At 56.6% G+C, this 113,501-nt stretch carries 102 protein-coding genes and 14 pseudogenes (2 of these 116 running past the window's edge); 56 read left to right on the forward strand and 60 right to left on the reverse strand.

Features of this window, described 5'->3' with window-relative positions; genetic code table 11:
• Positions 1-1,125, forward strand: partial view of a hypothetical protein gene (locus AC07OF_RS16195; RefSeq protein WP_495073165.1) — the 3' portion only. The gene continues 1,044 nt to the left of window position 1, outside the view; only the last 1,125 of its 2,169 coding nucleotides appear in the window; the start codon falls outside the window, past its left edge; the stop codon is at positions 1,123-1,125.
• Positions 1,126-1,468: 343 nt separating this feature from the next.
• A pseudogene (locus AC07OF_RS16200) lies at positions 1,469-1,641 on the forward strand (serine--tRNA ligase); the annotation flags it as partial.
• Positions 1,642-1,683: 42 nt separating this feature from the next.
• Here the strand turns inward: AC07OF_RS16200 and AC07OF_RS16205 are convergent.
• From AC07OF_RS16205 to AC07OF_RS16215, 3 genes are all read right to left on the reverse strand, one after another.
• Positions 1,684-2,415 carry a hypothetical protein gene (locus AC07OF_RS16205; RefSeq protein WP_495073166.1) on the reverse strand — a complete coding sequence of 244 codons (732 nt, stop codon included), beginning with the start codon at positions 2,413-2,415 and terminating at the stop codon, positions 1,684-1,686.
• A 322-nt stretch (positions 2,416-2,737) separates the two neighbouring features.
• Complete coding sequence (locus AC07OF_RS16210; RefSeq protein ID WP_495073167.1) at positions 2,738-3,769, reverse strand: DUF6602 domain-containing protein; 1,032 nt, start codon at positions 3,767-3,769, stop codon at positions 2,738-2,740.
• A 365-nt stretch (positions 3,770-4,134) separates the two neighbouring features.
• Positions 4,135-5,574, reverse strand: coding sequence for a hypothetical protein (locus AC07OF_RS16215; RefSeq protein WP_495073168.1), 1,440 nt, complete (start codon positions 5,572-5,574; stop codon positions 4,135-4,137).
• Here AC07OF_RS16215 and AC07OF_RS16220 point away from each other — a divergent pair.
• From AC07OF_RS16220 to AC07OF_RS16230, 3 genes are all read left to right on the forward strand, one after another.
• Entirely contained in the window at positions 5,574-5,876 is a 303-nt protein-coding gene (locus tag AC07OF_RS16220) for a hypothetical protein (protein WP_495073169.1), read from the forward strand. The two genes, AC07OF_RS16215 and AC07OF_RS16220, sit on opposite strands and share 1 nt — an antisense overlap.
• Before the next feature lie 253 nt (positions 5,877-6,129).
• On the forward strand, positions 6,130-7,614 hold the full coding sequence (locus AC07OF_RS16225) for an RNA-binding domain-containing protein (protein WP_495073170.1): 1,485 nt from the start codon (positions 6,130-6,132) through the stop codon (positions 7,612-7,614).
• Entirely contained in the window at positions 7,611-8,438 is an 828-nt protein-coding gene (locus tag AC07OF_RS16230; RefSeq protein ID WP_495073171.1) for a hypothetical protein, read from the forward strand. The genes AC07OF_RS16225 and AC07OF_RS16230 overlap by 4 nt, the downstream gene beginning before the upstream one ends.
• A gap of 157 nt (positions 8,439-8,595) precedes the next feature.
• Here the strand turns inward: AC07OF_RS16230 and AC07OF_RS16235 are convergent, their stop codons facing one another.
• The 9 genes and pseudogenes from AC07OF_RS16235 to AC07OF_RS16275 form a co-directional block, all read right to left on the reverse strand.
• On the reverse strand, positions 8,596-10,014 hold the full coding sequence (locus tag AC07OF_RS16235; RefSeq protein ID WP_495073172.1) for a hypothetical protein: 1,419 nt from the start codon (positions 10,012-10,014) through the stop codon (positions 8,596-8,598).
• Positions 10,015-10,634: 620 nt separating this feature from the next.
• Positions 10,635-10,835, reverse strand: coding sequence for a hypothetical protein (locus AC07OF_RS16240; RefSeq protein ID WP_495073173.1), 201 nt, complete (start codon positions 10,833-10,835; stop codon positions 10,635-10,637).
• 105 nt (positions 10,836-10,940) lie between these two features.
• Positions 10,941-11,222, reverse strand: a complete 282-nt coding sequence (locus tag AC07OF_RS16245; protein ID WP_495073174.1) for a helix-turn-helix domain-containing protein — start codon at positions 11,220-11,222, stop codon at positions 10,941-10,943.
• Between the two features lie 631 nt (positions 11,223-11,853).
• The gene (locus AC07OF_RS16250) at positions 11,854-12,249 is read right to left on the reverse strand and encodes a hypothetical protein (RefSeq protein ID WP_495073175.1); all 396 of its coding nucleotides are present in this window, start codon (positions 12,247-12,249) and stop codon (positions 11,854-11,856) included.
• Positions 12,250-12,257: 8 nt separating this feature from the next.
• Positions 12,258-14,366 carry a hypothetical protein gene (locus AC07OF_RS16255; RefSeq protein WP_495073176.1) on the reverse strand — a complete coding sequence of 703 codons (2,109 nt, stop codon included), beginning with the start codon at positions 14,364-14,366 and terminating at the stop codon, positions 12,258-12,260.
• Positions 14,353-15,873: a tyrosine-type recombinase/integrase gene (locus AC07OF_RS16260; protein WP_495073177.1), complete on the reverse strand. Its 1,521-nt coding sequence runs from the start codon at positions 15,871-15,873 to the stop codon at positions 14,353-14,355. The genes AC07OF_RS16255 and AC07OF_RS16260 overlap by 14 nt, the downstream gene beginning before the upstream one ends.
• An 11-nt stretch (positions 15,874-15,884) precedes the next feature.
• Entirely contained in the window at positions 15,885-17,138 is a 1,254-nt protein-coding gene (locus tag AC07OF_RS16265) for a tyrosine-type recombinase/integrase (RefSeq protein WP_495073178.1), read from the reverse strand.
• A 1,028-nt stretch (positions 17,139-18,166) separates the two neighbouring features.
• A pseudogene (locus AC07OF_RS16270) lies at positions 18,167-18,775 on the reverse strand (IS3 family transposase).
• Between the two features lie 197 nt (positions 18,776-18,972).
• Complete coding sequence (locus AC07OF_RS16275) at positions 18,973-19,872, reverse strand: MerR family transcriptional regulator (RefSeq protein WP_495073179.1); 900 nt, start codon at positions 19,870-19,872, stop codon at positions 18,973-18,975.
• 156 nt (positions 19,873-20,028) lie between these two features.
• Here AC07OF_RS16275 and AC07OF_RS16280 point away from each other — a divergent pair, with 156 nt between their 5' ends.
• From AC07OF_RS16280 to AC07OF_RS16310, 7 genes are all read left to right on the forward strand, one after another.
• Complete coding sequence (locus AC07OF_RS16280; protein ID WP_495073180.1) at positions 20,029-20,475, forward strand: PAS domain-containing protein; 447 nt, start codon at positions 20,029-20,031, stop codon at positions 20,473-20,475.
• A 108-nt stretch (positions 20,476-20,583) separates the two neighbouring features.
• Positions 20,584-21,006, forward strand: coding sequence for a nuclear transport factor 2 family protein (locus AC07OF_RS16285; protein WP_495073181.1), 423 nt, complete (start codon positions 20,584-20,586; stop codon positions 21,004-21,006).
• Entirely contained in the window at positions 21,003-21,755 is a 753-nt protein-coding gene (locus AC07OF_RS16290; RefSeq protein WP_495073182.1) for an SDR family NAD(P)-dependent oxidoreductase, read from the forward strand. Before AC07OF_RS16285 ends, AC07OF_RS16290 begins: the two co-directional genes overlap by 4 nt.
• A gap of 5 nt (positions 21,756-21,760) precedes the next feature.
• A complete protein-coding gene (locus tag AC07OF_RS16295; RefSeq protein WP_495073183.1) occupies positions 21,761-23,008 on the forward strand; it encodes an NAD(P)/FAD-dependent oxidoreductase in 1,248 nt (415 codons plus the stop codon).
• On the forward strand, positions 23,005-23,814 hold the full coding sequence (locus AC07OF_RS16300) for a DUF1365 domain-containing protein (RefSeq protein ID WP_495073184.1): 810 nt from the start codon (positions 23,005-23,007) through the stop codon (positions 23,812-23,814). Before AC07OF_RS16295 ends, AC07OF_RS16300 begins: the two co-directional genes overlap by 4 nt.
• A complete protein-coding gene (locus AC07OF_RS16305) occupies positions 23,789-25,048 on the forward strand; it encodes a class I SAM-dependent methyltransferase (RefSeq protein ID WP_495073185.1) in 1,260 nt (419 codons plus the stop codon). Before AC07OF_RS16300 ends, AC07OF_RS16305 begins: the two co-directional genes overlap by 26 nt.
• A 17-nt stretch (positions 25,049-25,065) precedes the next feature.
• Entirely contained in the window at positions 25,066-25,539 is a 474-nt protein-coding gene (locus AC07OF_RS16310) for a DUF2878 domain-containing protein (RefSeq protein WP_495073186.1), read from the forward strand.
• Here AC07OF_RS16310 and AC07OF_RS16315 read toward each other — a convergent pair.
• From AC07OF_RS16315 to AC07OF_RS16335, 5 genes are read right to left on the reverse strand one after another with little or no spacing between them, the layout of a single operon-like run.
• Complete coding sequence (locus AC07OF_RS16315) at positions 25,480-25,659, reverse strand: DUF2256 domain-containing protein (RefSeq protein ID WP_495073187.1); 180 nt, start codon at positions 25,657-25,659, stop codon at positions 25,480-25,482. The genes AC07OF_RS16310 and AC07OF_RS16315 overlap by 60 nt on opposite strands.
• On the reverse strand, positions 25,656-27,197 hold the full coding sequence (locus AC07OF_RS16320) for a cryptochrome/photolyase family protein (protein ID WP_495073188.1): 1,542 nt from the start codon (positions 27,195-27,197) through the stop codon (positions 25,656-25,658). Before AC07OF_RS16320 ends, AC07OF_RS16315 begins: the two co-directional genes overlap by 4 nt.
• The gene (locus tag AC07OF_RS16325; RefSeq protein ID WP_495073189.1) at positions 27,191-27,496 is read right to left on the reverse strand and encodes a DUF6482 family protein; all 306 of its coding nucleotides are present in this window, start codon (positions 27,494-27,496) and stop codon (positions 27,191-27,193) included. Before AC07OF_RS16325 ends, AC07OF_RS16320 begins: the two co-directional genes overlap by 7 nt.
• Positions 27,447-28,028: a DUF3833 domain-containing protein gene (locus AC07OF_RS16330; RefSeq protein WP_495073190.1), complete on the reverse strand. Its 582-nt coding sequence runs from the start codon at positions 28,026-28,028 to the stop codon at positions 27,447-27,449. Before AC07OF_RS16330 ends, AC07OF_RS16325 begins: the two co-directional genes overlap by 50 nt.
• A 3-nt stretch (positions 28,029-28,031) precedes the next feature.
• The gene (locus AC07OF_RS16335) at positions 28,032-28,580 is read right to left on the reverse strand and encodes a chalcone isomerase family protein (protein WP_495073191.1); all 549 of its coding nucleotides are present in this window, start codon (positions 28,578-28,580) and stop codon (positions 28,032-28,034) included.
• An 862-nt stretch (positions 28,581-29,442) separates the two neighbouring features.
• On the opposite strand from AC07OF_RS16335, the gene AC07OF_RS16340 reads away from it, so the two are divergent.
• A complete protein-coding gene (locus tag AC07OF_RS16340; RefSeq protein ID WP_495073192.1) occupies positions 29,443-30,897 on the forward strand; it encodes a TrkH family potassium uptake protein in 1,455 nt (484 codons plus the stop codon).
• Between the two features lie 130 nt (positions 30,898-31,027).
• On the opposite strand, the pseudogene AC07OF_RS16345 reads toward AC07OF_RS16340, so the two are convergent.
• The 7 genes and pseudogenes from AC07OF_RS16345 to AC07OF_RS16375 all read right to left on the reverse strand — a co-directional run.
• Positions 31,028-31,550: pseudogene (locus tag AC07OF_RS16345) on the reverse strand (tyrosine-type recombinase/integrase).
• 234 nt (positions 31,551-31,784) lie between these two features.
• Positions 31,785-32,297, reverse strand: a pseudogene (locus AC07OF_RS16350) (LysR substrate-binding domain-containing protein); the annotation flags it as partial.
• A 246-nt stretch (positions 32,298-32,543) separates the two neighbouring features.
• A pseudogene (locus tag AC07OF_RS16355) lies at positions 32,544-34,324 on the reverse strand (monovalent cation:proton antiporter-2 (CPA2) family protein).
• A 231-nt stretch (positions 34,325-34,555) separates the two neighbouring features.
• Positions 34,556-35,059: an Hsp20/alpha crystallin family protein gene (locus tag AC07OF_RS16360; protein WP_495073193.1), complete on the reverse strand. Its 504-nt coding sequence runs from the start codon at positions 35,057-35,059 to the stop codon at positions 34,556-34,558.
• Between the two features lie 27 nt (positions 35,060-35,086).
• Entirely contained in the window at positions 35,087-35,458 is a 372-nt protein-coding gene (locus tag AC07OF_RS16365) for an Hsp20/alpha crystallin family protein (protein ID WP_495073194.1), read from the reverse strand.
• Between the two features lie 27 nt (positions 35,459-35,485).
• Positions 35,486-35,941 (reverse strand): Hsp20/alpha crystallin family protein, encoded by a 456-nt coding sequence (locus tag AC07OF_RS16370; protein WP_495073195.1) that lies wholly within the window; start codon positions 35,939-35,941, stop codon positions 35,486-35,488.
• Positions 35,942-36,149: 208 nt separating this feature from the next.
• Positions 36,150-36,374 (reverse strand): annotated as a pseudogene (locus AC07OF_RS16375) (phosphate-starvation-inducible PsiE family protein); the annotation flags it as partial.
• Between the two features lie 136 nt (positions 36,375-36,510).
• Between AC07OF_RS16375 and AC07OF_RS16380 the strand changes: the two are divergent.
• Positions 36,511-36,990, forward strand: coding sequence for a hypothetical protein (locus tag AC07OF_RS16380; RefSeq protein WP_495073196.1), 480 nt, complete (start codon positions 36,511-36,513; stop codon positions 36,988-36,990).
• A 295-nt stretch (positions 36,991-37,285) separates the two neighbouring features.
• On the opposite strand, the gene AC07OF_RS16385 is transcribed toward AC07OF_RS16380, so the two are convergent.
• The 3 genes and pseudogenes from AC07OF_RS16385 to AC07OF_RS16395 all read right to left on the reverse strand — a co-directional run bounded on the left by AC07OF_RS16385 (position 37,286) and on the right by AC07OF_RS16395 (position 40,416).
• Positions 37,286-37,693 carry a diguanylate cyclase gene (locus AC07OF_RS16385; RefSeq protein WP_495073197.1) on the reverse strand — a complete coding sequence of 136 codons (408 nt, stop codon included), beginning with the start codon at positions 37,691-37,693 and terminating at the stop codon, positions 37,286-37,288.
• Between the two features lies 1 nt (position 37,694).
• Positions 37,695-38,698: pseudogene (locus tag AC07OF_RS16390) on the reverse strand (IS1182 family transposase); the annotation flags it as partial.
• A gap of 254 nt (positions 38,699-38,952) precedes the next feature.
• Positions 38,953-40,416, reverse strand: coding sequence for a sensor histidine kinase (locus AC07OF_RS16395; protein ID WP_495073198.1), 1,464 nt, complete (start codon positions 40,414-40,416; stop codon positions 38,953-38,955).
• A gap of 541 nt (positions 40,417-40,957) precedes the next feature.
• Here AC07OF_RS16395 and AC07OF_RS16400 point away from each other — a divergent pair.
• The 6 genes and pseudogenes from AC07OF_RS16400 to AC07OF_RS16425 all read left to right on the forward strand — a co-directional run.
• A pseudogene (locus tag AC07OF_RS16400) lies at positions 40,958-41,038 on the forward strand (hypothetical protein); the annotation flags it as partial.
• Complete coding sequence (locus tag AC07OF_RS16405; protein ID WP_495073257.1) at positions 41,019-41,318, forward strand: hypothetical protein; 300 nt, start codon at positions 41,019-41,021, stop codon at positions 41,316-41,318. The pseudogene AC07OF_RS16400 and the gene AC07OF_RS16405, both read left to right, overlap by 20 nt.
• Before the next feature lie 105 nt (positions 41,319-41,423).
• Entirely contained in the window at positions 41,424-41,867 is a 444-nt protein-coding gene (locus AC07OF_RS16410) for a hypothetical protein (protein ID WP_495073199.1), read from the forward strand.
• Positions 41,868-41,948: 81 nt separating this feature from the next.
• Positions 41,949-42,197 (forward strand): DUF2933 domain-containing protein, encoded by a 249-nt coding sequence (locus AC07OF_RS16415; protein ID WP_495073200.1) that lies wholly within the window; start codon positions 41,949-41,951, stop codon positions 42,195-42,197.
• A 3-nt stretch (positions 42,198-42,200) separates the two neighbouring features.
• Complete coding sequence (locus tag AC07OF_RS16420; protein WP_495073201.1) at positions 42,201-42,758, forward strand: heavy metal-binding domain-containing protein; 558 nt, start codon at positions 42,201-42,203, stop codon at positions 42,756-42,758.
• A gap of 107 nt (positions 42,759-42,865) precedes the next feature.
• A pseudogene (locus tag AC07OF_RS16425) lies at positions 42,866-43,121 on the forward strand (IS3 family transposase); the annotation flags it as partial.
• A 282-nt stretch (positions 43,122-43,403) separates the two neighbouring features.
• Here AC07OF_RS16425 and AC07OF_RS16430 read toward each other — a convergent pair.
• Positions 43,404-44,093 carry a phosphoribosyltransferase gene (locus tag AC07OF_RS16430; RefSeq protein ID WP_495073202.1) on the reverse strand — a complete coding sequence of 230 codons (690 nt, stop codon included), beginning with the start codon at positions 44,091-44,093 and terminating at the stop codon, positions 43,404-43,406.
• Positions 44,094-44,400: 307 nt separating this feature from the next.
• On the opposite strand from AC07OF_RS16430, the gene AC07OF_RS16435 reads away from it, so the two are divergent.
• The gene (locus AC07OF_RS16435) at positions 44,401-44,961 is read left to right on the forward strand and encodes a phosphoribosyltransferase family protein (protein ID WP_495073203.1); all 561 of its coding nucleotides are present in this window, start codon (positions 44,401-44,403) and stop codon (positions 44,959-44,961) included.
• Positions 44,962-44,971: 10 nt separating this feature from the next.
• Here AC07OF_RS16435 and AC07OF_RS16440 read toward each other — a convergent pair whose 3' ends face one another.
• Positions 44,972-45,871, reverse strand: coding sequence for a universal stress protein (locus AC07OF_RS16440; protein WP_495073204.1), 900 nt, complete (start codon positions 45,869-45,871; stop codon positions 44,972-44,974).
• A 155-nt stretch (positions 45,872-46,026) separates the two neighbouring features.
• On the opposite strand from AC07OF_RS16440, the gene AC07OF_RS16445 reads away from it, so the two are divergent.
• Together AC07OF_RS16445 and AC07OF_RS16450 are read left to right on the forward strand one after the other, a co-directional pair.
• Positions 46,027-46,923, forward strand: coding sequence for a universal stress protein (locus AC07OF_RS16445; RefSeq protein WP_495073205.1), 897 nt, complete (start codon positions 46,027-46,029; stop codon positions 46,921-46,923).
• 19 nt (positions 46,924-46,942) lie between these two features.
• Positions 46,943-47,893 (forward strand): ribose-phosphate diphosphokinase, encoded by a 951-nt coding sequence (locus tag AC07OF_RS16450; RefSeq protein ID WP_495073206.1) that lies wholly within the window; start codon positions 46,943-46,945, stop codon positions 47,891-47,893.
• Between the two features lie 97 nt (positions 47,894-47,990).
• Here AC07OF_RS16450 and AC07OF_RS16455 read toward each other — a convergent pair whose 3' ends face one another.
• The gene (locus tag AC07OF_RS16455) at positions 47,991-50,297 is read right to left on the reverse strand and encodes a heavy metal translocating P-type ATPase (RefSeq protein WP_495073207.1); all 2,307 of its coding nucleotides are present in this window, start codon (positions 50,295-50,297) and stop codon (positions 47,991-47,993) included.
• A 33-nt stretch (positions 50,298-50,330) separates the two neighbouring features.
• The gene (locus AC07OF_RS16460; protein ID WP_257011888.1) at positions 50,331-50,612 is read right to left on the reverse strand and encodes an Lpp/OprI family alanine-zipper lipoprotein; all 282 of its coding nucleotides are present in this window, start codon (positions 50,610-50,612) and stop codon (positions 50,331-50,333) included.
• A 193-nt stretch (positions 50,613-50,805) separates the two neighbouring features.
• Between AC07OF_RS16460 and AC07OF_RS16465 the strand changes: the two genes are divergently transcribed.
• Positions 50,806-51,453 carry a BON domain-containing protein gene (locus tag AC07OF_RS16465; protein WP_495073208.1) on the forward strand — a complete coding sequence of 216 codons (648 nt, stop codon included), beginning with the start codon at positions 50,806-50,808 and terminating at the stop codon, positions 51,451-51,453.
• A gap of 64 nt (positions 51,454-51,517) precedes the next feature.
• Positions 51,518-53,359, forward strand: a complete 1,842-nt coding sequence (ftsH, locus tag AC07OF_RS16470; protein WP_495073209.1) for an ATP-dependent zinc metalloprotease FtsH — start codon at positions 51,518-51,520, stop codon at positions 53,357-53,359.
• Positions 53,360-53,418: 59 nt separating this feature from the next.
• Here ftsH and AC07OF_RS16475 read toward each other — a convergent pair whose 3' ends face one another.
• A complete protein-coding gene (locus tag AC07OF_RS16475) occupies positions 53,419-55,794 on the reverse strand; it encodes a phosphoketolase family protein (RefSeq protein ID WP_495073210.1) in 2,376 nt (791 codons plus the stop codon).
• On the opposite strand from AC07OF_RS16475, the gene AC07OF_RS16480 reads away from it, so the two are divergent.
• Positions 55,793-55,957, forward strand: a complete 165-nt coding sequence (locus AC07OF_RS16480; RefSeq protein WP_495073211.1) for a hypothetical protein — start codon at positions 55,793-55,795, stop codon at positions 55,955-55,957. The two genes, AC07OF_RS16475 and AC07OF_RS16480, sit on opposite strands and share 2 nt — an antisense overlap.
• Positions 55,958-56,101: 144 nt before the next feature.
• On the opposite strand, the gene AC07OF_RS16485 is transcribed toward AC07OF_RS16480, so the two are convergent.
• Positions 56,102-56,662, reverse strand: a complete 561-nt coding sequence (locus AC07OF_RS16485; protein WP_495073212.1) for an Hsp20/alpha crystallin family protein — start codon at positions 56,660-56,662, stop codon at positions 56,102-56,104.
• A gap of 945 nt (positions 56,663-57,607) precedes the next feature.
• Positions 57,608-58,333 carry a fumarate/nitrate reduction transcriptional regulator Fnr gene (gene fnr, locus AC07OF_RS16490; RefSeq protein WP_038610829.1) on the reverse strand — a complete coding sequence of 242 codons (726 nt, stop codon included), beginning with the start codon at positions 58,331-58,333 and terminating at the stop codon, positions 57,608-57,610.
• A 195-nt stretch (positions 58,334-58,528) separates the two neighbouring features.
• Here fnr and AC07OF_RS16495 point away from each other — a divergent pair, with 195 nt between their 5' ends.
• A complete protein-coding gene (locus tag AC07OF_RS16495; RefSeq protein ID WP_495073213.1) occupies positions 58,529-59,095 on the forward strand; it encodes a GNAT family N-acetyltransferase in 567 nt (188 codons plus the stop codon).
• Here AC07OF_RS16495 and AC07OF_RS16500 read toward each other — a convergent pair.
• The 3 genes from AC07OF_RS16500 to AC07OF_RS16510 are packed head-to-tail and all read right to left on the reverse strand — an operon-like array spanning position 59,074 to position 62,046.
• Entirely contained in the window at positions 59,074-59,739 is a 666-nt protein-coding gene (locus AC07OF_RS16500) for a hypothetical protein (protein ID WP_495073214.1), read from the reverse strand. The genes AC07OF_RS16495 and AC07OF_RS16500 overlap by 22 nt on opposite strands.
• Positions 59,740-59,761: 22 nt before the next feature.
• On the reverse strand, positions 59,762-61,129 hold the full coding sequence (locus AC07OF_RS16505; protein WP_495073215.1) for an MBL fold metallo-hydrolase RNA specificity domain-containing protein: 1,368 nt from the start codon (positions 61,127-61,129) through the stop codon (positions 59,762-59,764).
• Positions 61,120-62,046, reverse strand: a complete 927-nt coding sequence (locus AC07OF_RS16510) for a universal stress protein (protein ID WP_495073258.1) — start codon at positions 62,044-62,046, stop codon at positions 61,120-61,122. The genes AC07OF_RS16505 and AC07OF_RS16510 overlap by 10 nt, the downstream gene beginning before the upstream one ends.
• A 187-nt stretch (positions 62,047-62,233) precedes the next feature.
• Between AC07OF_RS16510 and AC07OF_RS16515 the strand changes: the two genes are divergently transcribed.
• Positions 62,234-62,782: a GNAT family N-acetyltransferase gene (locus tag AC07OF_RS16515; RefSeq protein WP_495073216.1), complete on the forward strand. Its 549-nt coding sequence runs from the start codon at positions 62,234-62,236 to the stop codon at positions 62,780-62,782.
• A 29-nt stretch (positions 62,783-62,811) separates the two neighbouring features.
• On the opposite strand, the gene AC07OF_RS16520 is transcribed toward AC07OF_RS16515, so the two are convergent.
• Complete coding sequence (locus tag AC07OF_RS16520; RefSeq protein WP_495073217.1) at positions 62,812-63,738, reverse strand: universal stress protein; 927 nt, start codon at positions 63,736-63,738, stop codon at positions 62,812-62,814.
• Between the two features lie 210 nt (positions 63,739-63,948).
• On the opposite strand from AC07OF_RS16520, the gene AC07OF_RS16525 reads away from it, so the two are divergent.
• The 10 genes and pseudogenes from AC07OF_RS16525 to AC07OF_RS16570 all read left to right on the forward strand — a co-directional run bounded on the left by AC07OF_RS16525 (position 63,949) and on the right by AC07OF_RS16570 (position 69,526).
• Complete coding sequence (locus AC07OF_RS16525) at positions 63,949-65,022, forward strand: NAD(P)-dependent alcohol dehydrogenase (RefSeq protein ID WP_495073218.1); 1,074 nt, start codon at positions 63,949-63,951, stop codon at positions 65,020-65,022.
• 82 nt (positions 65,023-65,104) lie between these two features.
• The gene (locus AC07OF_RS16530) at positions 65,105-65,338 is read left to right on the forward strand and encodes a hypothetical protein (RefSeq protein WP_495073219.1); all 234 of its coding nucleotides are present in this window, start codon (positions 65,105-65,107) and stop codon (positions 65,336-65,338) included.
• Position 65,339: 1 nt separating this feature from the next.
• The gene (locus tag AC07OF_RS16535) at positions 65,340-66,161 is read left to right on the forward strand and encodes a helix-turn-helix domain-containing protein (RefSeq protein ID WP_495073220.1); all 822 of its coding nucleotides are present in this window, start codon (positions 65,340-65,342) and stop codon (positions 66,159-66,161) included.
• A gap of 30 nt (positions 66,162-66,191) precedes the next feature.
• Entirely contained in the window at positions 66,192-66,650 is a 459-nt protein-coding gene (locus AC07OF_RS16540; protein WP_495073221.1) for a hemerythrin domain-containing protein, read from the forward strand.
• A 276-nt stretch (positions 66,651-66,926) separates the two neighbouring features.
• Positions 66,927-67,429: pseudogene (locus tag AC07OF_RS16545) on the forward strand (hypothetical protein).
• A gap of 287 nt (positions 67,430-67,716) precedes the next feature.
• Positions 67,717-67,956, forward strand: a complete 240-nt coding sequence (locus AC07OF_RS16550; RefSeq protein WP_495073222.1) for a potassium-transporting ATPase subunit KdpA — start codon at positions 67,717-67,719, stop codon at positions 67,954-67,956.
• 71 nt (positions 67,957-68,027) lie between these two features.
• Positions 68,028-68,285: pseudogene (locus AC07OF_RS16555) on the forward strand (LysR family transcriptional regulator); the annotation flags it as partial.
• Positions 68,279-68,524, forward strand: a pseudogene (locus AC07OF_RS16560) (YqaA family protein); the annotation flags it as partial. The pseudogenes AC07OF_RS16555 and AC07OF_RS16560, both read left to right, overlap by 7 nt.
• Positions 68,524-69,264, forward strand: a complete 741-nt coding sequence (locus AC07OF_RS16565) for a TraX family protein (RefSeq protein ID WP_495073223.1) — start codon at positions 68,524-68,526, stop codon at positions 69,262-69,264. The pseudogene AC07OF_RS16560 and the gene AC07OF_RS16565, both read left to right, overlap by 1 nt.
• Before the next feature lie 130 nt (positions 69,265-69,394).
• Complete coding sequence (locus AC07OF_RS16570) at positions 69,395-69,526, forward strand: YHYH domain-containing protein (protein WP_495073224.1); 132 nt, start codon at positions 69,395-69,397, stop codon at positions 69,524-69,526.
• A 43-nt stretch (positions 69,527-69,569) separates the two neighbouring features.
• Here AC07OF_RS16570 and chrA read toward each other — a convergent pair whose 3' ends face one another.
• The 4 genes and pseudogenes from chrA to AC07OF_RS16590 all read right to left on the reverse strand — a co-directional run bounded on the left by chrA (position 69,570) and on the right by AC07OF_RS16590 (position 72,579).
• Positions 69,570-70,964: a chromate efflux transporter gene (gene chrA, locus AC07OF_RS16575; RefSeq protein WP_495073225.1), complete on the reverse strand. Its 1,395-nt coding sequence runs from the start codon at positions 70,962-70,964 to the stop codon at positions 69,570-69,572.
• A pseudogene (locus tag AC07OF_RS16580) lies at positions 70,957-71,271 on the reverse strand (chromate resistance protein ChrB domain-containing protein); the annotation flags it as partial. The pseudogene AC07OF_RS16580 and the gene chrA, both read right to left, overlap by 8 nt.
• Positions 71,270-71,947 (reverse strand): annotated as a pseudogene (locus tag AC07OF_RS16585) (IS30 family transposase); the annotation flags it as partial. The pseudogenes AC07OF_RS16580 and AC07OF_RS16585, both read right to left, overlap by 2 nt.
• A gap of 179 nt (positions 71,948-72,126) precedes the next feature.
• The gene (locus AC07OF_RS16590) at positions 72,127-72,579 is read right to left on the reverse strand and encodes a hypothetical protein (protein WP_495073226.1); all 453 of its coding nucleotides are present in this window, start codon (positions 72,577-72,579) and stop codon (positions 72,127-72,129) included.
• A 439-nt stretch (positions 72,580-73,018) separates the two neighbouring features.
• On the opposite strand from AC07OF_RS16590, the gene AC07OF_RS16595 reads away from it, so the two are divergent.
• Positions 73,019-73,495: an Xre family toxin-antitoxin system antitoxin gene (locus tag AC07OF_RS16595; RefSeq protein WP_495073227.1), complete on the forward strand. Its 477-nt coding sequence runs from the start codon at positions 73,019-73,021 to the stop codon at positions 73,493-73,495.
• A 210-nt stretch (positions 73,496-73,705) separates the two neighbouring features.
• Here AC07OF_RS16595 and AC07OF_RS16600 read toward each other — a convergent pair whose 3' ends face one another.
• The gene (locus AC07OF_RS16600; RefSeq protein WP_495073228.1) at positions 73,706-74,722 is read right to left on the reverse strand and encodes a DNA-binding protein; all 1,017 of its coding nucleotides are present in this window, start codon (positions 74,720-74,722) and stop codon (positions 73,706-73,708) included.
• Positions 74,723-74,809: 87 nt separating this feature from the next.
• On the opposite strand from AC07OF_RS16600, the gene AC07OF_RS16605 reads away from it, so the two are divergent.
• From AC07OF_RS16605 to AC07OF_RS16615, 3 genes are all read left to right on the forward strand, one after another.
• Entirely contained in the window at positions 74,810-75,922 is a 1,113-nt protein-coding gene (locus tag AC07OF_RS16605; RefSeq protein ID WP_495073229.1) for a site-specific integrase, read from the forward strand.
• Between the two features lie 442 nt (positions 75,923-76,364).
• Positions 76,365-76,907: an HNH endonuclease signature motif containing protein gene (locus AC07OF_RS16610; protein ID WP_495073230.1), complete on the forward strand. Its 543-nt coding sequence runs from the start codon at positions 76,365-76,367 to the stop codon at positions 76,905-76,907.
• Positions 76,908-77,037: 130 nt separating this feature from the next.
• The gene (locus AC07OF_RS16615) at positions 77,038-77,487 is read left to right on the forward strand and encodes a hypothetical protein (protein WP_495073231.1); all 450 of its coding nucleotides are present in this window, start codon (positions 77,038-77,040) and stop codon (positions 77,485-77,487) included.
• A 139-nt stretch (positions 77,488-77,626) separates the two neighbouring features.
• Here AC07OF_RS16615 and AC07OF_RS16620 read toward each other — a convergent pair whose 3' ends face one another.
• Complete coding sequence (locus AC07OF_RS16620) at positions 77,627-77,902, reverse strand: helix-turn-helix domain-containing protein (RefSeq protein ID WP_495073232.1); 276 nt, start codon at positions 77,900-77,902, stop codon at positions 77,627-77,629.
• A gap of 90 nt (positions 77,903-77,992) precedes the next feature.
• Here AC07OF_RS16620 and AC07OF_RS16625 point away from each other — a divergent pair, with 90 nt between their 5' ends.
• Complete coding sequence (locus tag AC07OF_RS16625) at positions 77,993-78,409, forward strand: hypothetical protein (RefSeq protein WP_495073233.1); 417 nt, start codon at positions 77,993-77,995, stop codon at positions 78,407-78,409.
• A gap of 8 nt (positions 78,410-78,417) precedes the next feature.
• On the opposite strand, the gene AC07OF_RS16630 is transcribed toward AC07OF_RS16625, so the two are convergent.
• From AC07OF_RS16630 to AC07OF_RS16645, 4 genes are read right to left on the reverse strand one after another with little or no spacing between them, the layout of a single operon-like run.
• On the reverse strand, positions 78,418-79,860 hold the full coding sequence (locus AC07OF_RS16630) for a hypothetical protein (protein ID WP_495073234.1): 1,443 nt from the start codon (positions 79,858-79,860) through the stop codon (positions 78,418-78,420).
• 5 nt (positions 79,861-79,865) lie between these two features.
• Complete coding sequence (locus AC07OF_RS16635) at positions 79,866-80,843, reverse strand: AAA family ATPase (protein ID WP_495073235.1); 978 nt, start codon at positions 80,841-80,843, stop codon at positions 79,866-79,868.
• Positions 80,840-82,798 carry a hypothetical protein gene (locus AC07OF_RS16640; protein WP_495073236.1) on the reverse strand — a complete coding sequence of 653 codons (1,959 nt, stop codon included), beginning with the start codon at positions 82,796-82,798 and terminating at the stop codon, positions 80,840-80,842. The genes AC07OF_RS16635 and AC07OF_RS16640 overlap by 4 nt, the downstream gene beginning before the upstream one ends.
• Positions 82,799-82,830: 32 nt before the next feature.
• On the reverse strand, positions 82,831-83,436 hold the full coding sequence (locus AC07OF_RS16645; RefSeq protein WP_495073237.1) for a hypothetical protein: 606 nt from the start codon (positions 83,434-83,436) through the stop codon (positions 82,831-82,833).
• Positions 83,437-83,815: 379 nt separating this feature from the next.
• Between AC07OF_RS16645 and AC07OF_RS16650 the strand changes: the two genes are divergently transcribed.
• Positions 83,816-84,889, forward strand: coding sequence for a tyrosine-type recombinase/integrase (locus AC07OF_RS16650; RefSeq protein WP_495073238.1), 1,074 nt, complete (start codon positions 83,816-83,818; stop codon positions 84,887-84,889).
• Between the two features lie 79 nt (positions 84,890-84,968).
• Complete coding sequence (locus AC07OF_RS16655) at positions 84,969-86,003, forward strand: DNA-binding protein (RefSeq protein ID WP_495073239.1); 1,035 nt, start codon at positions 84,969-84,971, stop codon at positions 86,001-86,003.
• A 331-nt stretch (positions 86,004-86,334) separates the two neighbouring features.
• On the opposite strand, the gene AC07OF_RS16660 is transcribed toward AC07OF_RS16655, so the two are convergent.
• Positions 86,335-86,622: a hypothetical protein gene (locus tag AC07OF_RS16660; RefSeq protein WP_476447117.1), complete on the reverse strand. Its 288-nt coding sequence runs from the start codon at positions 86,620-86,622 to the stop codon at positions 86,335-86,337.
• A 437-nt stretch (positions 86,623-87,059) separates the two neighbouring features.
• Between AC07OF_RS16660 and AC07OF_RS16665 the strand changes: the two genes are divergently transcribed.
• From AC07OF_RS16665 to AC07OF_RS16710, 10 genes are all read left to right on the forward strand, one after another.
• The gene (locus AC07OF_RS16665) at positions 87,060-88,205 is read left to right on the forward strand and encodes an AI-2E family transporter (protein ID WP_157192566.1); all 1,146 of its coding nucleotides are present in this window, start codon (positions 87,060-87,062) and stop codon (positions 88,203-88,205) included.
• 14 nt (positions 88,206-88,219) lie between these two features.
• Positions 88,220-89,728, forward strand: coding sequence for an efflux transporter outer membrane subunit (locus tag AC07OF_RS16670; RefSeq protein WP_495073240.1), 1,509 nt, complete (start codon positions 88,220-88,222; stop codon positions 89,726-89,728).
• Complete coding sequence (locus AC07OF_RS16675; RefSeq protein WP_157192568.1) at positions 89,725-90,843, forward strand: HlyD family secretion protein; 1,119 nt, start codon at positions 89,725-89,727, stop codon at positions 90,841-90,843. The genes AC07OF_RS16670 and AC07OF_RS16675 overlap by 4 nt, the downstream gene beginning before the upstream one ends.
• A complete protein-coding gene (locus AC07OF_RS16680; protein WP_495073241.1) occupies positions 90,833-91,885 on the forward strand; it encodes a DUF2955 domain-containing protein in 1,053 nt (350 codons plus the stop codon). Before AC07OF_RS16675 ends, AC07OF_RS16680 begins: the two co-directional genes overlap by 11 nt.
• The gene (locus AC07OF_RS16685) at positions 91,879-92,322 is read left to right on the forward strand and encodes a potassium channel family protein (RefSeq protein ID WP_157192570.1); all 444 of its coding nucleotides are present in this window, start codon (positions 91,879-91,881) and stop codon (positions 92,320-92,322) included. The genes AC07OF_RS16680 and AC07OF_RS16685 overlap by 7 nt, the downstream gene beginning before the upstream one ends.
• Positions 92,323-92,545: 223 nt before the next feature.
• On the forward strand, positions 92,546-93,589 hold the full coding sequence (locus AC07OF_RS16690; RefSeq protein ID WP_495073242.1) for an AraC family transcriptional regulator: 1,044 nt from the start codon (positions 92,546-92,548) through the stop codon (positions 93,587-93,589).
• Positions 93,590-93,798: 209 nt separating this feature from the next.
• Complete coding sequence (locus AC07OF_RS16695; protein ID WP_495073243.1) at positions 93,799-95,142, forward strand: MFS transporter; 1,344 nt, start codon at positions 93,799-93,801, stop codon at positions 95,140-95,142.
• Positions 95,143-95,182: 40 nt separating this feature from the next.
• Positions 95,183-95,902, forward strand: a complete 720-nt coding sequence (locus AC07OF_RS16700) for a nitroreductase (RefSeq protein ID WP_495073244.1) — start codon at positions 95,183-95,185, stop codon at positions 95,900-95,902.
• Positions 95,903-95,932: 30 nt separating this feature from the next.
• Positions 95,933-97,195, forward strand: coding sequence for an OprD family porin (locus tag AC07OF_RS16705; protein ID WP_495073245.1), 1,263 nt, complete (start codon positions 95,933-95,935; stop codon positions 97,193-97,195).
• Positions 97,196-97,346: 151 nt separating this feature from the next.
• Positions 97,347-97,868 (forward strand): winged helix-turn-helix transcriptional regulator, encoded by a 522-nt coding sequence (locus AC07OF_RS16710; RefSeq protein ID WP_495073246.1) that lies wholly within the window; start codon positions 97,347-97,349, stop codon positions 97,866-97,868.
• A 17-nt stretch (positions 97,869-97,885) separates the two neighbouring features.
• Here AC07OF_RS16710 and AC07OF_RS16715 read toward each other — a convergent pair whose 3' ends face one another.
• From AC07OF_RS16715 to peaA, 6 genes are all read right to left on the reverse strand, one after another.
• The gene (locus AC07OF_RS16715) at positions 97,886-98,503 is read right to left on the reverse strand and encodes a hypothetical protein (protein ID WP_495073259.1); all 618 of its coding nucleotides are present in this window, start codon (positions 98,501-98,503) and stop codon (positions 97,886-97,888) included.
• 488 nt (positions 98,504-98,991) lie between these two features.
• The gene (locus tag AC07OF_RS16720) at positions 98,992-100,665 is read right to left on the reverse strand and encodes an AMP-binding protein (RefSeq protein WP_495073247.1); all 1,674 of its coding nucleotides are present in this window, start codon (positions 100,663-100,665) and stop codon (positions 98,992-98,994) included.
• Between the two features lie 66 nt (positions 100,666-100,731).
• Positions 100,732-101,856 (reverse strand): quinohemoprotein amine dehydrogenase subunit beta, encoded by a 1,125-nt coding sequence (gene peaD, locus AC07OF_RS16725; RefSeq protein ID WP_157192582.1) that lies wholly within the window; start codon positions 101,854-101,856, stop codon positions 100,732-100,734.
• Between the two features lie 31 nt (positions 101,857-101,887).
• Positions 101,888-102,211 (reverse strand): quinohemoprotein amine dehydrogenase subunit gamma, encoded by a 324-nt coding sequence (gene qhpC, locus AC07OF_RS16730; RefSeq protein WP_038610709.1) that lies wholly within the window; start codon positions 102,209-102,211, stop codon positions 101,888-101,890.
• Between the two features lies 1 nt (position 102,212).
• Complete coding sequence (peaB, locus tag AC07OF_RS16735) at positions 102,213-103,643, reverse strand: quinohemoprotein amine dehydrogenase maturation protein (RefSeq protein ID WP_476447100.1); 1,431 nt, start codon at positions 103,641-103,643, stop codon at positions 102,213-102,215.
• A 73-nt stretch (positions 103,644-103,716) separates the two neighbouring features.
• Positions 103,717-105,285: a quinohemoprotein amine dehydrogenase subunit alpha gene (peaA, locus tag AC07OF_RS16740; RefSeq protein WP_157192584.1), complete on the reverse strand. Its 1,569-nt coding sequence runs from the start codon at positions 105,283-105,285 to the stop codon at positions 103,717-103,719.
• 325 nt (positions 105,286-105,610) lie between these two features.
• On the opposite strand from peaA, the gene AC07OF_RS16745 reads away from it, so the two are divergent.
• Positions 105,611-107,104: an aldehyde dehydrogenase family protein gene (locus AC07OF_RS16745; RefSeq protein WP_157192585.1), complete on the forward strand. Its 1,494-nt coding sequence runs from the start codon at positions 105,611-105,613 to the stop codon at positions 107,102-107,104.
• An 88-nt stretch (positions 107,105-107,192) separates the two neighbouring features.
• On the opposite strand, the gene qhpG is transcribed toward AC07OF_RS16745, so the two are convergent.
• The 5 genes from qhpG to AC07OF_RS16770 all read right to left on the reverse strand — a co-directional run.
• A complete protein-coding gene (gene qhpG, locus AC07OF_RS16750) occupies positions 107,193-108,485 on the reverse strand; it encodes a flavin-dependent monooxygenase QhpG (protein WP_157192586.1) in 1,293 nt (430 codons plus the stop codon).
• Positions 108,478-109,158 carry a subtilisin-like serine protease QhpE gene (qhpE, locus tag AC07OF_RS16755; protein WP_157192587.1) on the reverse strand — a complete coding sequence of 227 codons (681 nt, stop codon included), beginning with the start codon at positions 109,156-109,158 and terminating at the stop codon, positions 108,478-108,480. Before qhpE ends, qhpG begins: the two co-directional genes overlap by 8 nt.
• Positions 109,148-110,881 carry an ABC transporter ATP-binding protein gene (locus AC07OF_RS16760; RefSeq protein ID WP_495073248.1) on the reverse strand — a complete coding sequence of 578 codons (1,734 nt, stop codon included), beginning with the start codon at positions 110,879-110,881 and terminating at the stop codon, positions 109,148-109,150. The genes qhpE and AC07OF_RS16760 overlap by 11 nt, the downstream gene beginning before the upstream one ends.
• A 10-nt stretch (positions 110,882-110,891) precedes the next feature.
• Positions 110,892-112,799, reverse strand: a complete 1,908-nt coding sequence (locus AC07OF_RS16765) for a sigma-54-dependent Fis family transcriptional regulator (protein ID WP_495073249.1) — start codon at positions 112,797-112,799, stop codon at positions 110,892-110,894.
• Positions 112,800-112,887: 88 nt separating this feature from the next.
• Positions 112,888-113,501 carry the final stretch of an NAD(P)/FAD-dependent oxidoreductase gene (locus AC07OF_RS16770; protein ID WP_476447093.1) on the reverse strand. The gene runs 682 nt beyond the window's last position, so only the last 614 of its 1,296 coding nucleotides appear in the window; its start codon lies beyond the right edge, outside the window; the stop codon is at positions 112,888-112,890.

Consider the following 113,501-nt stretch of genomic DNA (forward strand, 5'->3'; position numbering starts at 1 on the left):
TCGCAAATCCTCTATAATCGGGACTTCTTAAATCCCAAATCGCAAGGAAGCCTTGTTCTCAATAGAGATACAGTTAGGAACATGGAGAGTGCATGCCTTAAAGAGTTTCGCGAATTCAGCGATGCTCAGGAAAACGCTAGAAACAAGGAGGGGAACTTAAGTCTTTTGGCCGAATTGGAAGACACAGTGGCTCTATATATGGATGTATTGATAAACGACAATGATGCTAGCTACGTCAGGCTGGCTGGCTTGCTTTCGCCGGAGGTTTGGAGCCTAAGGAGCAGTCCTTATGGGACGTGCCCCAAGATTCTATATGATTCAATTACCTTGATGGGGAAATTTTTTAACTTCCTCGATTTATATCACAAAACTTTTGAGCTTGAGCAGCAGAGAAAGCAAGCTAAGAGTCAAGCTCGCGAAAAATCATTTAGAAAGTCCAATATTCATGACGTTGCGCAAAAGAATGCGCGGGCGAAGCTTATACGACTTTATCGTGAAGAAAATGATCCTCTAGCAATGGTGCTCACAGCCCAGCAGGCCATGAATGTCATTGTGCACAAGGGATTTGATCCAGAGCGAGACGTATTGCATGCAATGAGCATTAACTACGGGGGGGCGTTGGTCGGAATGTATGCGAAGCATACATTTTCGCGAATGGTGCCTGGAGGGCAATTGTCAGTAAATACTGGGGCGCTCATATATTCAATTTATGACCTGAAAACAAAAGGCTCATTTTTTGATTTATCAGACTATCCATATTCTTCGATTGCCAATGATATGACGCTGGGGCATTTTGCGAGAAAGAAGCTGAAGTCAGAGAACTGGCTATTGGTCTTTGATGACAATACCAACAGTGGTGAGACGGTAGATAATGTACGGAGGCTAGCCTTGGATTCCGATCTTTTCGGACGTATTGATACGTTCACTTGTCGTGCCAATCCAAATATTGAAAAATATAAGGAATCTCTGACCCCTAAGCAACGGATCGATATTGTCGGTGTGGCGGGGCTGAGATTGAGGAAGGCCAAAGTCGCGGGTGCTAACGAACGCTACAAAGAGCTCATTGGTACGATAGTGGGCAATCGACTGTTCAAGATAGTTAATGCTCAAAAAGCTCCCCAGTAACTCAATGGGGAACTTTTTGAGCATTCTTTAATGTGCTTTTCAGCTATTTCCACGGCGACAAAATGTAGAATCTTGTCGATTGGCGCGTTGCCGTGGCTCGCGCGATAAGGGCTTTACATGATTTAACAAGTGGGCGATGTCAGATATTCATAAGTTGCTTGCAAGCCTATTTTTACTAATTTAATAGTGTCTAAATAGATGTGGTTGTTTATCGTTCTATGTTCATAGACTTCGGTTTCCGCGGCCGTCTTAGCCTCGCCGATCCGACCTGCTTCCACGGCGAATCTAGCTCGCGCCGCGACACGCTTACGACGATCCAATAATGCCAGTTAGCCACGGTCGGATGGTACAGGTGGTTGAGCCGTCCAGGTCGATGGAAGCCCTGGAAAGCTTGACCGCCAACGTTGAGCGTGTGCTGCAGCTGCTAGAGTCGCCATACCGCGTCCTATCTCTGTCCACCTCCAACATGCGCTTCAGCGCTATGAAACCTATGGACTGGAAGTATGGGTACCCGCACCCACGGCACATTTCGGTGGACACGCCGCTTTTTTGCTGATGCTAGCAGAGTATTAATGAAATGCTGCCGAGGAAAAACATCAGCAGAATACCTACGAGCTTGACTAAAAAGCTCAACCCTCGACGTCCTCCGTAAAGCGCTCGCATCCCTTCAGCATTGTTACGGTTCGTGAGGTGTAGCAACCCGCCTAAGGCGCAAACAATTGCTACGTGCAACAACGGTTCGGTCAAGTTACTGGCATCCGGTAGGTAGGTAGATTGCCCAGCGTTGGCCCACCATTTGATCGCTTGAAATAGGCCATACCCATAGATGGCAAGCCACATCCCCCATCCTGACGTGTTAACGACAAAGAAAAGGCACTTGGGCTTGCTTAGATTGGGAAACCTCTTGCTCAACAGTTGAATCGCAGCGCAGTGGTATCCCCAATGGAGAACGCTGATGCTGTATAGCAAGATTGCAGTGGAAGCAGTCACCAACACCCAGGTCATATTTTTGAGGCGGCTGACGATCTTCAATGCGTCGGCAACCGATACTTCAGGCCCAACGGAATTTCCATACGCCCACTCGAGACTGTAGCCGGCCAAGGCAGCCCACACTCCGGCAACGACCAAAGGCAATCCCCAGAGCCCCTTAAGCCGCAGATGGATCGGCCTTCTAGTAGGGGTGAAATCCAACGGTTTTACAAAGACTGGAGCGATCAGGAGCAGGGCGTACTTACTAACCTGATGGCCGCGAATTTTGGACCAAGCGAACCTCAAAACGGACGACGACATCATCACCTCAAGCGGGAACAGTGGCGGGGTTACATTCCTAAGATCACGGCATAGGGGCAGGGCTCGGGTGCCGGGGCACATTACTGGCTGCTACAAGCACAACTGGCAGCGACCAAATCAATTCAACGGAGGGCAGGGTGGCGGCAGCTGAAACTGCCGCTCGCGTTGCCCTAGTAGCCTACGTGCCGACTAAGAAAACTACGGTTCACAGGATAACGAGACCCATCCCTTCGGGACAGCCACCGCAGTGATCCAACTACAACAAATTGGGTTTCATCGAGCATGTAAACAATTTGTACAATCTCTAACATGCAAGGCCATGCTATTCAATAATTCTTCGCATGCTAGGATCTTTTTCAAGGTCGTGCATAAGCTGCTCGATATACGGGACTGGAGAAAATTCAAAGACTGCAGTAGACGATATTGCGTGAAGCAGCATTGAAACAAAGGCCACGATGTGAGAGTTGTCATTATTGATCGGTGTTTTGACAAATATTGTCGATTTTGTGTTGCGTAGTTTTGGATAGGGCGTTGCGATCTGATGCCCGTCTGAAAAACCACAATGTAGGATGAGTCCATCTTTAACGCTTAGTATTAGATTAAAGCCTAGATGCTCAATGTCAACGTCCCGAGTAAAAAGCATGTCTTGCAGTTGGTAGTTCGTTTTCTGGCCGAAGTTTTCTATTTCATCACAAACCAAGAAGGTTACTACGTTAAGCTCTTCAAAGTACTTTGGGTTATAAATCAACTCTTTGTGCTTGGTCAAGGCACCAGGAGTGCTGCTGGCACCTTCTTTTTTGAAATCAAAAAGCGCGTCCATTATGTGCTTGAAATCACCCCACTCATTAAACGCTTCTGGAGTCACCGTACTGAGGTGATGCAAAATTGCTGCAGACAAGCCTGCTGGCCGTATTGGGAAGGGGTTGTGGGGGACGCATTCTCTGATTTTTTTATTCGCCCTCATCACTTCTAATGCAGTTTCAAGCGTGGTTGCATTCAGGGTGGACTTGACCTCGCCAAGTGCGACTACAGTTTCGTAAGGATAAAATCGAGCGCCTGCGGACTCAAGCTCTGGGGTGTTTTCGAAATCGTATACAATAATATCGACCTGCTTAGTCTTCGTGGCTTCTGTGTTTACAACGAACCCTTCACCCATTGAAAGGTGCTTAGGTAGGAATTTTCTTATTAGATTGGATACTATTCTTTCTCGGTAGTTTCCAAATTCGCCACCGTGAATCAGTTTGTTCCTGGCGTCTTCATCTTTGAAAAGTATTCTGCACTCCTCAAATTCCTTGGCAAACTCGTTCGCGGCTTTGCTGATCAATTCTTTGATTGGGTTGATTGTATCGTCCATTTTGTCCTCTAGCTCATTGGAGCGGATAGTTGCCAGAATCCTGCCGAAGGCGCCGCAGATGCTTTTTTGCCATGCTGTCGATCACCTGGTTGGTATCTGCCGCATGATCAAGAATGTAAGCTTCAAGACTTAAGAAGGGTCATGGAATGCAGTGGGCTCACGAGTAGATCCATCGACGGGCTGGTCGCGGACTTCTTGACGATGCGCTGGGACGCAAGGTACCTCAGTCGCCGGTGGCGCCTCGAAGCGTTAGGCGTTCATGAGCGACTAGGCTGTCTGGGTTTTGTGCATTGCCTGTATATCGGAAGCGTGGACCGCAGAATGACGTTAGCGGAATCAGTCGCAACTCCGCTGACAGAGGCAATTTACGGGCTCACGATAACCTTGATGTCCGATCCCGAGACGCTCTTGATGTATGAGTAGCTCGTTCCTAAAACGGCAAGCTGCTCCTTCGATACCTTCTGCGCTGATATCGCGGGTTGCACAATCACAAATCTGAAGATCAGCTCGTGATCGTGGCACTTGTTGCGCAGTATCTCCAGCTGCTGAGGCGTTCCTTTCAGTATTCTATCGAAATCCTTGAGCAGCGATTGCTGGTAGCGATCCATCAATCGATTGAAGAACTTCTCGCCGGTGTACAACCATTTCACCGATCTGGACGCTTGACCGCACACCTCATATACGTCAGCTACGCGGGCCCCTGGCGTGGCCACTCCATCCGTTGTGGGGCAGAATTTGCAGTGGTAGAGGTCTATGTAGATGGCATCTTTGCTCTCACGGATTGCAACCAGGTCAGCGATTTCTCCCTTGCCGTCATCGTTGAAAACGATTGAGTAGTCGTCAGCGATTTTTGCGTAGGTGAAACCTTGTACCGAGTCCGAACGTCGCTCCGCACGCATGGACTCTTGGTGAATTTTTGTCGTTCCCCAATTCCAGGGCTCGAGCAAGCCGGCAGGTAATTTCACATCCACACTGTTGAGTGAGTAGTGGCGGTAGTTGCCCTGCACCATAGAACCGTCGACCTTCAGCAAGACAAGCGGCTCCCCATCTAGGTAGGAATCAAACGGCATCTCTTGAGAGAAAAGGATTTTCAGGCCTGGGCAGGACGTCTTGTATCCGTCCTTCAACAGTTTGATGGAGATGGTCGTGAGACGACGCTCCTCGCCGTCGTTACCTGCAACATAGACAGGGATGTCCAGTGTCACCGCGCCGCTGTACTCAGGCTTACCCAGTTCAACGTCCAGAAGGTTGAAGCTTTCCCCCTGAAAATAGAGCGAGATCTTTTGTTCATTCTCGATGGCGATTGACTCAGGCCAGTCGACGTAAAACAGGCCTTCAGGCCATCTGCCCTTAATTTTTTCAACACGCATGACATTGTTGAGTACGTCGGCCGGGTCGATGGTTTCGTCGTTGAGTTTGACTGACATGCGTTTACACCACTCGACCCAGTAATTGATCGAAGAGGAATTCATCTCCCAGATCTTGCCTTTGTGCGAGCAGCCTACGGTGGTTCGCTCTCCGCCCTCAAACCCGGTTGCGAAGATGTTGGATTTCTTGGCATTGCCTTTTTCAATGTCGCTGATCACCTGATTGATATCGCGTCCTACGTGCATCGTGAATCGCAGATCTTTCCGGGCGCGAGACAAACCGACGTTCTGTAGCTTCATGAGCTTGATATCGTAAAGCGTGCGGAAGGTAGGCTCACCATTGATGCGACGAGGCTCTTTGGCCAGAAGGCTCAGAAAGCGAGTCGCTTGGACAAAGCCTTCCGAGAATTCTTCAAGGCTAACGCAGGGGCTGCACAATGAAGTCTCTCGTAGATGTCGTTCACGGCAAGACGGATGCCAGCCAGCCTGCATCTGAATCACTGGCAGTTAGCACTCAGGCGGGAGTTAAAGTTGCGGCGGTAGCCATCCTGGGTGCGACGCTGGGAGTATCCAAGGCATCGACATTCGCTGAGGAGGCGGCAAACCTCGTGACTGACAAAGAATTCTTGGGTGAGCTCGAGAGCGAAATCGGGCTTCCGAAGTCCGGTGAGACAGAGGATGAATTCGTGGTCCGCGCCAAAGAAGCAATGTTCAAGATGCTGCAAGGTAAGCTTAAGTGACAAGAGGCCCGCAGAGTGGGGCCTTTTTGAAACACAGAAGGGATGGCCGAAGCTCGACGTATACGAAGATTCTTGGCGTATAGCTGCATAAAAAGCGGGCTAGGCCTCCGGAACAGGTGCATCGTCACGAGTTTGGCGGGCCCGGGATTCAACCAGTAGCCCCTGACTCACTCGACACGGATATACCTGAGCTCGGCTTCTGGTGCATCACGCTCGCTGCTCAAAGCTTCTTTGATAAATTATGGGATATGGAATGGCGACTGAAAGCGAAGTGAGCATCGGAGGAAAGTATCTAGGGGGTACTCCGAAACTCGTCGGAGACAATCAGATACTGTTGTTCAATGCGTCAGATCTGATCGCTATCGGTGGTATCGACGATCCCGAGTTTTTCCGGGCGTATCAAATCACTATCCGCGAGCTGCGCAGAAGGCTGGAAGCTCTGGGCTACTCGCTCAATCATGTACGGGAAGCAATCGTAACGGAGCTAAAAAAAGGCTATGGGGAGCTTAATGGTGATTGTGTAGCTCAATGTAAAAAATTTCTTGATTATGGATGTTCAATTACCATAGAGCAGCTTATTGAGTTAGTTAAAGACTGGAAAGACCAAAAACCAACTCCCTATGACTATATGGAACAATTTAACCTCGACGACTTTCCTACCGTTTTGTTGGACTTCATTCAGGGCAGCAGTTCTGAATTGCTCCTACCGTCTCAAAACATCTGGCTAAACGGCTTTTACTTTGAGCGTTTAGCTTGTGAAACGTGCACAGATGATGAGTTTTTCACTATCGACTTTACAAGGCTAATCGAAGCGGGCTATTACGCGCCAGAAGCGCAGCCTATTTCAGATGAGTACGACAGATATCTATCACAGTTCAATCCATTGTCGTTCAGACTCATGGAGAAGCTTAATGATGAGGAATCTGAGACTCTCGAATTCAAGTCAGTCACCTCTAGTAATCCCTGTAGCGCAATTGAAAAACAGCTGCCGAAATACCTCATCGGATTCCTTAATAATAAAGGCGGACGAATTCTATTTGGTGTGACCGACAGCGGTGTCGCAGAAGGAATACGATTGACCCGGGATGATCGAGATCTTCTACATAGAAAAGTTGCCTCAGCAATTTTGAAAATCACCCCGAACTTCCCTCAAAGCTCCGTAGAAATAAAACTCAGACCTTTAATTAGTCTCGGCATAGAAATGCAAGACAGGTTTGTTGTAGATGTCTACATACCTGGCGGAAAGTCAAATGAAATGTATTTCACACATAGTGGAGAGACCTGGATCCGTCATGGAACTTCAACTTCACAACTAAGCGGGCATCAATTGTTCGCCCATATCTGCGCTCGTTACAGCACTGCCGACGACCTGCTACGAGCGGTAGATCTAAAAGCTCGTATAGCTATGGATGAGATTCAACGTCTTAAAAAGCTAGGGGCAAATTCAGCCGAGGCACTCGCAAGCAAGCAAGGGGAGTTGTTAGAGTTACGTGAAAGCGTATCTACAGCCTGGCAACATTTAAAAGCGATCGGTCTCATTTGCCCAACATGTGAAGCACCGATTGTTGCACGACAATCGTTTTCCCGCACCATGTCGATAGGTGGTAGGGAGATCGATGCTGATTTTGAATATATTCAGTACGAGTGCGGGTACGCTACTAGAGATAACATGATTGAATCCGACTCTCCATGTCCGCAGGATTCCAATTCTCTATTATCGTCGCAGGACATCGCATGACCACTAGTACCGCTAAAAATGAGGTGATCGGACTCTGCATAGCCATAGAGGCGATTGGCGACATACTAAATCATGCTTTAATGGAAATTTGCGGAAAAGAAAAACACTTAAAGGATGTTACCGTATTATTCCACTCTAGGATTCATCAACAGTTATTCCTTATCAGGTTATTGGATTTCGCGAAGGAAACTGGTGACTTCGGTTTAACTGGAGTTAAAGGCTCCTGCTTGGATGTGATAGCATCTGCTTGCGAAACAAAAACGCTCGATACTAACAACTCAATTTGCGCATTAAAAGATGCTACTGAGAAATTACAACAATGGCTAAACACTCCGGCGGCACTCAAGCTATGGATTCCAACTTTAAATATTGAAGCTGAGTTGGAAGTCACGAGGCTCTACCTTCTATATATTTCCGGGAACGAAGCAAAGCACAATATTTCGCGATTGACGGGGCTAACTAAGAATATTCAGAAGATGCTGAGCGATCATGGGCACATAGTACCGCTTGAGCAAATTCCGCTCGCTTTGGATGACTTTGCCGAGCACTTGACTGAACATTTTTTCGTCTACTACTCGACGTGGCTTGCAGAGCTACTAAACAACCTCCGATGGGGACTCCAAGAATATCTTAATCCCATATTCAAGCACTGCTATAAAAGTTCCCCTGAGCTCGGAGAGTTGGCATACAGGTACGATTATCCAATAAGCATGGACTCAGAGATATCAAAATCATGGTTTTGGAGACTAATGAACAATATCCGTACCGGCCCCTATTTTGAAAAATTCAGTGCGTCAGAGTATTTGAAAATGGAAGAAATTTAAGCGCGCTGTGATTGATGGCCCTAGCGCTTTGTACCTAAACCGCCGGTTCCTGGTCAATTTCCCACAGCACCTGCGCCAAGGAACAAGCCATTCAAAAAATTAATTAATTAATTAATTAATCATTCAGGATTCTTAATGGTGCTGAGGTCCTTGCACTTCAAAGTTCATCAGCCAATTCGGAACTGCTCGTTTCAGTTCCATTTTTTAGAAATCTCTCAAGCGTGAACGGTAACTGGGTTTTCGGCTGAACGAAGGTGCGAGAGTGGAGGATCTGTGTCTCGTAGAACGCTTCGCATACTGTGTCCCGACTCTGCCTAAACCAGTGGGTCGCTTCTGGCAAAACTTCCCTCGATAGCGGGTGCTTGGCTAGTGGATTGTGAAATACCTCTAGCTCGGCAGACCACGGCTCATAGCCTTGTGGCCAGAGATCACGATATTCAGGACTGGTTACGTCCAAACAAAACGGTATACCTTTAAGGGCCCCAGGTGTTCGATCAAAAATCTCCCCAAATCGGGTGTTGGTGAACTCATCATGCTGAGTCATTGATACGAGTACCCTCCCGAATTTAGCCAAACTGCAACCATTGCTGAATATTATTGCTGATAAGCCAGCATTTTCCGGGAAGCGAAAGAGTCCAGCAGGAATTTTTTGTTCACCAAGCAAGTGTTCGATTTGCACCCCCACCGCTTGTTTTTTTCCATCAATTACTTCCGTTGATGCGTATTCTCCATAGAGATACGCAATGAGAGCCTGCCTGCTCCAAGTCATGGATCCTTGGGCATGAAAATCAGCAATGGCTAAGGCAAAGGGTTGGCCAGCAACGTGAGCAAGCTGATCGTATCTTCGCTGCAGTTTGCTGCGAATTGTGTTGGCAAATCTGACCGCGGCTTGCCCTATAACTCGATCCATCAAGTCAGACGGGGGTGGTTCAGGCCAGGTGGTCGCATGGTCGTATCGTTCAGCCGGATTCGTTGTAACTGCCTCAATCCAAGCACACTCGCCATTGCGACGCGAAATGCGAAAATCAGGTGATCGATGCTGTTGGCTAACGAACCGACCTTGTTCACGGAAACACGCCAGCAGATGGAGTTCCCAAAGGCGTGTGTGCAAATTCTCGGTTTGAAAATCTCTGACCCAGTTGGCGTCAGGCCGAGGCAATGAATAGTACAAGTGTCCGATCATCCATGCGGCTTTAAGCCGAGATTTTCTGGATAGATGCTGAAAAAGAGTGCATGTAGGTAGGCCGGCGGTGTCGAAAATATTAGGTCTTCTAGCGGTATTTCGGGGCATCGACTCACGAGGCGCCCCCTCTTGAAGGTGAGCGGCAATCCTGCTCTCTGCTTCGTCATAGCTATCAAATCCGGCTTCATCTAAAACCAAGGCCCAAACCAGATCCACTCGCTGCCGCATCGCCATGCAACCAAATGTATTCGCGGCTACATCATGAGTTAAGACCCCCCATGCGCGTCCATCCGCCGTTCTCCAAGCCCGATACGGCATGTGATCGACGAAACTCAAACCCCACGGCAAGGAAAGGGCATAGAGGTCAAACATGGCTTGCGGAATTAATTCCATAAATTCGGTCCCATCCCAGGATCAGCATGCATGGCGTAACAGAAAAGACCACTGTTAAGTAGGCGCGCGCACTCCTTGCTGTGTCCACATTGTATGGTGAAATTTTCCAACCCCCCACAACGACATGATCCCTTCATTGCCGACCGACCCGATGATGCCTAGCTGTAACTGGCCGGGTGTCGGGTCACTCGCATTATTACTATCACCGGGCACCCACCTATCTGATAGTTTGGTCTGCCTGGAATCGGAGCAGGTGGCCTGGATTGGTCATGGCGGCAGCCACTCCCGCCTCCAGTCCCTCTTGCTCGGGTCTCCGGCTCGAGTCAGCGGACTTTCGGTGTGCTGCTCTCGAGGTGATTTCCTCAAGGATATGGCGCTCGGATGGGAGCACTGGCACGACCCATGCTCCCGGCGCAGGCAGCCGACCCATTTGCTGGCATTCGTTCCGAGTGGTCAGGGTGCATCAAGGATGCTTGTGCTGATGGCGATGATGGTAGCTGTGGCGTTGTGCGGCAGTCTCAGACTGCCCTCACGGCCATCAGCTTGATCTTCAGTGCGGGCCGACATCGATGATTCACGTGGCAGCACGATTTGCAAAATGGGGAGAAATCGTATTTTCTCTACCGGGCAAACTTTGGAGGGGGAATGCGTTGACGGCTCGACCCAGCAGGTTTTTTCATCACCTCTTTCAAACGCTGAGCAGGTGCTTCTAGCTCAGACGGCGACGCAAGGCTAACAGCAAGCATTAACGCATCACGGCGTTTCCGTTTACCTTCCAAAATTTCAGAAAGGCTATTTTCCGGCTGAACTGGCTGCTTCATTGCTGCTGACCTCAATTTTCGGATCAAATTGGATGCTAGCACACGACTTACAACCCGCAGCCTTCCGTTGATCCTCTTTGTTCATGAACGCAATTCATCAGCTGCTCAGTTCATCTCGCTGGGTAGTTCCGTTCGAATTCGGGAAAACAGTTGGTCAAGGGAGATCGAGTTCTCTTGCAGCAGATAGCAACCTACGAGGAGGGTGAGCGGATGAATGTCCAGTACAGAAGCCAGCTCGTCTACCTTCTCGATTGTAGGGCTCTTCAGACCGCGCTCTAGGGTGCTCAGATAGGTACGACTGCTGACGTCGGAGAAATCCTCCTGCGAAAGCTTCCTATCCGATCTCAGCTGTTTCAGAGCAGCGCCAAAAGCCTGTTTCAGTTCCATATTGCCGATCTCGCAAAAGGAACGATGAAGCCTTCATGAGCTCTATAGGGCTACAATCTATAGTGTTCAATTTTGGAATGGCGCTATGTTCATCACTCATAGACAAGCAGAGATTCACCTCGGCGCGTACCTAGGTGATGACTCTACCCAGTACTGGCAGTACGTTGAGCAGACCACACACTGCCCCTGGTTCTACGTCAAAATAGGGCGGCGGCAAGGCAGTGAAGCGTTGACTAGTATGGTTCTGATTCCCAGTATTTCAGCCCTGGAGCAGCTACTTGATGAACAAGGAGCAGACATTTGGCTGTTAGATGTTCAATTGGTTTCCCCGGCTTATCTGAACGGAAGTGAAGGGTGGAAGATGGAGAGGCTATTAGAGGTTCGCGAAACGCTGGATGACATGAGTGCGGGGACGGCCTACGTGTATAGCCTGGAGGGAGGGCATGTCTACACTGAGGACGTTGGATCCTGCAGGTCCGATTTGCAAAGTTCTCGCATCATTTTTTCGGCCACACCGGCATCTCGGCGAACGTGAACCAAACACGTTCGAACGGTCAGCGCCACCTTCAATGCGCTCGCGGTTAGGCGATATTGTTCGCCCGCGGCGTCGACCAGCTGCGATGAAACCTTCCTATCTTTTACGTAAGGGAGCCAGGATGTTCTCGACATCCAGCCCTTTCAGCAGACAGTTATGCGCAATTTTCGACAGCGCTTCATAGAGCTGGTCTCGCTGCTTTATCAAGTCGGCATTCTCCGCTTGCAGTTTAACAATACGCTCTTCGAGGCTTCTTCGCCGGCGGGCACCGTCAGGATCTCTTCCGCTTTCCTTCAGTTGTGCAATTCGGGCAGCCTCGATTCGCAGACCTCGATCTCCAACTAAGGTCGCGCGGCTTGTCAGGCCTAATCGATGCTGAACTTCGGGGCGTGAAATTGGGGCGAGCTCCAGCCCTAAGCTAATCATTTGAGCGAGGAGGGCGTCAATCGCCTCATCCAAGGTGCTGCCCCTCAAGGTTTGTCGTTGCGCCATGGTCGCCTCTAATCATCTGAAACCGAGCTGTGTCGTTTTTCCGTGTCCGCTATCGTCATGGGATGACCATCTGGAAACACGCGTTGCACCCCTACACTGGTCTCGCGTGCGAGGACGGACTTCAAATTGTTGAGCTTGTCCTCCTGGTCCGCCAACCATAAATCGCTGCCTGCTTCACCAGTGCCGGCATCGCGCATGATGGTAATTGCCATCGTTAGATTCTCGGCTTGTTTTTCAAGGTTGACCCGCTCCGATGGAGTGCCCATCAGATGGAGATGCGAACAGCCATTCCAGCACTGAAGATGCTTAGGGCAGGGCGCTTGGGAGAAATCGTGAATGCAACCTCCGAAGGGTGTTACGTGTAGCGCCGTGGCATGTACGGTGAGGAATGCTTCTGCAGTTGTCGTGCCTTTATCAGACAGCAACGCATGGTAACTGTCGGTCAACGCGCCCTGAATGCGTTTATCTCTTATACCTGTATGCAGAAAATCGATGCGTTCGTGATGGCTATTGAACGCCAAGAACTCGTGATGCGCTGCAGTGTTTTCCTCAATGCTCGCGTGTTGGTAGTAGACATTCTGGTCGAGGCGTTTCCGCCCTAAGGCCAATGCTTGCTGGACATCACTCATGCCGGTCAGGTGGTAGATAGTGTTTCGCCAGTGTCGGGGTTGGTGGCTTGTAAGCCGTATCGGAGTCCCGTCGGACTCGGTTAATGAACGCCGCGAAAAAATGGAGGAATATGCTTTATCGGCGCCTAGCGCATTATTGATGTCCCGCAGGGTGACCCTACGTGGTAGCACACGAAACACATTCGCGTCACGTCCACCAAGACGAAATTGGCCATCGAAAGCGATAGCAAGCGCTTCGCTGGTTCTAAGGACAATTTTAAGAGTACCTCTAACACTTTCTGTTAGTGCTGCATGGCCATGAAGCTTGGGAACCAGAAAGCGCTCAATATCACCGGCCAAGTATCTCCGTCTGAGTCTCTTAGGTTGGTTGAAAGGCTCATCCACGGGGTAAACGCCGTTTTTTGCTAAATACACACTGAGGTTCCTAAGAGTATCCCTGTTCTCACTGAAACCGAGCCAATCTAAGACATCAATCTCTGACATTTCCAACTCTGGTGAGTAATCCCAGAGACGTCCTGGGTGAGCTTCTTGCCACCTAGCGATTTCTCGCTGCTCTTCCGTCAGCAACTTCAATCGTTCGACCGCACGCCTGGCTAAAGGAATATCACTTTCTGCGAGCCAATGAACACGGGATTGAAATTGCTTTTCCGCAAAGTATCTGATCCCGCATTCGACCAGAGGCTTGCCGTTGGCATCTACAACTACCTTTCCAGTGATCCCTTTAATCGGCCTTTCGACCCAACAATCATAGGGGATGATTGCTACTTCATTACCTCGTTGCCCGGTCGCGATCAATAAATCGATTACACGCAGCAAAATTTCTTCGCCGTCACTAAGTGGATTGTTCGAACATCGGGCGTAGGCTTCCATGGCCTCGCGAGAAGGAAGCTTGTCGTCAGATTTACGTTGTTTCACCGCACGATCAGGATCGTGCAATGAAATGTAATCATGGCGGCGATTTTCAGGTTTGGCATCATGCTCAAAGTGAATGGCAATCTCGGTTAATTGCAGATTATCAATCGTATCCGCCACTACTTGAAGATGAGAAATTGCGTCGTATAAGTTCTTGTAACCACTCTCGCGTAGAAATCCTACAACACGGTCAAAATCGCCACGCGTTAAATATGTGGGGTCAGATACGCCGCGCTCAAACAAGGGGTTGTATAGCCGTCGAATGGCAATATTGTACGCAGCCACCATCGAGAACCTCAGGTTACGGGTGCGTTGTAGATACACAACCAGGGCCTTGCTAAAGTCTTGGTAAGCGAAGGGAAGTGGCCCCTTAAGGGGAGCGGGATAGCCAGTCTTCTCGAGGGCTTGCCGGTGCGTCTCGAAGGTAAGAGCCTGTTGCTTTTCCCGTTGTGGCAACCAACTTCCGACGCTCCACACCGGTGACTCCCACGGTGTTGAAATCGGTAACGACTGAAAAATTGCTTGTTCCTGAGTAATAAAGCCCTCGAGGCTCTGCCTTGCCCTAGACAGCGTCATCTTCGGCATCCTCCGTGTGCTGTCGGCAGCGCTCGATGGTAGCGCTTACCGCCAGGATGGTTGTCTGATGCTGGGCGAGGGGCCGGTTGTGAATGAGGTCACCGGCTTGCTCTGCCATATCAATGAACCGCTGGGCTTCTCTTTGCAACGCGTCTTTCACCTGCTCATGGCGGCCGTCAGCAAAGGGATGAAACTTCTTGCAGGTGTAGCAGGCATATACTGGATTGTAGGGGCAGTGCGTGTGAACCGGCAGGGCACAGGCACCGATATCCCCAATGTACTGTGTATCAATGACACCGCGGATGGCTCTCTCGGGAACCGTATCGCGTCTTTGAACGATTTCCCCGGTTAATAAACTACGCATTATGCGCTGATAGGAAGGGCTCTTACCGAGTGCTTTCTCTTTGATCCTGGCAATGTTGGGAGTTGCCGTTACGTAAGCACGCGCCGCAACCGTGCTGTTGTGGCCGAGCAGTTCGGCAATAATGTCTGCCGGCGTTCCTTGGTCCGCCAGACCTTGGCCTAGGTGATGACGCAGTAACATGGTTACCTGGTTCGGTTTATCTATTCCTGCTTCACGGAGCTCCTGTTTAAGGTCTACAATGATTTCGGATACCGAGAGGCGCCTTCCTTTGAAATTTACAAATAATGGTTTGCAGTTGCTGCCAAAGCGGCGTTGAACTACAGAAATATGCTCTGAAATTTTTTCACCCAGTCGCTTGGTTATTTTGCGGGGGCGACGTTCAGGTCTGCGTTGACCAACTTTTTTCGCCATGGGTAGCCAAAGGGTGTAGTAACTTTCATGATCAACGCTTTTGATTAACTCAAAATCTGCAATGTCAAGAGAATGGAGCTGAATCGCTCGAGGTCCAAGCTCAAAACCCAGGTGAAGCATCAAGTTTAACTGGATGTCCTTCCAAAGACCTGTTGGAAGCTCTCGCTCAATACGCTTGAGCAAGCGAATTTCCTCATCAAGGTCAAAGCCAGACTGCGAAAGAAAAATTCGCGCATATGGATCCACCCGGGCCGACTTTGTATCCTTGATTTTCAGATAAGTATTTAAATCAAAACCTTCAATTCCCCTATCCACCGCCCAACGATAAAACCTACGAAATCCTACAAGATCGTGTCTTGATTTTTTAATGTCCTCTAGAACGGTGATTAGGAGGGTTTTATCCCAAGGAAGGCCATTTGCTAGTTTTGTCCTAGATAACGCCTGAAGAAAATTTGCAAATATCTGAGCAGTTCTTGGTGCATACTTTTCAAGCGCGTAAGCCATAAAACTTTTGCTAATTGCCATGAGTTCAGAGCTAAATCGCAGCGCAGTCCAATCAATTTTCATTGCAAGGCCGCCGTCATACCACGTCCAGACGCTTAATCGGGTATTGACGTAGCGAGGCTGGTCATCAGTGCGAGTTCGAATCGCAACCTGAGCCGGGCCCTCGAACACGTAGGCCGGAAAAGAGGAGGAGGGTGAACCGTGTTCTTGATCGGCTGACTTGGTCACGGCGAAGCTCCTTAACTTTCAAGTCGGCTCCAGGCTGCCGAGGCACGCTGGGCATTGTGGCGGTTGGCTGACTCGGCTAGATAACGACTTGCATAACGGCGTGGCATCGTCGAGGCCTCAGACCAGCCGCAGACTCGTCGGAGTTCGTCTGTGGCCCGTTCCAGGTCATGTCCACGCTGCTCTACAAGGTAAGCCAAAAAGCGGTCGGCAAATGTGTGGCGAAAGTCATGGGCGGAAAGTGTAGGCAACACCCCCGGATGAGCCAGTTCAATGGTCAGAAACAACCGATCAAAGACGTTAGACAGCGTGCGAATCGACAGCGGGCGGCCTCGATCCGAGATGAACAAATAGTGATACGGCAATTTCATCGGTTTGCCGTTCCGTGAAGGGCACCGTTCGCTCTGGATATAGCGCTCATAGACCTCATACAACTGGGCGGAGATACCTACCGTCCGCCCGTGAGTTTTCAGTGCAGGCTCTTCAGCGCGCGGATCGCCTGGGTCATGTTCACGATCGTTGATGCTGACAAAGGCATTTTGGGAGCCCCGATTAATGTCCGTGGTGTAGAGCTTTAGAAGCTCTCCGCGACGGATACCGGTTTCCAGCAGCACTTCAATCATTAGCCAATTGCGTAACTGCAGTCGTTCCGGAAACGGATTCTCCGCGGCGCCCGGGCGAATCAACGCGCGAATGATCTGGAGTTGCGTATCTGTCAGGCTGCGGTAACGAGTACGGTCTGGCCGAACATTGAGGATGTGGCTCTCAAAGCGCCGTTCAACGACGTCGGCAACATCTGCAAATACCACCTCGATGTTAGCCAGTGAGGTTGAGGTTTGACGAGCACGCGGGATGTAACGGGTGACACACCAGGACAGGTATAGCTTGAGCAATCGCAGGTATTGGTCGCGGGTACGCGGATCGAGCTGCGGAAACGGTGCCGTTGCAGCGGTGCCGATTCGGGCGACCAGGTTGTCGGCTTGACGGCCGCTTTGGAGCCAGAGGGCGTAACCATCCAACAAAGCCAGAATCGCTTCAAAGTGGCAGGCCAAGATGGCCTCATCGATATCCAGGTCTCGGCTTTTCGCATAGGTGTAGAAAGCTTGGAGCGCGCGCAAATGCGCCGCAGCCGTGTTGTACGCGCGGTATCGCAATTTGAGTTGAACGTAGATGAATGGGACAAGCATGGGCAACGGCGCAGCATCTCCGGTCTGTACGAGAAGCGGCACACGCTGACCGGAAGAGAAACGGCACTGAATCAGCTTCATCGGCAACCACCTCATTCAAGGATGCGCCATGAACAAGAAGGACATGGCCCGTTGGGAGAGTGGACGCTGGAATCCGGTTTGTCTAATCAGTGAGTTAGGAGGCTTATGAACATCTATAACATAGCCTGTCGTTTAACATAATATACATTATGCGTAGTACCTTATGGAGGCTCGGGGGCCCTGGGTGGACAGATTTGAAGCCAGGCTCAAGTCCTCGGAAGTAATTCTTAGGACGTTTTCGGAACTAATCCCTAGACTGCGCCGTTTTTCCTCCGAGTTCACAAATTACTTCCTGCAACCGCAGCGTCGGATAGCGCGTTGCTCGCGTACTGGCCGTTTTCCCTTCTGGTTTACGATTTACTTCCTGTCACTGCTGTGTCCGTCAATTGTCTAGCTCTAGCCAGCACGATGCTGACCCGCGCCCGCAACCGCACATGCGGCAGTTCAGTGCCCACGACGACGTTCCTAACATCAGTACGCGATTGATTTAGATGCTCGACAGGTCCGTTGGCCGGTTTCAGATCGTGGTGCTTTCACATGGGTGCGCTCAACAGCGAAATGCCGGTTTGGAGGCTTATTTCTGGGCGTTGTAAACCACTTTTTTTACGTGTAAACCACTGTGGTTAACAAGTAAAAAAGTGGTTTACACGGGGCGTTTTAGGGGGCGTGGCAGCCAGGGCAAATGAGCCTACAATTTGAGCGGTGTGGTAAGGCATGCTAACGTACCTCCGGAGATTAGCCCCCACGCCTCGTGGCAGATTCAATTGGTCAGTGCTGCGCGCCAGGGGGTTAGTTATGGGGTCCTTCTGTAAGACAACCGATTGCTCAAGGGGGCAGCTAACCTCCTCCAAACGTGATTCCTCCTGGTGAGGTTATAACTCCACTAAATGACTATTTAGTTGAGTTACTTTGGCTTCCATCCTAAAACACTCTTTCTACCTGTAAATGTCAACCCAACACAAGCATCATCAGGTCGGTGACCACCTTCCCTTACAATCTTTGACTAGATCTGAATCGCCCCGGATTCTCTAGACACCTTGCAAGCTCACTGCATGACGCTTTTCAAACTCTACCGGTGACAGCTGATTGTTGAAACCATGTCGGCGTTTTGAGTTGTAGAACATTTCGATGTAATCGAATACATCGCTACGAGCATCTTCCCGTGTGGTGTAAATTTTCCGCTTGATCCGTTCTCGTTTCAGAAGCTGGAAAAAGCTCTCGGCCACGGCGTTGTCATGACAGTTGCCTCGACGACTCATGCTGGCAACCAAATTGTTTGCCTTCAAAAAGCTGCGCCAATCGGAGCTGCTGTACTGGCTACCCTGATCGGAATGAATCATCACCTCTTGCTTCGGTTTACGCCTCCAAACCGCCATAAACTACGCAGCGGCCTTTTTTAAGATGTCTCGACCTTCAGTGACCCGCTTGAGTTCTGCTCGCAGACGACGCAGTTCAGCGTGCTGATCATCGTCCTGCTGCCGTTCTTCTTGAGGTTTGCTGTAGCTCTTTATCCAGGCATAGAGGCTATGCGTCGACACACCGAGACGGGCCGCTACATCAGCAACAGGCAGTTTCTTTTCGGTCACTTGATTGACCGCTTGGATTTTGAACTCTTCGGGGTAAAGCGGGTTGCTCATGGCACCTCCTAATTAGCCTTAGTTTAAGGCAAAGAGGTGTCTACGAAACCCGGGGCGATTCAGGTAGACCACTTCGTCGAGCCGTCTGTTCTCTCGCATACAAGCCTTACATGCATAGATGTTGATTTTCCGGCCTACGTGTTCGAGGGCCCGGCTCAGGTTTGTGATTCAAACGTCTAAGGCCCTTGACCGGACAGTCAAAGCTCCAAAGCCCCCCTGAGCAATGCATCAAGTTTCAGACTAGCTCCAACGTTTCGCTCATCCAGCAGCACGATCGGAATATCGTGCAGAACTGCAACCGAGTCAGTCAACCCGTCCCCAATTAATGCAAGTGGACAGGCAATGTTCATTTGTAAGGAGCATAGCTTCTTCGCCAGTGCTGTGTTCACTGGCTCCTGGACTGCGAGCACGAGTGCTGCAGGCTGGAGGGTCGCGCACAGCAATGGCAGTTCCTCAAGTGGCTGCCCACTGCCTAACACCTCGATGCGCCACCGCTCACTACTGAGAAGTAAGCCGTTGCTCAGCAAATCCAGCTCAGCCCTTTCTTCAATGCTGGCCAGCAACACACAAGGGGCGTCGAGCTGATTAAATTGCAGGCGCAGCAATAGGCGAGCACGCAGAAAAGTATCGAGGAACAGCCATTGGCTACGCTGACCGAAAGCGCTGCCAGACAGCAGGCTACGCCAGACCGGCATCAGCACATCGAGCAACACCGTAGTCTTTGGGTATAAGGTGAAAAGCTGACCATGAATGCCCTCGAGAGCCTGCCGATCGAATGCCTTTGTCGCTCGAAGTACAGCAGAGCGCCAATGCTCAATGTAATCGGCGTTGGGCACGGTCGGGAGGGAGACTTCGCCAGACCGGCGCGCGAGCAACTCACCCACTTTACTGATCGGCAACCCACTACCGGTCCAGCGCAGAATGTCTCGTATGCGCTGTACATCCTCGGCCGTGTACAGGCGGTGTCCGCCTTCGGTGCGCTGCGGGCGGATCAACCCATGACGACGTTCCCAGGCGCGCAACGTCACAGGATTTATGCCAGTCAGGCTGACTACATCGCGCATGGGTAGCAAATCGTTGGGGGTCGCTTCGGTCATCGCAAGTGATCATCAGGACGGTTGCATATTCTAAACCCATACCAACCTTCTTCGGCGAGCGTTCTTCCTTCATGATGTTGACAACCGCACCTTAACCTTCCCGTACAAAGGCCTGGGCTGCGCATATCGAAAACGCTACTAGAGTGAGTGGGCCACATGATCGACGCAAAACTCTTGCAATTGATGGTCGAGAGCTCCAACGATGGCATCGTCGTAGCCGAACAGGAAGGCAACGACAGCATCCTGATCTACGCCAACCCTGCCTTCGAGCGCCTTACCGGATACGCCACGGACGACATCCTCTATCAGGATTGCCGCTTCCTCCACGGCCAAGACCACAACCAACCTGGAATTTCGGCCATCCGCGAGGCTATTCGCGAAGGGCGCCATTGCTGCGAAGTGCTGCGCAACTATCGCAAGGATGGCAGCCTGTTCTGGAATGAGCTTTCTATCACGCCCGTACACAACGATGCCGATGAACTGACTTACTACATCGGCATCCAGCGTGATGTCACGGCACAGGTCTTCGCCGAAGAGCGGGTCCGCGAACTGGAGGCAGAGATAGCCGATTTGCGTCGACAACTCGCATCAGGCAACGGCTGACCTTGCAATAAATCTATACAAGGTCGTTGACTTGTATAGATTAAGACGTAATCTCCTGCTATACCTGTACAGTATTCTACTGTTGTACAGGATTTTTGGGAGCCTTGCATGTCCACCTATCTGGAGTATTTCGCCGAACGCTTTGTCAGGCTTGACGCACACCACCTAGATGAGCTCGAAAAACTGTACAGCGATAACGTAACATTCCGTGATCCGCTGCATCAGATCGAGGGCCTGCAAGGGCTTCGCGTCTACTTCACCGCGCTTTACGCCAACGCACAGGACATCCGCTATGTGTTCGCCGGCGCGGACGAAGTTCAGCCGGGCCAAGGCTACCTGCGCTGGACGCTAGAGTTTCGCCACCCCCGACTCGCCAATGGCAGGCTGACCAGTCTACAGGGCTGCAGTTTCCTGAAATGGCAAGAGCGTGTTCACTTCCACCAGGACTACTTTGACGCAGGTGCACTGCTTTACGAGCACGTACCATTCGTGGGCGGCGCTATCCGCTGGCTCAAGGGCCGGCTGGTATGAGCCGTTGCTGGCTGACGGGTGCAAGTAGTGGAATCGGCGCCGCGCTTGCCGTCCAATTGCTGGACCAAGGGCATCAGGTTGCCTTGGGTACACGTGATGCCAACCGCTTATCGCACTTGATGCAACGATATCCGGGGCAGGTATTGGCGGCCGTCGGTGATGTCGATTGTGCTGAGCAGGTCTCTAGGATCATCGCACAGATCGAGCACACCTGGGGGGCGCTCGACCTGGTCATCCTCAATGCCGGAACGTGCGAATACCTCGAATCAGGGCGCTTCGACCCAGCACTGGTCGAACGTGTGGTGCGCACCAACCTGTTTGGTGTAAGCCACTGTCTTGCAGCGGCCCTCCCCTTGTTGCGTCGCGGTGAGCGCCCGCACCTGGTCGTAATGGGCAGTGCGGTGACCTGGTTGCCGCTGCCTCGTGCCGGGGCTTATGGCGCCTCCAAGGCGGCCGTGCGCTACCTGGTGGAATCGCTTCGCATCGACCTGATCAATGAAGGTATTGCCGTAACGCTGGTCAGCCCTGGATTCGTCGATACGCCGTTGACCCGTCGCAACGACTTCCCCATGCCTCAGTTGTGGACCACCGAGCGTGCCGCCGCACATATCACTGCACGCCTGCCGCGACGCCCGCTGGAAATTAACTTCCCCACTGCATTTACGCTGGGCCTGCGCGTGATCGGCGCCCTGCCGGTGCGCTGGCGACTGAAGCTTTGCCAGCGCCTGGTGCGTGCCCCAAAGGACTAAAACTCATGCGTATCGCCATCATCGGCACCGGCATCGCTGGACTAACCTGCAGCTACCTGCTGTCCCGCCGGCACGAGGTGACGGTATTTGAGGCCGCCGATTGGATCGGCGGCCATACCCATACAGTCGATGTGCAATGGCAAGGCCAGCGGTACGCGGTGGATACCGGGTTCATCGTGTTCAACGACTGGACCTACCCAAACTTCATCCGCTTGCTCGACCATCTGAAGGTTGCCTCGCAGCCCACGCAGATGAGCTTTTCGGTGCATGACCCACGTAGAGGTTTCGAATACAACGGCCATGGCTTGGACACGTTGTTCGCGCAGCGTCGTAACCTGGTGTCCCCCGGATTCTGGGGCATGCTGAAGGATATCCTGCGTTTTAACCGCGAGGTTCTGGCCGATCTGGACAACCAGCGCATTGATAGTGAAACGACCCTCGGTATCTACCTTAAGACACAGGGCTATGGGCAACGCTTCATCGACCATTACATCGTGCCCATGGGCTCGGCAATCTGGTCTATGTCACTTGCCGACATGCTCGCTTTTCCCTTGCAGTTCTTTGTGCGCTTCTGCCGAAATCACGGCCTGTTATCGGTGAGCCACCGTCCGCAGTGGCGGGTGATCCAGGGCGGCTCACGCAGCTATGTGGCGCCGTTGTGCCGGCCCTTTGCCGAGCGCATCCGCTTGAACTGTCCGGTCAAGCGGGTCGAGCGTGACGAAGGCGGCGTAACCCTCTTCAGCGCGGCGGGCATGGAGCGTTTCGACAGCATTGTGTTTGCCTGCCATAGCGACCAGGCCCTGGCCCTACTGGGAAGACCCAGCGTGGCCGAACGCTCGGTGTTGAGCGCCATAACCTATGCCAGCAATGACGTAGTGCTTCACACCGACACCCGACTGCTGCCGCGCCGGCGCAAGGCCTGGGCCAGTTGGAACTACCGCCTGGGCGGCGAGGAACAGGCCCCCGCGGCTCTGACCTACAACATGAGCATCCTTCAAGCAATCGAAGCGCCGGTAACGTTCTGCGTGAGCCTCAATCAGACCGCGCTGGTGGATCCCGCGCAGATTCTGGCCCGCTTCAAATACGCCCACCCCCAATACAGCCTCGCAGCATTGATAGCCCAGGCCCGCCACGGCGAACTACAGGGCAGGCAAAACAGTTACTACTGCGGAGCCTACTGGGGCAATGGCTTTCACGAGGACGGGGTGCTCAGCGCACTTAAAGTGGCCGAGCACTTTGGAGAGCGCCTGTGAACAGCAGTTTGTGCCAGGGCTGGGTCAGCCACCGCCGGATGGCCCCGCACCACCATGCATTCCGCTACCGGATCGGCTTGTTCTACCTGGATCTGGATGAGCAGGCCTGGCTAACAGGTCTCTCTCCCTGGCTGGGCCGGTCGCGGTTTGCGCCCCTGAGCTGGCGCGAAACCGATTACCTGCCGGGGCTGACCCGTGATGGAGAATCATTGGCGCAGGCCGCGCGTCTATTAGTGGAGCAAGCCACCGGACAGCGCCCCGAAGGTGCCGTGCAATTGCTCGCCCAACCACGCTGCTGGGGGCTGTTGTTCAACCCTGTGAGCTTCTATTTTTGCCATGACGTTGACGGGCACCTGGCAGCAATCCTGCTGGAGGTGCGTAACACACCTTGGCGCGAACGCTTTCACTACGTGCTGCCGGTACAGGAGGGTCAGGGACGCTCATTCGCCATGGCCAAAGCGTTCCACGTCTCGCCGTTCATGCCGCAGGATATGGATTATCGCCTGCATTTCTTCCTCGATGAGCAACGCGTGCGCATCCATATGGAGAACTGGCGTGCGGGGCACAAAGTGTTCGAGGCCGATCTGGCATTGCAACGCCAGCCGCTCAATCGCGCCACCTTGCATCGGCACATTTTGGCTTTTCCGTGGATGAGCCTACGCACTGTTTCATCCATCTATTGGCAAGCCTTGCGCCTCTTGCTCAAGCGCACCCCCATTCACGACCACACTGCCGGCCAGGGCAACCTAGTGCTCGGTAAACCTTGCAAGGACCCCGATCATGTCCAATCCCACTCTGAGCGTTAGCAAGTCAACAGGCATCACCCCATTCCTGGGCGGCCTCACCCGAAACACCGTGCTCGCTCAGTTACGGCGGTTGAGCCAAGGACATCTACGCGTGCTCAGCAAGGGTCAGCAGTGGAGCTTCGGCGACCCGGCGAGTCAGTTGCAAGCCGAGGTGGAGATCCTCGAAGACGCGACCTGGAACCTGATCGCCGGTAATGGCTCGATTGGTGCTGGGGAAGCCTATATCCACGGCTATTGGCGCAGTCCTGACCTAGCGGCTGTGACCCGTCTGTTCGTTGCCAACCTCGATGTCCTCGACGCCATGGAGGCAGGCCTGGCTCGACTCGGGCGCCCGGTCCTGCGCTTGCTGCACCGGCTCAACCGGAACAGCCGACGAGGCGCTCGACGCAACATTCTCGCCCATTACGACATGGGCAACGCCCTGTTCGAGCGATTGCTCGACCCGACTATGATGTACTCCGCCGCACAGTTCGACAGTGCCGAACAGACCCTTGAAGCGGCCCAGCTGAACAAGCTGGAACGCATCTGCCAGAAGCTTGAGCTCAAACCCCACGAGCATCTTCTGGAGATTGGCAGCGGCTGGGGCAGCCTGGCCATCCATGCCGCTACCCGCCACGGCTGCCGCGTTACCACCACGACACTCTCCGACGCGCAGTACGCATATACGTGCCAACGCGTGAAGGCGCTGGGCCTGGAGCAACGTATTACGGTGTTGCGCGAGGATTACCGTGATTTGCGCGGACGTTTCGATAAACTTGTATCGATCGAGATGATCGAGGCCGTCGGACACCGCTATCTACCCACCTATTTTCGCCAGTGTGAGTCGTTGCTCAAAGACGATGGCCTGATGCTGTTACAGGCCATCACCATTCGCGACCAGCGCTATGCACTGGCCCGCCGCTCGGTGGACTTCATCCAACGTTACATCTTCCCCGGAGGCGCGCTACCTTCGCTGAGCGTGATGCTCGAAACCGCTAGCCGCCAGACCGCGCTGAACCTGGTACACCTCGAAGACTTCGGTCTGGACTACGCGCGTACCCTACGTCATTGGCATGACAACCTGCGTCAAGCGCGGACGGTGCTGACGGAACTGGGCTACGACGACACCTTCCAGCGCTTGTGGGAGTTCTACCTGTGCTACTGCCAAGGCGGCTTTGAAGAGCGCGCGATCGGCGTGGCGCAGTTACTTTGGGCTACGCCGCGGGCTCGCCGGGCGCCATTGCTGGGCACGTAAAATTGGGCCGCGGGTGGATGATCGGCAATGCCCTTTGGCTTCAGGTCGGCTGGTGGGCATGCGTCTTGGGTGCACACGTTCAATGGCTTCTGCTCATTGTGCCGATCGGACTAGCTTTACACCTGCGCCTTTGTCAGGAGCGTAGCGCCGAAGTGCGTGCGCTTTTGCGCGTGGCACTTGCAGGGTGCTTGCTGGACACTCTGTTGGGCTTTGTGGGGGTGTTCAGCTTTGACCAGCGGCCCTTGCCTGTGTGGCTGGCATTACTGTGGCTGGTGTTAGCCAGCGGCTTGCGCCATAGCCTGGCTTGGACAGGACGCCCCTACTGGCGGGCGGCTCTGGTGGGCATGTTCAGTGGCCCGCTGGCATATCTGGCCGGTGCCAGGCTCACAGGTGTTGATCTGCCGATGGGGTACGTCGGCACAGGCCTGCTGCTAGCGCCGATCTGGGCGCTGGTCTTGCCCCTCGCCGTGCGGGTCGCGTCGTGGCGCTGAGCGGCGACAGCGCTCAGAACAGTAGCGAACGTGCTCCCAGCAGCGTGCCCAACGCTTGCGCCAGGTGAACGGCAAGCCACACACGACGCAGAACTTGCTCGGCAACAATTGCTTGTTCATATCGACTCCCCCGCATCCAGGTGTGCCAACAGCCTCTGGCCACGTAGCCACACCGCATCGCGCCGGGTCGACGACATGCCATCCAAACTGCGATAGACCAGTGCCAGTCGAGGGTTTTTCGACAGTAACTGGCGATGACGGATGAGGAAATGCCAATAGAGTGCATTAAACGGACAAGCGTCCTCCTCCACGGCGTGTTCGACTTTGTAGCTGCAAGATTTGCAATGGTCGGACATGCGCTGAATATAACGGCCGCTGGCGCAATAGGGCTTCGAGCCAAGGTAACCACCATCTGCATGCATCACCATGCCCAGTGTATTGGGCAGCTCGACCCAGTCGAAGGCATCCATGTACACGGCCAGGTACCATTCGCATATCGCGGGCGGCGCGATGCCGGCCAGTAACGCGAAATTACCGGTGACCATCAGTCGCTGGATATGATGCGCGTAGCCCAACTCCAGGGTCTGATCAATCACCTGGGCCATGCAGCGCATGCGGGTCTGCCCCGTCCAATAAAATTCGGGCAGCGATCGGTCGTTGCCCAAGTAATTCAGCGCCGCGTATTCGGGCATGCGTAGCCAGTAGATACCCCGCACAAACTCGCGCCAACCGATCAACTGGCGGATAAAGCCTTCGGCGGCGTTAAGCGGTACCCTCCCCTCGCGCCAGGCTCGGTCGACATCGTCACACAGCCGGCGCACCTCCAGCAGGCCGATATTCAGTGCTGCACTGATGCGTGCATGAAAAAGATATGGTTCGCCCTCAGCCATCGCATCCTGATAGTCACCGAAGGCCGCAAGACTGAACTCAAGAAAGTGCTCCCAGAGCTGCTGTGCTTGGTCATGAGTGACCGGGTAGTCAAAGGTATCGACTGCACCATAATGGTCGGCAAAACGCTCACGTACTAATGTCACCACCGCCGCTGTGATCGCATCATGAGCAAATTGTGCGGGAATTGGCCCGCGCAGACCACGCGGCAGTGGCTTACGGTTGTCGCCATCAAAATTCCAGGCACCTCCGGCAGGGCTGCCTTCAGGTTCCAGCAGCAGGCCACAACGCTTGCGCATTCCCCGATAGAAGTGCTCCATTCGCAAGTGCTTGCGGCCAGCGGACCAACGCGCGAAGGCTTCGCGCGAGCATAAAAAGCGGGTGTCACGATGCCACACAAGCGGCAACCCGGCATCACGTAACGCCTGTTCTAGCCGCCACTCGCCACATTCGGTTACATGCACCTCGTCTGCATGCAGTAACGCCTGCCACCGCTGTAGCTCCCCGGCGATACTACCGCTGTTGCCCGGCGTATCCAGTTGCTGGTAGTGCACATTCCAGCCTTGCTCGCGCAGGGCCTGAGCGAAATGGCGCATAGCGCTGAGTATCAGCACAATCTTCTGCGGATGATGCGGCACATAGCGTGCTTCACCCTCGACCTCAGCCATCAGCAGAACGTCGCGTGCCGGGTCCAGGGCGCGCAGCACCGCCAGGTCAAAAGACAGCTGATCGCCCAGCACCAAACCCAGGCGCCTCCCCTGCGCTACCACTGGCTGGTTAGCGTAAACGGCACCCGCAGCGGGGCAACAGGACCTGTGTGCTGACCGCACATTTCGTCGTGCACCTCATGCTGCACCAGCATGCACGGCACGGGAGGCACATCGACTAGCAATTGCCGCAACTCGCTGGTCGAACGCAGGCGCAGGATGTCGCCGTTCGCGTCGCACAAAGAACAGGGCCCGGTGTCAGTCAACACGCACAACACGTAAAAGCCCCCCTCAAGTGACAGAATTTCAAGCTCATTGATATCGCCAGCGCTCGCCGACTCGATCAGCTGCTTCAGGTTCATCGTGTGCCTCCGGCAAGCGGCGGAAGAACAAGGTTATCTGCCCAACCTCCACACCGAGTTTGCTCATGCTAGAGCGGTTAATGAGAGTGTCTTCGTCGATCAGGTACATCCAGTCATCCAGGTCCACCTCCCAGTGCCGCCCATCAACAGGCAGGTCCAGGCGGTAGCGCCAGCGCAGCGCATTACCCGCCACTTCACCGGTGGCCTCGCCAATTACGTCACCCGCGGTACCGCGCCAGTGACTGGGGCCGTCCGGGGTTAAGGTCCAGGTTCTCTGCTGGCTCGTACCGTCGCTGTACAGAAAGTGCTCGTCGAGGATCAGTCGTTCACCCTCATGGCGGGTGTCGATACGCACTTCAAAGCGCTTGACGACCTCTCCCGAGCGCTTCTGGTACATGCCCCAGGCATGCACAGGCCGAGAGAAAAACGCTACAAGGTCCAGGCGCGGCTGCTCTGCGGCGTAATGCGCCACGTCGACATTTCCGCAACTGCTCAGCAACAGGCAGCCAATCAACAAAAGCACTTTGTACATGTTTCAGTCTCCTCGCTCGTTCGTGGCCAGCCCAAGCAGGCGCTGGCGCAATTGCGAATCGCGGGCCCGGGGATCGAGCCAGATAGCGAAGAATGCGCGGGAGAAAGCCGGGTCAATGATTTCAAAGCTCAGTTGGCCATCGACATAGAAGCGGCAACCTCGGCCCGGCAGGTAAACCCCGGTGATGCTCATACCAGGCCGTACATCCACAAACGCTTCGCGCATCGCTTGTGACCATCTCGTCAAGGTCTCTGCGTTTACTGGTGTTTCAGCCAGGCGGCGCATTTCATCCACACTGGCCTGTACCAGCGTTTCCCGAGACAACGCCCGGTGGTAGATCAGCTCGAGGGCGAACGGCTCGTGCCAACTCCACGTGGAACCGGCGTTCCACAGGCGGGCGGTATAAAGGTGCAGACCGAACCAGGTGAAATCGCCGCTGCCAGCCAATCGCGCCCCTGACAACGAAGACCTCCAGTCTGACGATGCGGGCTGCGTTATTGTCATTAGAGCGGCCAAGGCGAATAGGCTGAGTGCTGAAGTTCTGCTTGCCATGTGCGACACACCGGGAAAACAAAATACTGTACAAGTATATTTCAATGTACAGTTTATAGTATAACTATCGGAAGAAAGGCTCAATTTCGCCTGACCCGGGAGCCACACTGCGGCAACCTCATGCTGGGAGCGCCATATGACACTGATCGCCGATCTATGTGTGGCAGCAAACGCTGTTGTCTGCGGAGCCAGCTAAGGCATTGTTCTTGCACTTTGCTCACAGTTGCTAGCGCGATGACGTAGTACAGGTATTCGCCGTCTCGCGCCAAGCGACCCACAGTAACGAGCTAGAGGCGCTCTCCCATGAACATGGCCGACGCCTGATCCGCATCGACTGCGACGCACGCGACGAAAGGGCGCTAGAGCAACTGGCTCGGCAAATCGGCGCAACTTGCAAGCAACTACATCTGGTGATCAGCACAGTGGGTGTGTTCCACGACATGCCGGCACGCGTCGAAAAAAACTCGCACAGCTTGACCTGGCCAGTCTGCAGGCCAGCTTCGCCACAAATGGGTAATTGCATTGATTTGACCACCTGTTTGCATTCGACTTGACCAGCCATTTGCATCGGATGTGAGCAGCGCACGGGTACGTCTTGACCGGCAGGAATCGCCCCATAGCTGCCCTTGGCGCGAGGCAGCTAACGGCCAGAAGCGAACATTTGATGCGCCCGAGAATTAGAGGGCGCGTTGGATAACAATCTGTCTTTGGCGGGCCCTAGGCGGCCATGCAACTCCCGGGCTGAGGGTCTGACCCATGCGCCTGCGAAACGGGCACTTATGCCTGCTTTTTACGCAAAATTTACGGAAGCCCGAGGTTGAGCATAGGATACTGCACGGCTCTAATTTCGTAGGCTAACCGTATGTCTCTCGCAGCAATGCGGCTTGTCGGCTTCATCTTAGGAGTTTTCCTGATCACTCTGGCAGTAAGCATGGCTATTCCCATGTTTACATTGGTAGTGTATGAGCGAGTTGATGAACTCGGCGCCTTTCTGTGGTCGAGCCTAATTACGTTGATCTGTGGGCTGGCGCTTATTGGGCGCAGGCGTCCAGAGGTTTCACAGCTGCGCCCAAGGGATATGTATTTCTTGACAACGGCGAGCTGGGTTGTGGTTTGCGCCTTCGCAGCCCTCCCGATGGTGTTCATCCGCCACATCAGTTACACCGACGCATTTTTTGAAACGATGTCAGGCATCACAACGACAGGCTCGACTGTCCTCACTGGCTTGGATACCGCATCCCCCGGCTTGCTGATCTGGCGCTCCATGCTTCACTGGTTGGGAGGCATAGGCTTCATCGGCATGGCTGTAGCTATCCTTCCGTTGTTGCGAGTTGGTGGCATGCGTCTCTTCCAGACAGAGTCTTCAGACTGGTCGGAAAAAGTAACGCCGCGATCCCATGTGGCAGCCAAATACATCCTTGTACTCTACCTGGGGCTCACGGGTGCTGGAGCACTAGCACTCTGGCTCGTTGGAATGACACCGTTTGAAGCGATCAACCACGCAATGTCGTTGATTTCTACGGGTGGATTCTCAACGTCGGATGCCTCACTCGGGCATTGGACGCAACCTGCAATTCATTGGGTTGCGGTGCTGGTCATGATCTTGGGTAGCCTGCCCTTCACCTTATATGTCGCGACATTGCGCGGCAATCGGCGTGCGTTACTGATGGATCACCAAGTACGCGGGTTTCTCGGGTTCTTGACTGTCACTTCGCTGGCTGTGGGTACGTGGTTATGCTTTCACAGCGAATACGACTGGTGGGACGCCGTTCGGATCGTGGCGGTAAACGTGACTTCCGTCGTCACGACCACCGGAATTGCTGTCGGTGACTACACACTATGGGGCAGTTTTGCCGTTCTGTTGTTCTTCTATCTGACCTTTGTCGGTGGGTGCTCAGGCTCGACGGCAGGCGGTCTGAAAATCTTCCGCTTCCAAGTGGCTGCTGTCCTGCTTGTTAGTAATTTGAAGCAACTGATTCATCCACGCGCGGTCATTCAGAAAAAATACAATGGGCATCCCATTGACGAGGAGATCGTGCGCTCGCTTTTGACTTTCTCGTTTTTTTTCACCATTACCATTGCCCTGATTGCGCTAGGACTGGCTCTGATTGGGCTGGACTGGACGACTGCTCTGAGTGGTGCCGCCACTGCTGTGTGCAACGTTGGACCAGGCGTGGGCACAATCATCGGGCCTGCCGGTAACTTCTCATCATTACCTGATGCAGCAAAGTGGCTGCTGACCATTGGTATGCTCCTGGGGCGACTGGAAATCCTGACGGTGCTAGTGATGGTGACCCCGGTATTCTGGAGGTATTAGTTGTTCAGGCTGAATTGCCTTATAGATATTGGACTCATCAAATTTCCGCTTCTGGCCGTTAGCAGTTCTCTATCAACGGCAGCTATGGGGCGGATAACGACGGTCAAGCATCGAACGTCACTATGGATGGTCAGACTTCCGTTTGTTCCGCCATTTCCAGGGCATCATCGACCTCGGTTCCCAGGTATCTGACGGTGCTTTCAAGCTTCGTGTGCCCAAGCAGAAGCTGGACAGCTCTCAGGTTCTTCGTCCTGCGATAGATCAGCGATGCTTTGGTTCGACGTAGTGTGTGTACCGTACATGGTTGGGTCCAGGCCAATGGCTGTCACCCACGCTTTGACTATTCGAGCGTATTGCCTGGTGGAAAGATGGTCTGAAGCGTGCAATCGGGTCGGAAACAAGAAGTCCTCGATGCGGAGGTGCGCCTGATGCATCCACGCCTCCAAAACCGTTCGAGTTTGCTCAGTGATTTCAAATTGCACTGGGTGCTGAGTTTTCTGCTGCATCACGATGGCCCGTGACGAAACATGCTGCCCATGGGCGATGTCTCGAACTCGCAGCTTGGCACGTAGCTTGCTGTCGATGGCCAAGTTGAAGAGCGCCAAATCACGCGTTTTCTCCGCGAGCTGGAGTCTGACCCGAATGGCCCAGATATCTCTGACTCGGAGCGGGGCTTTCTACCCGACAAGCTTTCCCTTGTTCCAAGGCTGATGGGTGTATCTAGCAACAGAGTTCATAGCTCGTCCTCCACGTTGAGGGAGGACAAGGGTGAATCAGTCACAACACTTGGTGGTCGCTATTCGACCCAAAGCTGCCCTTCGCGAAGAGAGGCTTGCGGCCAGAGCGGCCGGTTTAAATCGCATCTGCGATCTAAGTCGAAAACCACATCATAATTGGCTGACTGACTGGAACAACCCACGAACGACTTCCCTCAACCACCGATTACCACTGTCCTGATGATATCGGGCATGCCAATGCTGTTTGACCGTGAACCCCTCCACTTCGAACGGGCAGTCGGCCAGTGTCTGCCCAATATGCTGCGGCAAGGTCGCCAGCAGATCCGTCTTCCCAATTTTCATCCCCAACCCCAGAAACGCCGGCAGATCCCGCATAATCCGCCGCTCGATCCCAGCCCACGCCAATCCCGCCTCCAGCAGCTTCTGCCCTGTCCAGGCAATGATCTGCACATGCCCCTCGGCGCGGTAGCGCGCCAGGTTCATGCCTTTGCCCAAACGCGGATGCTGCGGATTGCTCAAACAAACCCAGTCCTGCTCGAACAGCACCTGCTGATACATCCCCCCACCCAGCCCAGGCACGAGGCCGATGGCCAGGTCCGCCTCGCCCGATTCCAGCGCGCTTTCGGTGTTGTCATTGATCCGCGCCGCCACCAGCCGGAGCCCGGCGCAGCTCCCTGGACGAGCGGCGCCTGACAAGCAATCCGGCCTGCACGGCCAACATTAGTGATGGGTACAGGGCCTTGAAGATCCGTGCTTCGGCAAACAGCACAAAAGCACAAAAGCACGTTCGCCACTCTAGACCCTGCCTCGCGCCATACTCAAGCTTGATCAGTCGAATTGCGTGCCTTTTTGAGTCAGCTCGACCTTGTACCCGTTGGGATCTTCAATGAACGCGATAGGTCCTCATACTCACTGAGCATCCCGCGCTTCAGGGTTCGGCGGATCGATGCGCTCGATATTCCCCTGGACCAACGCTCGCCCGGCAAACAGACCTCCCGATGTTTCCAGGGCAAAACGTTCGGCATCGCGTGTCCGCACCTCGTCGGTCACCGTGTAGGCTTCGAGCACCGACGCCCCCAGCGTCAGCACGGCCTGACGGCCGAGCAGCAAAGCGGACTCAAAGGTTTCCCGCTCGATGTAGTCGGCGTCGTGTTTGACGAGCTCCAGCGCGTGCTCGCAGTCAAAGGCGCGCACTAACACCTTCACCTGCGGGCAAAAGTGCCGCGTACTCTCGACGATGCGTGTCGCGGCTTTTTTGTCATTCACACAGACAATGATGGTGCGGGCGTGATGGGCCCCGGCAGCATGCAACAACTCATGGTGGGCACCATCACCGTAATAGACCTTGAAACCATAGGGCTCGACCGCGCGGATCACCTCCGGGTCCATATCGATGATTGAAAGTTTGGCGCCATGGGCGAGCGGCGCCTGACAGGCGATCTGGCCTACACGACCAAACCCTATGATGAGTACATGGCCTTGGAGATTCTGTGCGGGCTCCACACCGTCCATGGAAACCGTCCTGGTCCGCGCAAAACGGTTGTACAACACAAGGTTCAGCGGCGTAATGGCAATGGACATCACCACGATAGCCGTCATGTTGGCGTAGATTTCGGGACTGACAACCCTGAGCTTCAGCGCTTCGGCAAACAGCACGAACGCAAATTCGCCACCCTGCGCCATCAGCACGGCGCGGTCCAGCGCGTCGCCATGTTGGCTTTTCGCGAGGCGCGCGACCCCATAAATACACAGTGCCTTGACCACCATAAGCGCAAGGACGCCAGAGGTGATGAGCAACCAGTTCGTGCCCACCACCTGCAGATCCAGCGCCATACCGACGCCGAGAAAAAAGAGCCCCAGCAGCAGTCCGCGAAACGGTTCTATGTCAGCCTCCAGTTGGTGGCGAAATGTGGACTCCGACAGCAGCACACCGGCAACGAAAGCACCCATCGCCATTGAAAGGCCGCCGATTTCCATCAGCAGCGCTGCTCCCAGCGCCACCAGCAGCGCGGCGGCAGTCATCACCTCGCGGGCCCTGGTTTGGGCCAACACCCGAAACAGTGGGTTAAGCAGCCACAATCCTATGACCACCAATGCGCTCAAGGACAAGGCTGCGGTACCTATGCGCTGCCAAAGGGGTGAGGTGGGTTCAGGCATCGATGCAGTGGGTGCCAGAAATGCCACCACCGCCAGCAAAGGCACTATCAACAGATCTTCAAATAGCAAAATGGAAACGATGCGGTGGCCCCTCGGCTCGGTTAAGTCACCCCGTTCCGACAGAACTTGCATGACGATGGCCGTGGACGTGAGTACGAAACCGGCCGCACACACAAATGACACCTGCCAAGGGAAACCCATGGCCATGCCGACAAAGGTGAGCAGAACGGCACAGATCACCACTGCAGGCTGCCCAGCCCAAAGATCTGCGCACGCAGCTCCCACAGATGCGAGGGTTTGAGCTCCAGGCCAATCACAAAAAGAAACATCACCACGCCCAACTCGCCCACATCAATGATGGTGTGGGGGTCATTGATCAGCTGCAGCCCGAAGGGTCCGATCATCATCCCCGCCAACAGGTAACCCAGCACTGAGCCGAAGCCGATGCGCTTTAGCAGCGGCACGGCCACCACGGCAGCGGTGAGCAACGTGATGACACCCAACAACAGTCCTGCGTTGCCTTCAGCGGCCATGGCCTCGACCCTCAGCCCCTGTCAGGACCGGTTATAGAGAAAGTACCGGACGAATTATCGCTGGGCGTCTCAGCTCGCCAGGGATGCGCAATATCAACTGCATGGGGAAGCGGCTACTTTTCTTCCTGTGGAGCAACTGAAGAATCACCCGCCCGCAAGTCTGTCGCGGGCGGGTAGTCTTGGTGACGAGGGTTGTCCCCTTGCCTGCGCGGACCAGATGAAATCGCTGTGTCAACCCGAGCGAACCTCGATGCGGCGGCCACGTGCACGCTCTTCCTTGGGCAGTTCGACACGCAGCACACCGTTGCTGCATATGGCTCTGGCCTTCTCGGTAATGACCGGAGCGGGAAGCTGGAAGACGCGCCGGAAACTGCCGAAGGTGCATTGCCGGACGCGATAACGCCCATCACCCTGCTCCTGCTCGATGCGTTTTTCACCGCGAATGATTAGGGCATCGCCCCGCACTTCCAGATTCAGATCCTCCTTAACCATTCCGGGCACCTCGAGGCGAACGACGACCTGGTCACCATCCTCGTAAAGGTCGCCAGCCAGCAATCCCCAGTTCGAGGCAAGTGCCGGTGATGAAGTAGCATCCCCTGAGGCGTTCCTGCTCAGGTTGACAGGCGTGAAGCGCGTCAGGGCCTCGCTGGTGCGATCGCGAAGCTGCCGCCAGCCCTCCCCCAGCGTATGCCAGGTTTCCTCCAGGCCATGTTTGAGTTCAGCTAGTTTGTCCATGGGGTCGACCTCCACACACTCAAGGTCCTACTCGCTTTTCACGACGATCTTGCGCGGCTGGGCATGCGCATGCTTGGGAACGCGCAGGTTCAGCACGCCGTCGCGCAGCTCAGCGTCGATCCGGGTCGTATCCAGCTCGGAGCTCAAGGTAAAGGCTCGCCTGAATCGCGACAGCTGGACCTCGGCGTAGACGGCCTCCGACTGTTCGGACATCTGCGGCATGATCTCCCCTTCCAGCACAAGCGTGTCACCGTCCACGTTGACCACGAGATGGTCCTTGGGCACGCCCGGAAGGTCCGCAAACAATTGGATTCCGTTTTCGTCTTCAAATACATCGACACGCGGCAGCAGTGTTTGGGTTTCAGTTTCGCCGCGCACGACCGCTTGCTTGTCGTTCATGGTGATTCCTCCTTCAAACCGTTGCTGTTACTGAATGGCTATGCGCTTGGGCTGTAGCGCTTCGCGCCGCGGTAGCGAAATGCGCAGAACGCCGTCGCAACAGTGAGCCTCGACCTTGTCGGTATCGACCTGATCATTGAGGCTCACGGTACGCTTGAAACGTCCGGTATAACGCTCGTTGGCGTACACCGAGCAATTGCCCTCCTGCGCGCTACGCGCCGGCCGGCGCTCGCCGGAAATCGACAGCAACCCTCGGTGAATCTGCAGATCGAGGTCTCTCGGATCGACGCCAGGAACGAAGGCGTAGACCTCCATGCTGGACGGCGTGCTGGCTACATTGATGGCAGGAAAAGCGCCACTGGCCAAGGCGCGAATGCTGCCTGGGCGCCCGAGACCCGGTCCCAACACTTGTTGCAGTTCGCGCTGCAGCCTCTCGAACTCGGCAATGGGATCGCTCGACAGATTAAGAAGGGACTCGTACATGACAATCCTCCTTCCAGCTGACTGAAATGATCTCGAACAGGAGGTACGAAGCGCCCGGCTCCGGCCCCTGACGAATGGAATTATGTAAGCGATTTTGAGGTTTTCAATCCCCGGCTTGAACGAATATGGAATTACAGATTCCCACTCTTTTGCACGTTGAATCTTTGCCCTGGCGCCACGGGACACACTCGCTGTCACGCATGGCGTCCTAGGCAATTCGATCATCGCCCTCACGCAACAGCCAATAGGTCAGCCCCAGGGCCAGGGTGGCTCCAGCCAGCGCGGCAACTTTGGCCGGGCTGACATCGGGATCGAGGATCACGAACTTGCGGGACAGCGCGATCAACCCGATCAAGAGGACCGTCTTGACCTGAATGATGCTGTCACGGCGCAAGACCACGCGCGCGATGGAGTGTTTGAATTCCATCGCGATGCCGCCTGTGGCGAGGCAGCTTGAGCAGACGTACCAGCGCTAAGCTCCGAGGATCGGTTATGACCAAATGTCATCCCTTCTGCCTGGCGACAGCTGCTCGCACCGAAATATTCGTGATGCGTGGGCTTCCATCCCCATGCCCAAAGAAAGCCGATCCAGCAACAACGAGGAGATGATCAGGATTCCCCACGGCAGGCTCCAGGCGGTAGCGCGAGAGCTCCGCGAGCTGATTGTCGCCGATCATCCAGTGGCACCGGTCGCAGACGACGTCATCCTGCAGATCTTTTGCGTCAACGGCGAGCCGGCTTTAGCCGGCGCAGGTGCAGTATTCAACAAGGAGCAGGCGTTGAAAACCCGGCGCGAGATCCAGTTTCTGATCCCAGTTGATCCTACCGAGTTTGAGTGGCTGCGTGCAGCGGCACAGGGCCAGTTGCGGCTGATCCGCTCTCTTCGCGAAGAACTGACCGAGACCTATCGAATGTCGGGCACTGATGCCCTGCGCGTTCAGCTTGCCGAGCGGGATGCGCTACTGCGCTCGAAGTCGGGGAGCCTGATCCAGCTGGCAGCCGGGCTGCTTGGGTCGCTGCTGCGTGAGCTGCAAGGCCTACAGAATTAAGACAAACGGATGACCAGAGCACGGCTTGATGCTGCGGTCGATTTCGCAGACGCCCGCCTCAAGGATGCAGCCTACGAGCTGCGACAGATTGCGGACGCCCTATCCGCTAGCGCAGAGCCGATACCCTGATAGGAGAGCATTTGTACTCCACCCCACTTAAACCCTCCTCCCTTCTATTCAATGCTGCGATATGGCGGCCAAGGAATGCGTGTGGCTGAACAAAACCAAATCACTGCCTGGAAAGACATGTGCCTTCTGATGCTCACCGCCTTTTCGTCGGGACCGTTCGTAAAGTTCAGGCTTCCACACGATTGCGTCCCGCCGCCTTGGCGTGGTACAGGACCCGGTCGGCGGCTTCAATCAGATCGAGCTCCCGCCCATGCGATTCGATAGCATGGAGCGTGGCAACTCCGATGCTGACGGTGACTCGGCCAAAGGGACTACCCCGATGCTCCACGTCCAGGGCACTGATGCGTTCAATCACAAGTTTGGCAACCGTCAGGGCACCCGTTGCATCAGTGTTAGACAGGATGAGCGCCAACTCTTCACCACCGTAGCGTGCCGCCAGGTCGCCTGAGCGTTTGAGGCAGTGTTGCAGCTCCTGGCACGCTGCCCGCAGGCATTGGTCGCCGGCAACATGGCCGTAGGTGTCATTGAAACCCTTGAAGTGGTCTACATCAATCAACAACAGTGACAGCGGCATGCCTTCCCGCCCGGCACGCCGGGATTCGATCTTCAGTGAGGGGTTTCGGTACGAAGGTAGTGATGCCGGCTTGCTCGCAAGCAAGGATCTCCAGACCTTTGTAATAGCCTCGGTCGGCAACCACCATTAGCGATTCAGCCTCGATTTCTTCACGCGCTTGGTTCGCCATATTGCTCAGTTGCCCACGATCATTACCAACGTTGGTCACCTCATGGGCAATGATCAGATGGTGTTTGTCGTCGACAGCTGTTTGTACGTTGTAGCCAACCGTTCCGGTGCCTCGGCCGCTCGTGGCCATTGAGCGTGCATCTGGGTCTGTGAGGGAGATCTGCTGGTCTGGACTGTCGTGGAGCTGCGCCTCGATGTCCTTGAGTTTCTGCATCTGCTTTTTCAGTGTTTCGATTTTTTCTTTAAGCCGCTCGGCTTTGGCCTCGGCCACTTCGGGCGTTGCTCGATCCGCCGAATCCATCGCCGCCAGATATCGATCAATGCTCTGCTCGATCTGCTGAATGCGTGCCTTCACCTTGCCCTGAGTGAAGTTGCGGTCGCGATTATTGACGGCTTTGAATTTACTGCCGTCGATGGCGATGATCGATTGGGAGAAGAGATTGAGGTTACGACAAAGCACCACAAACTGGCGGCAGACGCTGCGAATAGCCTTGCCGTTATCCTTACGAAAGTCGGCGATGTTTTGAAGTCTGGAGCCAAACGCCCCGTCAGCCACATCAACTCGACGTTGCGCTCGGCCTCACGCTCAAGTCGGCGGCTGGACTGAATCCGATTGAGGTAGCCGTAGATATAGATCTTCAGCAACACCGCTGGGTGGTAGGCCGGACGACCAGTTGCGGCAGGATCGACGCCCTCAAAACCAAGTGCGCCCAGGTCGAGTTCATCGACGAAAACATCGACCACGCGCACTGGATTTTCTTCGGCTACGTAATCGTCCAGACACTCCGGCAGCAAGGTGACTTGCGTCCGAGCCTCACCTTCGATGAATCGCTTCATGATCGCCCCGCTACGATCTCGACGATCAGAAGGTTAGACAATCACTGGCGTTTTCACACAGCCTGGGTCGAAAGCGGTCAGTGGTCAGCGGCTGCTATCGACCCATAGCGGACATGGGGCAAACCGATGGGGGCCTCTAACCGCCAAACAAGCTGATAATTGTCAAGATTTCCTTTGTGTCAATAACGCAGAGTAAGAGCACTAAGGTTAGGATGATCGGCTCACTGTGCATAGTGTTTCCTCGCCGGAATGGCTTAGCGCGATGTGCTGGCTCTTCTATCCAACACTCTGAAAGTTAGTTGCACTGATGTTCCCCGCTCTTCATGGCTGGACAGCTGCGCTTCGCCGCCAAAACTTTGCATGATCTGTTTCACCATGATGAACCCAATACCCAGCCTGCCTTGCTTAGTGGTGTAGAAGGCTTTGCTCGCCATCTTTTCTTGTTGTCGTGACAATCCACCAGCGCTGTCGTCAATGGTGAGATGCAGCCACTGACGAGCTTCATCCAAACTAGTTTGGATGGTTAATGTTCCGCCCGTTGGCATCGCGTCTACGGCATTGGCAATGACGTTGTCGAGGATCTGCTGAAGCAGAAGCGGATTGCTGATTATCTTGGGGCAGGGCTGATTTCTGAACTCGACCTGAATTTTTGATTGACCCAGCTGCTGGCTAAAGCTGTTAAGCGTGGTCTGTACCATCTCCATCGGCTCCACCAGTTCCGCCTCTCCGCGTATGGGCCGCAAGCACAACAGTAATTCATGCAGCCACCGCGACATCCGATCCACCTGGCTGACAATATCTTCGATGTTCTTCTTCGCGGGTTTGCCCTCCATCTCCATCGCCAATTCGGCGCTTGAGCGGATGCAAGCAAGTGGGTTGCGAAGGCTATGGGCTAAGGCAGTGGATACCTCGCCCAGACCCACGTAGGTCTGGTTCGCTACGACTTGAGCCTCTTGTGACGCCAACAAGACCGAAGTTCGTCGAGCGATCCAGTAAATCCCGAAATAAAGAAGCAGACCGCCGATGGTGGACAGCCAGATTATCCAGTGCCCGCGATTGAGGCGTACAAGCAGATCAGATGGCTCCCTGTAGATTTCAACGACCGCCAGAATGGTCCCTGCGTCATCCACAATAGGGATGTAACTTTCGATGAAAAACTTTTTTGGAGGGTGCAAGAATTTCTGTTCGCTCCGGTCTGCATCCACTTTAGTGTATTTGGTGGAAACCCGATCTTTAGAATGGAATGCCTCATCAAGCTCGTGATTTTTAAATGTTTGTCCAACCAACTTTGGATTGGTTGACCAAGCCACAGTTTTGTGTGGGCAGTAGATGGAAATCAAGAGTGCGTCGGGTAGTTGCGAAAGATAAGTCAGGAACTCGGAGTTAATACGCTGCTTACTATGCTCATTTGCTTCTGGTGATTTTTCATAATGAGCAATTTCAAGAACATCTTCGATCTTCTTCCCCGCCATCCCATGATGACGTATCTCACCTTTTGCGATGGCTTGGATAAACTGTGCTGACAGCAAAGCATCGCGTTCCAGGCTTTCGGCTACTAAAAGATTTGTTGACATCGATCCCAGCCCAAAAGCCATGACGCTGATGAGAGCGAAACTGACAATCGAAAACCACCGCAAGAGATTGAATTGTTTAGTTGGTGCAATCGAATCAGAAATTCTACGGTCTAGTTGTTTAATCAACGCATCGATTGCTGGCATAGGGAATACACTTGATGGTGCTGCTGATCTAGTTGTAGCAGCTTCAACTACTCATTTCCGCCGTAGATGAAGGGTAAGCATTTTTTGTGCCAACAATGCGCTTCTATCTAACTTCTTGGTGGCGAGTTCACTGTGTATGACGCCGCCCCTGAGGCGGTGCACCTTGCAACCATTTCGCTAGAAAAACGTAAAGCAGGAATTGGGTATTACACCCCATTTTTGGGGGATTTCCCGTAGGTGTGGGATAGCGACTCCTCAAGACGCGAAAGATTTTCTTTTAGGATAAGAGTTCCGGGGGCATGTCCGCTTCTGGCCGTTTTCTGCCGGTCCTCACCGGCAGCTATGGGTTGTCGATTGCTGCCCTTCGCGATAGGCATCAATCGGCCAAAAGCGGAAATCCATGCAGGTAACTAGACTGACGCTAAGCCAGTAGCTTTTTTTGATCCAGGTCAACTGTCGCAAAGCTGCCAGCGCTAGTGTCTAGCTTACTTTTGCTACGGGTTGAGCAGATGACCAGGTTCCGGAACCATCAACGCACGTTGCTACGCATGGCCTTGGTGCTGTGGGTACTGGCGTTCGGGGTTGCGGCCAGCCATGGCTGCCTGTCCTGCTCAGAGCATGACCACGCACTAGCCCATACGGACGTCTCAGCCAGTCTGGAGGGGCATACGCACCAGTTGCATGCCAGCGGCTGTTTACAATTCTGTGACGACAGCGTATCCGCGCTCAAACTGGCGCCGAGGTACCTTCCGTTCGGCCAGGTCCTCAGGGTGCTCCTGCTCACGCTTCCCGTTCTCTTCCTGCCTGCCGTCATCCCTCCGCGCTTCGGCACACTCGCCATGCAACGGACTGCGCCGCCCCGGCCGCCGGCACGCCTGAGCTTCGTCCGCTTCAACGATTGACCCACCGTTCGTGCACCCGGGCTATCGGGCAAACAGCCTTGCTGCGCCTGCACGACCAGGTGCGGCTGCGCTTCATTTCACCCTTTGAAACACCTGGAGATCGCCATGCACATCACAATCAAATCACTTGTCGCCGCACTACTGATAGGCAGTCCGCTGCTTGCCGTGGCTGTCGACGAACATCACCCCGAGCAGGCTCCGGCGAAAGCCGAGAGCACGTCGGCGCCGCCCCAGGAGCAGGCCATGGCCGAACAGATGCAAAAGATGCAGGCCATTCACGACAGGCTTGCTGCCGCCAAGACCCCGGAGGAGCGCCAGGCGGCCATGCACGACGGCATGCAGGCGATGAGGGAAGGCCTGGGCATGATGCAGAACGGCTGCGCCGAAAAAGGTATGGGCCAGCACATGAAGATGATGGATTCGAAGATGATGAACATGATGATGCAAATGATGGATCAGCAGGCCGGCATGATGGGTTCGCACTCGGACATGAAGGGCATGCCCATGCAGCAACGCATGGACCAGCCGGCTCAGAAACCAGCCCAGTAATCACACGGCGCGGCTCCGGCCTTGGCCTGTAGGGCGCAAGCATACCCAGGCCAAGGTGGGGCTCCGCCCTGGAGAATACTCATGAACGTTTCGTCTTCATCCCATCAGCCGCCATCTTTCTGGCGCAGTAAGCCCGGCATTGCCCTGGGCATGTTGCTGGTCATTGCCTTGTTCTACCTAGCGCGTGAGCACTACGGTCATATCTCGCAGCTGTTGCCGTACGCGATCTTGTTGCTGTGCCCCCTGATGCACCTGTTCGGCCATCACCACGGCGGCCACGGCCATCATGGCGGAAAAGACAATGCCCCCAAGGATGATGAAAGAGGCTGACTTATGCACGGTAATGAAGACACACATTCATCACCTGGAACCGAAATCTCCTCCGGCAAAGTGAAAGACCCCGTCTACGGGATGACGGCCAAAAGTGACAGTGCCCATCAACTGCTGCAGTACGCCGGAGAGTCCCACCGATTCTGCAGTGAAAAATGCCTGTCGAAGTTCAAGGCGGCACCGGAGCCGTATGGCGCCTCTGTGCCGGAGGAGACGAACAGCCTCCCAACGGCTGCAGGTGAAAGCTGGTACGCCTGCGCGATGCGCCCCGAGATACGTCAGCTCGGTCCGGGCACCTGCCCCAAGTGCGGCATGACTCTGGAACCGGTTCAGCCGGAGTTGGAGCAAGAAGAGAACCCTGAGCTGCGGGATTTCTCCCAGCGCTTCTGGTGGACGTTGCCACTGACCGTCATCGTTACACTGCTGGCCATGGGCGAGTATGCCATGAACCTGTCCCATGGCTCCACGCAGAACTGGGTCGAGCTGTTGATTGCCAGCCCGGTGGTGCTCTGGGCGGGTTGGCCATTCTACGTGCGCGGTGCGCTCGGTGCTCCAGTTTAGCTCCAGGGTCGATGGGCGCGATCCCAGGCAGCCTGATCAGCTCGATTAGCCCGATAGCTCCTTGGCCACCATTGCGTCTGATCTCACGGCTAATGGTAGAGGCCGCTCGCCTAGGCGTCACTACTCACAGCCTCTACAAATGGGTAAAGGCTGTCACCCCGAGAAGTCGGAAAAGCAGGCCAGCGAATTACTAGGAGCCATGAGCGAAATCCTGCGGCTTAGGGCCCAGATGCGCCGCCTTGTAGAAGAGCGAGACATCCTAAAAAAAGCCGTACGGTACTTTGCTAGGGAGCCCGAGTGAAGTACCGCTTCATGAACGAGCATCGCCATCAGCATGCAGTTGCCACCATGTGCAGAGTGTTGCGAAGGCATGTACATCATTGCCACAGGGGCAGACTTTAGAGAGTTAATTGCTACGCTGTAGTGACTTGTATAAATCCATATGTACCAAGCAGGAACATCGCATGCCCCGGCACGGCGACACTACACAGCAGCCAAGCTGACCAGCTCCCATCGTTCGGGGGATTCATGCCTCCGCTTTTACTCGCCGATTATGACCACATCCCACAAGCGCTCTGCATGAGCGTTCCTCCGGACGCTCCTACGAACCAGTAACGGATCAAAGCACTACACACCGCAATGCTTTTATAAGCCAGGCTGGCCAAAGGTTTCTTTCTGCCAGGCTCGTTGCAACAACTTCGTGACTTCATCGTCTGAGGTTTGCGAAAAATCCGCATACCAATAACCGATTGAAACCAGCCATTGAAGTGTCAGCGGACAGATCACCTCATCAACTTCACCCCGTAGTTGCTCCACCGTCTCCAGCGGGGCCACTGGAACAGCAACAACAATACGACACGGCGCATGGGTACGTACCGCATGAATTGCGGCTAGCATCGAGGTGCCGGTTGCCACTCCATCGTCAATGAGAATCACGACTTGATCTTTCAGATACAAGGATGGCCGGTTACCTCGATATACCTGCTCGCGACGCAGTAACTCTTGTTTTTCCCGGGCGAGAACAGCACCGAAACTGGCTTCATCGATCGGGTGAGCGCGTAGCGCTTCTTCATTCATGATCTGCACACCGCCACTGGCAATAGCGCCCATCGCGAACTCAGGTTGTGATGGAAGGCCCAGCTTGCGGACCAGCATCAGGTCCAAGCGAACATTCAGTGCACAGGCAACTTCGTACGCCACTGGTACACCGCCACGCGGCAACGCGAGGATTATCACGTCGTCTCGATTTGCGTATTTAAGCAGTGGTTCAACTAGTCGGCGTCCGGCCTCGACCCGGTTCACATAGGTGCTTTGCGGGGAAGGACTGTTCGTCATTGAAATCTCCTGCGGCGATGCTGCCCTTACATACGGCTTTTGCCAGCCTTTTACCAGGCTGAATGGGCTGTCGTTACAATCCAGCCTGCTCCGTTTCATCCGTTCAGGGTTGATTTTGATCAAATGTGGAATGACAGGCCCTCGTTCTCAAGGCACGTTTACAGCAGAAGTTGCCTACTTAACTTATGTCAGAAAATCACACAGCCTCTTCGCTATGCTTATTGGCGACTCCGCCGGCTCCCCTGCCCCCCTTCGTCGGGCCAGGAGCTGCGGCATCGGCTATGTATCGACCTTACCGGAGATTGCCATGTCGCCACTTCCCCAACGACTGCGGGTCTATGACAGCGATGAACTGGCGGGCGTATTGCAAGTGATGGCGCGCCAGGCTGCGGCATTGCTACCAGCCACACAGACTGTATTGATTGGTATCCAACGCCGTGGTGAGCCGCTGGCGCAGCAGTTACAGCATTACCTAGCGCAAATGACCGGCGGGCCAGCCCTGCCGCTCTACCCGGTGAAAGTCAAGCGATACGCCGATGATCTGACCGTGCTCCACGACCATGCGCAGCTTACCGAAAATCCCGCCCTGAATACGCTGGATCTTGCCCATACCACCGCGTTGGTAGTTGATGACGTGTTGTACGAAGGTCATTCGCTGCTGCGTACCTGCGCTTATCTGGCGCAACTCGGCGTGCGTCGTTTGCACACGGCGGTATTGGTGGACCGGCATGTATGCCATCAGCCGATCCGTGCCGATATTGTCGGGATTCACCTGCAGGTGGCTCCCCAGGACATCATCGAATGCAATGTCCCTCCCTATGAGGCTGAATTCTGCATAGAAATAGTGCGCCATGGTGTCGTCTACTGAACCACGGGTATCAAGCAAGCGCTTCCTTCGACAGCTTTACGGCGAGCACGCTACATGTTGCCTGGCCAACCACTCGCTCCGTGGTATCTCCAATCAGCTTTGCCCATCGCTTGGGTTGCACCACACCCATGACCAGCACATCGATCGCCAATGCCTCGACTTGCTCCATAATGATGGGCACGGGGGCACCTTGCAGAAAGTACCGATGCGAAAGGGAAATACCATGTGCGTCTGCCAAGGCATCAAACGGCGCTTGTAGTGCTTCGCGCAAGGGCTCGATCCAGGGTTTGGCGAGACTGGCATTGGCCAGCAGTGGAGCAGGCAGGTCGTACACGGACATAAGATTAAGTTCCCCCGTGCACTGCAATGCCAGGCTCTGGGCCGTGCGAATCAGTCGCTGATTGAATGCTTGCTGCTCCGCCCCAGGGTCAGAGACATCCACGGCAATCATAATATTGCGCGGCATCGCTGGAGCATTGGGCGCAACGAAGTGGATCAGCCCGTCATAGTGACGTAATAAAGCGTTGTCAAGCGATGAATGGAAGGCCCGCGCGAGCAACGATGCTGGATGGCATCGAGTAATTACCATGTCTGGATTGAATTCTGTGATGTAGTCCAACACCAGGCGACCCGCATCCTCGGCCTGCATCACCACGCAGGTCAGTCGCACGCTATCGTCTCGCTGCTCCTCCATCAGGTCGTTCAAAGACTTATTGAAATGCTTGAGTGAGGCCTCAGCTACTTGTGGGTATTGCAGTTCATGGTGCAAGCGCAGTTCAGCGGGCTCAAACACCCCCAACACTTGAAGTGCCGCTCCACTGGCTTTGGCTAGCGATACTGCCCGATGCAGTGCAGCTGATCTCGGATCGACCTCTTCGAGGATCAACAATAGCTGGCGGTACTGGCTCATTCGCCACCTCCTGCGAGGGAATACCCCGAACAATACAATTATCGGGGCTTGTACTGCGTTCCTCTTGATAAAAATCAAGGCTGCGCAAGCTGACAAGGTCACGCTGAATACATACCCCCGCATTGCAACCAGCCCCATGCTCGCTGGAGGTCACCATGAAAACCTTCTCACGACTGCTACTGATCTGCCACCCAGAACTTCATGCATCCGTGGCCATGACCCGCGCACAGGCGTTGGCCAAAAGCACCGCAGCAACGCTGCACCTGGTAGTTCTCGGTAAGCTGCCTTCGCGGGTTACCACGCTGAACCATGCCTTGCACCGCAGCGCCCACCAACAAGAACAGCAACGCTCCCAGGCTTGGTTGGACGAACAGGTGCATGAACTACGCAATCTAGGTATCAAGGCCTATGCTGAGGCAGTGGATGAGGATGATCCGCTGAACGACCTTATGCGCCTGGTACGGTTGCATCATATCGATATGATCATCAAGGACATCACCTATGAGACGGCCTTGAGCCGTGCCCTGCTCAAACCGCTTGATTGGCAACTGTTACGCCAATCCTCAATACCCTTGCATCTGGTGGCCCACGCCGAGCACCAGCTACCGACCCGGGTACTTGCAGCGGTGGACTTGTCCCAGGATGACCCCGCCATGGAGCAACTCAATACCCGGATCCTCGAGTCGGCAAAAGCAATGGCACAGCAGTGCAAAGCGCAATTGCACTTGCTGCAGGCCTACGACTGGAGCCGAAGCTTTGTCGCCTATGCCGCTGGGCCCATCGCGTGGAGTGAGCAACTGCTGGATCAAATGACCGGACATGCCAACGAGCGCATGCATCAGCTCGGCGCACGGTTCGGCATTGAAGCAGGGCATCAGCACATGATCAAAGGCCCGGCAACCTGTGTCATCAGTGACTATGCCAACCAGAACGAATTCGATGTAGTGGTGATGGGTACCCTTTATCACGAAGGGATCACCAGGATTGTCGGCAGTACGACAGAGCAGGCGCTCTACAAGCTGCGCTCCAGCATCCTGGCGATCCACAGCTAATCTGTCAGTGGAGCCAAGCATGAATAACAGCCGTCCACTCTTGTTTGCCCTGCAGGGCAGTGAAGCCTATGCAACGGGTGTGGCCAAGCGGCTCGGGTGGCAGTTGGCGTCGCACGAAGAACGCGATTATGAAGACGGCGAGCACAAATGCTGGCCAACAGCGACGGTCAATGGCTACCGGGTCGTGCTGATCCATTCACTTTACAGCGATGACCGACAGAGTGCCCATGACAAGCTTTGTCGCCTGTTGTTCTTTTGCAACGCGCTCAAGGATGCTGGTGCCTGCCAGGTGAAGGTTGTAACCCCTTACCTGTGCTATGGACGCAAGGACCGCCGGGTAGAAACCCAGGACGCCACCATCACTCGCTACGTAGCGGCCATGATGGAGGCCTGCGGCGTGGACCAGCTGGTCGCGCTGGATGTCCATAATCCGTCGGCCTTTGATAATGCTTTGCGCATCCCGGCGTGGAACCTGCAATGCACGGAGTTGTTCGCGGCGCATTTCGCGTCGATTGTCGGCAACGCACCGGTGGTGGTGGCGTCACCGGACACTGGAGGCATCAAGCGGGCCGAACTGTTTCGCCAGGCCCTTGAACGCCTGCTGAAACAACCGGTAGGCGGCGCCCTGATGGAGAAGCATCGTGATCAAACCTCCCTGACAGGTACGCACCTGGTTGGCAATGTATCAGGTACCACTGTCATCGTTTTTGACGACCTGATCAGCACCGGCCAAACCTTGATCCGTGCCGGCCAAGCTTGCCGCAATGCTGGCGCCGCTCGCCTGTTCGCCGCCGCGACCCATGGCTTATTCACAACAGGCAGCCAATTATTCGACACCTCACTGTTCGAGCGCATCGTAATCACCGATAGTGTGCCGCCCTTTCGCCTGCAGTCAGCCGGTATGCACCCTCAGCTTGAGGTACTCGAGAGCACCGCACTAGTGGCAAAGTTACTATTGCAAGGAGCCTGATACAGTTCGTCTGCCCCACGCACTATGTATCAGTACCGACCTGAACGTTGCCCCCATCTGTTGTCGCCAGACCTGCTCCTTTTTGAATAAAGCGTAGCTAACGTCGGTCCAGGTAGCGGAATAGTTCTTCTTCTTGGTTGAAATGTAGGCTGACCAGCGTGTCCAGACGAATCAACTGATGCTGGATGGCATCGGCGGTCACGGAGGGAGGGCTAGTGCCGAAATCACTGCTCATGCGAACCAGTAACTGGATCAGCCGGAAAATCTCTCGATGCGTGTGGCTCATGGCGAACAATGGGTCCTCCCCCGGCAGGCTTCGGCCCAGCAGCGGGTACAATGTACGTTCATCATCGCGCTCGTGGCGGACCAGCAACGTTTGAAGCGCCTCGACCAATGTGCGCAGGTCAGCATGAGCCTGATCGGGGGGCCGAAGGGCGAAGTCGCGAGCCATTTGGCGAAGAGTGCTCAATACACCGGCCAACTGCTGGTGCTCGCTCTGCAACTGGTCGATGTACTCCATGGCGATACCTGCCCGCCTGCGTCCTTGGAGGGGCCCCAGGGCCCGCAAGGCATTGAGAATGATCGCTACATCGATGCCTTCCTGAACCACCGCACCAATCAAGGGAGGCAGGTAGCCCACTGCAGCGACGATCATGGCCAGCGCTGACAGGCCCATTCCCACCCACACCCCTTGCCGGGCGATATGAACAGCATGCCGGGCAATATCCAGTGCTTCGACCAGACGATCCAGGCGATCGACAAGCAGCACCACGCCGGCTGCCTGCACAGAGGCCGTCACTCCGCCTGCACCCATGGCGATACCCACATTCGCAGCTGCCAACGCCGGCGCATCGTTGATGCCATCACCGATCATTGCAGTACTGCTGATGCGGCAACCTTCCTGCACAAGCCGCACTTTGTCTTCGGGGGTCAAGCCAGCACGAAGCTCGTCGATTCCGGCCGACAAGGCAACCATCTCGGCAGTTTGCAGGCGATCACCGGTGAGCATGACGATCCTGTCGATGCCGCGCTGGCGCAGGCGCCGCAAAGTCTGGGGCGTTTCCCTGCGCACCTCGTCGACAAACCTCAGTAAACCCGCCAACCGCCCCTGTACAGCAATAAAGCTACCGCTGCAGGCCAGGTAATCCATCTGACTCAAGCAGGCTGCAGCCCAGTCGCTGACCCCAGCCTGCTCTTGCACATACTCCAAAGCCCCCAGACGCACATGCTGGCCGTCCACCTCGCCGCATAGTCCCTCCCCTGGGCTTTCCTGCACCCGTTGAGGTTTTATTAGCGGCAAATGATGCTCATGAGCGGCATCGACAATAGCTCTGGCAATCGGGTGGGTGGACGCCTGGGCCAGCGAAGCGGCAAGCCCTAGCAGATGCAGTGGCTCGTCCTGGCCATTTACCTCGATCGCCTGCAGGCCGGCATGGCCGCTGGTCAGCGTACCGGTCTTGTCGAGAAACACCTGCTCGATACCCGCCAGGGATTCCAGGGTCAGGCCATCCCTGATCAAGATCCCCCGCCGCGCCGCGCGGGATATACCCGACAAAATGGCGATCGGCACAGCCAGAATTAGCGGACAGGGAGTGGCAACCACCAGTACCGCAAGCACCCGTAAAGGGTCATCACTTAAAAACCAGGCGAACCCGGCGGTCAGCAAGGTCAATGGGATAAACGCCAAGGCATAGCGGTCAGCCATGCGCACGAAAGGCGCTCGCGACTGTCGCGCAGCCTCGGCCAGGCGCACGATACCGGCATAGGTACTTTGGGCCGCCGTATGCGTGGCGACCAGCAGGAACGGGGCGCCGGCGTTCGTGACCCCACTGAGCAGTTGCTCACCGGCATGGCGCGTGACGGGCAATGATTCACCCGTCAGGGCAGATTCATCCAGGTTGGCGACAGGGCTCTGCAATCGGCCATCCACCGGCAGCACCTCACCCAGCCGGACCAGTATCGTCTGCTCTGGCCTGACTTGCTCCACGGGAACCTCGCGTAGCCCATCGGCTTCCTGGATCGAGGCGTAGCGCGGCGCTCGCTCAATCAGGGCCCGCAACTCACGCTCAGCGTACTGCTTGCTGAAGGACTCCAAGGTTCTTCCGGTTGCCAGCATGAGGGCCACAACCGCCGCCACGAGCATCTGCTCCAGGGCAAGGGCGGCGGCGATCGACAGCAAAGCGATCAGGTCTACCCCTGCTTCTTTTCGAGCCAGGCGCTGAATGATTTCAGTCATCAGCACCGCCCCCATCAAATAGCTTCCAGCCGCCCAACTGATCGCGGCCCACTCCTGGTGCTGCGCAACGTAGGCACCTGCCCCGGCCATCAAGGTCAAGGCACACACCGCCAACAGCAAAGGGTTGTGCCATTTGTCGAGCACAACACGCCAGCGTTGCGCTTTCATTGTAGAGGCTCCAATGGCGGCGTCGGTTGTCTGCTACTTGTGTTTACTCTGCTTCTTCAGCCGTTGAAGCTGCTCGTTGTTCTGGTTGGCAATGCGCAGCGCCTCAGCAGCCATCGCCTCTACCCTCTCGAGTCTATTGTCAACCTGATCCGCCCTGAGTCTCGCCGTCGCAGCATTCGCTTCTGCAGACTCCAGACGCGCATCGATTTCCTCGGCGTTTCGATGACTACAACCGGAGGTGAACATCAGCAAGAGGGCATAGAGCCCTATCAGCAAGAACCTATACATGATGATGCCCTCACGTGACAGGTACATAGCATATTTTTCCCGAGTATCTGTCACTGTGCGCCCACGCATCTGATTTTTGTCAAGCCGACTGGGCCTTGGCTACGCAATATCGACCCTATAGCGGGTTTGACCTAAGTCAATCGCGGCCAGGCAAGAGCGGGTAAAAACTTGATTAAGGGCAACTTGCTCATACCCCTTTCCGAGGAAGCAGGACACCATCATGAAAGACCTGAACCTTCGTAAACTCGTTCTTGAAGAGCTGGAGTTCCAACCTGACATCAACGCGGCCAATATCGGTGTAACTGTCGAGGATGGCGTTGTGACGTTGTCAGGCCATGTCAGCAGTTATGCCCAGAAAATCGCCGCTGAGCGCACGGTCAAGGCGATCAAAGGCGTACGGGCCCTCGCTGAAGAAATCGAGGTCAGGCTGAACAAAGGTGAAGGCACGGCGGATGACACCATTGCCAACCGCGCGTTGAAGATCCTCGCCTGGAGTTCGGACGCCAATGTGGACGCAATCAAGGTCACTGTACGACACGGCAGGATCACCCTTGAGGGCGAAGTGGACTGGCAGTACCAGAAGGAAGTGATGGAACACGCCGTATGGCGTTTGTCGGGTGTGGTTGGGGTGGACAACCTGATTACCCTGCGCCCGCGGGTTAATGTGGCCGATATCCAACGGAGTATCGAGGACGCGCTCAAACGCAGCGCCGAGGTGGATGCCAGTCATATTCGAGTCAAGGTCAATGGCGACGTGGTACGGCTCGAAGGCAAGGTTCATCTGTTGCGGGAGCGGCAAATCGTGGAACGGGCCGCCTGGTCAGTACCGGGGGTAAGAAAAGTCGATGACTACCTGTTGATTGCCTGACTCGACGGGGGCGAAGCCGGCAAACAAACCCGCCCACCGGCTCTTTCGCCTCAGGAGCACGACCATGAATAAAGATCAGCCATGGAAGCTCTATTACCTGGCGATCGCACTCGCCGTGCTCGCCTTCATCCAGTTCGGCCTTTTCACCCGCCCGACGATACAAGCCATACCGTACAGTCAGTTTCTGCAATTGCTGGAAGAGCAAAAAGTCAGCGATCTACGGGTCGAACAGAATCGCATCGTCGGAAAGCTGGTCGTTCCCATCGATGGTCATGATCAGTTTTCCACGGTGCGCGTCGCCCCGGCATTGGCCGAGCAACTCGGCCGTGCGGGCGTCACCTTCACTGGCGCCTCCGACCGCTCCAGCACCGGGCCACTGCTGGAATGGCTGTTGCCATTGGTCATTATGCTGGTGGTTTGGCATTTCCTATTGCGTGGGCTGGTCGATAAGCAAGGGCTAGGAGGCTTCATGACCGTGGGTAAGTCACGGGCCAAGGTATACGTTTCGCACGATACCAAGGTGACGTTCGCCGACGTGGCAGGTATCGACGACGTCAGGGACGAGCTGACTGAAATCGTCTCGTTCCTGAAAAACCAGGCGTGGTACTCACGCCTTGGTGCCCATGTTCCCAAGGGCACGCTGCTGGTCGGCCCACCCGGCACTGGCAAGACGCTGGTTGCAAAAGCCATCGCAGGCGAAGCGGCGGTTCCATTTTTCTCGATCTCCGGTTCGGAATTTGTAGAAATGTTCGTTGGCGTCGGTGCCGCCCGTGTACGTGATCTTTTCGATCAGGCGAGAAAGGCCGCGCCTTGCATCATCTTCATCGATGAACTTGACGCATTGGGGAAAATGCGCGGTATCGGCGCATTGGGCGGCAATGATGAGAAAGAGAAGACGCTCAATCAGCTGTTGGCGGAGCTGGACGGTTTCGATCCACGCGAGGGGGTGGTTCTGCTGGCGGCGACCAACCGCCCGGAGGTGCTGGACCCGGCGTTGTTGCGGGCGGGGCGTTTTGACCGGCAGATATTGATCGACCGCCCTGACCGTAACGGCCGCCAGGCGATTCTCAAAGTTCATCTGCGCAAGATCGTCTGTGCCCCTGGCCTGGACTGCGAGCGCATTGCAGAAATCACCCCTGGCTTGACCGGTGCCGATTTGGCCAATCTGGTGAATGAGGCTGCTATTGTCGCCACGCGCCGCGCCAGTGACAGCGTCGAACTCCAGGACTTCACCGTCGCTGTCGAGCGCCTGGTGGCCGGGATAGAACGCAAAAGCAACGTGTTGCGCACTGATGAGCGCCAGACCGTGGCATACCATGAAATGGGACATGCCCTGGCCGCAAGCAGCCTGCCGGCGATGGACCCGGTGCATAAAGTGTCAATCATTCCCCGCGCTGCAGGCTCGCTGGGTTACACCCTGCAACGCCCCACCGACGATCGTTTTCTGCTCAGTCGCCAGATGCTCAAGGACCGCATCGCAGTATTAATGGCTGGGCGTGCCGCCGAGGACTTGGTCTTCGGCCAAGTCTCCACGGGAGCCGCCGATGATCTGGGACGTGCCACTGATATTGCCCGCCAATTGATCACACGGTTTGGCATGAGCGCTGAACTCGGCCAGTCAGTGCTGGAGCGTCAGCAAGCCACCTACCTTGGCGACTCAATCCACAAGCATATGGACAAAGACTACTCGGAACAGACCGCCCGCGAGATTGATCTGGGCATCCGTGCCTTGCTTGACGAGGCCTACGGCAGAGCCAAGACGCTGCTGGCACAACGGCGCGCCGACCTGGATGCCGGAGCCCAACTGCTATTGGCAAAAGAAACCATCACCCCTGAAGAGTTTCCCGCGCTGATGCCAACACAATCGAAAGCACCTAAAAATCAATTGCTTGATAAGCAGGGTTGATCTGTCACTTGAACCTTCATCGCGGGCTAAGCCAACAGTCGTCTGGCGTGCCCCCGGCGTCAAACAGTGCCCGCAGGTGTCCATTGCCAGTTCGTCACTTCAGGCATGTCTTCACCATGCTCGATCAGATAAAGCTTGTGCTTCTCCAAGGCCGACCAATAGCGCGCCCTTGCCTGCTCCAGTCGGTCGTGCAGACGCGGTACCCGTTCGAAGACATCCAGCACCAGCTGGAAGCGATCCAGGTTGTTGATGACAGCCATATCGAACGGCGTTGTCGTTGCCCCTTCTTCACGAAAGCCGCGCACATGAAAGCGCTCGCTGTTTGCGCGCTTGTACACCAGTCTGTGTATCAAGGCCGGATAGCCATGAAAGGCAAAAATGACGGGTTTATCCTGGGTAAACAGCGCGATGAATTCGTGGTCAGGCAACCCATGCGGGTGTTGCTGCGACGGTTGCAGCACCATGAGGTCGACGACATTTACCACTCTGATACGTAAGTCGGGCGCGTACTCGCGCAACAAGGTCACGGCGGCCAGTGTTTCCAGCGTCGGCACATCGCCCGCGCATGCCATTACCACATCCGGGTTATCGTCGTCCTGGCAGGCCCAGTCCCAACGGCCAATGCCCCTCTGGCAATGGCGGGTCGCCGCGTCAATGTCCAGCCATTGCCATTCCGGTTGTTTGCCCGCCACGATGAGGTTGATGTAGTTGCGACTGCGCAGACAATGATCGACGACAGACAGTAAACAATTGGCGTCGGGCGGCAGATAGATCCTTGCAATGTCGGCTTTCTTGTTAGCCAGCAGATCGAGGAAGCCAGGGTCCTGGTGCGAAAAACCATTATGATCCTGGCGCCAGACATGGGAGGTAAGCAGGCAGTTGAGCGAGGCAATGGGCTTGCGCCATGGCACTTCGGCAGCAATTTTCAGCCACTTGGCGTGTTGAATGATCATCGAGTCGACGATATGAATAAAGGCCTCATAACAGGACAGCAAGCCATGCCGTCCAGTCAAGACATAGCCTTCGAGCCAACCTTCACATACCTGTTCGCTCAGTATCTCCATAACCCGGCCATCTGGAGCCAGGTGGCAGTCGTCGGAAGACAGCAGGTCCATCCAGACCTTGGCCGTGATTTCATAGATGGCATCCAGGCGATTGGACGCTGTTTCGTCGGGGCCGAAGAGGCGAAAGTTATGCGCTACGAGGTTGTTTTTCATCACATCGCGCACATAGGCGCCGAGCACACGCGTGGCCTCGGCACGTAAGCGCCCTGGCGCCTCAAGACGTACCGCGTAAGCGCTGAAACACGGTAAGTCCAGTGCGCGAAGCATCACGCCACCATTGGTGTGGGGGTTGGCGCTCATGCGTCGACGCCCTGTGGGAGCCAGCGCTGCGATCTCGGGCAGCAGTGCGCCATCAGGGTCGAACAACTCATCGGGACGGTAGCTTTCCAGCCAAGTCTGAAGCTGTAAAAGGTGCTGTGGTTTGTCGAGCCCGGCGAGCGGTAGCTGATGGGCGCGCCAAGTGCCCTCCACCTGAAGGCCATCGACGAACTTGGGTCCTGTCCAGCCTTTTGGCGTGCGTAGTACCAGCATCGGCCAAGCAGGTCGCTCCAGCGGTTGCCCCGTGTTGGCTTGCCGTGCCATGCGCTGGATCTCGCGGATCTTCTCCAGGATCGTATCCAGTGTTCTGGCCAACGCTCGATGAACCTCCAAGGGCTCCTCGCCTTCGACGAAATAGGGATCGTAACCATAGCCATACAAAAGGCTGGACAGCTCGTCTTCGCTGATTCTGGACAGCACTGTCGGGTTGGCAATTTTGTAGCCATTGAGGTGCAGAACAGGAAGAACCGCGCCATCCCTGGCCGCATTGAGAAATTTGTTGGAGTGCCAACTGGCTGCCAGCGCGCCCGTTTCGGCTTCGCCATCGCCAATGACACACGCCACGATCAGGTCAGGATTGTCGAATGCGGCACCATAAGCATGTGCCAGCGAGTAGCCCAACTCGCCGCCTTCGTGAATGGATCCCGGGATTTGTGCAGAAACATGGCTGCCGATACCATACGGCCAGGAAAACTGCCGGAACAATCGATTCAAACCCAAGGTGTTGCGTTCCACTGCCGGGTACAGCTCTGTATAGGTACCTTCCATGTAGGTCTGGGCCACGATAGCCGGGCCGCCGTGACCTGGGCCTGCAATAAACATGATGTTCAAATCGTGTTGCCTGATCAGGCGATTCAAATGGGTATAGAGCAGGTTCAACCCGGGCGCTGTACCCCAGTGGCCCAGCAGCCTGGCCTTGATGTGGCTCAGGTTCAGGGGCACTTTTAACAGCGGATTGTCCTTGAGGTAGATTTGTCCGACCGTAAGGTAATTTGCGGCACGCCAGTAGGCGTCCAGTAATTCCAGTTCTTCAGTGCTCAGTAAATCCTTCATGATCAACCTCTATGCGCCTGGTTTACTGCCAATCCAGCCAAAGGACAATCAGCTTCCTGCGTTGACGGTTACAGCCCTAAAGGTCCTGGGCACGAACGTCGTGTTCATCATGAACTTGTTGGCGAGTCAGCCGCGCCAGCCTATTCAGGTCATCGGCAAGTAAGCCGGCTAGGTCATCAGCCGTCGCTATTCCCACCAGTAGCCCTAAGTCGTCCACGATGGGGATCCTGCGTATGTTCTCCATGCATAGGGTCTGGATGACAAGGGTGGGAGCGTCCTGCTCCCAGAGCGACCTATGATCCGTCTGCTATTTGCCGCTCTTGATCGGAATAACTTTTTCCGGCTGAATCGCTTCGGCGCGTTTGGGCAAACGCACCTGCAGCACGCCCTTGGCGAACTGGGCGTTGATCTTTTCGGCATCGACCTCACGCGGCAACTGGAACACGCGCTCGAAGCTGCCATAGTGGCGCTCGGAGAGGTGGTATTCCTTGCGCTTTTCATCGACTTCTTCCTGTTTTTCCCCGCGGATGACCAAGTTGCCATTGACGAGTTTGATCTCGATTTCCTTGTCGTCCACACCAGGTAGCTCGGCACTGATTCGGTACTCTTCCGCCAGTTCGCTGATATCCATCGCAGGCAGGCCATGAGTGAACAGATCACGTCGCCAGAAAGGTTCGAGATCAAATGGCGTGTGGCTGAAAGGCATACGCAGTGGTCGACGCCCGAAGTCTTCAAACAGACTATCGATCTGACGCCGTAACTGCTGGAACGGACGCCACAGCTCAGCGGGCTCGGTGCTCGACGGCACCGCTTTAGCAGACTGGCTGGAAACAGACGTCACAGGTACTTTTTTGGCTACTTCGGACATGGTGACCTCCTCGGCTCAAAAATAGTTGCCTCCCATGGAGACGTCTTAATACTGCATCGGGCCCTGCCTCTGCGTTTGATCTTTATCAATTACCGCGAGGCAGCCATCAACCGACATTTTGACCAAGATCAAAGCCGCCACCTGCAGCCCTTCTAACTTGAATAAATGACGACGCAATGGGTGATGCCACCGCCGAGGATCACATGGTGCGTAAAGAGGTTGGCCGGGTTCGGTTGTTGCAACAGCTGCCCGGCCGGAGTGCAATACAGTACCTTCGACTAGAGCTCCCCTATAGGGAGGAGACAGCAGTGATGCCCGGCCAGTACTGCTTGCTGAGCAGTCACGAGCGCATTCAACCGTGCAGTTATGTCAGTGTTCCGGGCCGTTCTCGGGAGTTTTTAGTGGTAACGTCCAGGGCAACCCCACTGAAAAGTGATGGTGAGTGGTTGTCCTACTCCGGCCCCATCGGCTCGGGGTGGCCGGTGCCCCTGCTGGGCAGGCGACTGCTGGCGATCACTCGAGGGTATGGCTTTCTGCCGCTGCTCTGCGTACTCGACGAAATCTCATGCTGGCTGCCTTGGGTAGAAATCCACTTGCTGTACGACGCAGCCAGTTTGACGTATCTGCCTGAGGAGTATCGGCATCGGCTAGCCGCTATGAAGGTATTCAGCAGGACCCTATACTCCTTTGGGTCGCAAGCAGAGCTAAAAAACTACGTGGTAACGCTCAAGCCCGATATGGTCTATTGCTGTGCCCCCACGCAACTGGCCTGTCAGCTTGCCCGACTCTGTATTGAAAAGGGTGTCTGCGCGCAGCGAATCTGGATACGGGCGGATCATGTGGGAGTGTCTGCGGATAGACCGGTGAGCCCATGGGATGGTCCAGTGCACCGTTTCGACCGGGTGCTGGCGGCCCGATACTGAAGCCCCCTGCCCTGCGGCTGCACTAGCGCCCCAGTTGGCAGAGACTTTCCAGACCCTGTAGATTGATAATACGCACTTCTCGACCTAGACACGCAATTAATCCCTCCTGGTTGAATCGGCTGAATAACCGACTGACCGTTTCCAGGGTCAGGTCCAGGTAGTTGGCGATGTCGCCTCGGGACATGGGTAAACTGAAGAGGTCCGGGCGCAATCCTCGCTCATGATAACGGGCAGACAATCCTAGCAAAAACAATGCAAGACGTTGCTCTGCGCGTCCGTGACAGCAGCGCAGGTGTTCGTCTTTGCTCTGTATACCCAGGCTGAGCATGTGCAGCAGTTGGTAGCGTAACCCCGGAATATGACCTGACAGTTCCATCAATTGGTCTAGCTTGATTGAGCAAACCATTGATACTTCCAGCGCCAATGCAAAACTTCGATAGTGGCTGGCGCCAATAGCGTCCAACCCCAGCATTTCCCCTGGCAAAATAAAGCCTGCGACCCTTTCGTTACCCTCGGCATCAAGCAGGTAATTCTTGATCGCGCCCGAACGCAGTGCAAATACCTGGTCCATAGGTTCATCAGCCGTGAACAGGTGCTCGCCTTTCTTTAACGGGCGATTGCGTCGAACGATACGCTCCAACTCATCCACTTCATCCAACGAGAGACTGGCCGGAAGACAAAGTCGACTGAGGGAGCAGGCAAGGCACTTTACCTGAGGCCTTGCGGTTGGACTTGGCGCGCTAGGCATGCTGCCATCTCCACACTTCTCGTGCGGTCATCTTTTAACTGTAGGTGTTCTGGAGCATAAATCGAAGCGGTCCGATTAAAGGACCCGCCCAGCGTCCGCAGATCACTTGTGCATTTGACAACGATCAAGTCCAGCAAGCGATTTAGCGTTAAAAAAACCTCGCAATCTCTTATTTGGCCCGCGAGGAGACCTGCCATGGCAGCTGAAATTACACAACAAGCTCACACTTCAACATTTCCTGTCACATCCGGTGAACACTGGATCGAAGCGTTGGATGACGGCACCCATGTACTCATCAGGCCTTTGCAAGCCAAAGACCGGCAACGTGAAATAGCATTCATCGAGCGGCTGTCGCCACAGTCTCGTCATTTCCGCTTTCTCTGTCAGCTCAAAGAACCCAGCGAAGCAATGCTTGATCAGTTGATGACCGTTGATCAACGCCAGAACATGGCCTATGTGGCCTTGGCTCATGTCGACGGTGAACTACAAGAAGTCGGCATCGCCCGCTATGCGGCCGCCCCCCGCGCGGGTGAGTGCGAATGCGCGGTGACGGTAATGGATAGCTGGCAACACCATGGTTTGGGCAGGTTGTTGCTACACCATCTGATCGACCATGCGCGCGCCCAAGGCTTCAAGCTGATGTACTCGATCGACGCAGCGGCCAACGTGGCGATGCGGGACCTGGCCCAGGCTGCCGGATTCTCGACAGTAAGGGACCCGGACGACTCTAGCCAGGTTATTCACCGTTTGTCGCTGGCCTGAGGCACTATCACTGCAGTGGGTTCCTCGGGCAGCAGGTCCAGTTGTTCGAGGCACCTCTGCTCATCGGTTTCGGTCACCCCCTTGAACGCGGTCACTTCAAACACCGAAGTATCGAACAAAGCCAGGCGAATCACTCCATTGCGATCAAGGAAAACTTGTGCGAGACACTGGCACACGGGCTTGGCTATCATCGCAACCAACGGCCCCCCGTTCGGGGTATCGACCTGAGCCTGCAGGTTAGCCTCGCAGGCATTGACAATGCGCTCAACAGAGCGCCCGGCCAACCACAGCATGGCAGTGCCGAGTACGGCCAAAAGTACCAGCATGCCCAGCAGGACATTGGACTCCCTGGCCGCGGCATTGAGCAATGCCAGCTTGCGCTGCCAGCCAAAGGCGCCGTTGGCAAAGATCGTTTCGCCCACGCTACGGGTGAACCTGCGTTGCACGGCCAGGCCCACTATCGAGCTGAAAACAGCCAATGACAGTAGAACCAAAGGTTCATGGATGGTTAGTAGTGACGAAGGGTGGAATGCCCTGTAAAGGGATGCCGACGCCATGAACACAACAATGGCCGCCACCCACCCGAGACTGCCCCTGGGGCGCCTCAGCCAGGCCTTCAGTTTTGTCCGTGCTTGAGTGTTCATCGGCGCGCTCCTCTGTGCGTGGCTACTCTATTGGGTCCAGTGCAACCGTTTCGCGGTATTCCGGGACCCAAACCTGCCATCCGAGCTCAATGCTGATACGTCGACGCAACGTATCAGCGGCATGAGGTTCGCCATGAATGACATAGGTTTGCCGCGGCGGCCTGGTGAAGCCGCGTAACCACTGCATGATTTCGTCCGCATCAGCGTGGGCGGAGAGATTTTCCATGGCGAAGACCTGGGCACGAATAGGTATATCTTCGCCATGCAGGCGAACGCTACGCGCGCCGGCGACGATATCGGCACCGCGCGTGCCTCCGGCCTGGAAGCCAGAGAATAGAATGCTGTTGCGTGGATTGGGTGCCAATGCCCTCAGGTGGTGAAGTACCCGACCTCCGGTTGCCATACCGCTGGCGGCAATGATGACTGCAGGTTCGCGCAACTGGTCAAGACGTCTAGATTCATCGACCGTGCGGATGATATGCGTACCCTGGCACATCGCCGCGCATTCCGCAGCTGTCAGGCGATGTTCCTTTGCGAAGTGTTGATACAGGCTGGTGGCATCAGTGGCCATTGGACTATTGAGGTAGACAGGAATATCAGGGATAAGCCTGTCGCGTTTCAGTTTGTACAGGTAGTACATCAGCAACTGCGCGCGCCCGACAGCAAACGACGGAACCAGCGTGATACCGTGGCGCAGACTTGTCTTGTTGATCACTTGCGCCAAGTATTGCTCGGTCGACTCCGTGGGATGTGAACGGTCACCGTAGGTGGACTCCACCAGTAACACATCGGCCGTAGGTATCAGCTCAGGCGCCCGCATGATCGGGTCCTGGGGACGTCCAAGATCACCGGAAAACACCAGAGTCTGCCCTTGCGCCGACATCTGCACGGTGGCCGCTCCGAGGATATGCCCCGCAGTGCGGAGCAAAAGGTCCATACCCTCGGCAATGGGTGCGGGCTGGTGCAGCTCCACCGGCCGAAATAGGGTTAATGCCCGTTTGGCATCCTGTTCTGTATATAACGGCCGAGCCGGCGAGTGCTTGGAATAGCCATGGCGGTTAGCATGATCGGCTTGTTCTTCTTGTAGGCGGGCGCTGTCGAGCAACAGGATTTCGGCCAAGGCACAGGTGGCCGGGGTGGCGTAAATTGGCCCTCGATAGCCCTCCCGGGCCAATACTGGGAGAAAGCCGCTATGGTCCAGGTGGGCGTGGGTTAGTACTACTGCGTCGAGCGAACGCAGTGCCGGGGGCAACGGCTCCCAGTTACGCAGGCGTAATTGCTTGTAGCCCTGGAACAGACCGCAGTCGATCAGTACCCGGGTACGGTCGTGGGTCAGCAGGAATTTACTGCCGGTCACAGTGCCGGTACCACCCAAAAAAGTCAGTTGCATGGTGTTGGCTCCCAGGTCTGGATCAGGCAAGGATGGACGGCCAGTACGCTACAGGGCAGCTTGCTGACGATCCGTTCAGTGGTATCACCCAACAACTTGTCCAGTCCCTTTGGCTGGACTACCCCCATCACTACAACATCAATATCCAGAGCGCTGACCTGCTCACGGATTACCTGCACCGGCGCCCCTTCAATGAAATGCCGGCAGTCGAGCGGCACGCCCAGGGCGTCGGCCAGCGCCTCGAAGGGTTGCTGCAAGGTGTCGCGCAATTCTTCAACCCACGCCTCGGCAACATTGATATCGGCGACGAAAATCCTGGCCAGGTCGTATGCCGACAATAGATGCAGTTGAGCATCACATTGCAAGGCCAGCGTTTGGGCGACCCTGATCAGTTCCTTGTTGAATACTTCCTGAAGTGCCTCGCTGTCGTGCAGGCTCGTGTCCACTGCCACTAACACATTCTTGGGTAAGCCTGGTGCCGATCGTGGCACGAAATGCGTCAGTCCACGGACGCCTTGCATCAACGCGCAATCGAGCGGGGTACTGAACAGACGCGCCAGCGCTGGCACGGCCTCGCCGTCCTTGATCACCATATCGGGGGCGAATTCAGCAACATAGTCGATAGCCTGGCTGCGAATGTCGTCTGCTTTCACCGTCTCGTATGTCAGGCGAATAGCACCGGGCCGTTGCCGCTCAAGCATCTGTGCTAGCTGTTCGCGAAATTGCGCATATTGGCGCTCTATTTGCGCCTCATTTAGACGCTCCTCCTGCAGCGTGTGCTCCTCGACGGGCTCGAACAACCCAAGAACATGTACCGCAGCGCCACTAACCTGCGCCAATGCCAGTGCCCTGCGCAAGGCGGCCGAATGCTTGTCGACCTCGGTAAGCAGTACAAGTAGCTGTCGATACTGGCCCATTGCAAACCTCCAGCCGGACGCGGCGATGATGGTGTCTACCATTGATCATCGAAGCCTTTGACCCTCGTTGTTTGATGCAGATCAGAAAAATCGCGTCTGTACACCGATTTGATCAAAGTCAGGTCCTGATTGACGCGGCGCGGTACAACGACTCCAGGCAGCATTCCCGACGTCCCTGGAGGGTGACATGAACATGCAACCAAGCGACGATGTATTTGCCAGTGAGCATTGGGTGGAGCACCTTTCGGACGGTACCGCCGTACTGATTCGCCCGCTGCGTGCACAGGACCATGAGCGCGACAAGCGTTTTATGGGCGCACTCAACTACGAAGTCCGGCGCTTTCGTTTCCTTGCAGGGTTCAGTGGGGGATTGCCGAACATGGCCGTGCAATTGATGGATGTCGATTACCGCGAACGCATGGCCTATGTCGCCCTTACCCATAAGGCTGGCCAGTTATGCCAGATAGGTGTAAGCCGCTACGCGGCGATACCCGGTAGCAGTAATTGCGAGTGTGCCGTCGCCGTTTGTGAACACTGGCAGCGCAAGGGCCTGGGACGCTTGCTGATGGCGCATCTCATCGATGCCGCCCGGCGCAATGGCTATCAACATATGGTATCGCGAGACTTGTCGAACAATTACGCCATGCACCGATTGGTAAAAACCTTGGGGTTTACCTCACGCTATATAGGCGGTGATGTCACCGAGATCTTCCACGAGCTGGATCTGCAAAAATGAACAAAGGCCCCGATCAGGGGCCTTGCTCATTAACCCAGCGAGTGTTCTGGTGAGATAACCAGTACGCTGGTGGGCAACTTGTACAGGACTCGCTCCGTCGTACTGCCGATGAGTGCACCGATACCACGGTGGTGGTAACGCCCCATTACCACTACATCGATGTCATGATTTTCAGCAAACAACGTCAACACCTTGGCTGGATCGCCTACCCGCAAATGGCGGTGCTCCGCATTGATACCATTGCGCTCGGCCAGGTCCTGAAATGCTTCGCTTTGAGCTTCGTGCAGAGTCTGGGCCAAGTTCGAATCGAACAGGAACGAATGCTCCCCGTAGCCGTCTGCCTCCTGGTACATGGCACCAAGGTCATAAACATACAGTAACTCCATCTGTGCATTGCATTGCAGGGCCAGTTTCAAGGCCTCGCTGATGAGCTGATCGTTGAATCCCTCATATTGATCTTCAGGTAGGGACAGGTCGACGGCCGCCACTATTTTACGCGGCAAGGCATAGCTGGTTTTTCGCACGAAATGCACCGGCACCGGACACTCGCGCAGTAGCTGTACATCCAGCGGGGTGAACATCGCCCGCATCCACCATGATTCGTGTTCGAGTTCCTTGATTAGCATCGCAAACGGTTGCTCACGCAAATGGATCAATATTTCATCCAGCGCATGCTGTACCCAGACCACCTCGGTGGTCACCGTCAGGCCCGCACGCCGCATAGGCACCGCTTGGGTCTCCAGCCACTCGCGATGCTGCTTTACGTACCCCTCGCGCATTACCGCCAGGGCTTGATCATTGACCAGGCCAGCCGTGGCCAGGCCTTCGAGATAATCGAACGCCACGATGTGCAACGCCATGCCTTTGGCCTTGGCCAGCGCTGCAGCGCGATCGAAGGCTGGCGCGTGACGCATCAGCGGGGAAGCAACCAGCAAGAGTCTTTGCGTATTGGTCATGGCACACCTCGGTGGCGGGAATTGGTTATTCAATAGTGTTCTGCGCTTCGCCCACGCACTTGATCTTTATCAAAACCGCGACTACCGACAGCGCAGACGTACGGTCGCAGGGTTCTGCACGCAATTTGACGCGGATCAACGTTTCGCCGGTTTTTCGGCGCACGCTACTGAAAAATAAAAAGTGTTACTTCGCGTTCCGGAGGTTTGGCCATGGCTCGCATGAAAGCTGCGGTATTCGTCGATAAGAACCGAATCGTACTGGATGAAAAACCTATCCCTGAAGTCGGACCGCTAGATGCCTTGGTCCGTATCACCACGACAACGATATGCGGCACCGATGTACACATCCTGCGCGGCGAATACCCGGTCGCCAAGGGTCTGACCATTGGTCACGAACCCGTCGGGATCATCGAGAAACTCGGAACTCAAGTTCAGGGTTTTCATGAGGGGCAGCGGGTGATCGCCGGTGCCATCACCCCTAGCGGGCACAGCAACGCCTGCTTATGCGGCTGTAGTTCCCAGGACGGCGCTGGCACCCTTCATGGTTTCAAGGCCATCGGCGGGTGGAAATTCGGCAATGTCATCGATGGCTGCCAGGCCGAGTTTGTTTGCGTGCCTGATGCCATGGTCAACCTGTCCCCTATCCCCGCCCCGCTCACCGACGAACAGGTATTAATGTGTCCGGACATCATGTCCACCGGGTTCTCTGGCGCGGAACGTGGTGGCGTCGGTATCGGCGACACAGTTGCTGTATTCGCCCTGGGCCCTATCGGCTTGTGCGCGGTAGCAGGGGCACGCATGCTCGGTGCCACCACCATTATCGGTGTCGACACGGTCGCCGCACGGATGACGGTGGCCCGCCAACTCGGCGCTTCCTATCTCGTTGACTTCAAACAAGGCAACGTGGTGGAGCAGATAATGGCGCTCACCGATGGACGAGGGGTGGACGTGGCCATCGAAGCATTGGGTACCCAATCGACATTCGAATGGGCGCTGCGCGTGCTACGTCCCGGCGGCACCCTGTCTAGCCTGGGGGTCTACTCCAGCGACTTGCGTATTCCCCTCGATGCCTTCGCCGCCGGCCTAGGTGACTACCGGATTGTCACCACGCTCTGCCCGGGCGGCAAAGAGCGCATGCGTCGTCTCATGCAGGTAGTGGCCAGCGGTCGGGTGGATGTATCGCCTATGGTTACCCACCGATTTCGGCTTGAGGAAATCGAAACCGCCTACGAATTATTTGCCAACCAGCGCGACGGCGTAATGAAAGTGGCGATCACGCCCTGAACTCGCTCCGCCGCAGGCAAGGACGCTGATGCTTCAAATGGAGATCCTCGTCTTTGCTAATGCACGCTCTGGAGTAAGGCCGATGAACATCTACGTTGAGAATAATCCGAAACAGGATCGCTGGTGGGTGCAGATGGATGAATGGCGGATAAGCTTCAAGACCGCTAGCGAAGCCAGGCAATTCGTTGCGAAGTTGACCGCCCGCATCAATGCACCTCATTCCAGGGACATGATTGCAGACCACGCGCTACAGGCATCGCCTCACACGGGTGGTGCGTCGGACCAGGCGCCGCGTCGAAGCGCGCAGGAGGCTTGAGATGACTAGTCGAATCAACGTTAAGCTTGTAGAACAGCCTTCACCGCTGTGTAAGGCCACCCCTATTCATCTGCAGCCTTTAAGCTCGGCCTGCAGGGATTGCCGGGTAAGCGGGCTGTGCCTGCCAACCGGGCTGCCGGTACTCGATAACAGCTATCTGGGCGCCTTGGTCGGCCTGCGCATTCGCATTCGCAAAGGTGCGGCGCTCTTTCATGCCAACACCCCCCTGAGTACCCTCTATGCAGTACGTTACGGTAGTTTTAAAACCAGCTTGAACAACGCCGAGGGGCTGGGCGTGGTGATCAACTTCTGGATGCCTGGAGACGTGCTTGGGCTGGATGCCATCGCTACCGAGCACCATGTCTGCGATGCCATTGCACTGGAGGACAGCGAGGTCTGCCCCATCCCCTATCACCGGTTGCAAGCAATGGCACACGAGATTCCCGACCTGCAGCAAAGTCTCAACCGCATGATGAGCCGCGAGATCGTGCGCGAGCATGAACGTGTGCTAATGCTTTGCAACCTGAGCGCGGAAGAACGACTTGCCAATTTTCTCATTGGCTTATCCAACCGTTTCGTCAAGCGCGGCTTTTCCCCGCACGGCTTTTTTTTGCGCATGTCACGCGAGGACATGGCCTCTTACTTGGGATTGCGACTGGAAACCATTTGTCGATCAATTGCGCACTTGCGTGCCCTAGGGATAGTTGAGCTACGCGGTCGAGTGGTAGAGATTCTGGATTTGCCAGCGCTGATGGCGCTGGGGCATGGCAATCGCGATTGTCGGTTTCAGAGCCCGGCGCAGGCACAATGCTGGACGCCTTGAAATTGTCTGGTGCTTCGAAGAGGATTTATTATGAACGACTTATTAAGTGAACTTCACGCCTATCATCATGATGTGGCTAAAAAAATTACTCAGATTAAAGAGTTACTGAGGAAGATAAGACGTGAATCCGATAGCGCTGATGACTGCACGCTGTTGTTCAAGCTGCTGGAAGCCTTACATAGTGATGCAGAGCGGCGACACCATGAAAATGAAGAGCTTATCCGGCGGGCCTTGCTAGCGACTGAGGCTCCGATCCACCAACGAGTCAAAGATATTGAGCGAGATCATCAGGCATTTGGGCGCATTGCTGGGCAGCTGAAGTTGTTGGAAGGCACAACAAAGGAAACAAGGGTAATTGCTGACGCTATCGATGATTTCATCAGAAAATATTTCGATCATATGGATGCTGAGGAAAATATTTTCTTTCCGGCGGCAGATAAGTGGCTATCAGACAACCAATGGCGGGCCATAAAGCGTCAATGGAGTTAATTGGAATTCACCAACATCTGCCACACTCATAGAGGTGCGTAAACGGCGATCATGAAGGCGTTGTCAGCCCTGTCTACGCAAATGCGGCAGTACCTGCTGGTTACTGGCAACTAATAGGCTTTCACCCTCACTAGGGTTTGCGCGAGAATGCTTGGACTCGGCAACGCCAAAAAAGCATGCCGGGCATACTCAAATCCGTTGGCGCCATTAACCGAGGTCTATATTGAAAAGTGGCAGTCCATATCCTGCCCCCACCCTCTGCAAGGATCATGAACCATGAAAGCATCCAAACTTGCCTCTCTCGCTTTGGCGGCTGTGCTTTTCCCGCCTTCGCTTTTACGCAACAGGACGCTAACGCCGCCACGCCGGCTCAGCAGCCGATGAGCATCGAGCAATTTGACCAAGAGATGGCAAAGGCACAAGAAAACCTGAAGAAAATGCAGGCACAAATGAGACAAATTCAGAAGTCCACTGATCCTGCACAGCGCCAGAAACTGATGCAAGAGCATCAGGCCATGATGCAGCAAGGAATACAGATAATGAATGGAATGTGGGGTAGCGGAATGATGGGTTGTTGCGGGGGGAGCATGATGGGCGACCATATGATGGGGAATGGTCGCACGATGAGTTGGGGCCAAATGGGCAGGCACTACTCCCAGATGACGCCTGAGCAGATGAAGCAACATCAATACAAGATGGACAGGTACATGGGCATGCAACAGATGATGATGGATCAGATGATGCAGTATCAGCAACACATGGGTACACAATCCCGCTAAGCCCTCACGCTTGCATCCGGGGATGCAAACACATCATTGCTCAAACGCGTATGAGGAATTTGCGGCGCAGGCACGTAAACCGACAGCAACTTGATACGCGAATCAATACAATCTCGGCACGTATTTTGAATATCGAGAGAGTTACATGTGCCTGTTAGTCAATACCTTAGTTCGCCCTGTCCATTTTCGCAGGCCTCGACTCACGCGCTTCAAGGATGAAGTCATGTAGCTTCCGAGGTTTGTATGACACTTTCTGCCGTGCAATTGGAACGGAAGCGGGTGTCGACATGTTATGTCGACCTGCCCCAGGGGCCTGCTATGTCGCCGTCACCCACTACGAACATCTGGGCAATCCGCAGTTCGCGACGCTGGGTCTGGAAACCTCCGCCGGCAACCTGGAAGGCAAGGAGGTCCGCTTCGGCATCAACGCTTCCAGCCTGTTCGCGGCGCCGTCAATGCAGCGGCAACTCAGAACCTCTGCAGCTGACCAGGAGCGGACGATCATGGCCGGTATATTTTATTCCTAGCTCCCCAAGGGACCGAGCGATCAATCGCACAGATGGCATAATCGAATATTGTTTATATCAGGTGCGTATAAATGACCGTCGCAAGCTATGACCAACTCGCGATCTTCTCGGCCGTGGCCCAAGAGCGCAGTTTCACCCGCGCCGCCGCCCGGCTCGGCATGTCTCAACCGGCCTTGAGCCGGGCGATGCGTCAGTTGGAGGAGCGATTAGGGGTCAGGTTGCTTGCTCGCACCACTCGAAGAGTCTCCCCCACCGAAGCCGGCGAGTATTTGCTGCGGGTGATCGCACCCCGGTTTGAAGAAATCGCCAATGAGCTGGCAGCATCGAGCACTTCCGGCATAAGCGTTGGTTTCCGGTCAGTGAGAGCAAGCTCGAAAAAGCTCAACAGTCCTATCAGCGCTACGGCCATTGGTCTTTGCTACTCAGCTGGGCTCCCATCATTGGCGATCCGCTGACGCTAGTCGCGGGTGTAATGCGTGAGCCTTTGTGGCGTTTTCTTTTGATCGGCACCCTGGTCAAGGGTGGACGTTATCTACTGCTCACAGTACTCGTCCTAGGCGGCTCGTGATGAGCGCGTATGAGTTAACAGCACAGGTTACCAAGCACCGCAATGCTGGCCAGGACCTCATCAAGTGGCTGGCCATGATCACCATGGTCATTGATCACTTACGCTTGGTGTGGCCCGAAATGGGCGACTTATTTATCGTTGGACGGCTCGCCTTTCCGCTGTTTTGCGTAGCAATTGCCGCCAATGTGGCGCGCACAATACCCGGTGAGCTGCTGACAGCGGCCAATAGTAGGTACCTCATCTTGATGATCCTGTTCGCGATCATCTCCGAGGTGCCCTATCGCTACATCAGCACGTCCGGCTTATTCAATGTGCTGGTTACCCTGACATTAGGGCTGCTGGTCACCTGGGGAATTCACCACCGCACAAGGTTGGCCGCGACCATGGCAATAACCGCGGGCGTGTTTGCTTACCTGCTCGACGATACGCTGATGTACGGGTTCCACGGTGCCCTTGTACCTGCGGCAGTGCTCATTGCGATTAGACGGCCAGGCATACTGTGGTTACTGCCTGCGTTCCTGTGCGTGTTGATTAATACCCACAGCAGCATCGTCGCCAAGGCTCTGGATCTCGACCCAACATCGATCCTAGCCTTGGTCACTGCCTGTGCCGCTCCGCTTCTAGGGCTGTGGCTCGTGCGTCAGAACCTGCACTTCAATGTGCAGCCGGTACGTCAGTGGGGGTACTGGTTTTATCCTGGTCACTTGCTCGCCTTACAAGCTCTTCGCTTGTGTCTGTAAGGCACAAGACAGCCTTTCATCGGCTTACCCCTAACCGAGCCCGCAAATTCTTGTCAGATGAAGGCAATTGGCCATAACCTGTGCGCGGTGGAAGGTTCCACCTATAAAAATTACGCATGGAGTTAGCCTGATGAAAGTCGTTTCTCTCGTGATTGCCGCTGTTCTTTCGTTCTCATCAATCGCTGCGTTCGCGCACAGCGGTGGTACCGACGCCAAAGGTTGCCACACCAACCACAAAACTGGCGGTTACCACTGCCACTAAGCGGCAAAGCCCAGCGGCGGCTGGGCCTCCCTCATGATGGTTGTCAGGACCACAGCTGGAAAAACGCTCCCCAGTCGCCATTGCGCACCATATGCACCAGCAAGCCGACTACACCGCAGCTGAGCAGTACCTGGATAACGCCGCGCTTGAAGCGAAACAACGCTATGGCAGCGGTTATCGCAATCACCAACGACGGCCAGTCGAGACCTCCACCAAACCCGTTGGGCCACAAGACGTGGTAACCAAAAAACATCGCGAGGTTCAGGATTACTCCCACCACAGCAGCTGTGATGCCGATGAGTGGCGCGGTGAATTTCAGTTCGTTGTGGGTCGACTCGACCAAAGGCCCACCGGCCAAAATGAACAGGAAAGAAGGTAGGAAGGTGAACCAGGTCACCAAGCTCGCTGCTACGGCACCCGCAAGGAGTGCCTGCTCGGGACCAAAGACTTGCTGGACATAAGCACCAACGAAACCAACGAATGCCACGACCATGATCAAAGGACCTGGCGTGGTCTCACCTAGAGCCAGGCCGTCGATCATTTGGGTTGGGGTCAACCAGCCGTAGTGTCCCACGGCGCCCTGATAGACATACGGCAGCACCGCATAAGCACCACCAAATGTCAGTAGCGCTGCCTTGGTAAAGAACCAACTCATTTGAGTGAGCGTACCGTTCCAGCCATACAACGCCGTCAGGATGCCCATGGGTAGCAACCAAAGCAGGGACCCAACGAGTATCAGCAGCATCAGCCGGGACCAGCGAAATCGGGCGTGTTCTGGCGTCGGGGTTTCATCATCGATCAGGGCCGCGCCGTAGGATTTCTTCGCAGCACCATGGCCACCAGTCTGGAATTTTTCTGGGGCAAGCCGACCGCCCAGATAACCCAGCAATGCGGCGAACAGGACAATGATCGGGAACGGCACGTTCAAAGCGAAAATCGCAACGAACGAAGCGGCGGCAATCGCCCACAGCCACCCGTTTTTGAGCGCTCTTGAGCCAATCCGGTGAGCGGCATGGACCACGATGGCGGTCACCGCAGGCTTGATGCCGTAGAACAGCCCGGCGACGATGGGTACTTCACCGAAGGCAATGTAGACCCATGACAACGCAATCAGGATGAACAGCGAAGGGAGCACAAACAGCCCACCCGCAATCACTCCACCCCAGGTGCGATGCATCAGCCAGCCGATATAGGTCGCCAACTGCTGCGCCTCTGGGCCAGGAAGCAGCATGCAGTAATTCAATGCATGGAGAAAACGCCGCTCAGAAATCCAGCGCCTACGTTCTACCAGCTCCTGGTGCATGATCGAGATCTGACCCGCAGGCCCGCCAAAGCTGATAAAGCCGAGTTTCAGCCAGAACCACAATGCTTGTGCCAAGCTAATAGGTGCTGGTCGTGCCAGGTCAGGTGCATCCACCGGTTGGATGTCTTTATTCATCGATGGCGTCCTCTCGCACGAATCCTGCCAGCAGCCCATCGAAGATGGCGCCTGCCGCATTCAACAGGTGGTTGTCATCGATGATAGTCTCGCGAAGTCCTGCAAGTACCCGCTCAATCCCTGCCGCTTCAATTGGCTGTATCCCTCCGACATCCAGGTAATGGACGAGCGAGGCAAGGCGGTTGAGACCTGGTGCATCCAGCTCGAAGCTGTCTTTCAGCGTTTCGAAAGTGACGCGATTGCCCACATGACTGAAGGTCGCCTCATCAAAGTCGAAGCCGAGTGCATCTGACGGGCAATCAGACGGATGGACGTTCACTGATTGAGACCGTATCGCTAATCTTGCCTTGATTCTCATTCTTCTGCGTGTGATGGCGCGAACGGCGCATTGCTCGGGTGCGCCGCAAGTGCTCTAGCAATTCCTTCTTCAGGGCTCCACGAGCTTGAATGAAGAGGGTGCGATAGATCGTTTCGTGTGACACCTGAGAGCCCGCATCATCTGGAAATTCACGCTTTAACCATCCAGCAATTTGCTCCGGCGACCAATGCAATTGGAGCTTGCTTGCTACAATCTGCGCCGCTGTTGGGTTCTTAGCCAGTGTACAGATCTTGGGGCGACATGCTCGGTTCCAGGCAGCTTGCTCGGCCTGACTTGCTCGATAGCTTCCAAGACCGCCGTTGCGCTTAATCTCGCGGCTGATAGTAGAAGGTGCTCGCCTGAGTAGTGATGCCACTGAACGGATCGATTTTCCTGCCACCACCGCACGTGAAATCTCTTCGCGCTCAGCCAACGTCAATGCCAATCTTGAACGATGGCGCGCAGGAGGCCGGATACCCCCGGTCTCCGCCAAAATGCGTTGTATCGATGAGTGATTACGGTCGAACAACTGCGCGATCTGCTGGAGAGAATCTCCCTTTCGCCAGTGCTCCCACATCAGTGCTTTCTGGGTTTCGGTGTAATAGATCCGAGGCCTTTGCTTCATTTGCAACACTCCTCCTGCTTACACAGAACTTAGTGTGTTGCATCGACCGGTTGAATCCACAACCCAAAGCTGCCCTTCATGCAGGGCAGCAATGAGTCATCAGTTGAAAAAGTCGGATTTTCAGCTCGCCAGAACTCTGGCATGAATTCCACGCGTAGCGTGGGAACGATCAACCTCAATCAAAACTGCTTTGGTGCGCTGGCGATGCGCTGATACTTACGCAACTGTCGGTTAATGCTGCGGATATCCAGAAAAAATATCTCTGCGCTACGCCAGAGCAGCATCCACGCGGTGACGGTAACGACTCCCACAGGGATGGTGCCTTCAATTCCCAGAGCCGTTCCCGCCAGCACCAAGGCTAGTGCCAAGCCCAGGAGTGTCAGCGCTACCAGCCGTTGGGTGCGGATATCCCCTCTGAGCTGTTCGCTCTTTTCCGCAAAGGTATTGCTGATGGCTTGTTGCAGGCGTTCTTGCTCATCTTCCGGGCAGCGAATGTGCAGACACAGTTCGGGGTGGTACCAGGCGCTATCAGACAGGTAGTCCACCAACTCGGTGCTTAGCTTGGGGTTGTCCGGCGAGGCAAACGGATTGAGGTAATCGCGGGTGATCGTCAGATCGATTTTTTTAGTCATAACGAACCTTAACCTGGTTGAGCGGTGGGCTGAGGCTTTCGTGTTCGAGGTAAAGCTAGTCGCAAGACAGATGCTTTGCCTGATTGGCAGTAGCACGCGCTGTTGCAGGGCGGGTTTATCCGGGATGCGTTGGCTGAATATGCGCCGCGACCCTCTAGCCTCAGTGCTGATTGTTATCACGTTTTGTTTGAGGGATAGGCAGCGGGCGGCGCATGCTCGGAAAAGGGCTAGAAGCAGCTTTGGGTCGATAGCGCTCATTCGCGAGCGTACGCTATCGACCCAAAGCGTCCGTTCGCCACAGGCAGCAAACGGCCAAAAGCAGACGTTCGGAGATAGGGACATTTCCCTTGTTTCTCCATCCCTGTACGCGCCAGCCTCAATGCTGTTTTAAGCTTATGAGTCAGATGTAGGATAAGTTAACTCATTTGATGGAGTGGTGATGAACGCCTCAACCACTGGTCAGCAACGGACAAGACATAAATACGCATCGCGTGACGTAATGATTACCGTTTTTTGGGAGTTCAGCGCCAATCGATACTTGCTCAAGGACTCAGAACGGTTACTCCAGATCAAGAAAGGTTTTTTTGCTTACCTTTTCCAAGCTGTCCGCGTGACCTTTAACCTGTCAGAACGCAGTTTCGAGACGCTATTTAATGTGTCAGTCTCTACGCTCGAACGGCGTAGGCGCCAGCAACAGCCCCTTGATCCTGTCGCGTCCGAACGACTCGATCGAATTTTCGCCGTCTGTCATCTGACCAATGAGGTCTTTGAAAGCAGAGGGGCGGCAGCTGAATGGATGTCGAAACCAAACAAATCTCTCGGCACAAGTGCGCCGATTATGCTCTGCGAAACCGAAATCGGAGCCAAACAAGTTCGCCGTGTGCTTCAAGCCCTTGAATGGGGAGGCACGGCCTGATACAGGTTTGTTGAAGGCGAACGCTGGGGCCAGCTGGTGAACAACCACAGTCCCTTAGGCCGACTCTGGCCTGTCACCAAGGGAAGCAGCCGACTTATACCGATCAATCGTGAGCGGCATAAATCGGCCAAATTTCGGTATGCAGCCTGGTGCGTTGCCGCTGTTCCCGCGGTTGGCGGCCAGCAGCGAACACCGGTCGCCTGACCGGCCTCAGCTGTTTCTCGGCGTACCTTTGCGCAGCCGCTGACTACCCCCAGGCACTGGGTTGCTGCTGCCGGTGTCAGCCAACTGCTGACGCAGCGTTTCGGCGCGGGCCTGCGCAGCGGCGGCTTGCTCACGCGCGCTGGCCAACTCGCCATGGGTGCGCTGCAGTTGCTGCTGCAGCTCCTGAAGCTGCCGGCACCGCTCAGCCTGCAGCTGGTGCACTTGTTCCCGCTCGTGTAGCAGTGCCTGCGCCTGGGTCTGCGCGATGCTCCGCTGTTCCCGGATTTCGGCCAGCTCGGCCTGCCCTGCAAGCAACGTCTGCTGCAAGGTCTGCAAACGGCCATTGGCCTCCTTGAGCTGGGTCGCCAAGGCTTTGCTCTCCTCGCGTGCCCGATCGATCTCGCGATACGCCCGGTCCTCGACGTCGCGGGTGTAGCGCTGTTGCTCTTCGCGTGCCTGCTCGGCCTGCTGGCGACTGTCCTGCAGTTGCTGGCGGACTTCGATTAGTTGCCCGCGCGCTTCGTCGCACTGCCCGAGCAATTCCTCGCGCTGCTGGCGCAGGTCGTCGATCTGCGCCAAGCGCTGGATCAGCAGCTGTTCCAGATCGGCCAACCGGGTTTCGGCGCTTTGCCGCGCCCCCAGCGCCTCGGCGGTCTCTAGCCGGGCCTGTGCGACGTCCAGACGCGCCCTCGCCTCCAGTGCCACCAGTTGCTCGCGTTCCTCCGCCAACACCTGGCGCTGGCCAGTCAAGGATTGCTCGAGCACGCCTTGGGCCTGCGTGGTCGCCTGCTGCCAAAGGGCGACAAAAGCCTGCGCCACTTCTGCCGGCAGCCCCGGTAGACGCGTTTCCCCGCGCAGGCGCCCGGCCAACTGCTCCCACCACTGATCGAGCAAGGCGCCGACCCGCGCCGGGCTGCCGCGGCCCAGCTCCAGACGCACGCGCTCCACCGTCGGCCGCTCGCCACGGGCCAGCACCGCGTCCGCCGCGGCGAACACGTCGTTTTCCGGTACACCTACCGCCATGCCCTGCCCTCCGCTATATTAGGTCTGATAATGCAATCTTATCCGACTCTATAAAATCAAAATTCAATTAATAATACGTTGAACGTAATGAATAATACAGACGCACTGCAACTATCGCTGGAGACCTCGCTGGCGGTGCAGGAATTGGCCGAAAGCACGCACGCCGCTGCTCAAGCGTTCATCGCCGCCGGTACTGCCGCCAATACCGTGCGCAGCTACCGCAGCGCCCTCGCCTACTGGGCCGCCTGGCTGCAATTGCGCTACCGCCGTGCGCTGGGCGACGGCGCCCTGCCGCCGGCCGTCGCGATACAGTTCATCGTCGATCACCTGGCGCGCCCGGACGGCAACGGCGGCTGGAGCCATTTGTTGCCCGCCGAGCTCGATGCGGCGCTGGTCGCCGCCGGGGTTAAGGGCAAGTCCGGGCCTTTGGCATTCAGCACGGTCAGTCACCGCCTGGCGGTGTTGGCCAAATGGCACCGCATCAACCAGTGGGACAACCCCTGCGAGACAGCAGAGGTAAAGACCCTCTTGCGCGAGGCGCGCAAGGCGCAATCCCGCCAGGGCATGGCGGTGCGCAAAAAGACCGCGCTGGTGCTGGAGCCGCTGCAGGCGATGCTCGCGACCTGCAACGATGGCGTGCGCGGCGTACGTGATCGCGCCCTGTTGCTGCTGGCCTGGAGCGGCGGCGGTCGGCGGCGCGCCGAAGTCATCGGCTTGCAGATCGAGGACCTGCGCCGCCTCGATGCCGATACCTGGCTGTATGCCCTGGGCGCGACCAAGACCGATACCAGCGGCGTGCGTCGGGAGAAACCCCTGCAAGGGCCGGCGGCGCAGGCACTGAGCGCCTGGCTGACTGCGGCACCCGTAAGCAGCGGGCCGCTGTTTCGTCGCCTGTATAAAGGAGGGCGCGTCGGTAGCGCCGGGCTGTCCGGCGACCAAGTGGCGCGCATCGTCAAGCGGCGTGCTCAACTCGCTGGCTTGGAGGGGGACTGGGCAGCGCACAGTCTGCGCTCGGGCTTTGTCACTGAAGCAGGCCGTCAGGGTGTGCCGCTGGGTGAGGTAATGGCGATGACCGAGCACCGTAGCGTCGGTACCGTCATGGGCTACTTCCAAGCCGGATCACTCTTGGGTAGCCGTGCCAGTCAGTTGCTGCCCACGGCGGCGCAGCCGGACGACGGCGGTGCTGAGCCCGACTTATAACAATGACGCGAAGCAACAGCTGACGGCAGGCGCGACCTAGCACTGCGCGCCGCTGTGCCTGGACCAACTACAACCGGACTTGGACAAGCTCGCTTTCGTCTAGTCAGCACGTTTCACGGTAAGCTGGGCTCCTTTCAATCTGCCTTGGAGGCATCGATGGAGCGTTCGGACGTCAAGCGCGTGCAGCTGGAGAAGCTCGAGAAACTGCGAACCCAGCTGGAAGTACTTCCAGCAGGCCCGCGTGGCCAGGTTGTTGGTTAGCTGAATGGCAGAACTGAGCAGCTTTACGAACTCGGCATACTCACCCGCCGAGAGAGCGATGACGAATACGTGAAGAGTGACATTGCCAGTGGTCGTGCCAGCCCAAGCATTCTGGTGGACTGACTGACATGTTAGCGCCCGCTTGCAAGTCACCGTTTCTTCTGCACCTGAGTGTACCGGAATGTCCAAGAACCCGACCGAACTGGCACTGCTGGCCAGAGGCATGGATACCCGCCTCGCCCAAACCCTGAGGCCGGCGGGCTGGACACTTAGCAAGTTGCAGCAATGCGAAGCTGCCGCGCTTGAGGCGCTCAGCATCGATCAGTCGACCATTGCCCGCCTGCACAAGAGGAAGCGGCCGCCTATCCCGCCAGTGGCGTTGGTCCAAGTGCTGTTCGCCAGCCGTTGGCTGTGCTGTGAGTGTCGCGAGCCGATCCGACCGGTGGTGGTTCACCACATCCAACCCTGGGCCGAGAGTCTCGACCACTCTCCGGCCAACCTTGCAGTGCTGTGTACGCCGCATCATGGAGAAGCACACAGTCAGGGCGACTTGGAGGTGACACTCTCGGCAGAACAGCTACTCGTTGCCAAGCAGACTTGGGAGGGCCAAGCCGCCCGGATGGACCGGCTCGCTATCCATCAATCGACCCAGGTGCACGTATGCCACTGGTGGTGCTTCAATCACCTGCGTCTGTTCGAACTGGCGAGGGCCAGCGGGGGTTGATCCGCAGCACCTGCCAAGCTTTGAAGAGGCACGCCACCACGGCCTATGTAACGCCGCTGGCGTCGTTGAACTGGATGAGCATGGGCGTTCCCCTTACAACGCCAGGTCCGGTCACCACTGGTACCAGTACATGACCCACATGCTGTCCAGCTTGCTAGAGCACACCGTGCCGCGGAACATTTCCGATGACCTGGATCGCGGCACCTTACCCGCCTTGATCACCAGTGGTGACATTATTTTTGTCCAAGGGCGACATTTCTTCAGCAGTGTTGTCACGCCAGACCCGCGCGAGGATCTGGTGCGAGCGCGCCGCAGCGCCAATAGAGTTGATATCCATTTCGTCTTCAATCGCCACGAAGGCACCTCAGGCTCGGCACGAACGCTTTGGTTGTGCGGCCCCCAAACCCTGTGCGGCGTTTTGCAGGTCAACCGCATTGAGCGCTCTGAAACCCGCTACCAGATTTATGCCACAGTGCTGGCGCTCCGTAGCGCTCACGGCGAGCTCAAAACGCGAATGTACGAGGACAACTTACTGAGGTCAGGACTTGGCTTCGATTGTGTCGATGACTCGGAAGAATAGCGCCGGTGCACTTGATGGTAATGGGCTGAACCAACCCCTTGATAAATTGCAGGACAGCGCTCTCGCGCGGTCAACCAGGACCCGCGCATTTGAGGCGGCAAGCTCTCATTAGCATGCCTGTACCCAAGCTGATGGAGTGTCAACTCTGTCCAGAAAGTTCGGCTTTGACGCGGGCTAGCAGTTCGTCCAGATTGTCCCCCGATTGCAGCACAAAGCCTTCGGCCAAGATGCTCAGCGGGTGCACGCCCATCATATCGGCGATCGCGGTCAGCTTGTTGACGGTTACCGCTTTCATGCCTCGCTCCAGTGAGCTGATATAGGTTCGACTGCTAATGCTGCCAAAATCCTCCTGGGTAAAGCCTCTGCGAAGGCGTGCATTCCGTAATGCCTGGCCAACAGCATCATTCAGTTCCATTTGCCACTCCTGCAAAAGGAACGATGAAGCGACATTGAACACTAAAGGACTACAATCTATAGTGTTCATTTTCGGTACGAGGTGGCCTGCATGTTCGTGACTCATCCAGGCGCTGAGCTTAGCGGTAGCCTGCACTTCGCTGACGGCAGCAGGCAATGGGCGATCGTCGAGCAGGAGCTGGCCGTACCTTGGCTGTATGTATGCATAACGCACCTGGATAACAGCTTCGACTTTCAGCGGATGATGCTGGTCTCCTGCGTGGAACATTTTCGGCAGCTCCTGCTGAGTCTGCCAGCTAACGCGACCGTGACTCGCGTCATGAGCGTAGTGCCCAGTCCCGATGGCTCGGGTATGTGGTCAATGGTGCCGGTACAGGCAATCGAATTACGCGAGAGTGGCGACCGATCAACGTTCATGATTGATCTTGCCAACGGCACCCACTATGAGGAGCCAGCTACTAACGTGACGCTAGTTCGCGATCAGCTGACGCTCTTTCGCGCGGACTGAGCGCTCTTTCACCCCGCCGCAACAACGGGCGAGCTGCGCCCTACTTTGAGATGGGGGTTATACCAGAAGCGTAAAAGGGTCGCCGGATGCGGTTGATACGCCCAGAACTGCACCGTTTCGCGCGCATGGGCGTTCGATTGTTCAGCGGCGCTCGACCGCTTTTGGCACCGCTCAGCGGTCTGGCTGACCAACCACTGCGGGTCGGCATGGATGGCAGTAAACTGCAGTAGGCTTGAGTGGCTGTGGCCACAGATGCACACGACTTCATTGCCCAGGGTTAGGGGCGGTACGTTGGAAGAAAGCGTTACCGAAAAGCGGTCCCGCTCCGTTGAGCTGCTCGCGTTAGTCCGCTCGATACCGGACCAGATCGCGTAGAAAAGCGTAATCCACAGTGCCATGATTTGCCGGTCGGTAGTCGGCAAGATGGTATGTGAGGGTGCCGTAAGATTGATTGGCCCACCCTCCCCGTAGTCATAACGCAACGCTAAGCGCCACGCCAGAAATGCAGCAGATACAGTACAGGCGGATTGGCTGTCCAGCGCGTGACGCCCCTGGGCTGTGAGAGCTGCCAAATATCGATAGCAGGTCGCATGCGCTCTGACGTACCGCTTGTATAGGTAGTGGCGCACACAACGGTACAGCGCAAACAGACTCTCCTGATCAGGCTGGAAGATCGCGTCGTGGGCCATGTACGGGGTCGTATTTACCTGTTGGGGCGGCAACGGCGTAGGCGCGATGGCGCGAGAGGCTGGAAAAGGCCCGACAGCAGACAGCGCCAGTTGCAAGCCACAATTAACCAGCTGTTCATGTTTGCTAGGGACCGACCCACCCAAATACGCCGGGTTGTAGAGCGAAGTGGCATAGTCGACCAGCGGGCTGTTGATCGCCTGCGCCGCACGAAACCACCCCTGTAATGCGAGCCCTAAAGTGGCGTAAGCCTGCCACTGATTAGCGGTAATCTTGCTTAGCCTCACCGAGCCTGTTGAACAAAAAGCAAAATGGCCGCAACGCGTGCTGGCATTAAACCCCTCGTTCTGGGCCTTGATCGTCATCCCTCCTGGCAAGCAGGCGCGCGAACAACACCGACAGTGAATCAGTGGCTCATCATGCCAGGGACAACTCTGCACTATATGCAGCAGAAAAAAGACCGAATGGTAGCCTGCGGCTATGCACTGCGGGCAGTGGCGAATACTTGCAATCGACGACGACTGTGGATTGCTTGTCACGTGATCGATGAAGCAACGGCTAATCGCCGCCTCAGGAAGCCCCAATGCGCTGGCCAGCTTCGCGGTGTCTACGTCCATGGCGGCCCAATAACGCGCTCCGGCTTCACCGGTAAGCGTGGCAATCAGGTAGTGCGGAGGAATGAGATTCAATCCTCCGGCCTTGGTGAACACTGCCCAGGACGACTCAAATGGTAGGTAATTGAACTGGCCGTAAGTGATATTCACCGCAATCACACCTTTTTAGGAGCTTGTTGCATGATCATGACAAAATCCTGAATCAGGCTTTTGTCGATGGCGATAGCGACCATTTCATTAGAGAGGGAAAAGTCAGCATTATCCATGTGGCGGCTGCGCATCAAAATATCCTCAACCACCCTCAGGGTATGTTCCAACGGCAGTGCAGCTGCACCCGCATCGCCTGCAATATTGAGCAGCGCAGTCCAAATCAGTTCACCTGCGTTGGCCAATCTGAAGCCTGAGGCGTAGGCCAGCGGGAGAAAGAATTGAGTGTAAGTGCAGCCAGAATCCAGCGGGTGCTCCTTATTGGAGTCATACTCATTCAAAATGGACGTGAAATCATCCAGGGACAGACAGCCCACAAACTTAATCGGCTCGCACAGAAAGCGCGCGACCAGGTTGGTCGCGCCCAACGAGAATAGAAGTGTTTGCTTCTCCAGAATTTCGGACTGCCCGAAACCCAAGGTAGTCATATTTATTCCGCGGCTTTCAAGTTTATTGTGGATGACCGAAAGCTCCGTATAAGCGTCGATAGTGAGCATTTGGTTTTCATCTATGATCAATATAAAGTGATTGCCCTTGCGCTCTTCCAGCTCAGTGACAACGTGCAGAATAAACTTCTCCTTCAATTGATTGTAGGGTTCTTTGGACTTCGTTGGAAGTTTCAGCGCTGTTATCAGATCGCCGACCACTCGCCCAGTTTTATCTCCATCGGAGGTATGATACAAAATGTACTTTCGGGGAAATTCAGCAGCGAGTAAATCGCGAATGATCGTCGCACATCTGGTCTTGCCCATTCTCGGCCTGGCATACATGAACGTGCCGGTGTGCCTAGCAAAAACCCGCTCACGTATGATCGAGTAAGCCTTGGTAATCATTGGTGTGATCAGAGTGTAGCGGGTGGTAACCACCGGGTGCTCTTCGAGCAAGAGTTCACGGTCGAGCCCCGTAGTATTCAGATTTTCGCTCATGACCCCCGCCTTTTCTGATTGATAATGTCATTTAGGTTAGGAATAGGCTTGCCTATGATAAGGGAGTCGGAGTATTCAAGCGTTTTGCCGGTCTCCATCGCCTTGTTGGGCTGCAGCTCCATGGCTTGCAGTTCAATACCCGCCTCGGTGGCAACGCGTGCTGCCTCAGTCGCCCCTTGCGCATGGAGGTCACTACCGCCCCGTCTGCTGGCACTAAGTGAGGCAAGATAGACTCTTACTGGGTCCTGTTCGGACGCGACCTGCAATGTCCGGTCGGCCATCTTTGAGTTGATGGCTTTGCGTGTCTTGAGGTCATGCTTGGTGTCGGCCCACTTTCCCATCGCCACGAGCTTTCCCAAAAGAAAGCCGTCTGGGGTATAGGCGGTAATGACCCGCAAGTCGCTCTCATCGATATAAATGTTCACTTTCTTACCAATCAAGCCCCAGCCATCAGCCAAAAGCGAGCTACTATAACGGACCCGCAGGAATTGAATGTACGGGCGTCGCCCTTTATTGCCGTTGCCACGGACGGACACAGTGTGCTTATTTTGAAGAATCTCAGTGGACTGGCACCGACTTCCCAGCGTTCTCGGTAAAAAATTATGGTTTTTTTCAGCCATCTTTTCTCTAATATAATCAAGCGGAGATAAGAAAAATAATCCTTCGCTAATCCTGGCATTATATTGAGCTATCTCAACATCCAACAAATGCAGAAGATCTTCTGCCAAAATTGGAATTTGTATAGCTATCTGCTCCGCGTTGGGTGCTTTCCCGTTATCTGGGCCGTGCCCGGTTGTGCTGGGTAAACGACAGAAAACATTCTGTGAGAGGAGAGCAAACAAGTGTTCGACATGCGAGCGTCGCTCAAAGTGTGCTGGAGGACCCAGCGTCCAAAAAAAACCCAGCTCTTTCCGAGCCGTAATGCTGACTTTTTCAGACAAATGTGCCAACGCGCCGTCGAATTTTACTACTGAAAAGACGACTCCCTTACATTCCCCGATAACGTCATTCGGCAGTCCGCTGTTCTCGGGATAAATCAGTCCATCAATCACTGGTTCGGGTCGAGGCTGGCCACAGATGGAGTAACGCATAACATCTATCACATCCTGCGCAGACGGCTCACTGCTGAATACGCACTTGTAAGCCAGCACCGCGTGGGAGGCGGAGTCTATCATCAAGACCACCCAGAGACGGCTAATCCTGACATTCACATATAAGCCATCAGGGGTTTTGAATTGAACTGCCGAATGGCAATCCCAGTGATACCCGTCAATTTCGACTGCGTCGAAGGGCTCGGAGAACTTCAACGAGGGGCGAACAGCCCTGCCGACTGCCAAATGTGCTTTTGCGGCGCTTTCACCCTCAAACCTTATAAAGCGATTTTGCAGATCCCGTTTTGTTTCAGAGACGAATTTTGTTATCGTGTGGATACCCAAGTGTTTGGTGTAGAATGGCCACTCGTTATCATTTACTCCCCGCAATTTCAGCAACTCGAGAAATTCTCTGTGGCAAGATGTCGGTCGTTTTCTATACTCTTTAACATCGCCCGCCTTCATCGAACCCTTGATAATTTTAATGAATTCCGCCTCTAATCCTGGCAGCTTTTCAAAGGTCTGCTTGAGTATTCCGGAGAGGCCGCCTTTTGCTTCCGACAGCTTCGGCTTTGCCGGCAGGGTGCGGTGATAACCTTGAATATGGAGATATGGCAGCAAGGCACGGCAACCCCATAAGTTGCCATCCGGCGCGCACTTCATGCAACGGTTAGCATAGTAGTAAATATTGCTTTGATGGATCCCGGTACAGTTCTGAATTTCCTTGATGCTTGCGTCTGAACAGTACAGGCGCATCGCGGTATATTTCCGCTGATAATTCTCTATATCCCAATCTGATAACCCGGTTAAATCTGGTTTCGGCCAGTCATCGAATGTTCCGCGCGCTGACTCTTTAAGTGACATGACAAGGACCTCACTCTACTTGGTATCATCGGCTATCGGCACATCCAAGGCGTATGATACCCAAATGGTTGCTCTGCTAGATCCATGTGTATGAAACCATTAACAACGTGTCGCACGAAGACGCCGCAGACCTCAAATTGATCCAGATTGGGTAAAGCATCGAAGACATCGTGAAGCTCTCCTTTTTTTTGGCTGGTGGTAAAGGCGCGCACTGCATTCGAAGCAGCGACACATTTTTTTTGAGCAATCGCTGCAGCAAAAGCCAGCGGCTTCATGAGCTTTACAGCTAAAGAAGACTTTGACAGAACTTCACTTCTCGGAATGCAGATGATAGCTGATGAACCGTTGTCATCCCTTTTTTTATCGCTGATTATCAATTTGGCTGTTCCTGACGAACGTCTAGTTATTAAAAAATCAAAATCCTCTACTGCGCTCCCAAGGCTAAAGGCTTCTACATCGGGCTCAATTTCCAAGTAAACTAGCCAGTAAATCAGGGCGATATCTGATGGCAATACCAGGCTAGCATGGCATTTTTCACTCCAGGCATACCAAAGATTTCCCGTGGGCCCGCCTCGAGACTTTGCCGCATCGAGGATGCGCTGCCGCATGGCATTTTTAAGCGTTACTTTCGACCCCACTGTCGCCACCTTAAACTTTCGACGTCCGCTCTAAACAGTAATGGATCTATCATTCATTGCTAGATTTTTTCCTTATTAGCTGACGCGAAAACTCTCAAAGAAATGATAACTCAGCACTATCGTCGATCATTGATAAACAATACAAAACACGTATCAATAATATTCAATGCAAATTCACCACCCCTCTAATTCGTTACGCGTAGCAATACGTCAAGACCCCAGATTTCCATACTGAGTAGAGAATGTACCGTCGACTAGTTGTACCCACTCGCGCACTGAATGCCGATTGTACTAATATATAAATTACGACGTACACACGATGATTTCGCTTTGTTACCCAGTAAATGCGATTGGTATTGATGATGTGGAGGTGTAGCTGATGAGAAGCGAAATCACAGAGTTAGAAGGGGGTGGCTTTCGACACCCCTGTGATGAGCAATTAGTACTCAGGTGGCTTGCAGCGAGAGCTTCCTGCGCCAATTCTTTCAGGGTTATGCGTAAAGAAGCGGAACGTTTTGTGCACTGGGCTCAACTTACGCGCGGTAAGTGCCTTCAAGAAATTGAGTTTGAAGATGCCTCCGCTTATGCAGCTTTCTTGTCGGACCCGCAGCCGAGGGATATGTGGGTATCCACAACTAAGCATCCCCGATCTCATCCAGAGTGGCGCCCTTTTGCAGGACCTTTGTGTGCTAGTTCACGACGACTAGCAATTTTCCAATTGGGTGGATTGTACAATTGGATGCTTGAGCTGGGCTTCTGTCGCGAAAATCCATTCCACTTCGTGCGAAAGCCTGAGCTAATCCCCTCCCCAGTGATAACCCGCCAGCTCCCCCGCATGGGAATTCAACTGATGCTTGAGGTGGCGAGGGAGTCTACGAATGAAAAGAAGGCTGCTAGAAATCAGTTCATGGTAGCGCTATTTTACCTGACTGGCATACGTACATTTGAAGCAACGAACGCAAATATGACCAATATTCAAATATTTAGCGCGAGTGAGCGTTGGCTACAGGTTATCGGCAGAGGAGGCAAGCTACGTCGGGTGCCCGTTAACGAGCAACTTTATTCCGCTTTCGTTCAATACCGTGTTGCATTTGGATTGTCACCCTTTGTACCAGCGAATGATGAAACCCCGCTTCTCCTGGCGGCCAATAGCCGCTTGAAGCGGGCCCATGCCGACACTGTGCTCAAAGCAATGAAGGCAATCATGAAAAGTGCAGCGGCCTTGGCGCGTGATCGTGAATTGCCTGATCTCGCGCTGCAGCTGGAATCCGCGTCCACTCATTGGCTTCGCCATTCATGCTTCAGTCACCTTGCGGCTGAAACGGGAAACTTGGTATTGGTCAATACGTTGGCAGGTAACAGTTTAGTGGAAAGTATCGCCCGCTACATTCCAGTTGAAGACCCCATGCTCTTGCGAGGGAGCGAACTTTTGAGGTTACCTCTCGCTCCATGATCGCCCCCCCCCGCTAATTCAAGTGCTTCTGCTAGAATTGCATAATTATCGGTACAGTCAGGAGACACGATTCTGTGAGGTGAAATATAAAATTCAATCTTCCTTTCGTGGACAATTTATTAAATTTCAGGTAGAGCAGTCGGTCATGAGCAGCGATGATTCAAAGGGAGGGCGGCACAACACTCGAGCCCTCGTCCACGTTTATGCGCAAGAATTACTGGAACAAGGTGTAGAAGTCCGCCAGTCCACCTTGCGCGATTTGATTTTCGAACGCCATGCGATAAAGGTTTCACCCAATCTGGTTCAAGATGAAATAAGAAAATTCTGGTCATCTGTCGGCTCTGCCATAAGCGCCCGGCTAATTAGACCTTCTATTCCCGAGGGAGTGTGCCTTCAGCTTGAGCAGATTTGGCAAATTGCGCTTGATTCTGCCTCTGATGCGTTGCAAAGCGAACGACTTGACTTCGATTGCGCACTTCAACTTGCAGAGAATGCACGATACTCAGTTCAACTAAGCAACAACAAAATTGCTGCGATCCTTGTCGCACGAGACCACGAAATCATAGAGTTGCGTGCTTTGAATGATCGATTAGGCGAACAAATTGAACAGCTCAATGCAGGCGTTCGCCATTGGCAGCAAAGATATGATACCTTGCACCAGGAACAAAATATAGCTGCGCAGATTCATGCCAATGAAATTGATCGAGTTCAGCTTCTGTGTCGCGCCCAGATTGAGTTTATACAAGAACTGCACTCAGCTGAAATACAGCGCTTGCAAGAGCAGTTAATTCAGGCTGATGCCAACGTTTCCACCGCGCGAGAGGATGCAGCGAGGCATCTTGAGCGCACGGAAAATCACTTGATGATGGAAACTGCGCGGGTTCGCGACGAGGAGCGGAGCAAAGCCGAACGTCTTCATAAAGAGCTCCGACAGGCAAACGCCATGCTTGACCAGCTAAGAATTCTCAAAAGTAAGGCAGCCGAGGATATCGCGGAGCTCAAAGGAAGGCTTCTGGGTATTGTGGAAGCTATGAACAGCCTCAGGAACGAAAACTCTAATCTACGTCAACAGAACGCAGCGATGCAGAGCGCGCTGTTAGGAAAACCCGTATGACCAGAGTGGATAGGAACTGACTATTTCCCACCTATCTAAAAATTACTTCTTTCCCCTCCTCGTCCTAAAAATTACTTCCTGTATACGAAAGTAATTTTTAGGACGAGGACTATACAAGTCCTGCAGAATGATTACCTACCTGTCTGAAATATCTCATTTCTTCTCCTTTGCGCGGCTGTCCTGAGTATTAGTTCCGAGGACTGCTCAGGCCTCGATCATCTGCCTGCAGCTCGTGCCTGCACCTCAGCGATGTAATCCAGGACGAATGGATCCTGCGAACCTTGCTCCTTGTAATAGCCGACTACGTTGGCCAACGTCCGTCGCAGCAACCTCAGAACAACGTCAACAAATCATGCCTATCAGGGGTTTTACGACTGGTTTTGTCAGCGCTTTGCAGATGCTGATGAGCTGCGGCCAACGCTGCGGCGTCGAGTTTGTAGGTCTCGCCGGATGTACCTTGATGCTGGTCAGGCACAGAAATGAAGCTCTTCAGCAAGATTTCCATGCCAATCGCCGCATTGACCTGGGCAACGTGCGGCAGGTTCTGCGCGTCCAAAACCTCAGCAGCTTTCAGGTAGTTGTGAGCGCTTTGAAGCATCCAGCTTGGAAAATGACCCATTGCATACTCCTTTGAATGGTCGTCGCAGATGGCTGGAGCCCTTGATTTACGGGGCTTGTTACCGATTACACGTGCCCATTATGCGTGCCCTTGAAAGATACCGTACAAATTTGGAAGATAGCGACCAAGGATGAGCTACCCCTAGCTCATCAGGTGAGCTACCCTTCCCCATTGATAACTATAGATTATAACTAAACTAAATGACTATTTAGTTGAGTTATATGCCTTCACCCATGACTACGCAACCAGAAGTTGTATTTCCTACCCCTCTCGTGCCCGCACTGCCCATTTCGCGGGCTTTCCTCGAAGACACGGCTGAGCCTGCGCGGCGCAGTGGCTCATAACTTCGTTGCATCAGCTTGGATCTCCCGGCAAATCAACGTCTATGCTGCCTAAGCGTATCCCGATACTGGTGACGAATCGCGAGGTGCTAGACAATGTTGCGCACAAACATTTCTGCAAGGGCGCTGTCCGGTGGGTTACTCGATGTTTTGATTCGCGCCGGACTGATCACGGTGCTGGTGCTGTTCTGCTTCGAGATCTTTCAGCCCTTCCTCAATCTGATGCTCTGGGCAGTGATCCTGGCCATTACCCTGTACCCGCTGCACAAGATGCTTAAGCGCAAACTGGGTAACAAGGACGGTCGCACCGCTACCTTGATCGTAGTCGTCGCCCTTGCCTTGCTGATGGTGCCGATTTACCTGCTGGGCACTTCGATCAGTGATTCGATCGAAGGCACCCTGGCCGTGCTCAAGTCCGACAGCCTGGAAATTCCGCTGCCGAACGAAAAGATCGCCACCCTGCCCCTCATTGGCAAACCGCTCTACACCTTCTGGATGCAGTCGGCGACTGACATGAGCAGCGTGCTGATGAAGTTGATGCCTTACATCAAGACGGTCGGCTTGACCTTGCTGGGCAAGATGGCCGGTGTTGGCGTGGGCTTTCTGCTGTTCATCGGTGCCTTGATCATTGCCGGTGTGCTCATGGCCTACGGCGAAAACGGCGAACGCAGCGCCATCGCTATCGCCACCCGCCTCTCCGGCCCCAAGCGCGGTCCGCGCATTATTGAACTGTGCACCGCGACCATCCGCGCGGTCGCCCAGGGCGTGGTGGGTATCGCCTTTATCCAGATGCTGCTGGTGGGGGTCGGCTTCGTGCTCATGGGGGTACCCGGTGCCGGGCTGCTGGCCATGGTCGCGTTGTTGATGGGGATCATGCAGTTGCCGGTGATTCTCGTGAGTTTGCCGGTAATCGCCTATGTCTTTGCCACTGAAGGCACCTCGCTTGCCACCATCGTGTTCACCATCTACAGCCTGATTGCCGGCATGGCCGACAACATCCTCAAGCCATTGATGCTGGGTCGCGGCGTCGATGTGCCGATGCCGGTGATCCTGATTGGCGCCCTGGGCGGTATGGTCAGCGGCGGTTTCATCGGCCTGTTCATCGGGCCGGTGGCACTGGCAGTCGCCTATCAACTGTTCTGGCAATGGGTCGAGGACCAACCGCAAATCGACGTACTGGACGAACAACCGCGCGATGAGCAACCGCGACTTGAGACACCGAACGAGCATCCACCGGTCTGAGGAGAGTGCGCTTGATGTCGTGTCCTGCGCGCATGAGCCGGCTGCTGCTGTGTGGCGTCCTGAGCCTGGGCGGCTGTGTGCGCCTGGGCCCGGACTTCCAGTCACCGACCCAGGCCTGGGTCGAGCACTGGAACACTCAGGCCCTGGAACTTGCCAGCCAGCAACGTACGCAACCCGATAGCCGCCAGTGGTGGCAAGTATTTACCGACCCGGTGCTCGACCACCTGATCGCCGAGGCCGACGCCCACAACGCCGACCTGGAAATCGCCGGCCTGCGGGTGATGGAAGCCCGCGCACAATTGGGCATCGCGTTAAGCAACCGCTACCCGCAATTCCAGCAGATCAGCGCCGACAGCGTCTACCTCAAGCGTCGCCAATGGAGCGGCGACAACCCGCAGGACAGCCATCTGTGGCAACACAGCGCGGGTTTCGACATCGGCTGGGAGCTGGATTTCTGGGGCCGCTTCAGCCGCGCCATCGAGTCGGCCGATGCAGCCTGGTTCGCCGCCCAGAGCAACTACGAAAACGTTCTGGTGCTGCTTCACGCTCAGGTGGCGCAAACCTACTACGCGCTGCGTACCGCCGAGGCGCGCCTGCACATCGCCAAGAACAACGCCACACTGCAGAAGCGTAGCTATGAGATCACCGAGCGCCTGTTCACCAGCGGTGATAATGCCGAGCTCGATCTGCAACAGGCCAAGACCCAGTACCTGGGAACCCTGAGCACCATCCCCGATTTCGAGGCGCAGGTCGCAAGCACACGCAATGCTTTGTCCACGTTGATCGGTCGCCCGCCTGGCGCAATGCCGGAACTGCACACCAACACCGGTATGGTGCCCTTGGTCGACCGCGCCGTGCTGCAGGGGGTACCGGCCGATCTGCTGTTGCGCCGCCCGGATGTTCGTAGCGCAGAAGCGCAAGTCGCGGCCCAGTCGGCGCTGATCGGCGTCGCCGAGGCCGACCTTTACCCCTCCATCAGCCTGTTGGGCAGCATCGTCTGGTCCGCGAGCTCTCTGGACGGCACTTCCAACACCCTGGACCTGGTCGGCGGGCCGAGCCTGCGCTGGGATGTGTTCGACCATGGCCGGATCACCAACAACGTGCGCATCCAGGATGCCCGCCTGCAACAATTGATCGTCGTCTACCAGGACAGCGTTCGCCAGGCGGCGCGTGAGGCCGACGATGCGGCGACCGGTCTGGTCAAGGCCCTGGAGCGCGACCGTATCCTCAGCGAAGCGTCGATTGCAGCCGAGCGTTCGGTATCGCTGGCCAATGCCCAGTACCGTGAAGGCTATTCAGATTTCCAGCGGGTACTCGATGCCCAGGCTGCCCTGTTCGCCCAGCAGGATAACTACCTGGTCAACCGCAACACGGCCGTCAACAGCCTGATCGCACTGTACAAGGCCCTCGGCGGCGGTTGGTACAGTAACCGTCCGCTGCTCGATCCCGCCACCCGCCAACAGATGCAGCAACGCACCGACTGGGGCGACCTGCTCGATGAAGCGAAGGAAGGTGTCAATTGAGTGACCGCCAACAAGAGCAGGAAGTAACCGCAGCGTCGCCTGCGGCCGATCCGACAAAAAAAGCGCTGAATTGGGTTGCTGTGCTGATCGTCCTGAGCCTGGTCTGGTACCTGCTGGCCGACCGCTATACCCCCTACACGCAACAGGCACGGGTGCAGACATTTGTCGTTCCGGTGGCGGCAGAGGTTGCCGGCAGGGTCACCAAAGTCAACGTGCGCAACAACCAGGACGTCAAGGCCGGCGAAGTGCTGTTCGAGGTAAACCCGCAGCAATACCAGATTGCTGTCGACCGCGCGCGTGCCGACTTGCAGACCACCCGCAAGCAGATCGGCGCCAACACTGCTGGCATCGACTCGAAGATGGCATCCCTGAAAGCAGCCCAGGCCAACGAGGTCATGTCGCGCAAAGACCTCCAGCGCCTTGAGCGCCTGTACAAGGAAGACCCTGGTACCATCTCCCTGCGCCGGCTGGAAATTTCCCGCTCCACCCTCGATGCAGCCGTCGCCAATGTTGCCGCAGCGCGGGCAGAAGTAGAACGCGCCCGCGAAACCCAAGGTGGCAGCGACGACAAAAACGCCCAGCTGCTCAGCGCCATCGCCAATGTGGACAAGGCCGAACTGGACCTGGCCAACAGCACGGTTCGTGCCCGCTCGGCCGGCCTGGTCACCGACCTGCGCACCGATGTCGGCCAGTTCGCCGCAGCCGGGGCGCCGTTGATGACCTTGATCGCCATCCACGATGTGTGGGTCACGGCCGACATGACCGAGAACAACCTGGGCAGGGTCAGGCCCGGAACCCCGGTGCGCATCGTCCTGGATAGTCTTCCCGGCACGGTATTCGAAGGCCATGTGCGCAGCATCGGTTATGGCGTCAGTACCGGCCAGAGCACGCCAGCCGGGACCTTGCCCACGGTACAGAACAGCCGTGACTGGCTGCGCCCGGCCCAGCGCTTCCCCGTGATCATCGAGCTTGCGCCTGGCCAGTTGGCCGACATCAGCGGCATCCGTGTCGGTGGCCAGGCCGAAGTCATGGCGTTCCCCAGCGAAGGCAACCCGCTGAACCTGCTCGGCCGTCTCTTCCTGCGCGTAATGAGCTGGATGTCGTATGCCTACTGAGCAACAAGTCCGTGCCAGGCGAGCCCTGCGCCTGGCCACTGGCACTGCGCTGTGCCTGGCCGCGAGCTTCGGCCTGGCCCTGCCGATCCCTTTTATCGCACCGATGCTGGCGCTGACGATGCTGGCGGCGATGAATCGGCCACTGCCGTTCAAGGCCAGCCTGGGCCTGGCCGTGGTGCTGATGGTGACCACCGGCAGCGGCTTGCTGTTGATACCGCTGTTGCATTACTACGCGGTGACCGGCGTGATGCTGGTCGGCCTGTGCCTGTTTCTGGTCTTCCGCTATGGCATGAGTGGCGGCAATTCGCTGGTCGCCACCTTCATGGTGGTTGGCTTGACGATGATCAGCGCGGCCGGCGCTACCGAATTCGACCTGGCACTGCAGGTGATCGTATCGCTGGTCAAGGGCTTGCTCCTGGCCGTCACGGTGGTGTCGATCAGCCACTGGCTGCTCCCTGACCCGATCGGCACCCAGCCGCCCGCCCCCACACCTGCCCTGTCGGCCGATGAAATCAACTGGCTGGCCTTGCGCGCCGCGCTGGTGGTAATGCCCGCCTTCCTGTTGGCGCTGATCGATCCGGCCAGCTACATGCCGATCATCATGAAGTCGGTCAACCTCGGCCAGCAGAGCACCGCCACCAGCGCGCGCACTGCCGGGCGGGAGCTGCTCGGCTCGACCCTGCTCGGCGGCCTGATGGCGATTCTCTTCTGGTTCGCCCTGGGCCTGTTCGTCAATCTGTGGATGTTCTTCCTGTGGATGCTGCTGTTCGGGCTGGTGCTGGCCCGCAAGCTTTACGGGCTGAGCCCTGGCAACTACAAGCCGGGCTTCTGGCTCAACAGCCTGACGACCATGATCATTCTGCTCGGCCAGTCGGTGCAGGACAGCGCCGCCGGCAAGGATGTCTACACCGCCTTTGCCATCCGCATGGGGCTGTTCATTCTGGTCACCCTGTATGCCTGTGCGATGGTTCATCTGCTCGATAAGCGCCGGCAACGTCGAAATGCGTCCAACCCAACCGCTGAAGAGGCTCGCCCATGCTGATCAATTTTCTGGTAGGCCTACCGGTGATCGTGCTCTGTGTTGTGTTGCAGGCATTGTTTCTAGCCCTGTGTGCGCGTCGCTATGTGTCGCTCAGACACAAGATGAACGTGAGCCCCTCCTGGAGCGATGACGTGCGCTTGCTGTCGATGGTCATGGTGGTGATGCTCATCGGCAACTATGTGCAAATGGCGCTGTGGGCTCTGCTATTCCTGCTGCTGGGTGAGTTCGAGGACTTCATCACCGCGCTGTACTTTTCCGGCGTGACCTTCGCCACCCTGGGTTATGGCGATGTGGTCCTGAGCCAGCAATGGCGTCTGCTCAGTCCACTGGAGGCGGCCAACGGCATTCTCATGTTTGGCGTGTCCACCGCAATCATGACCGCTGCCGTAATGGACACCATCAAACAGCACGCGTCTGGCGAGCATGCAAAAGGATAACGGCAAGCGCCTTTGCAAGCGTTTGGCCCTGGAACCTCAACCTCAGAACAGTCCGGGAAACTACTGCCCGGCGCTCGATCGAATCGGCGTTGCAGGGGCGAGTCGCTGGTGCTGCAAGCCTGGCCCTAAAACGCCGTTGGCATATGCAAAAATGCGCGCTCCCCCCGTTGTAACCATCTGCTAAGTTTCCTCCCGGGCTCGACCACCGGATGGAGATGAACAGATGCTTGCTGCCTATAAAGGAACCACCTCCATCAGCCTGGTGCGTGAAGCCCTTTATGGGGCAACCCAGCGTGGCCTGGACATATCCCTGGCGCTGCAACAAGCGCGTATCGACCCGCAACTGCTCAGCTCCACGAATGCTCGTGTATGCGCCTTGGCATTCTCACGGCTGTGGGTCGCCCTGTCGGACATGCTCGACGATGAGTTTTTCGCAATCGACAGCCACCCGCTACGGCGCGGCAGCTTTCGGCTCATGTGCCACGCCACCATTGGTTGTGAGTCGCTGGAACAGGCGCTGCGGCGGATTCTGGCGTTCCTGCGCCTGGGGCTTGATGACCTGTACGGTGAGCTGCACCTGGACGGCGACACGGCGTCGATCATCATCCACGACCATGGCGTGGAGCGCAGGTTGTTCAGCTATGGCACCTGGCTGATTCTGGTGCACGGGCTGCTGTGCTGGCTGGGTAATCGCAGAATTCCGTTGCAGGCCCTGAGCTTCCGCTCGCCGCGTCCGGATGATGACAGCGACTACCGCATGCGCTTCTGTGAGCACATCGAGTTTGCCGCCCCGGTGACCCGGGTCTGCTTTGATGCGTGCTTTTTGAACCTCAAGGTGGCCCAGACGCCCGAGAGCCTGGCCACTTTTCTTAGAGACTCGCCGGCAAGTCTGTTGGTCAAATACCGCAACGACGCCAGTTTAAGTGCCCAGATCAGGCAGCGGCTGCGCAACCATACGCCGGAAAACTGGCCGGCGCTGGATGAAGTGGCCAATCAGTTGAGCATGTCCAGTTCGACCCTGCAGCGGCGCTTGCAAGCTGAGGGCATCAGTTACCAGGGACTCAAGGACAACCTCAGGCGAGACATGGCCATCAACTTTCTCGGTCAGTCGGATCTGACCGTCTGCGAAGTTGCCGCCCAGGCCGGCTTTCAGGAAACCAGCGCATTCCACCGCGCTTTCAAGAAATGGACCGGCGTAAGCCCCGGCGCGTATCGCCGTTCGAGTACTGATGCGTCCAACCAGTCTCTGACTCAATCGGCAAGCTGATCCCCTTCCCCTTCTCTCCCGCTTGCCCCCTGCTCGCGCCAATGTGCCCAGATCGGTCAAACACATCGACGCCCGCGGGCATGTGCCGCACCGCCAATCGGCCCTAGGATTCGCCACAGGTTGCGCTGTGGCCCTCACCTGCCCTGGCCAGCTTGCGGACATACGACTGTGCACTTCACAAACAAAAACAACAGCGAAGGAGACACGCTATGCAATCGGTGAACATCTACGCGCTAGTGGGGGATTCGAAGTTCAATCGTTTCCATGGGCGCATCCTCTTCTGGTGCATGCTCATCCTGATCATCGACGGCTATGACCTGGCCGTGGTGGGCGCAGCACTGCCCGCGATCATGCAAGACATGAACGTCGACCCTACAAGCGCCGGGATCATGGCCGGCTCGGCACTGCTGGGTACGATGCTGGGCGCGATCTTCCTGGGCACGCTGGCTGACCGCATCGGTCGTCCGCGCATGATCGCCATCTGCGTGGCGCTGTTCAGCATTTTCACAGCGGTGGCCGGTTTTACCGACAACCCGGTCAGCTTCAGCATTGCCCGCTTCATTGCCGGTCTCGGTATCGGCGGCGTACTGCCGGTATGTACCGCACAGATGGGTGAGTACTCACCACTGAAATTGCGCACCCGCCTGATCACCCTGGTGTTTGCCGGTTACTCGGTGGGCGGTATCCTCGTGGCGTTGACCGCCAAGCAACTGATCGAGAGCTATGGCTGGCAGTGGGTGTTCTATGTCGCCGGGCTGCCGGTGCTGCTGATTCCGTTCATTCTCAAGAGCATGCCGCAATCCCTTGGCTACTTGCTCAGGAACGGCCGTCAGGACGAATTGCGTGAAATCGTCGGCAAGATCGAGCCAGGCCATGCGGTTACCGATACGCTGGTGGTCACCGGCAATGTCGCCGTGCAAAACACTCAGGCAACCCCGGTTCGCGACCTGTTCAAGCAAGGGCGCGGGTTCAGCACGGTGATGATCTGGACCGCTTTCATGACCGGTCTGTTCATGGTTTATGCCCTCAACTCCTGGCTCACCAAACTCATGGCAATGGCCGGTTTCAGCCTCGGCTCGGCGCTCAATTTCGTCATCGTGTTCAACCTCGGTTCGATCGCCGGGGCCATGGTCGGTGGCTGGCTGAGCGACAAACTGAGCATCAAGCATGTGCTGGTGTGCTTCTACATCACCGGGGCAATAGCCCTTACCCTCCTCGGTTACACCCGCGATACCACGGCACTGTTCGCGGTGGTGTTCCTGGTCGGCGCCTCGACCCTGGGCACGCAACTGCTGGCCTACGCCTATGCCGGTGACTTCTATCCGTCCGAGATCCGTTCCACCGGCGTCGGCTTCGCCTCCGGCGTGGGTCGCATCGGCGCCATTGTCGCCCCGGTACTGATTGGCTGGCTGGTCTCGTTGAGCCTGCCGCTGCAGCAAAACTTCATGGCCATCAGCCTGGCAGGCCTGATCGGTGCCCTGGCGGTCACCCTGATCAACCAGTCCCGGGCGCAATCGACCCAAGAGAAGAAGGCCCTCGCGCTTTCGCGCTGAACCCATGCCTTGACGCCAGACGCTGCCTGCAGGAACGAACATGAACCGATTATCGCCACCGCCAGCTTCCGCGCAGCTTGTGAGCCACGCAGTTGACTGGGCCATCACCACGCGACGCAGTATCAGGGCATTTCTTCCCACACCAGTGGCGCAGGAGGACATCGAGGCGATCCTCGATGTCGCACGCTTCAGTGCCACCGGGGTGAACATGCAGCCTTGGCATGTGCATGTGCTGACCGGCGAAGTGAAGGCGCGTCTGTCGCGCGCCATCACCCGCATCGACAACGATCCCGCGTCCGCGGCAAACCATGCAGACCCGTACGCCTACTACCCGTACCAATGGAAGGCGCCCTACCTCGAGCGCCGACGGGCAGTGGGCTGGGCGCTCTACGGGTTGCTGGGGATCGACAAGAACGACAGGCCGCGCATGCATGCACAGCACGGTCGCAACTATCGGTTCTTCGATGCGCCGGTGGGCTTGCTGTTCACCATCGACCGCAGCCTTGGTGAGGGCAGCCTGCTCGATTACGGCATGTTCCTGCAAAGCGTGATGGTTGCTGCGCGCGGCCGCGGCCTGCATACCTGCCCGCAAGCCTCATTCCTCAAATACCACACCCTCATCGCGGAGCAATTGGGGATTGCGCCTGAACAGATGCTGGTGTGTGGCATGAGCCTCGGTTACGCGGACCCTGCCAGCATCGAAAACACCTTGGTGACCGGTCGGGAGCCGGTCAGTGCGTTCGCAACCTTTCATCCCTGATCACAACAACAAAAATAAAAGGTGCCTGTAATGTCGAAACACCCTGTGAAGCTGCTGCTCGCCACCGCTGTCGCCGCTCAAGCCCCGATGGTCATGGCGGACTTTGTCAAGGATGCCAAGGCAAGCCTTGAACTGCGCAACTTCTATTACAACCGCGACTTTCGCAACGACGACGCACGCCAGAACAAGCGCGACGAGTGGGGTCAGGGTTTCATCCTCAACCTGCAGTCGGGCTTTACCGAAGGCACGCTCGGCTTTGGTGTCGATGCCCTCGGCCTGCTCGGGGTAAAGCTGGACTCAAGCCCCGATCGTACCGGCTCAGGCCTGCTGGCCTACGACTCGGAGCGCAATGTCGAGGACGCCTACAGCAAGATGACGCTGACCGCCAAGGCCCGCCTGGCAAAAAGCGAACTGCGTATCGGCGGTATCAACCCGGTCATGCCTCTGCTTGCAAGCAACAACAGCCGCCTGCTGCCGCAGGTGTTTCGCGGCGGCCTGCTGGTCTCCAACGACTTTGCGCCCCTGACTTTCTCGGCGCTGCGGGTAAACGCGGTCAAGCAACGCAACTCCACCGACTTCGAATCGCTGACCGCCACCGGCTACGCCCCGGTAGAGGCCGATCACTACTCCTACCTGGCATTCGACTACAAAGCACTGCCGACGCTGACCCTGAGCTATCACGTGGCCGAGCTTGAAGACCTCTACCGTAACAACTTTTTCGGTATGAAATTGAACCAGCCGTTGTCGACCGGCGCGGTGATCGCCGATGTGCGCCTGTTCGATGCCAACGAGACCGGTGACAAGAGCGTGGGTGAAGTCGACAACCGCACCCTCACCAGTTACCTGGCCTACAGCCTCAAGGGGCATACCCTTGGCGGCGGCTACCAGAAGGCCTGGGGCGATACCCCGTTTGCGTTCGTCAACGGCACCGACACCTACATTTTCGCTGAATCGCTGGTGAGTACTTTCACCGCCGCCAATGAGCGCGTCTGGTACGCCCGCTACGACTTCGACTTCGCCGCGGTGGGCGTTCCCGGGCTGACCTTGGGAGTCAAATACGCCAAGGGTGAGGACGTCGACCCGACGCTGGTCAACACCGCACAAGCGGCAGGGCTTCGGGCCAGCGGTGAATCGGGCAAGGAATGGGAACGCATGACCGACATCACTTATGTGGTCCAGGGCGGGCCGGTGAAGGGACTGGCAGTGCAGTGGCGCAACTCCACCAACCGCTCCACGTATGCCGACAGTGCCAACGAGAACCGGCTGATTCTGCGTTACACGTTCAACTACTAGGATCCCGCCGGCAGGGTCATCGCGGGCCAGGCCCGCGATTCGGTAGGAGGGGCACCTTCGAGTGATGCTTCGCACATGTTGCTTTCATTATGAAATTAACGGCGCGATAGTATGATCGCACTCTCCATCGACAGCGATCAGGTGAGCCCCGATGAAAAGAGCCAGCTTCCAACCCATGCCGTGCCCGGTCGCTCATGCCCTTGAATGCATTGGTGACGGGTGGAGCCTGCTGATCCTGCGCGATGCCTTCTATGGTCTGCGGCGGTTCGACGAGTTTCTCTACAGCCTGGGGATCGCCTCAAGCACCCTCACCCGCCGCTTGAACGATCTGGTGGCAGCCGGTTTGCTCGAGCGCCGCCCTTACCAGGACAACCCGCCACGCCATGAGTACCACCTCAACGAAGCAGGCCGGGACCTGCGTCCGGTAATCCTCACCCTGATGAGTTGGGGCGCCCGCCACACCAGCGGTTCAGACAAGGTTGCGCTGATAGACCAAAGCACCGGCAAACCCGTAGCGCTGGCGTTGGTGGATGCCAATACCGGCAAGCCTATTACCCGTGAAGAGCACCAGCTACAGCTGGCGGAAAACGCCGATGAGTTGACTCAATGGCGTTTGCGCACCGGCCAGTCTTACCGCCAGGCCGATGCGCAGGTCCATCTCATTGCCGAATAGCGTTCGCCAGCATCAGCTTAGCGCGTATGAATTCCCGCCAGCAGCCATGGGCTCTCCTGAGCCGGCAGCGCGCTGCTGCGGTTCCGTGCCCATTGGGTCAATGCCACCATCGACGCAAACCCGAGCACGATCAACACCGGATGCGCCATCAGCAACTCGCTGAGCGAATATTTCCAGGCCAGAGGACGACCGACACCCAGCATCGCGGCATACAGCCAGGACACGCCCGACAGTGCTCCGGAGAACAGGGCAAACATTCGCACACCGATCTGCAGATCAAGTAACGATCCGGCCTTCAGCAATGCAGGCAATATATAGCGATGCAACAACATGCCGTTGAATGTCAGTAACAAGACAATAATGACTTTGGCTTGAAGTTTCGGATTGGCAAAATAGTTAATACCTTTTTCCAGGTAATCAATACCTATCAGTGCGGCTCCGCTAATCCACAAGAATATCAACGCACTGGCAACAGATTTCTGCAGACTCGTCATATGATCGTTATCGTGCCCCGTCGATACACGACCTTTCAATAAGCCCTTGACCATCGCAGCATCGCTGGCAAACACCAGGCCGATGGCGACGCAACAGGCTATCAGATGGACATAAACAACCGCCAACCGCAAAAGCTCCATGGATTCTTTCTGCCCGAACAGGCTAATAATTGTATTGATCTCCACGACGACTTCTCCACTTAATACGTTAGTGCCAGATGACCTTGCAACAGGCGTACGAACGACCTGATCGCAACTACAGGATCAAACTCACTTGAACAAACTAAATCAGTAAACCGGTATTTCAAGAATGCAGCGACTCGCCCAGCGAGCCATTGATGAGGGCATAGCGTTACTCCAGGTTTCAGGTAAAAAAAATCCCCACGTGCATTCCATACGATGCAGATGAGGATGAACGTCCATTTTTTACGAGGGAGTGCACGGCGTGATCACTGAGGACCGGCCTGCTGGAAAATAAGAGAGCTGTATTTTCCGATCGTTCACTTTTAAGGAAGAACCACCGACGGGCGGTCCCGCATTCAATACCTATGGATACTTGCGGTTTGCGCTGAAACCTGCGTGGCCTAAGGGTTCAAAGCCTGCGGTAGCTCACAGCCCGATTGCCGAGATCACGACAGGTGCAGCTCCTGCATGCTGATCTCGCGCATGCGAAACTTCTGGACCTTGCCGGTGACCGTCATCGGAAACTGCTCCACAAAGCGAAAATACCGCGGCACCTTGAAATGCGCGATACGTGCCTTGGCCCAGTCGCGCAATTGCTCTTCACCCGGGTTTTGGTCAGGGTGCAGGCGGATCCAGGCGACGATCTCCTCACCGTATCGCGCGCACGGAATGCCGATCACCTGTACCTCGGCTACCGCCGGATGGCTTGCGAAGAATTCCTCCAGTTCGCGCGGATAGATATTCTCTCCGCCGCGAATGATCATGTCCTTGCTGCGTCCGACAATGCGCACATAGCCCTGCTCATCCATCGACGCCAGGTCCCCGGTGTGCATCCAGCCCTGCTCATCAATGCTTTCAGCGCTGGCCGCCGGATTGTTCCAGTAACCGAGCATGACGCTGTAACCACGCGTGCACAGCTCACCGATTTCGCCGCGTGGTACACACTGCCCGGCGCTGTCGATGATTTTGCTCTGCAGGTGCGGTTGGGTGCGGCCAACGGTGGTCACGCGCAGCTCGAGGTCATCGTCAGGGCCTGTCTGCAATGAAACCGGGCTGGTCTCGGTCATGCCGTAGGCGATCTGCACTTCGCTCATGTGCATTTCATCGATTACCCGACGCATGACTTCGATGGGACAGTTGGCACCGGCCATGATGCCGGTGCGCAGGCTTGAGAGATCGAAGGTGTCGCGTTGCGGATGGTCTAGTTCGGCAATGAACATGGTCGGCACCCCATACAGTGCGGTTGCCCGCTCCTCGGCCACCGCACACAGGGTGGTCAGGGGATCGAAAGCATCCCCGGGGTAAATCAATGTCGATCCATGGGTCAGGCAGCCAAGGTTGGCCATGACCATGCCAAAGCAATGGTAGAGCGGTACCGGCACCACCAGGCGGTCATGCTCGGTCAGGCCGAGGCTCTCACCGACCATGTAGCCATTGTTGAGAATGTTGTAATGGCTGAGGGTCGCGCCTTTGGGAAAGCCGGTGGTGCCCGAGGTGTACTGGATATTGATCGGCTCAGCGTAGTGCAGGCTGGTCTGGCGCGCCGCCAGCGCCGCAGCGCTGACCTCTGCGGCTCGCGCCTGCAGCGCCTGCCAGGCGAGAAAGCCCACCGGCGGGTGGTCAGCCAGACTAACCACTCCACGCAGCTCAGGAAAACGCTCGCAGGCCAGTTCCCCAGGTGCGCTCGCGGCCAGCTCAGGCACCAGCTCCAGCAGCATGGCGTGGTAGTCGGAGGTTTTGAAGGCGTCGGCACAGACGATCCAGCGGCAGCCCGACTGGCTCAATGCGTAAGCCAGCTCGTTGCTGCGGTAGGCCGGGTTGATATTGACGAGGATGGCGCCGATTTTCGCACTGGCAAACTGGGTGATGCACCACTGCGCGCAGTTGGGCGCCCAGATACCCAGGCGGTCACCGCGTTCAAGCCCCAGGGCCATCAGCGCGTGAGCCTGGCGCTCGACCGCATCCGCGAGGGTCTGCCAGCTGTAGCGCAGCCCCTGGTGCCGGACCACCAGCGCTTCGCGCTCGGCAAAGCGCGACACGGTTAGGTCGAAGGCGTCCCCTATGCACATTTGCAGCAGCTTGGTGTCCTGCCGCCCTTGGGTTTGGCTCAACGCGTTCATGGTGTTCTCTTGTTCTTGTTGTTCCGGGATTCAACGCCGCGCTGCCTAGCAGCGCGGCGGCCTTGCCTACCTGACGAACACCTGGGTGGTGGTGATCGACATGTCGCCACCTGGCAGCTTGATGTTCTTGACCTTCTCCAGGCTCTGCGGATCGAACACCGCGATATCGTTGAAGGTGCCGGCAAGGTAGAGCTTGCTGCCCTGCTTGTTGAAGGCCACGCAGTAGTAAGTGTGGTCGAGGTTGGCGGCCTTGATCAGCTTGCGCTCCTTGATGTCATAGCGCGCCAGGCGGTTGAGCACCCCGTACATCTGGTTCGGGTCCTTTGGTGAACGCAGGCCGGTGAAGTACAGCTCGGTCAGCGAAGCGAACTCCTGGTAGCTGCTTTTACCACTCTTGAGATCGATGCTCAGGTAGCCATACATCGGTTCAGCCGTGGCTGGATCCTGCTTGTCGTCCTGGAAGCGCGACACGGTGTAGAGCATGGTGAAGTCATGCTGTGCGGTCTGGTGTGGCCAGAAGTACAGCACGTCCGGGGCGCTGAACCCCGGACGCTGCCAGTTGCGCAGTGGCAGCGCGACTTCATATTTGCCGGTGTTCACATCCATCTTGTAAATATCGGGGCCGGCGACAAACAGGCTGCCATCATCCGCCGCGCGCATCAGGAAGACCTGGCGCGGCATGGGAAAGCTGCGAACAGGCTTGGCGGCCAGCCCGTCTGCGGTACGGAATACCTCCAGGCGCGGCGGTTTGACCACGTAGTGGTCATTCAGGCGCTGGGTCGGATTGACCGTGGCGTAGACCTCCTTGCCATCCGGGCTGATGGCGAAGGAAAACATCGAGCGCGCCACCTCGCCCGGGGTGTTCGACAAGTTGGCGTGGAACACCGTCTTGCAGGTGTCCAGGTCAATACCGTAGAGATCCCCGAAATGGTTGTTGAGCAAGTACGCGGTACGATTGTCCGGCGCCATCATCGCCGTGCCGGGGCCAAAGGCGTCCGGCAGCTTGCAGCTTTTGTAGAGCTCATCGCTGGCCAGGTCGACCACGTGCAGGTTGTTTGGGTAGTTGGTGGCGATCATGTACTCGTGCCCCACCTTCAGCGCAGGCCCGCTGCTGTCGGCAGCCCAGGCTGCGAAGGTGCTGGCACAGGCGGCGACGGTGAACGCCAGCTTGGCGAAAACTCCAGGTTTCATGCGGTTTCCCCTTGTTGTTCTTGTTGGCCGGTCACTTGTCTTTTGGAAACACAGTGCCGAGGTTGCGCCAATCGTCTTGGGAGTTGCTGGCCTGGGCGTTCCAGTCCTGGTAGGTGCTCATCATGTCGGGCACCTGGGCTGGCCACCAGCAAGGGTCCGAGCAGCCGTAGAGGTCGGCTTCCATTGGCTGGCACAGCGAGCTGACGCCACCAAAGGCATCCACTTCCCAGCCCGGGTCGGTGGTGGCGGTGCAACCGGCGACCGCGCTCATGGCCACGACTTCCTCGACCCGGTCCTGGGCGACCGCTTGCTCAAGAATTTGCGCTTTGTTGTTCAGCGGCTTGAGATGTTTCATATCAATGCGCCTTCCGCGGAGTGATGTAGCGGCTGATGAAGGCCGGATTGGCGGCCATGATGCGGCTGTAAACCTCGATGCCGAAGTCAATCCAGTCGCGCATCAACTCGCAGTAGTGGTAGGTCGGATGAGTAGGATCGCCGTAGCGGGCATAGCTCTCGTGGTAGCAGCCGCCAGAACACAGGTTGCGGATACGGCAGCTGTCGCAGCCGGTGCCGCTACGGTCCAGGCGCTGGGACAGGAAGTCGTTCAGCTCCACCTGCTTCACCCCGCTGTGCACGTTGCCGAAGGTCGGCAGGCTGGAGCCGGTGAAGCGATGGCACAGGTTCAGCTCGCCCTTGTGATCGACCGCCAGCATCTTCAAGCCGGCGCCGCACGGCAGGGCTTTCTTGTGCCCTTCATGGATGTCGGTGATCAGCTGGTGGAGGTTGGAGAAGCCGATATTGCGGTGTTCCAGTGCGGCTTCCAGGTAACGTCGGCCAAGGGCCTTCATGTTGGCGAACACCTGCACCAGTTCATCGCTGGTGAGGTTAAAGCTGCTGATGTCACCGGAGGTCACCGGGGCGAAACCGACTTCGGCGAATCCCAGTTCGTTGAACAGGTGATCCCAAATGGTTTCGACATCGGTCACACCGGTGGTCAAGGTCACCCGTGCACCCACCGGGCGGCTGCTGTAGCGCGACAGCAGCATCTGGGCCTTGCGCCGCACCACGTCGTAGGTGCCCTGGCCGCCGACGGTGATGCGGTTGCGGTCATGTACGGTCTTGGGGCCGTCGATGCTCACCGACAGGCCAAAACGGTGGGCGTTGAGGTAATCCACGGTCTCTTCGGTGAGCAGCGTGGCGTTGGTGGTCATGACGAACTCGACAAGCTTGCCGGCCTCGGCAAAGCGCTTCTCGCAATAGTCGACCATGTACTCGATCAGCTTGCGATTGCTCAGTGGTTCGCCGCCGAAAAACACCACGGTAAAACGCTCTTCGTCCGGGGATTCCTTGAGCAGCATCTCCACCGAAGCGATGGCCGTTTCCACGTCCATTTTCTTGCCCGCCGAGGGCTTGTCCAGGTCTTCCTTGTAGCAGTAGGTGCAGCTCAGGTTGCAGCCGGTATTGACGTTCAACACCACGGTATTGATCGCCGTACGCTCGACCCGCTTCAGGCCGATTTCCGGGGTCAGCGGCGAGCCGTCGCTGACCACCTCCAGGGCGATCAGCTCGCGCAAGGTGTCGATGATGTCCTCACCGCTGAAGCGTGATTGCAGACGCTGCTGCAACTCTTCAGATGAACAGCCTTGCTCGCGCAAAGTGTCGATGATTCCGCCTGTTACTGCGTCGGTGGCAAACAGCGAACTGCTGGGGATATGGAACAGCATGCGGTCGGCGTCCACCTGCACTTCATGCAGATTGCGTTCGACCAGATTCAAAAGCGCGCCCATGGCGACCTCCCGATGTGCATTGTGATCAACGTTGGAATCCGGGCAGCGCAGTGCCCGTAGGGTCAACGGCCGATCACGGCAGCGGTGGATTGTTCCAGCGTTGCACGGTGACGATCAGGTGGCCTTCGCCTTTCTGTCCGCCGTCCTGCAACTGGGCGATCACTTTCAGATTGCCCGCGTTGTTGGTCATCATCCGCCGCTCGGGGTTAGGGCCGGCACCGCCGGGCATGAAAATGCCGTTCTCGAGCATCTGCCCGGCGAACTTGACGTCTTCGTCTTCCTTGGCCTTTTCGTTATACGGCTCGACCGACCACTGCGCCGGCAGATAGCCAATGCGCAGCGGCTGACCCTTGGCATCTTTACCCCAGGCCTCGGCCTCGAAGCGCCCCTGCACCTTCGGCGTACTGCCGCCGTTCTCACCGATGCGGGCGATGGAGAACGCCGGCACCACTTTCACTTCCTCGACTTTGTCGTAGACCGCCAGGCTCGGCCCTTTCAATCCGCCCTGGCTGACTTCACGCAGGCCAGGCGCCGCATCGGCCGCAGCCCGCACCTTGACCCGTACCTGGCTGGCGCTTGATTCCAGCACTTCGGTCACGTCGATACCCGGGCCAAGGTCCGGTTTGCCGGACAAGCCGCTGCCAACCAGTGTCAGCTCGGCCTCGCTGCCCGCCTTGATGAACGAAGGCTGTACGGCCAGCAAACGGGCCTTGCCCTCCTTCACCGCAGTAAAATCCAGGCCGCGTTCGTCATGCTCGGCCTCGAACATGCGCCCTTTCATCTCGCCATCGAGTGCGGCGAATACCTGACGCATCGTGGTATCGCCAATCCTGACGTTACCGCGCCATTCGAAGCCGTTGTAGAGAATCGCCGAGCCGCTGCCCTGGAACGGCGTACCGTCGGCATAGCGGCCGTTGACATCGACCTTGAAGGTGCCATCGCCCTGAGCGCTGCCGAGGGTCATCTCGCCGCGCACGTCACCCTTGCTCAGCATATGGCCACTAAAGGCCCAGCGCCCCACCAGCACCTCGGGCTTGGGCCGTGTTTGCTGCCAGTCGGTCCAGGCCGGATTGTCCAGCGGGAAGCGCTTGGCCAGCTCAGGCACCATTTCGTTCAGGGCGATCTCTAACCAGTCGCGATCCCGTGACAGGGCCTGGTATTCGAGTGACGGCCATTGGCCAAGGTGGAAGTTGACCAGGTGTTCCCATTCCTTGGCCGGACGCCGCTGCAGGGCGACCCGGGCGCCGGAGTGGCAACGGCCGCAGGTCTGGCTGAGCTTCTCGTCAAACTGCTCCACCGTGTTCAGGCGGCGCTCCATGGCATACCGCACACCTTCGGTTTCGCTGGGTGCCAGGCCTTGCTTGTCGGCCAGGTACTTGACCAGGGTGCGGCGGTCATCGTCGCTGATCTGCAGACCATGCATGACCTGCATGCGGCCGATGCTCATCAACCAGCCTTCGGGGGTTTTGCGCTGGTGACTGATGCGGCTATAGCTGTCGTTGCCTTCGGCTGTGTGACAGCCCATGCACTTGCTCTGCAGCAGGTCGGCGCCGGGCTCTTTGGCCTGGAGCTGGGTGCATAGCAAGGCGGCGGCGATCAGCGCCAGGCTGCTGGTATGTCGCCGGAGTCGAGTCGTTCTCAAGGTCAGACCTCCACGGTGTTGTTCTTATCGTTATTGCACGCTGGGTGCCGTAGGTGCTTCTGCGAATGACCAATACAGGAACTGTGCCAATCCAGGCAAAGCGTTTATTTTCAATGTGTTAAACACCTTCAAGGACGAATCGCAGTGGGTCGAACTGTTGCAGGGGTGTCTCATACTGTCTCAAAGTGCTACACCGTAATTCGTCTACAGTTTTCTGTAGGCGGGTAAAAAGACAAGCAATATCAATACGTTGATGACGGATCTCATGTTTGGCATGGTGGTTGCGAAAGCGCCCTGCACATCCAATGACAAGAGGCGCCGCCCCATGCTGTCGACCCTGCCGATCCTCCCCCGTACCCAGGCTTTTCTCGACCGTAAACTGAAAATGCGCATTGGCGCCGACTGGCAGGACGCGCAGAGTGGCAAGACCATGAACTTTCGCAACCCGGCCACAGGCGAGGTACTGGGCGAGGTGCCGTGTGCCGACAGCGTCGACGTTGAGCGTGCCGTCCAGGCGGCGCGTGCGGCCTTCGATGACTCGGCCTGGAGCCGCATGCGTCCCCGTGAGCGGCAGAACCTGCTGTGGCGTCTGGCCGAACTGATGGAGCGCGACGCGCAGGAGCTGGCCGAACTCGAGTGCTTGAACAATGGCAAGAGCGCTGCGGTGGCCAAAGTCATGGACGTGCAACTGGCCATCGACTTCCTGCGCTACATGGCTGGCTGGGCCACCAAAATTGAAGGCGCGACGGTGGAGCCTTCGCTGCCGTTGATGCCTGACGATCAGTTCCACGGTTTCATCCGCCGCGAAGCGATCGGCGTCGTCGGTGCCATCGTCGCCTGGAACTTTCCGCTGCTGCTGGCCTGCTGGAAGCTCGGGCCGGCGCTGGCCACCGGCTGCACCATGGTGCTCAAGCCTGCCGACGAAACCCCGCTGACCGCCTTGAAGCTGGCCGAACTGGTGCAGGAAGCCGGCTATCCGGATGGCGTATTCAACGTAATCACCGGCACCGGGCTGAATGCCGGTGCCGCTCTCACCCGCCACCCCGGCGTAGACAAACTGACCTTCACCGGTTCCACCGAAGTCGGTAAGCAGATCGGCAAGGCGGCCATGGAAAACATGACCCGCGTGACCCTGGAGCTGGGCGGCAAGTCGCCGACCATCGTCATGCCCGACGCCAACCTGCAGGAGGCCGCCGCGGGCGCCGCAACGGCGATTTTCTTCAACCAGGGCCAGGTGTGCTGCGCAGGTTCGCGCCTCTATGTGCACCGCAAGCATTTCGACAATGTAGTGGCCGATATCGCCTCGATTGCCAATGGCATGAAACTCGGCAACGGCCTTGATCCGCAGGTGCAGATGGGGCCGCTGATCTCCGCCAGGCAGCAGGACCGGGTGACCGGCTACATCAACCTTGGTCGCGAACTGGGCGCCACTATCGCTTGCGGTGGTGAAGGTTTTGGCCCGGGTTATTTCGTCAAACCGACGGTGATCGTTGACGTCGACCAGCGTCATCGCCTGGTTCAGGAAGAAATCTTCGGCCCGGTGCTGGTCGCCATGCCCTTCGACGACATTGATGAAGTGGTGCGTCTGGCGAACGACAACCCTTATGGCCTGGGCGCGAGCATCTGGTCCAACGACCTGGCGGCGGTGCACCGGATGATCCCGCGGATCAAGTCTGGTTCGGTGTGGGTCAACTGTCACAGCGCGCTGGACCCGGCACTGCCGTTCGGTGGCTACAAGCTGTCTGGCGTCGGCCGGGAAATGGGCGCTGCCGCGATCGAGCACTACACCGAGCTGAAATCGGTGCTGATCAAACTCTGAAGCGCCCCCCGGTGGGAGCGGGCTTGCCCCGCGATTGCGGTATGTCAGTCACATCGCATCGCGGGGCAAGCCCGCTCCCACCAGCTAGTCAGCCATACCCCTGCTCGGCCAGCCAGCGCCGCACCATCATCTGCTGCTCCATCGAGCGATCGCTTAACACTTGCGTCAGTTCAAGCCCGTCTTGAACACCACGCACCACCGGCGCCAGCTCGATCCCCTGCAGGTGCCACACGCCCAGCGGCTGATCCGCCGTTACCACCACATCGGCCTCATCCACCAGCCCTTCGCGCAACACCGGTCGCCGTTCGACACGCACCGCCTCCCAGTCGGAGGCGCCATGTATCGGCTGCGCATCCGGCCACTGCCGCCTGCGCGCCCAGAACAGGCCTGCTGCCCGCGCCTGTTCCTGAGCATAAAAGTCCCGTCCGATCCGCGCGAAGCGCAGGAACAGCTGTTCGATCCGTTGCTGATGAAAACACCGCGCCAGAGCCGCCCGCTGCGGGCACCGCAACAGCGTGTTGATCACCGCCGGGGCCTGCAACGCTGAGGACAGCGACTGGAAAATCCCGTTCCCCGACAACGGGTCAACCGCCATCGCCGCATCGCCCACCCGCAGCCAATCCTCACCTGCACACTCGCCAGCCAGAATGGCGGTGCTGCTGCGGGCATGGACGATTGCCGGCGCCAGGGCATGCGCATCGAACAGCTCGGCTACCAGCTCCGAGCGGCGCCGGCGTTCGGCGCAGTACTCGGCCAGTGCAGCCTTGCCCGGCAGGCCTTCGGCATTCAGGGTGATCTGCCAGTAGCAGCGGCCATCGGCCAAGCGAGCCATCCACGCCCAGCCATCGTCCAGGCTCTCCACGGCCGAAGCCGGCTCGCCAGGCTCGCCCTGCCACAGATTGAGCAGGCTGACCGTCTCCGGGCCACGCAAGCGGTCGGCCGCCAACGGCGCCTGGCGGCCGCGGGCTTCCACCAGAAACTCGGCTTCAAGGGTTTGCCCATCGTCCAGACGCACCTGATGGCCATCCTCGCCCAGCACCTCGCGTACCCGTCCCTCGACCAAGGTCACCCCGGCCCGCTGCAGATCATCGCGCAGGGCCCGGTCGAAGGCTTGCCGATCGAGCAGATACTCCTGATTGAGCTGCAGGTGCTGGCCATTCCAGCGCACTTGCCGTGTCGCAGGTGTAGCTACTTCCTCCAGGGCACTCCCCAGACCGGCGTGACGCAAGCCCTCAAGTACCCGCTGCGAAACCCCTTCAACGGCCGCGAAGCGACGCCACTCGGACACCACCGTGACCGCATAGCCCAGGCGCCGCAGGCCGATGGCGGTGGCCGCGCCGGCAGGGCCGGCACCGAGGATCAGGATACGCGGATCAGCCATGCCTGCCTCCACGGCGCTCAGGTCCGATGAAGGCGGCATTTTCGCGTAGATACGCCAGCACTTGCTCGCGTGTCGCCCGCCTATGCTCGTGTAGATAGGCCGCAATCTGCCCGCTCAGGGCTGCACAGGCCAGGCTCGCACCGGCTGATCCTGCGTCCTCGCCGACCGCCGCGCCGAAGTCTGCCTGCGCGGTGTCCAGCCACGACCACTGCCCCGCTGCACAGCGGGCATCGCCAGTGATGCGCAGCACGCCCGGATAGCTGGCCGGGTACACCGGCCCGCCACGCGCGGGGCTGGACGCACAGAGCAGCACGCCGGCTTCCACTGCTACGGCGCAGGCCTGGCGCAGGACCGTTCGATCCTGCGCCAGGCCCAGGCTCAGATTGACCAGGCTCACGCCTTGCTCCACCAGCCACAGCAACGCCGCACTGACTTGCAATACCGAGGTCGCCCCCCGGCTGTCGAACACCTGGGCCACCTTTACCGACAGCCCGTCGGCCTGTGCCAGCAGCCGTTCAAGCACCGCACTGCCATGGCCGAGGGCATCGGCCTGCAACTCGCCTACGCCCAGCGTTCCCTGCTCCAGCCAGAAGCGCCGCCCGCCGGTCAGATAGCGGGTCTGCTGCACAGAACAGCCGCTATCGATCACCCCCACGCACAGTTCATCGGCCATGGCGCAATGGCTCCTGCCAGACCGCTTGCAAGCGGCCGTCTTCAAGGTGCAAGTGCAGGTCGGCGTCGGCCAGGGTACTGGTGCGGTGGCTGATGAGAATTCGCGTGCGCCCGGCGAATAGCTGGTCGATGGCGGCGATCACTTCGCGCTCGGTTGCCTCGTCCACCGCCGATGTCGCTTCGTCGAGCACCAGCACCCGTGGATCCTGAAGCAAGGCGCGGGCAATGGCGATGCGCTGTTTCTGCCCGCCAGACAGCTGCTGGCCACGTTCGCCCAATTGACCGTCCAGACCAAGCGGCAAGGCCTCGACCAGTGATTCCAGGCGAGTCAGGCGCACCACCCGTTCAAGCGCCTCGCGGCTGGCCTCGGGCACACTGTAGGCCAGGTTCTGCGCCAGGGTGCCGCGAAACAGTACGATGTCCTGGCTGACCACGGCTATGGACCTGCGCAGGGCCAGCAGATCCAGGTCACGCAGGTCGGCGCCATCGAGCAGGATGCGCCCCTGCTCAGGGTCATAAAAGCGTTGCAGCAGATCGATCAGGGTCGACTTGCCAACACCTGACGCACCACTGATCGCCACCTTCACCCCTGCCGGTATGCAGATATCGACGCCACCCAGCACCCTGCCCAGACGCTGCTCGTGAGCGAAATGCACAGACTCCAGGCGCAACTCCCCGGGCCCTTGCGGCATGGGCACCGGCGCTGTCGCCTGGTGCACGCCAACCGGTTCCTGCTGCAATTCCATCACCCGCCCGAGACTCACGGCCATGCGCTGCACCGCCACATACAGGCCGAGCAGGCTCTGTACCGGCCCGACCGCCATGCCCAGGTAGGTGGAGAACGCGATCAGTGCGCCCAGTTGCCAGGTACCCTGAATCACCCAGTAGCCGCCGACCAGGAAAGCGCAGGCGCGGCACAGCGAGGTCAAGGTACCCGGCACCGCCTGGGTGAAGAACTCAGTGACCTGCACCCGCAGCAACTGGCTCATGTAGCCCTGCCCCAGGCGTTCCAGGCGTTCGGATTCACGGCGCTGCTGCCCGGCCGCCTGGATGAACTTCATTGCCGGCAGAGTCTCGACCAGAAACGACGATACATCGGCAGAACGCTCGCGCAGGCTGCGCACCTCACGTTCAACCTTGCGGCGCATCCAGCGCAACCAGAGCACTTCGATGGGAATCAGCAGCGCCAGCAGCAACGACAGTTGCCAGGACAGCATGAGCATCAGGGTTACCGCGCCGATCAGGCCAATCACACTGGAAACCGCCGCGAACAACGAGTCCACTGCAAAGCGCTGGATCTCGGCAACATCGCCATCGAGCCGCGAAAGAATATCACCGATGCGCTTACGCCCGTAGAACGCCGGCGACAGCTGCTGCAAGTGGCGATACAGGTCATCGCGCAGGGCAAACAGAATGCGTCCGGAGAGGCGTGTATGCAGGTAGCGGTTGATGCCCGCCAGCAGCATGCCGACAATCCCGACGGCGATCATGACCAGCGCCACCTGCCAGAGCACCTGGAAGTCCTTGGCCAGCAGGCCTTGGTCGATCAGGGTTTTGACCAGCCAGGGTTGCACCAGTACCAGCAGCGAAGCCGCCAGGGACAGCCCGAGCAATACGGCGATCGCTCGCCGGTGCGGGCGTACGAAGCCGTACAACCAGGCCAGCGCGTGGCGCATCAGCTGCGGGTCGGAGCTGTTGATCAGCCTGAGAAAAATACCGCCCATCAACAGCCCCTCATCCGCGCAGTTGCTTGAGTTTTCGGTACAGCGTGGCACGGCTGATACCCAGGGCATCGGCCGCTGCCGAGACATTGCCCTGATGGCGCGCCAAGGCGCCGCGGATCAACTCCACCTCGTTCTCACGAATGCTGCCGGTTTGCTGCGTACTGGCGGTCAGTTCATCGAGCAGGCAGTCGGTCAGGTGCTCCAGGCTCAGCACCTGCTCACCTGGCTCGCGCATCGCCAGCGCCGAGCGCAAGACCATTTCCAGCTGACGGATGTTGCCCGGCCAGTCGAAGTTGCCGAGCAACTCGCGCAGGCCCTTGTCCAGGGCGACACCTTCGGCGCCGAACTTGCCCAGCAGGCTGTCGATGACCTCGCTCAGGTCGTCACGGTCGCGCAGCGCCGGCAGCTGCACGCTTACGCCGTTGATGCGGTAGTAGAGGTCTTCGCGAAAGTGCTGGTCGAGTACCAGGCGTTTCAGATCGCGGTGGGTGGCACAGATCACCGCCACGTCGATGTCCTGCTCGTCGCCGCCGCCAAGCGGCGCGACCCGGCGCTCCTGCAGCACCCTGAGCAGGCGCGCCTGCAGGGCCAGCGGCATATCGCCGATTTCGTCGAGAAACAGGGTGCCGCCGTGAGCCTGCATCAGCCGACCGACCATACCGCCACGGCGCGAGCCAGTGAAGGCGCCTTCGCGATAGCCGAACAGCTCGGACTCGATCAGACCTTCCGGGATGGCGGCGCAGTTGACCGCAACAAAGGGTTTGTCGGCACGCGGGCTGGACTGGTGCAAGGCGCGCGCCACGACATCCTTGCCGGTGCCGGTCTCGCCCAGCAACAGCACCGGCAGATCATTGTTCAGGCCCCGGCAAGCCATGCGCAGGGCCCGGGCCAGGCGTGCATCGCTGCCGGCCAGGGTTTCCAGTTGCGCAGGTTTAGGTGCGGGGAGCGCCTTGCAAAGAGTTCGCGGCGTACTCATGGCGGCACGCTGCGGCAGGTGTACCGCGCGGAAGAAAAACTCGCCCTTGGCGGTCTGCACGCTGTTCACCCGGTCGCTCCACAGGCGGGTGAGGAAGGCTGATGTGCGTTCGCCCATCAGCTCACTGCAACGCCTGCCAAGCAGCGCCGGACGCGCCAGCTGGAGCAGCTCACAGGCGCGTTCGTTCGCCGCCAGCACCTCGCCATCAAGGCTCAGCGCCAGCAGGCCGTGCCAGGCACTGCCAAGGTATTGCGCACGGTTGTGAAACGACAGCACCAGCTGATCGGGATAGCACAGGCCGAACATCCGGCTCTCGATATTGCTGGCCGCCATGATCAGCGTGGAGAGGTTGTCCTGAGGCTGGGCCATGATGCCTTCGCGGGTCAGGTCGAGAACGCCGATCACATGCCCCTGGGGATCGCGCAGCGGCACCGAGGTGCAGGAAAACGGGCTGAGCCGGTCCAGGTAATGCTCGCCGCAGTTGATCAGGGTCGGGCGGCCCTCGACCACCGCCGTGCCGATGGCGTTGGTGCCGCGGCTCGACTCGCTCCAGCAACTGCCTGGATGCAAGTCACGCAGGCCGGCCTGATTGAGCTCGGTCGTCTGGCCACCGATGGCCAGGATGTTGGCCTGCGCATCGCCGAGAATGATCATCCCGCTGTTGCCTTGGCGGGCAACCAGGTATTCCATTTCCGGTGTAGCGGCGTCGATCAGCAGACGGTTACCGTCGAGCAGCTCCTGCAAGCGCTGACGTACGCCCAGCTCGACCTCATCGGAGCCCAGGCAGCTCAGGCCATGGCCCAGGCTGCGCCGCCACGAGGCATCAATTTCTTCGCGCAGCATGCCTTGCGGCAAGGCGCCTTCACTGACAAGTTTCAGGCGGGCCATGCGCGATGTCTGCAATGGATCGGTAGCAATTGTTATTGGTATATGTCGCGCCATCTCTGACTCCAGCGTGATGCGATTGCTCCATCTGCGCTGACTTTACCCCAATATCTCCCTGCTTCCACGCATTGCCGGCAAAACCACCTCAAACAAAACGTTCAAACCGATAAGGCGCCGGATCGATGATCGGCGTATCCCCCGAAACCAGGTCGGCCGCCAGTTGTCCGGCAGCCGGCGAAGTGCCAAAACCGTGCCCGGAGAACCCTGTGGCCAGAGTAAGTCCTGGCAGCTTTGCGACTGGCCCGATCACCGGGATCGAGTCGGGCGTCACATCGATGGTGCCGGCCCAGGCCTGTTCGATCTGCGCCTGTTCAAACACCGGCCAGGCGGCTTTGAGGTTATTCATCGCTTCGTTGTTGAGCGATGCGTTGGCTTGTGGGTCCTGAACCCTTACCCGCTCGAACGGCGTCACGTTGGCGGCTTTCCAGCGCCGCGCCAGGGCAAGATCATTGAAAAAATGCTTGCCGAAGGAGACGCGCAGAAAATCCCGTTGTGCGCGAAACGCTGGTAAGTAGCGTGAGCCCAGCAGCAAGTGGTCGAGTGTCAGCAATGCATCCAGCTTGCCGCGCTGGGTGATGATGTAGCCACCGTCCTTGTGCTTGCGAAACGAGAAGTCCGGCGCTCCGACGGCAATGTCGGTCGGCCCCTGCATCGGTTTGGTCCGCAACACAGAACAGACCAGCGGCAGGGTCGGCAGCT

The sequence above is a fragment of the Pseudomonas sp. GW821-FHT10B02 genome, from assembly GCF_059415665.1.

What these genes read in the sequence shown, in the direction of transcription:
- AC07OF_RS16205 (WP_495073166.1), bottom strand. Translation starts at nt 2,415, where the DNA reads ATGTCGTCGTCCGTTTTGAGGTTCGCTTGGTCCAAAATTCGCGGCCAT.
- AC07OF_RS16210 (WP_495073167.1), bottom strand. Translation starts at nt 3,769, where the DNA reads ATGGACGATACAATCAACCCAATCAAAGAATTGATCAGCAAAGCCGCG.
- AC07OF_RS16220 (WP_495073169.1), top strand. Translation starts at nt 5,574, where the DNA reads ATGAAGTCTCTCGTAGATGTCGTTCACGGCAAGACGGATGCCAGCCAG.
- AC07OF_RS16225 (WP_495073170.1), top strand. Translation starts at nt 6,130, where the DNA reads ATGGCGACTGAAAGCGAAGTGAGCATCGGAGGAAAGTATCTAGGGGGT.
- AC07OF_RS16230 (WP_495073171.1), top strand. Translation starts at nt 7,611, where the DNA reads ATGACCACTAGTACCGCTAAAAATGAGGTGATCGGACTCTGCATAGCC.
- AC07OF_RS16235 (WP_495073172.1), bottom strand. Translation starts at nt 10,014, where the DNA reads ATGGAATTAATTCCGCAAGCCATGTTTGACCTCTATGCCCTTTCCTTG.
- AC07OF_RS16240 (WP_495073173.1), bottom strand. Translation starts at nt 10,835, where the DNA reads ATGAAGCAGCCAGTTCAGCCGGAAAATAGCCTTTCTGAAATTTTGGAA.
- AC07OF_RS16245 (WP_495073174.1), bottom strand. Translation starts at nt 11,222, where the DNA reads ATGGAACTGAAACAGGCTTTTGGCGCTGCTCTGAAACAGCTGAGATCG.
- AC07OF_RS16250 (WP_495073175.1), bottom strand. Translation starts at nt 12,249, where the DNA reads ATGGCGCAACGACAAACCTTGAGGGGCAGCACCTTGGATGAGGCGATT.
- AC07OF_RS16255 (WP_495073176.1), bottom strand. Translation starts at nt 14,366, where the DNA reads ATGACGCTGTCTAGGGCAAGGCAGAGCCTCGAGGGCTTTATTACTCAG.
- AC07OF_RS16265 (WP_495073178.1), bottom strand. Translation starts at nt 17,138, where the DNA reads ATGAAGCTGATTCAGTGCCGTTTCTCTTCCGGTCAGCGTGTGCCGCTT.
- AC07OF_RS16275 (WP_495073179.1), bottom strand. Translation starts at nt 19,872, where the DNA reads ATGACCGAAGCGACCCCCAACGATTTGCTACCCATGCGCGATGTAGTC.
- AC07OF_RS16280 (WP_495073180.1), top strand. Translation starts at nt 20,029, where the DNA reads ATGATCGACGCAAAACTCTTGCAATTGATGGTCGAGAGCTCCAACGAT.
- AC07OF_RS16285 (WP_495073181.1), top strand. Translation starts at nt 20,584, where the DNA reads ATGTCCACCTATCTGGAGTATTTCGCCGAACGCTTTGTCAGGCTTGAC.
- AC07OF_RS16290 (WP_495073182.1), top strand. Translation starts at nt 21,003, where the DNA reads ATGAGCCGTTGCTGGCTGACGGGTGCAAGTAGTGGAATCGGCGCCGCG.
- AC07OF_RS16295 (WP_495073183.1), top strand. Translation starts at nt 21,761, where the DNA reads ATGCGTATCGCCATCATCGGCACCGGCATCGCTGGACTAACCTGCAGC.
- AC07OF_RS16305 (WP_495073185.1), top strand. Translation starts at nt 23,789, where the DNA reads ATGTCCAATCCCACTCTGAGCGTTAGCAAGTCAACAGGCATCACCCCA.
- AC07OF_RS16310 (WP_495073186.1), top strand. Translation starts at nt 25,066, where the DNA reads ATGATCGGCAATGCCCTTTGGCTTCAGGTCGGCTGGTGGGCATGCGTC.
- AC07OF_RS16315 (WP_495073187.1), bottom strand. Translation starts at nt 25,659, where the DNA reads ATGAACAAGCAATTGTTGCCGAGCAAGTTCTGCGTCGTGTGTGGCTTG.
- AC07OF_RS16325 (WP_495073189.1), bottom strand. Translation starts at nt 27,496, where the DNA reads ATGAACCTGAAGCAGCTGATCGAGTCGGCGAGCGCTGGCGATATCAAT.
- AC07OF_RS16330 (WP_495073190.1), bottom strand. Translation starts at nt 28,028, where the DNA reads ATGTACAAAGTGCTTTTGTTGATTGGCTGCCTGTTGCTGAGCAGTTGC.
- AC07OF_RS16335 (WP_495073191.1), bottom strand. Translation starts at nt 28,580, where the DNA reads ATGGCAAGCAGAACTTCAGCACTCAGCCTATTCGCCTTGGCCGCTCTA.
- AC07OF_RS16340 (WP_495073192.1), top strand. Translation starts at nt 29,443, where the DNA reads ATGTCTCTCGCAGCAATGCGGCTTGTCGGCTTCATCTTAGGAGTTTTC.
- AC07OF_RS16360 (WP_495073193.1), bottom strand. Translation starts at nt 35,059, where the DNA reads ATGGACAAACTAGCTGAACTCAAACATGGCCTGGAGGAAACCTGGCAT.
- AC07OF_RS16365 (WP_495073194.1), bottom strand. Translation starts at nt 35,458, where the DNA reads ATGAACGACAAGCAAGCGGTCGTGCGCGGCGAAACTGAAACCCAAACA.
- AC07OF_RS16370 (WP_495073195.1), bottom strand. Translation starts at nt 35,941, where the DNA reads ATGTACGAGTCCCTTCTTAATCTGTCGAGCGATCCCATTGCCGAGTTC.
- AC07OF_RS16380 (WP_495073196.1), top strand. Translation starts at nt 36,511, where the DNA reads ATGCCCAAAGAAAGCCGATCCAGCAACAACGAGGAGATGATCAGGATT.
- AC07OF_RS16385 (WP_495073197.1), bottom strand. Translation starts at nt 37,693, where the DNA reads ATGCCGCTGTCACTGTTGTTGATTGATGTAGACCACTTCAAGGGTTTC.
- AC07OF_RS16395 (WP_495073198.1), bottom strand. Translation starts at nt 40,416, where the DNA reads ATGCCAGCAATCGATGCGTTGATTAAACAACTAGACCGTAGAATTTCT.
- AC07OF_RS16410 (WP_495073199.1), top strand. Translation starts at nt 41,424, where the DNA reads ATGCACATCACAATCAAATCACTTGTCGCCGCACTACTGATAGGCAGT.
- AC07OF_RS16415 (WP_495073200.1), top strand. Translation starts at nt 41,949, where the DNA reads ATGAACGTTTCGTCTTCATCCCATCAGCCGCCATCTTTCTGGCGCAGT.
- AC07OF_RS16420 (WP_495073201.1), top strand. Translation starts at nt 42,201, where the DNA reads ATGCACGGTAATGAAGACACACATTCATCACCTGGAACCGAAATCTCC.
- AC07OF_RS16430 (WP_495073202.1), bottom strand. Translation starts at nt 44,093, where the DNA reads ATGACGAACAGTCCTTCCCCGCAAAGCACCTATGTGAACCGGGTCGAG.
- AC07OF_RS16435 (WP_495073203.1), top strand. Translation starts at nt 44,401, where the DNA reads ATGTCGCCACTTCCCCAACGACTGCGGGTCTATGACAGCGATGAACTG.
- AC07OF_RS16440 (WP_495073204.1), bottom strand. Translation starts at nt 45,871, where the DNA reads ATGAGCCAGTACCGCCAGCTATTGTTGATCCTCGAAGAGGTCGATCCG.
- AC07OF_RS16445 (WP_495073205.1), top strand. Translation starts at nt 46,027, where the DNA reads ATGAAAACCTTCTCACGACTGCTACTGATCTGCCACCCAGAACTTCAT.
- AC07OF_RS16450 (WP_495073206.1), top strand. Translation starts at nt 46,943, where the DNA reads ATGAATAACAGCCGTCCACTCTTGTTTGCCCTGCAGGGCAGTGAAGCC.
- AC07OF_RS16455 (WP_495073207.1), bottom strand. Translation starts at nt 50,297, where the DNA reads ATGAAAGCGCAACGCTGGCGTGTTGTGCTCGACAAATGGCACAACCCT.
- AC07OF_RS16460 (WP_257011888.1), bottom strand. Translation starts at nt 50,612, where the DNA reads ATGTACCTGTCACGTGAGGGCATCATCATGTATAGGTTCTTGCTGATA.
- AC07OF_RS16465 (WP_495073208.1), top strand. Translation starts at nt 50,806, where the DNA reads ATGAAAGACCTGAACCTTCGTAAACTCGTTCTTGAAGAGCTGGAGTTC.
- ftsH (WP_495073209.1), top strand. Translation starts at nt 51,518, where the DNA reads ATGAATAAAGATCAGCCATGGAAGCTCTATTACCTGGCGATCGCACTC.
- AC07OF_RS16480 (WP_495073211.1), top strand. Translation starts at nt 55,793, where the DNA reads ATGATCAACCTCTATGCGCCTGGTTTACTGCCAATCCAGCCAAAGGAC.
- AC07OF_RS16475 (WP_495073210.1), bottom strand. Translation starts at nt 55,794, where the DNA reads ATGAAGGATTTACTGAGCACTGAAGAACTGGAATTACTGGACGCCTAC.
- AC07OF_RS16485 (WP_495073212.1), bottom strand. Translation starts at nt 56,662, where the DNA reads ATGTCCGAAGTAGCCAAAAAAGTACCTGTGACGTCTGTTTCCAGCCAG.
- fnr (WP_038610829.1), bottom strand. Translation starts at nt 58,333, where the DNA reads ATGCCTAGCGCGCCAAGTCCAACCGCAAGGCCTCAGGTAAAGTGCCTT.
- AC07OF_RS16495 (WP_495073213.1), top strand. Translation starts at nt 58,529, where the DNA reads ATGGCAGCTGAAATTACACAACAAGCTCACACTTCAACATTTCCTGTC.
- AC07OF_RS16500 (WP_495073214.1), bottom strand. Translation starts at nt 59,739, where the DNA reads ATGAACACTCAAGCACGGACAAAACTGAAGGCCTGGCTGAGGCGCCCC.
- AC07OF_RS16505 (WP_495073215.1), bottom strand. Translation starts at nt 61,129, where the DNA reads ATGCAACTGACTTTTTTGGGTGGTACCGGCACTGTGACCGGCAGTAAA.
- AC07OF_RS16510 (WP_495073258.1), bottom strand. Translation starts at nt 62,046, where the DNA reads ATGGGCCAGTATCGACAGCTACTTGTACTGCTTACCGAGGTCGACAAG.
- AC07OF_RS16515 (WP_495073216.1), top strand. Translation starts at nt 62,234, where the DNA reads ATGAACATGCAACCAAGCGACGATGTATTTGCCAGTGAGCATTGGGTG.
- AC07OF_RS16520 (WP_495073217.1), bottom strand. Translation starts at nt 63,738, where the DNA reads ATGACCAATACGCAAAGACTCTTGCTGGTTGCTTCCCCGCTGATGCGT.
- AC07OF_RS16525 (WP_495073218.1), top strand. Translation starts at nt 63,949, where the DNA reads ATGGCTCGCATGAAAGCTGCGGTATTCGTCGATAAGAACCGAATCGTA.
- AC07OF_RS16530 (WP_495073219.1), top strand. Translation starts at nt 65,105, where the DNA reads ATGAACATCTACGTTGAGAATAATCCGAAACAGGATCGCTGGTGGGTG.
- AC07OF_RS16535 (WP_495073220.1), top strand. Translation starts at nt 65,340, where the DNA reads ATGACTAGTCGAATCAACGTTAAGCTTGTAGAACAGCCTTCACCGCTG.
- AC07OF_RS16540 (WP_495073221.1), top strand. Translation starts at nt 66,192, where the DNA reads ATGAACGACTTATTAAGTGAACTTCACGCCTATCATCATGATGTGGCT.
- AC07OF_RS16550 (WP_495073222.1), top strand. Translation starts at nt 67,717, where the DNA reads ATGTTATGTCGACCTGCCCCAGGGGCCTGCTATGTCGCCGTCACCCAC.
- AC07OF_RS16565 (WP_495073223.1), top strand. Translation starts at nt 68,524, where the DNA reads ATGAGCGCGTATGAGTTAACAGCACAGGTTACCAAGCACCGCAATGCT.
- AC07OF_RS16570 (WP_495073224.1), top strand. Translation starts at nt 69,395, where the DNA reads ATGAAAGTCGTTTCTCTCGTGATTGCCGCTGTTCTTTCGTTCTCATCA.
- chrA (WP_495073225.1), bottom strand. Translation starts at nt 70,964, where the DNA reads ATGAATAAAGACATCCAACCGGTGGATGCACCTGACCTGGCACGACCA.
- AC07OF_RS16590 (WP_495073226.1), bottom strand. Translation starts at nt 72,579, where the DNA reads ATGACTAAAAAAATCGATCTGACGATCACCCGCGATTACCTCAATCCG.
- AC07OF_RS16595 (WP_495073227.1), top strand. Translation starts at nt 73,019, where the DNA reads ATGAACGCCTCAACCACTGGTCAGCAACGGACAAGACATAAATACGCA.
- AC07OF_RS16600 (WP_495073228.1), bottom strand. Translation starts at nt 74,722, where the DNA reads ATGGCGGTAGGTGTACCGGAAAACGACGTGTTCGCCGCGGCGGACGCG.
- AC07OF_RS16605 (WP_495073229.1), top strand. Translation starts at nt 74,810, where the DNA reads ATGAATAATACAGACGCACTGCAACTATCGCTGGAGACCTCGCTGGCG.
- AC07OF_RS16610 (WP_495073230.1), top strand. Translation starts at nt 76,365, where the DNA reads ATGTCCAAGAACCCGACCGAACTGGCACTGCTGGCCAGAGGCATGGAT.
- AC07OF_RS16615 (WP_495073231.1), top strand. Translation starts at nt 77,038, where the DNA reads ATGACCCACATGCTGTCCAGCTTGCTAGAGCACACCGTGCCGCGGAAC.
- AC07OF_RS16620 (WP_495073232.1), bottom strand. Translation starts at nt 77,902, where the DNA reads ATGGAACTGAATGATGCTGTTGGCCAGGCATTACGGAATGCACGCCTT.
- AC07OF_RS16625 (WP_495073233.1), top strand. Translation starts at nt 77,993, where the DNA reads ATGTTCGTGACTCATCCAGGCGCTGAGCTTAGCGGTAGCCTGCACTTC.
- AC07OF_RS16635 (WP_495073235.1), bottom strand. Translation starts at nt 80,843, where the DNA reads ATGAGCGAAAATCTGAATACTACGGGGCTCGACCGTGAACTCTTGCTC.
- AC07OF_RS16640 (WP_495073236.1), bottom strand. Translation starts at nt 82,798, where the DNA reads ATGTCACTTAAAGAGTCAGCGCGCGGAACATTCGATGACTGGCCGAAA.
- AC07OF_RS16650 (WP_495073238.1), top strand. Translation starts at nt 83,816, where the DNA reads ATGAGAAGCGAAATCACAGAGTTAGAAGGGGGTGGCTTTCGACACCCC.
- AC07OF_RS16660 (WP_476447117.1), bottom strand. Translation starts at nt 86,622, where the DNA reads ATGGGTCATTTTCCAAGCTGGATGCTTCAAAGCGCTCACAACTACCTG.
- AC07OF_RS16665 (WP_157192566.1), top strand. Translation starts at nt 87,060, where the DNA reads ATGTTGCGCACAAACATTTCTGCAAGGGCGCTGTCCGGTGGGTTACTC.
- AC07OF_RS16670 (WP_495073240.1), top strand. Translation starts at nt 88,220, where the DNA reads ATGTCGTGTCCTGCGCGCATGAGCCGGCTGCTGCTGTGTGGCGTCCTG.
- AC07OF_RS16680 (WP_495073241.1), top strand. Translation starts at nt 90,833, where the DNA reads ATGCCTACTGAGCAACAAGTCCGTGCCAGGCGAGCCCTGCGCCTGGCC.
- AC07OF_RS16685 (WP_157192570.1), top strand. Translation starts at nt 91,879, where the DNA reads ATGCTGATCAATTTTCTGGTAGGCCTACCGGTGATCGTGCTCTGTGTT.
- AC07OF_RS16690 (WP_495073242.1), top strand. Translation starts at nt 92,546, where the DNA reads ATGCTTGCTGCCTATAAAGGAACCACCTCCATCAGCCTGGTGCGTGAA.
- AC07OF_RS16695 (WP_495073243.1), top strand. Translation starts at nt 93,799, where the DNA reads ATGCAATCGGTGAACATCTACGCGCTAGTGGGGGATTCGAAGTTCAAT.
- AC07OF_RS16700 (WP_495073244.1), top strand. Translation starts at nt 95,183, where the DNA reads ATGAACCGATTATCGCCACCGCCAGCTTCCGCGCAGCTTGTGAGCCAC.
- AC07OF_RS16705 (WP_495073245.1), top strand. Translation starts at nt 95,933, where the DNA reads ATGTCGAAACACCCTGTGAAGCTGCTGCTCGCCACCGCTGTCGCCGCT.
- AC07OF_RS16710 (WP_495073246.1), top strand. Translation starts at nt 97,347, where the DNA reads ATGAAAAGAGCCAGCTTCCAACCCATGCCGTGCCCGGTCGCTCATGCC.
- AC07OF_RS16715 (WP_495073259.1), bottom strand. Translation starts at nt 98,503, where the DNA reads ATGGAGCTTTTGCGGTTGGCGGTTGTTTATGTCCATCTGATAGCCTGT.
- AC07OF_RS16720 (WP_495073247.1), bottom strand. Translation starts at nt 100,665, where the DNA reads ATGAACGCGTTGAGCCAAACCCAAGGGCGGCAGGACACCAAGCTGCTG.
- peaD (WP_157192582.1), bottom strand. Translation starts at nt 101,856, where the DNA reads ATGAAACCTGGAGTTTTCGCCAAGCTGGCGTTCACCGTCGCCGCCTGT.
- qhpC (WP_038610709.1), bottom strand. Translation starts at nt 102,211, where the DNA reads ATGAAACATCTCAAGCCGCTGAACAACAAAGCGCAAATTCTTGAGCAA.
- peaB (WP_476447100.1), bottom strand. Translation starts at nt 103,643, where the DNA reads ATGGGCGCGCTTTTGAATCTGGTCGAACGCAATCTGCATGAAGTGCAG.
- AC07OF_RS16745 (WP_157192585.1), top strand. Translation starts at nt 105,611, where the DNA reads ATGCTGTCGACCCTGCCGATCCTCCCCCGTACCCAGGCTTTTCTCGAC.
- qhpG (WP_157192586.1), bottom strand. Translation starts at nt 108,485, where the DNA reads ATGGCTGATCCGCGTATCCTGATCCTCGGTGCCGGCCCTGCCGGCGCG.
- qhpE (WP_157192587.1), bottom strand. Translation starts at nt 109,158, where the DNA reads ATGGCCGATGAACTGTGCGTGGGGGTGATCGATAGCGGCTGTTCTGTG.
- AC07OF_RS16760 (WP_495073248.1), bottom strand. Translation starts at nt 110,881, where the DNA reads ATGGGCGGTATTTTTCTCAGGCTGATCAACAGCTCCGACCCGCAGCTG.
- AC07OF_RS16765 (WP_495073249.1), bottom strand. Translation starts at nt 112,799, where the DNA reads ATGGCGCGACATATACCAATAACAATTGCTACCGATCCATTGCAGACA.